We start from the raw sequence: 115,343 nt of genomic DNA, 5'->3' as shown, positions 1-115,343 counted from the left end.
AATTATTTACTGTAGTAACATTTGGTAAAATAGGTTTTTCCTCATAATATAGCACTCCTTCTGGTTTAGGAGATTCATAATCTTTATATACTTTTTGAAATAGATCTTTTTCATTGGGTGTAAGACCTGTTTCTCCTTTATTTTTAATAAGGTCTAAGGTTAGAGCTTTTAAATCATTTAAATCTTTTTTCATATCAAAAAGAAATTTGTATAGTATTTCTCTTTCTGTAGAAAAATCTGAATGATTTTCACTTTTATCTTTGACATTGATCAGTGAAGTAGTAGGTATAGCTTTTAAATATTCTTGAACCTGTTCTAAAGATAACTCTCTTTGAGTTTCTACTACTGTAATTTGTTCTGTAAAATTTCTTAACTGACGTATATTTCCAGGCCAGTAATAATTTTGAATATAATGTATAGCTTCTTCCGATAGTTGTATGGAAGGCATTCGGTATTTTTCAGAAAAATCAATCGCAAATTTTCTAAATAATAAAGGTATATCTTCTTTTCTATCTCTTAATGCAGGTATATCAATTTGTACTGTATTTAATCTGTAGTATAAATCTTCTCTGAAATTTCCTTTTTTAATAGCATCTAATAAATTTACATTTGTTGCTGCAACAATTCTTACATTGGTTTTTTGTAAGTTAGAAGAACCTACTTTCATAAATTCTCCACTTTCTAACACTCTTAATAAACGAACTTGTGTTTGAAGAGGTAATTCGCCTACTTCATCTAAAAATATAGTACCTCCGTCTGCTACTTCAAAATAACCTTTTCTTACTTTATCTGCTCCTGTAAAAGACCCTTTTTCATGTCCAAAAAGTTCGGAATCTATGGTTCCTTCAGGTATAGCTCCACAATTTACTGCTATATATTGTTTATGCTTTCTTGGAGATAGATTGTGTATAATTTTAGGTATAAATTCTTTACCTACACCACTTTCTCCTATTACTAAAACAGAAATATCTGTTGGAGCTACTTGTATGGCTTTTTCTAAAGCCCTATTAAGTAATATATCATTTCCAATTATACCAAATCTTTGTTTTATGGTTTGTAATGCATCCATATTCTGTTATGCTATTTTACCTATTAATGTAGCTGATGTACAATCTTCTACTTTGACATTTACAAAATCACCTACTTTTGTAGTTTTTGTTTTAGGAAAAACTACCACTGCATTTTGTGATATTCTTCCATACCATTCTTCTTTATTTTTTTTACTAGTTCCTTCTATCAAAACCTCATGAATTTTATTTAAATAAGATTTCATTCTATCCAATGATAATTTTTGTTGTAAGTTGATAATTTCAGTCAATCTACGTTTCTTTATTTCTAAAGGCACATCATCGGCCATTTTTTTATGTGCAGGAGTTCCTGGTCGCTCAGAATAGGCAAACATATACCCGAAATCATATTTAGCATATTCCATTAAACTTAATGTGTCTTTATGTTCTTCTTCTGTTTCTCCACAAAAACCCACAATCATATCATGAGAAATCGCACATTCTGGTACTATTTGCCTAATTTTGTCTATAAGGCATAAATATTCTTCACGGGTATGTTGTCTATTCATCCTTTTCAAAACATTTGTATTTCCACTTTGTACTGGAAGGTGAATATATTTACATATATTTTTATGTTTTGCCATCATATGTAAGACATCTTCATGCATATCTTGCGGATTGGATGTAGAAAAGCGAATTCGAATATCCGGACATTCTGTAGCAACCATATCTAATAATTGTGCAAAATTAATGGCGGTTGCTTTTTGTAATTCTGTAGCTTTGGCAAAGTCTTTTTTAGGTCCTCCACCATACCATAAATAACTATCTATATTTTGACCTAAAAGTGTAATTTCTTTATAATTATTTTCTACCAATTCCCTACATTCTTTAATAATCGAATAGGGATCTCTACTTCTTTCTCGTCCTCTTGTAAATGGTACTACACAAAATGTACACATATTATCACACCCACGGGTAATGGAAACGAATGCAGTTACTCCATTTCCGCCTAACCGAACCGGATTAATATCTGCATAAGTTTCTTCTTTCGATAGAATTACATTTATTGCATTTCTTCCATCTTCTTCCATATCTTTAAGAAGATTGGGTAAATCCCTGTAAGCATCTGGCCCTACCACTAAGTCAACTAAATGTTCTTCTTCAAGAAATTTTGTTTTCAATCTTTCTGCCATGCACCCCAATACTCCAACAGTTAGTTTGGGTTTGATCTTTTTAAGTGTATTAAATTGTGAAAGCCTTTTTCTTATAGTTTGTTCTGCTTTTTCCCGAATAGAACATGTATTTAATAATATAAGATCTGCCTCATCTAGTTCATTGGTAGTATTATATCCTTCTTCATTTAATATAGACGCAACAATTTCACTATCAGAAAAATTCATTTGACAACCATAACTTTCTAAAAATAGTTTTTTTGAATTTTTGACATTACTTTGCTTAACTAATACCTCTCCCTGACGACTTTCTATAATTTTTTTTTCCATATAATTAATATCTCTAATATTTAGAGTTATTCTATATATATTACAAACAATATGCAAAGATAGAAATTAATATGTCAACTTGGCAGTTATTTTGTTATGTTTTTTAATACTATGAAATTATTGCCCTAATACCATTCCAAAATATGGAGTAAAATACTGCAAAAACAGTACCCAAGTAATTATTGCAATTGTTCCTACAATAGCCCCAAAAAATCCTGCTAAATAAAAATCGGACTGTTTTAACATTCCGGTACTGTAAACAATTGCATTAGGAGGTGTTGATACGGGCAAAAATAAGCCACAAGATGAACTTAATCCTATAACTAACCCAACAGGTAATATTTGTTCTGGTGGTAGTACTACCGCCGCTATATTTATAACTATGGTTGCGGTTGCTGTACTGCTCATAATATTGGAAAATATGACCGTAATGATAGCAAAAATTATCATTATCAAATATTCATTAAATTGAATGTTTCCTAATATTTGTGAATAGTAGGGAGCTAGTAATTCTTTTATAGCTATACCTAAAGACAACCCTCCTGCAACTAACATTAGAGTATCCCAAGGAAGTTTACGTATATCTTCTGCCGTAATAATTCCCAACATTGGAAGAAACATGATAGGAATTCCTGAAGTTGCAGCAGTAGGTATATTTAGTTTGGTCCCCATCATCCAAAAAATTACAGTTATAATTAGAATAATCACTACAAAAAGTCTTTGCAGTCTTATTTTGGAAGATAATTTAGGTTGTTCATCTAAAAAATTAAGATCTATTTTATCTATTTTGGAAGTGTACTTTTGTTTAAGTATAAACCAAAATAATAAAAGTAAAACTACAGCTATCGGCATTCCTAATATTAACCAATCGAAAAAAGACACATCTATTCCGGCAGATTTAAGTGTATCTACTACAATTAGGTTAGGGGGAGAAGAAATGAGACTCCCCATGCCTGCAAATGTTGCAGATGCAGGAATACTTATTAATATAGCTTGTGACATAGGAGAATCTTTTCCTTCTTTTTTTAAAAAAGGCATTACAGCAGCTAAAATCATAGCGGATGTAGCGGTGTTAGAAATAATAAGAGACAAGCAAGAAGTCACTAACATAATACCTAAAAGTACATATTTAGGTCGGGAACCAAAAATGGAGATAGTTCCTCGAAACAGTGAAATATCTAAATTAGTTTTACGCATGCCCTCACTAAGAAAAAATCCTCCTAAAAAAATCCATATAACACTATCTGACCAGGTGTTTGATATAGTTTTGGGGTCTATAGTCGATCCTTCAATATTGCCCATCGTATATATTAAAAAACCTGTAATCATGATACCTACGGCAAAAGGTGGAATAGCTTCTGTAACCCATAGGCATATAGAAAATATTAATATAAACATGGTATATTGCTGAGCTTTTGTAAATACATCAGGAGACAAAAGATACGTAGCAAGTATAGATATACCCATAGAGAAAAAAAATAACCCTACTTTTGTCTTAATATTCCATACATCTAAAGATTTTTCTATTAATAAATTACTATAAAGGCGTATATCTGAATTTATTTTTTTTAGGTCCATATTTATTTATTAAAGTCAAAATCCGTTTTCTATCTCAAATTAATTACGTAAAAGTACAATTATTAAGATTATTACTCAAATTATGGCGTGCTAATTATTATCATTCATTAATAATTTATTATTACCTATATTTGTAGTTAGATTTATTTTATTATAACTAACATTGAAATATAAATGAATAATAATAAACTTTGGATTTTTCAATCCAAAAGAACTATTACTGTAAAAGAAGAAGAAGAAATTTTAGAAAAGATACATTATTTTTTAAAATCTTGGGCTGCACATGGTGCTGAACTTAAATCTGAAATAAATATTTTAGATCATAAATTTCTTATAATCAGTGTGGATGAAGCTCAAACCAAAGCTAGCGGATGTTCTATAGATAGTTTAAATCAATGTATTAGGAAAATTGATGCTCAATATCACCTTGAACTGCTTAATCGTTTATGGATAAGTTATAAAGAAAATAATAAAGATATTGAAACAATTGCTCTAAAAGATTTTAAAGAAAAAGTAAAAGCAGGCTTATTGTCTCCAGATACTTGGGTATATAATTTATCTGTAAGCTCTTCTGAAGAATTTAATGATAAATTTAAGCAACCTCTTTATAAGAGTTGGGCTAAGATATATTTATAATCTGCTACCTTTTAGTATTTAATAATATATTTTATTATTTTATTATTTTATTATTTTATATTATTCAATTATTAGCTGACCTCCGTCTAATAAATATGGGTTTTCATTTTTAATCCATGCATAAGGAGCTTGGCTTTTCATTTTTAATAAATCTAAATTCAAATGATTTTTTAAATGAATTGTATTTTCTGTTAATCTATATAAATCTAATGAAGGATCATCTGTCCACTCTATAGTATATTGAAAAGCATCTTTAATAATTTTTGTTTTAGGTTCGGTTTTTAATATAAGATAATCATGAAATAATTTCTGAGTTCCGTCATATGAGTTTCCTAATTCTTCAGATATAAAAAAATATACATCATACTTCCCTTTTTTAGGGGTAAATGCTTTTCTTATTTCTTCTGAATATATAGAATGTTTAAATTTTTTAAATAATTTATATCTAAAGTCTGATTTGTCATGTTTTGAAATGAGTTTATATTCTTTTTGGGACTGACCAAAATTAAATACGTATAGAAATAAAAAAACTATAGTCCATTTTATTTTAATATATTTAATCATCTATTAAAAATTAAATTCTTTTGAAGATATCAATTTATTTACTTCTATAGTTTTAAATATCAAAACAAAATCTGATTGGTTATCTATACTTTTAATTTCTATTTTATAAGGGAAAGTTAATGTGGAAGATTTTCTAAAATTTGAATATGTTTTAGTTTCTTCTGTATTTATTTCCTTTATTAACTGATAACTTTTCACATCAAAACAATAGGTAGTCACATTTGTATTTTTTATAAGTTTCACCTTATAACAGTTTGTTCCGTTTATTTTTTCTGTTCCTGCTAACACTGCTTGAAATCCTTTATTTGAATAATCTAATAAATCTGAATCAAAAGCCTCGGGAACATAACTAAAATCATTTTCTAATTTATTGGATTGAAAGTTATATTTTACTGCTTTCTTACCATTATATCCATTAAGTAGCATTTTCTTTCCATTTGTAATCATAATAGTCTTATTCCAATTAGGTCTTTTTTGATAAATCTCAATAGGATAAGCTTCTTTTAATCCTAAAACCATTTCACCTTTTAATACTACTGAGTTAAAATCTTTCCAATTATTTATTCCTCCTGTTATTTCTAAATGTTTTTTTATAATTTGATCTGCAGTTTGGGAGTTACTAAATATTATAAATATGAATAAAAATACGAATAATAATTGTGTTCTCATAATGATTTTTTTATATTAAAATATAAAAATTCCAGATTTTAAAATGTAAATCTGGAATTTTCTTATCATATAATATTTTTTTACATTTCTTCGTAAAGGGCTCTTAATTTATCTTTTGTCATTATTTTCTGCCAATCTTTTCCCAATGCATTTTCCCAAAGGGGTACCATACCATACGAAACATTGATCATAATGTTAAATTGTTCGTCAGTAAGACCTTTACATATTCCCTGAGGAATCTCAATCTGGTTTTTCTCTACCATATATTTAAACTCTTTTACGCCCTCAGGATAATATTCTTCTAATTTATCGAAAACAATACAATTTCCCACTCCATGATGTGTTCCTAACAAATAAGATAACCCATAGCTAACGGCATGAGCTATTCCTACCTGAGAATAAGCTATACTCATTCCTCCATGCCAAGAAGCCATCATTAAATCTTCATCAGATTCATCATCCCATACGGGTTTCTTTACATAAATTTTTTGGCAAAGTTCCAATGCCTTTTCTCCATAGCTTTTACTGAAAGCATTGAGATAGGTTCCTGTTAGAGATTCTATACAATGTATATAACAATCCATTCCAGTAAAAAATGCTTGATTTTTTTCAACTCCCTTTACTAGGGCAGGATCTAAAATAACCTGATCGAACGGTGTATAATCTGAATTAATTCCTAATTTTCTTTCAGGACCAGTTAATATACAAGTTCTGGATACTTCTGCTCCAGTTCCACTTATAGTTGGTATACCTACATGGTATACCCCTGGTACTTTAATTAAATCCCAACCTTGATATTGTGCTGAAGATCCCTCTGTTGTCATCATTAAAGCTACAGCTTTTGCTGAATCCATGACACTCCCTCCACCTATACCAATAATTCCAGATACGGTTCCAAATTCATCTTTTAAAGAATCTCTAATAGCATCAATTCCCTTAGTTTTAGGTTCATCTGTAGTATCCAGATATATAATTTTATCTTTCCCTTTTAATGGAACTCGTTTAGATAATTCTTTTCCTTCAAAAACTTTATCCAATAAAAAGATAAAAGGATATTCTTTATTCCTTTTCTCTTCAATAATTTCTGAGGTTTGCTCAAAGCTTCCACGTCCATAAATTACTCTTGGGACCATTGGAAAATTTCTAAATTTCATATTTTAATTTTTTTAATATCTTATTCTATTAAGGTTTATCTGCATTTTCTATATACATATCTTGAGACAATTGTTTAACTGATTTAGTATCTTTAATTTCTTCATATCTTTATAAACCTTGTTTTATATTTACTGATTTATCAACATCTACATTCTCTTTTGTATAAACTATAGGAATATCATTTTTTATAGCTCTATAGAATTTTCTTTTATATTTTTTACTATTATTACTTCTCGGGTCTAATGGAACTAATTTTACACGAGCTATAAACACCCCCATCTTTTCTTCTATTATTAGGACATAAGCCTTATCTGCTTTTAAATCAGCTTTAACAAAAGATCTATTTTCTGAAACTGCCCAAAACAGATGTTCACCAGGATCGCATTCATATACTATATATTGGTTACAGCCTATAGCTCCTAAATATTTATCTTTATCATAGAGTCTAAAATTCAATAAAAAAGCTTCTTTTGTTCTTATAATATATACTAAAGATTTTCCTTCAGCCGGACTTTTTATTTCTTGTTTTTTTTGTGAAAAAACAATGCCAATACCCAATATTGTGAATAAAAATACTAATTTTTTCACCCTTTAGTTTTTGTCATTCATTTGAGCTAATATTCTATTAGCTTTTTCCAAATCTTCCGGAGTATCAATTTCTACACCCACAAAATTTGTTTCTATTACTTTTATTTTCATTCCATATTCTAAATACCGTATACACTCTATTTTTTCTGCTTTTTCATTTTGTAACATAGAAAGTTCTGCAAACTTTAATAAAGACTGTTTTCTAAATGCATATACTCCTACATGTTCAAAATACTCTGCTTGAAATTTTTTTTCTCTAGGATATGGAACTACTGATCTTGAAAAATATAAAGCATAATCATTTATATCTTTTACTACTTTAACATAATTAGTATCTTCAATAAGATTCCAATCCGTTAATTTGCGTATAAGAGTTGCAACATCTATTTCCTGTTTTATATCTTGTTTAAATGCTTTTATAATTCGTTCTAAAGGTTTTTTATCTACAAAAGGTTCATCTCCTTGTATATTTACAATTATATCACATTCTAGATTCCTTACAGCTTCAGCTATTCTATCACTTCCGGTTTCATGTTCTTTACTACTCATTAAAGCTTTTCCACCATTTCTAGTAATTTCATTATGTATAATTTCAGAATCTGTAACTACAAATACATCATCAAATAGATGGGTATCTTTAGCATTTTCATACGTAGATCTGATAACTGTTTTATCTCCTAACATTCCCATTAACTTAGCGGGAAATCTAGAGGCCGCATAACGTGCCGGGATAACTGCAATAATTTTCACTTATATATAATTATTATGTTGCAAATTTAATTAAAATAGGTTGTATAAAGGTTTCCATAAAAATAAATTTTTCGATAAAGAATTAGTTTTTGAAAATTTATGGATAAAAAAAAGCCACTCTGTTGTAGAGTGGCTTTCGTTTATAATTATTATTTATAATTTATTTATTTTTTATGAGCTGGAGCTTTAGATTTTGATGTATGAGCTTTAGATTTTGGAGCTGGAGCTTTTTTAGTTTTATCAATTACTTTTACTGTTTTAACTACTCTAGCTTCATTTTGATCTAAAATTACCACACGTCTATTTTCTTTATCACAAACTTCTTGTGTTGGATATAAAATGTTACCATTTTTATCTTTAGCTACTTTAATATCATGTTCTTTACATAATAACTCAGATTTACCAAAACCTCTAGCTTCTAATCTATCTTTAGATATACCTTCTTTCACTAATTCATTAACTACAGCTTGGGCTCTTTCTTTTGAAATTTTATTATTCACAGCTACAGATCCAACTCTATCAGTATGTCCATCTACATAGAATTTTTTACCTTCAAATCCTTTATCTTTTAATAAAAGAGCTGCATCTGCAATCATTGGTAAAGATTCTTTTGTTAATTTAGCGCTATTGAACTCGAATAAAATATCTTTAATTACATGAGATACATCAATTGTAGTCCAAGGACATCCATTGTTTTTTACTGGTCCAGGAACTGTTGGACAAGCATCATCTTTATCTAACACTCCGTCTCCGTCAGTATCTGGCCAAGGACATCCATTGTTTTCTTTTGGTCCTGGAACTGTTGGACAAGCATCATCTTTATCTAACACTCCGTCTCCGTCAGTATCCGGCCAAGGACATCCATTGTTTTCTTTTGGTCCTGGTTCATTTGGACATGCATCATCTGGATCTGGGATACCATCTCCGTCTGTATCAGGACAACCTTGGAATTCAGGTAACCCTGGAATATCTGGACATCTGTCTTCTTTGTCTGGGATTCCGTCTTTATCTCTATCATTGTTACCAAATTTAAAGATAATAGAGGCTGAATGTTGGAAAAAGTCTGAATAATCTGTTTTTTGATTGGTTACCCAATTATATTGAGACTCTATATTTAAACCGAAATTTTTAGTAATCCAAAAGTTTATACCTACACCTCCGTTAAGTACAAACATATCATTTTTACCAGAAAATTTACCACCTAACTCATAATTTTTATCTTCTTTATAATCATCATCATAAGCAGTATAGTGTTTTCCGTTTTTACCATCTATTTCTATCCCGTCATAATCATATCTATGGTAGTTAGCACCTACTCTCACATAGGGATCAAGCCATTTTAAAGATTTGGATTCACTCAAAGGGGAGTATCTTACCCCTAAACCTGCTAATAGGAAAAATTCATCTTTAACTTTTAATCTTTTGTTATCAATTTCTCCAATAGAAGCTTGTAAATCTACAGCTAAATTCTTACCTATACTTCTTGCTACAGTTAATTTTGATAATGGAGGTACTATGCTATAGTCATCAGTATCAAAAAACCCATCAAACGCACCACGAACAGAAGTATGGTCAGTAGCATGAGCTCCAATCCCTATATACCACTTTTCGCTAGTGTTTTGCGCAAATACAGCAGTAGCAAACATGGTGGCTACAGCTGTAACTAACAAATTGAACTTTTTCATATATAAAATCTAATTTTAAATGCAAAGTAAAGCTTTTCTTGGCTAACATACAAAAAAAAATCAATATTTCTTTACCAATCTATCAATATTTCTTTTAGTTTCTCTTTGTTTTATACTTTCCCTTTTATCAAATAATTTTTTACCTCTTGCTATATATATTTGTATTTTAGCCCATCCTTTTTCATTAATATATAATCTGGTTGGAACTATTGTCAAACCAGTTTCTTTGGTTTTTCTTAATATTTTGTTAATTTCTTTTTTTTGTAATAGCAATTTTCGTTCCCTTTTTATTGGATGATTATACCTTGTACCAAAAAAATATTCCTCTACTGTCATATTAATTACATATAACTCTTCATTTATAAACTGACAAAAACTTTCTGATATGCTTGCTTTACCCTCTCTAATAGATTTTATTTCAGTACCATATAAAACCAAGCCTGCTTCATATTTATCCAGCAATTCATAATTAAACCGGGCTTTCCTGTTCAATATATTAACTTTATTTTGAAATTTCATATTCAGACATTTTCTTATTACTTTTGTGCAAATTTATTAAGTATATGCTTACAGTATCAAATTTATCTTTACAATTTGGAAAAAGAATTCTCTTTGATGAGGTAAATATTAAATTTACAAAAGGAAATTGTTATGGGATTATCGGGGCTAATGGAGCCGGAAAATCTACTTTTCTAAAAATATTATCCGGAGATATTGACCCTACTACCGGTCATGTAAGTTTGGAAACCGACAAACGGATGTCTGTTCTTGAGCAAAATCACTTTGCATATGATTCTTATCCTGTTTTGGAAACTGTAATGAGGGGAAATCAAAAGCTTTTTAAGATTAAAGAGGAAATGGATGCCCTATACGCAAAACCTGATTTTTCTGATGATGACGGGGTAAAAGCCGGAGAGCTAGGTGCAATTTATGAAGAAATGGGCGGTTGGAATGCAGAAGCAGATGCTTCTACCCTATTATCAAATTTAGGGATTAAAGAAGATATACATTATAAATTAATGTCTGAATTAGAAAATGCAGATAAAGTTAGGGTATTACTAGCTCAAGCTCTATTCGGCAATCCTGATGTATTAATCCTAGATGAGCCAACTAATGATTTAGATATTGAAACAATTTCCTGGTTGGAAGATTTTCTTGCTGATTATGAAAATACTGTTATTGTTGTCTCTCATGACCGTCACTTTTTAGATGCAGTTTGCACACATACTTGTGACTTAGATTTCAGTAAATTAAATTTATATACCGGAAATTACACGTTTTGGTATCAAGCCAGCCAACTTGCAGCAAGACAAAGGTCTCAACAAAATAAAAAAGCGGAAGAGAAGAAAAAAGAGCTTCAGGATTTTATTGCTCGATTCAGTTCCAATGTTGCAAAAGCTAAACAAGCTACTGCTCGTAAAAAAATGATCGAAAAACTGAATATTGAAGAAATTAAACCTTCTTCAAGAAGATACCCTGCTCTTATTTTTGAACAGGAAAGAGAAGCGGGAGATCAAATTTTTGACGTAAAGGATCTTGAGAAAACTAAAGATGGGGAATTATTATTCAGTAATATTCATTTAAATTTAAAAAAAGGAGATAAGGTTGCCATTCTTTCTAAAAACTCTTTAGCTATTACGGAATTTTTCCAGATATTAGCTGGGGAATCAGAACCCAATAAAGGCTCTTTCAATTGGGGGGTTACTACTAAACAAAGTTATTTACCTTTAGATAATACTAAATATTTCCAGTCGGATGATAATTTAGTAGATTGGCTTAGGCAGTATGTAAATACAGATGAGGAAAGACATGAAGAGTATATAAGGGGTTTTTTAGGTAAAATGTTATTTAGTGGAGATGAAGCTTTAAAATCTTGTAAAGTCCTTTCCGGAGGAGAAAAAATGCGATGTATGTTTTCTAGAATGATGTTATTTAAAGCTAATGTATTATTACTTGATGAACCAACTAATCATCTGGATCTTGAAAGCATTACTGCTTTAAATAATTCTTTGGATAATTTTAAGGGTACTATTTTACTTGCTTCTCATGACCACGAACTACTTTCCACAGTTTGTAACCGTATTATAGAATTAACGCCTAAAGGAATTATTGACAGATATATGACCTATGATGAATATCTTAATGACCCCAAGGTTAAGGAACTTAAAAATCAATATTATAATTAATTTTTATAAAAAAATTTACATGAAAAAAAAGAGTAGTTTTAAATTACTCTTTTTTTTATTAATGTGTACAAATAATTTAAAAAAATATTATTTAAAATTTAATTATGTTTCAATATTTGGCATATTATTTGGCATATTATATATGTTATTTAACTTAATAAAATAACAATTTGTTCTTTAAGATTTTATAATCATACATACATTAATTTATACTTAGTTAAAAAAGATGTTTAAAGTTATTTAAACATCTTTTTTATTTTATTACTCCATATAATTAAGTGTACATACTATTTTATTAGCGATACAACATATATTTCTTCTTCTTATTTCTTTTGTATCTAATTTCGATATATGATTTTAATTTGTAAATAAGGCTAATATTATAAAACTCTTGTTGCTTTTACATATTTTCCTTTCCAATAGTTCTCTTCTAATGAACTTATTATTACTCCTTTTGATGAAGATGCATGTATAAAGGAAATTTTGCCTAAGTTGTTAACATTATATACTATACCGACATGATTTATGGATGATCCGCTTGTGGCAAAAAACAGTAAATCTCCTTCTTTTACATTCGATATATTTACCGAATTTCCTTCTTTTGACATATCTATAGATCTTCTGGGTAATGATTTATTTACTTTTTGAAATGACATATAGACTAAACCTGAACAATCTATACCACTAGAAGTTGTCCCCCCCAATTTATAGGGTGTTCCTTTGTATTTTTCAGCTTCTCTAAGTACTGTTTTAACGTCTGAAGATTTTGATGAATAAGTTTTATTGGACTTTAAAGTTGTAGATTTATTATGGGTATTTTTTTGAGTAGATTTCTTGGGCGGAGTATGTGTATTTTTCGTATTATAGACCCAAGGAGTAGCTTTTTTATTTTTTGCGGTTACATTTTTTGTTTCATAAGATGCACACGATGCCAAAGACATAGCAAAACCAAAAAATAATAAATATAATTTTTTTCTACTTTTCATAATTATTTTTTATGATTTGCTAAATTAAATAAATATAAATAATTTGCCAATAAGTTTTAAATCTTTATTTTCTGTTAATTTGTTGAATTTTAAATCTTTAATTGATAATTGTTAATATAAATCCTAGCAAAAACTTTATTATAAGGATTTTATAAATAATTTCATACTCTAATTAATCAAATAATTCACTTTTGTTTTCAGCAATATTTTCGTATCCTACATCAATTGATAGATTTTCAGATTTTGCGGCATTCACAGCCATTTTATCGCATTCTTCATTTTCAGGATGACCGGCATGACCTTTTATCCATTCAAAATGAACTGTATGATTGTTATATATTTTTAAAAAACGTATCCATAAATCCGGATTTTTCACCTTGTCAAACCTTTTTTTTTCCCAATTATTTATCCAGCCTTTTCGAACGGCATTTACTACATATTTAGAATCAGAATATATTACTACCTGCTGATGATCTTTTTTTATTTTCTCCAAGGCAATAATTACTGCTAATAGTTCCATTCTGTTATTTGTAGTTAATCTAAAACCTTCGGAAATTTTTTTTATATAAGAGGTCCCTTTCAGCTTCATAATAATTCCATATCCACCTTTCCCGGGATTTCCTAAAGAAGAGCCATCTGTAAATACTTCAATCATTAATTTAAAATATTTCTTTTAATTCCCTCAGTTCTTGTATAACAGGGAATTCTCTGGAGCTATATTTCTTTTCTTTTTTGTAATCAAAAAACACCGGAAACATTCCCATATTTTTTCCTCCTATTATATCCCCTTCCCAATCATCTCCTATAAAAGAAGATTCTTCAGCCTTTGCTTTTGCTTTATGTAACCCTAACTCAAAAACTTCTTTTGCTGGTTTCCTTTTATTTATTTCTTCCCCGCTAGTTGTTGTTGAAATGTAATTTTTTATAGGTGTCTTTTGTATCTTATTTTCAGTAGCATCAATAAATCCATTCGAAATAATATGTAATTGATAACCTTTTTGTTTAAGGTATTTTAATATATCCTCTGCATATTCTACCAAATTATTATTTTCTACAACTTTATTAATAAAATGGTCATTAAAATAACTACATATTTGTTGATCTTTTACCCCTAATTCATAAAATGTATCTGTAAATCTATGATTTAATATATCTCTTTTTGTTACTTTTTCTTGTCTATAAAGGCTCCAAAGCTTTTCGTTTCTAGCATAATATTTTTTATAAAAGTCAGAAAAATTAATTTTATATTTTTCTCTGATCTGCATATTTTCAAACATTGACTGAAGGGTAATTTTAGAATTTTTGTCTGTATCCCATAGTGTATTATCTAGATCAAAAAATATATGTTTTATTTTGTTTTCCATTTAATATTTATTAGAGGCTTAATCCCATTCCAAATAATACTGCAAATGCTAATGCAAGAAGTGCAGTAGGTTTCATATATTTATCTAATTCTTTAGGGTTTTTTACTGCTAATATTTTACGTCTTAATTGTGTATCTGGTATAAAGAGAATAAAAAATATAAACGGTGTTATAGAGGATAAGTTTTCCATTTTAATGATAAATTTATCTTGGTGTATTAAAAGGAAAATCAAGCATAATATAAATGGAAGGTTCATAAGTATCAGCTGATAGTATTTTGCATTAGTAAACCCGATTCTTAGTGCTAATGTCTTTTTATGACTTAATTTATCTGACTCCATATCGCGCATATTATTCAAGTTTAAAACTGCGACACTAAATAAACCTACTGCAGATGCAGGTAATAGGGTATCCCAAGTAAATGTTTTTGTATATAGAAATTCACTTCCTATAACAGATACCCATCCAAAAAATAAAAACACAAAAATATCTCCCAATCCCATATATCCATAGGGTTTCTTTCCCATAGTATAAAAAAGAGCTGCTAATATACAGGCAACTCCTAAACCTATAAATATAAAGAATTCATTCCAATAATCGGGAATAAAGGCATAGGTCAATAAAACAATGGCTGAAATAAGGGAAAGTATAATGGTAATTATAATTCCATTATACATTTGCTTTTGGGTTATAGCTCCTGATTGTATTGCTCTGGCAGGTCCAATTCTGTTTTCATTATCTGTACCTTTAACACCATCTCCATAATCGTTAGCAAAATTTGACAATATCTGAAATAATATTGTTGTGAGACAAGATAATCCAAATATGATTCCATCAAAGCAGTCTTTCCATTTAGCTAATAACCCTCCTAATATAATGCCACTCAAAGAGAGAGGTAAGGTTCTTAATCTTGCTGCTTCTATCCAATTTTTCATTATTTTTTTTAATATGAAGTAAGTGGCAAAAATACGTTTATTTTTTTAAGTTAATATTTATGTTATCGGGGATAACCTACCGGATGATTTAATAATATATGTTGAGAGGCTTTTAGTTTTAATATTTTATGTAATTCTACTCTATCCATTCCGGCTCTGGGTCTTGTAGCCAATCCTGTCCCTGCACAAAAAACTGAAATATTTTGAGACACAATGCCTACGTCTATTTTATTCCATTCTAAAATATCTTCTTTTTTAAAGCTGGGTGGATATTTAGATTTATCGGCTACTAATATCAAAATACAGGGTCCTGTTTCTCCATGTATCAAATGTCTGTAATCGCCTTTCGCTATAGGTTCTAATTCTTTATTTTGAGCATTGTATAAATATATACCTTCTTTGAAACAAATATAAATATCTACATCTTGAGTGTTAAGAGAAGATGGTGCTGTTCTTTTCCCATCGGTTCTGTTTACTCCATTAGCCGCCCATAATAAATCAGATAAATCCTGTATTTCCAACTCTTTATCTAAAAAATCTGTACTGCTTTTTCGTTTAGATAATGCTTCCATAACGGGCAAACCTCTCTTGATATCCGGATCTTTTAGTTTTATAGTCTTTAAATCTTGAGAAAATACCTGAATGCTCAATAATATTATTCCCCATGCTAGTATTCTTTTCATGTATTTTTAAATTTTTGCTAAAATTAGTTTTTTTTATAAAAAGAATCACCCTTGATGTATGGGTGATTCTTTTTATAATTACTATTTATTAAAGATAAATCTCTTTTATAAATTACCTATAACTTTATCTTTAGGGGATTTCACTTTATAGCTAATTCTTATTTTTTTCACCTCATTAGGGGCTAATTCTAATTTCCAGGTCAAAAATCCCTGGTCTTTATTTACAGTAGATCCTCCGTTTTCTATTAATTCTATTTTTATTTCTGAATCTGTACTCAATGGGTATTGATCTTTTAATATTAAATTAATTTTTTCTTTCTTGTTATTTTTTACTGTAATATCATAAGTAAACATTTGCTCTTTATTGGATGAGAAAAACTTAGTTCCCGATTTATCTACGATCTTTTCTCTTTTTATAGAAACTCTTTTATCTTTCCCCATACTAAGATTTAATGTATCTGAAGTTTGGTTAGGATCTATAATAGTTTTTCCTACATATACACCTTCAAATATTATATTAGCTTCTCCGCTTAATAAATTATATTGGGAATAGTTTCCAACTTCCGCCAATAAGTAAGATTCTTTATCTAATCTAGGAACTGCATAATATTTATATCTGGCCGGAATTTGTATTTTAGTAAGCACTACGCTATGTTGTTTTCCATTAGACATAATATCATAAGGTATATCTATATCAAAACTTGTATTTAATTGGCTTTCTATTATATTAGAATTTACTGAAGAAAATTGAGAATCAAAATCTTTTGCTACACTTTTTTGAGCCATTTGCCAATCCATTGATTGAATCGTATTCTTAGAAATTTGTCCTTTTGCTATTATTCTATTTTTGTTATAATCTCCAAATCTTAAAAACCATTGGTTTAAGATAGGTGCCTGATTATTTTGGCTGGGCATACCACTGGAAAGAGTCAATTTCACCTTCTTCCAATCAATTCCTGTATTTTGTTCTATCTGGGCTTTATAAATCATTTTAATAGGGCTAGATATATTATCTGCTCTCAAATCATAAAAGGGAGTCCATGTAGCTCCTCCACTTAAATAGGATATTTTGAAAGGAACATTTCCTGCTTCATTTGCCATAACCTGCAGTATTAATTTACCCTTAGATATTTTTTCTTCTTCTTGCTTGGTGAAGTTTAATTTGGTATTTAGACTTATAAGCCTATCAGATAATTTTTTTTCTTTTTCTAATATTGCTGAGTGTTGGAAACTAAGATCTGTTCTCTTTTTTTGGTAATATTCTATAATTTTAGTCAATTCTAAAGCATTTAATCCTGTATTAACACCGGCAATCTGCTGGTTTTTATCTAACATTTCTATAGTTTTTAGTATACTGCTTTTTTCATTGTTTAGCTTATCCAACTCTTTATTAACCCATGCAACACTATCTCTTACTTTCTTTAACTCGGGTAAGTTTTGATCTTTGTCATATTCAGAAATATAATCCTTGGTAAACTGTACAGAAAGCACGGTAACATTAGAGGGCGCACCTACCATAACCGTTTTTTCATTTATATAGTTTGATACATTTTTAACTATAATTTCGGAGGTTCCTGCCGGAAGATTAACATTAGTAGATTGTGTTATTTCTGCAGAATTGAAATAAACGGTTACTGCTTCCGTATTTGCCGTGCTAAAAATAGGTTTTTGGGAAAATAACAATGTAGTACAACATACAAGGCATAATAAAAAATACTTTTTCATTTTATTTGTTTTTTATTTATTAGATGTTATTTCTAATAAATTTCCATAAAAAAATTTTTTTTTATTTTACCTAGGTTTTGATTTCTTAAATGAAAATTCCGTTTTTTGGAGGAATCATTATGTTTATTTAGAAACTATATGCTTTTCCTCATTGACAATAATTTCATCATATTCAACTTTGAATTCTCCGACTTTTATAGATATTATTATATGTTGTATTTTTTATATATTTGTTCCTTTACAGAAAACCAATATCCTATAAAAATAGGACTAAGCATTTTTCTTTTTTACACCATTTTTTATTTAACTTTTACTCTGTCATAATACACATACCCCTGTTTTTCCTTTTGCGTTTTTATCAACCACCATTTTCCTTCTTCATTTAATACTTCCACTTTTTCTCCATTTTTTATTTGCTGTACTATTTCTGATTTAGAATTCTTTTCTTTCCTTAGATTGGTAAATCCATCCGGGTCTTGGATATAATACATTGCCTCCAGATCATTATTTTCATAAACTTTTTCCGTATACTTCTTTAGCATTTTAAAATTATAAAAATCATTATTGAGAATATTTTTTTTATAAAATGGATAATTTTCATAAAAATAATCTATGTATCCGGTTATGCCTGTTAAGGCTAATTCATTTAAGAGAAATGCTATTGAATACTCATTATTCTTATAATCATTAGGAGTGTCTGCTATGTCTTTAATAATATCAGACAGTGTATAATAGAAATCTCCTTGAATTGTTTCTGAAAAAGCATTAATTATTTGTTTATTATATTCTATTTCTCTAATCTTATCTACTAAATGTTCCCTTAAGATATAGGTATGATTCCTTTCTTCAAAAATTAATTCTTTTACAGCAAATTTGTTTCTAAAATTAGTATTGCTGAATACATATTTTAAAATAGTATTATTTTTATCAAATCCAAAAGTTTTTACTAATTCTATAATTAAATCGGGTCTTTCTTTTTTTAACCATACTAGGGAAGATTTATTATCACAAAAAATGAATTGATTATAATGAAGTAAAGTTAATCCATCTATATCTCCTTTAATATCTTCCACATAAAGAGCAGGTAAATTTTTAATAGCTATAACAGGAGATAGACTTTGGTCTAAGACTACTATATTTTCTTTATATTTATCAATATTAACTCCATAGTAATATTTTATTTTTTCAATGAATAGATTCAGAGATGGATATTGATAATTAAATTTATTAAACTCATTTTCTATTTGTTCCTTATTTTTAATAATAAGTTTATCATAATTAATCTCCAATTCTCCATCTTTATATATATTGTAAGGTGCATTTTCTTTATTATTTATATTCATTGTACTTTTATTATTGTTTTGATCTTTTTGCCCTTTACAAGAAACTAAAGTACATGAGATTATAATTAAGGTTATATATATAAAATTGTTTTTCATAAAAATGCACAAATAATTAAAATAATTATCCGACTCATTTAAGGTTTATTATATATTCTTCATATAACTTAATGCAATAAATATTTTAGTTTAATTATTAAATTAAGTATAACTATCATATTCACTTCTCTTTGTTTAATATTAATTAGATATTTCTAAAGGACTCCAAGTATTATTTCCAGGATTAATTTCATAAATAGGATTTCCTGAGATGAAATAAGATGCTTTTTCTTTTTTTAAATAAAGGGTATCAACATCAGATTTATTATCTCCTTGATAGGAAATTAGGGGTAAAGCTATTTCTGAAATTCCATTATTAGTTTGTAAAGAAATAATTTTAGACTTATATTTAATGGTATCATTATCTATAATATTTAATATTCTTACATCTTCATAGGATTTAATGTTTATTTTATATTCATTTTTATAGTTATCTCTATCATAAGCTAAATACACATACTTTCCTTTCCAACTTGTTACAATATTTTTTTGTTCTATTTGACCAGTGATTTCTTCCTTCATTTTATATTCTTCTATATTATCTATTAAATAACCTTCTTTTGTTTTTTCTAATTTCACTTTCATACAAAGATTATGATTTCCTTCAAAATCATTATATGGAAGACATACTTTATAAAACTGTCCTTTAACTAAAGGCTCTATATTCATTGTTTCTAACCATTGTTCTATAAAATCTTGTGCATTAATTACCGGATCATAATCAAGTTCTTTATTGCTAAGTCTGGATAAAAATTTTTTAGACAAATATTTTTCTTTTAAAGAATTTAAAGCCTTCTCATTAGGAGAATTTCTTATTCCTTCTTTAATGTAATTTGAATAAAAGTTTGTTAAAAAAACAATTGCCGAATCTTGTTGTATGGAAATATTTTGCTCCAATAAATTGTTGTCATCATATTTTATTCCTTTTTGCTTACAAAAGAAAAGGAATAAAAAGAGAATAGGTTTAATCATGCCCATTTCTATTTTATTGAACTTTATATATCATAATTATTTTTTCTTTATTATTTCATAACCTAGTTTTTTAGGTTTTGTTATTACATCTTGAGATACCCATTGGGTTGTCAAATAATAGTTCCCTTTATCTTCAATTAAAACAAATTCAGGATTCATCCCACCCCCTTGTTTATATCCATACAAATTCCTTGAATGATATAAAATGAGTTTACTGTTTTCCTCTTTAGCTGTTAATAGGTCTATAAAGCTCATTTGAAAACCGTCTCCCGTTGCTTTTATACTATCTTTTGTTATCTCTATAATAATTTCATAACCTACCTTTTGCCCTCCTATATCTCCATAATCTAACCAAACTGAATAATTCCCATACCATTTTTCAGAAATATTATTTACTGTGATAAAATTATTAGTTCTTAATTTTTGAATTTTAGTATTTATGAAATTTTCTCTCCATTCTTGTTCTAAATTATTTTCATTTAAGGACTGAATTTTAATAGAATCTAATAATTCCCACTCATTTAAATTATTTGTAAATAATTTCTCCATATAGTTATCTTTTTGATAATATATTGGATCTCCTGATTTATTATAGTTTAAATACTTTTTTTCAATCAGAAAAACATAAATGTTAAATTTACGTTTAAGTTCATCAATAGATAACTCATTAATTTCTTTAACAGATTCTTCAGTATTTAAATTTATGCCATTTTTAGGTATATAATAAATTAGAATATTTCCTAAATTGTTATTCTCTTTTGGACTATAAATACAGCCATAATCCGCTGTTACAAAATAACCATTTTCAAAGGAAAAGTCTCCGCATTTTAATATGTTATCAAAAGAATAACTATCTACTTTATTTTTTATTTCAATCAAAGACTTTTCTTTATCTTGCCCTTTACAAAAAACTAAAGTACATGAGATTATAATTAAGGTTATATATAAAAAATTGTTTTTCATAATTATAATTTTTTAGTATAATTTTTAGGTCTAAAATATCCTTTCCATCCATCATGACTAGATAATGCTCCACTATTCGTCATATAAATAGCCGTCCTCGAACAGCCTTTTCCTGAATATCCACCATTTTTAACTTGTTGAGATTCTCCTACAGCCCCTGTTCTTCCTATTGCCTCTAAAATAGTCACTAAATCTGTAGATTCATCATACTCATATACTATTCCTGTATGACCAACACCATTACTTTTTCGCCAAACAAATATATCTCCTCTTTCTGGTTTATAATCCGATTTATTACTTCCTGAAACAAAATCAATTTTATCAGAATTTATAGCTTTTCTAAAATCACTTTGTGTTGTCATTAATTTTTAAGGTATCTTCTGAAAATTTAATTTTTAATTTTTTTTAAATTCTCTAAATCTTTTTCTTCGATAGGTTTATCAAAAGATCGTGTTACGTCAATAAGCTCCCAATGTATAAAAATTATTTATTAATGTGTTTTCTTTTCTTCTATCCTTACAGCATCAGATAATTTCATTATTTTGAAAATCTAAAAATTGTTTTTGCTCTGTTCTTCCTTTACAACTTATCAAAGCTATAAGTAATAAAAAAGGAATTATATTTTTATTTTAAAGTAATTCTTCATTTTTTTAGTATTGAAAAAAAGAGATAAATACTAGGCGGAGTCTTAGTTATGTATATTTATTTACTGCATTTTATTTAATATATATTGTTTATTATCATAATAAAAATCTAAATATGGAGATTCCCATAAATATTTTTTACCATCAAAATATATATTTCCAAAATCTTTTGTTTTTTCTAATATAGCGCTCTCACTACTATCTAAATACTTTGAATAAGACAATAATAATTTATTATCAACTTCTTTTCCTGTTAATAAATATTTTTGATAAATCTGATAACCTGCTATTTCATAAATTATAGAATCTTTTGAAATACTTAATGTAATACTTTTATCTTCCCTCCAATCTTTAGATTCTTTACTTATCACATGATATATTCCAAACCATTTACTTGAAATAATTTTGTTTTTATTATATTCTTGCTTAGTTTTATATGTATATTCTTCTGGTTCATATTCTCTTAAATAGTATGTTGGGGGAGGGCAATCGTAAATAATAGTTGATAATGGTAATCTAGTTATTTTCCCTACATTACTTATACCATAAAGTTCGTATAACTCAAAAGATTCTTTTTTTGTACTGTTGCTATATTTCCCAATAGCAATACCTGTTTTATCAACATTACCAGATTTGTAATTAAATTGAGAATAATCAAAGCCTTTTGGTATTTTTAAAGTATCTATTAATTCTTTATTTTTTCCTTTTTTCCTTTCTATAAACAGGTATCTTATTTTTTCTTTTCCAGATTTTATATCATCTTTAGAATTAATAAGGGCTAATTCTGTAAAAGAAATATTATTTGTATTGGAAATGTTTTCTTCATTCCATAGAATAAAATATCTGGATTTAGTGTTTAGAAAGCTTGAAATACTTTCAGATTTAATTTGAGTAATTCCTACCCCACTGTAATCATCATAAATTACGTCAGAAAAATTGGTAATATTATTATAAGTTATACCTAAAGCTATATTCTTTTCTTGGGATTGGCATGAATTAAAATTTAATAATATAAAAAAATATACTATTATTTTAATCTTTTGTTTGATCTTGTTTTGGAGCATTCAATTTTGTTTTGTATCCATTTTCTGTATATTTATAATTAACTGCGTCATCATTTTCTTTACTTTTAATAATGGTGATGATTTTCTGTGTTCTTTGGCAAATGATTTAAGTAATTTATTTTGCCATTCCTTTTGTAAATCAAGCCTAGCATACTCATCCATCCAAATTTAAATAAAGCATCACTCCATCTCATTTCCATATAACAATATTTTATTTAAAAGATCTTGATTCCAATCTTCAGCATATATATTTTGAAGTTCAGAAGTCCATCCAGAAGTGCGTTTTTTATTGTCACCTAAATAATATGTCGAATAATATTTGCCTGTAATTAAATTAAATGATTTAGTATAGGTACCATTATTATCTTTCGTATAACTTAAGTCATATCCTATAACTTGTATTTTTTTATTATAAATATCATATCTAAACTTAATCTTTTCAATCAAATTTTTCTTTTCTCCTGAAATATTTTTCTTCGTAACCTGATTTGCATAATCTACACTAAGCTCTATAATTTTACCTTTAATAATCGGATCACTTACATAATAATCTGTTTTTATATTATTATACAATATACTATTATTTAAAACAGGTATTTCAATTGTTTTACTTTGAGATGACAAATAAATCTTAAGAATAAAATTTAAAAATTTTGTGCTATTTTTTTCTTGAATCTGTGCTTTATCTTCAATATTATCATCATCAAAATATAATAATTTTGGTTTTTCTACTAAACTATCTATTGTTGATTCCGTCATATTGTGAATCACTTCTTTTTTTTGACAAGAAATATTAATTGTCAATGCAAATATTACTAAACTAAGTATTCTTTTCATTTAATTTATTCTTTTATTTCTATTACAGCTATATTTTTTACTCCACAATGAAGATGAGCCTTATGATGAGAATCTTCTTTAAATGTTATTGCTTTTTTAGGTTTGACTAACTTCATTCCTGGTTTATAATAAAATGTTGTTATGCCAAAATTTGCCATTGCATTCACATATTTTTGTGTATTTATTAAATTAAAATAATCCGAATCTATACTTTCTCCATTAGTATGTGAAACACTTGGAAAACATGTTCCATCTTTCATTGCTGAGCCTTCTGAAATTAACGAAAGCCCACTTTCTGCTAAAGCTCCTATTAGTGCAGCAAAATGATCTCTTCCCATATATTTACGAATGGTATTTTCAAAAGATAAATTAATCTTTATATTTCCAGAATTGTATTTTAAAGGGTCTGGCATTTTTACAATTATAACTTTTCCTCCTGATTTAACAAATTTCAGGTTTATTGTCCCTTCCCCTTCTCCTGCTTTTCCTGTAGCAATAATAGATCCATCCGAATATTTATAAACATGTTTTTGATTTACTCCTTTTATATTGAAAGTTTCATGAGAGATATATCCTGAAGGGATTGATGTAGGATTAGGTTTTTCACGCTTAACTTTATCTATTTCAAGCCAATCAATGATACATATTTCGTGCTCTATATTGGTTGAATCATGGTATATATATTTATATTTTTTTTCATATCCTGATTTAATTTTTTTAGGAATGTGACGTTCAATTTTGCCATTAGAAAAAATATGATATGTAATTATATCTTTGGAAGTGATAATTTTAGATTCATCTCTATGATACAAATCATACTTAAAAAATGCTGTTTTAAGCAGTTCATAGTTACTTTTCCTCTTCTCCCAACCATTCGGCATATTTGTAGTTGCATTTCTTCCATTTAATAATACGGAAATTAACTCTAAATACTTATCAGCATATGTTGCTAGCTCATTTAAAGATTTACCTGAAGTCTCTATGCCCCATCTATCAACAGCCCCAGATGGAGCCGTGGGCATTTTTTTATTAATACTCCAAATCCACGCTCCACTATCAATGCAGTAGTGTACATTATTCGCAACTATTTCAGGCTTCTTTACAATAGCTTGATCCCCTTTATAATCTGCATAATCTTGATATGGACCAGGAGTATTATATTTTTCTTCACCATTCTTTCTAACTCCTGTCAACTGTAAAATACCCCGTCCTTTATAAATACTGATACTTGATGCATATTGGCTTTTTGTTTCTTCAGAAAGTGCAAACGTTCCTGTTTCTTCACAAATTTGAGCTAGAAAATGCATCTTTTGCGCACAAGTATTTATTTTATATTTTTTTAAAGCATTATTTAACTCTTTTGTAAGTATAGTAAAACTTTTATCACTTATATTACATTCTGCTCTTTTCCCTCCTTTTAATGCTTGTCCCTCCCATATTGTTTCACTTCCCTTTAAGAGCTTTACAAATTGCCTGACATCTTTTTCTTCAAAATCTCGATTGCAAAAGCATTTCTCCTTTCCTTCCCCCTTCTCTTGTTCCGGAGCATTTCTGGTAACCACCTTAACTCCTTCGGGTTTAGGAATAGAAAAATCTTTTTTATCTGTTTTTATCTTTCTAGATCTAAGTATTATTTATATTTACTTTTCTCTTACCCTGTTATAATAAACATATCCCTGATTTCCTTCTTGGGTCTTTATCAACCACCAATTTCCTTCATTATTTAAAACTTCCACTTCCTCATTATTTTTTATTTGTTGCAATATTTCTGATTTAGAATTTTTTTCTTTTCTTAGATTTGTAAATCCATCAGGATCTTGAATATAATATTCAATAGGATTATCACTATTATCTGAATCAGACTGGTTTTCTGAATATGATTTTAATTTAGGAAAAGAATAGTAATTGTTATTTTTTAGGTGTTTTAAAAAATTTGGATATTTAATAAATAAATAATCAACTTCTCCTACAGGATATATATCTTTTTTCTGATTTCTTTCAATAAGAAGATTTAAAATAAAAGCAACATCATATTCTCTGTTCCCTTCATAGGGATTTTTTTCTTCTATAATAGGAGCTATAAAAGAAGTGGCAGAAATGTTTACATCAGGGTATTGATTAATATATTTTTGAAATATTTCTTTTCTCAATTCCCAATTTCCATGAATTCCTATTCTTCCAAAAAATACAGAATATGCAAAAGGAGTTTCCAAATCATTTTTTATTTCTTTAAAGATATATTCAAGTAATTCATTATTATAATATCCATAATCTTGAACTAACATATATAAGTAATAATTATCATTAAATTTCAAATAATTAAAAGCCATTTTATCCTCATAAAAAACGTATTTATTAAATGAAACAAAAGATAAATCGTTAGTGAAGTTGTCCGTATCTAAATACTTTTCTTTTTTATACACAGTAGGATAAAAATCTGGAGCATCAGGTATAATGGGTTTTATCTCTAGATAGAATTCATTGCTGAAGACAGAATCTATATTTACCCCAAATACAAGTTTAATTCTTTCTTTAAACAGGTTATCTTCTGGAAATTCAAAATTGTTATTTTTTAAAATTTCTATTTTATTATTGAGCATATTTTGATCTTTATTATTGTGTTTAATACAACTACTAAAAGAAAAAATAATTAGTAAAAATATAAGTACTTTTCTCATGTTATGATCTTTTAAGATTTCTACCTTATACTAAATAATTGAAATTATCATTTTCTGAAATACTAGGACCTCCTAAAAATATAATACTATTAAGATTGGTATATGATTAAATCATTTCTAGTTTTCTAATGGTATTAAACATGACAATAGCTATAAAAAGAAAACACAAGAATTTAAAATTTTTCATTATTTTCTTTTTATTTACATTTTTCATTGATTGAATTAGAGTTAAATTGATCAAAATATATTGAACCTAAACGCTCTTTACTACATCTAATACTTGATTTACTACCATCATGCCAATTAATATCTTCACTATACTTATATAGATTTATTTTTTTTGTTACAGCATCATATTTAAATGTAATATACTTTTCAGAATCATAATTGTCTGGAATTGTATTTTTCAATTCTATTGTGAAATATTCATTTTTAATAACTAACCTACTAAAAGCGTCTCCAAAATCATTTGGATATATCCTATTGTTTATCAATACTTTATACTTTTCATTTTTTTCATTTAATAGAATTATAATCGGAGCTATTTTAGTACTTGGATCTTGAGGATTAATATCATGATTATTCCCTAAAATAATAATTTTGTCTTGAAAAGAATCATTATTTAAATCACAGTCTTTTTCTTCCACTCTAAAATATTGATTCCCTGCAATAGAATCTATAATTTTTTTTGAATCTAAATTTGTTGATTTAGCGAGATTTCCATTATTGAAAAACTTTACATATTCTTCTCTGATATTTACTAAATCCAACATTTTATATTTATCATTTTGAAAGAAGATTAAATACCATGGATTTTTATATTTGGGAATTTCTATAAATTTATTATTTATTTTAAATCCAATTATTCTGTCATCATTATAATTTTTATAAGATACTTTTAGAGAATCCAAATAGGTGGATGCGTCAGAAAAATAAGTATGTGCATCATCTGCAATCGTATAAAAGTCATCTCCATATTTCTTTTTAAGATTTTCAATATTCTTATCACTCGGTGAAATAAAAAGAATTTCTTTATCCATCAAAAAAATAGTATCTGATTTTTCAGATCCTGATATAATTTTTTCAGGGGATTTCTTACATGCGATAAATGCATAAATAATTAAAATAAGTACTAAAGCATTTTTCATAATTTATTGTATTATTTCAAGATGATAGCAACCGTTTTCATCAAGAAGAGTTTTAATTTTTGGGGTTATTGCTTTCTTAAAATCTTTAGGATTACTCATTCCTTGATTAACATCGAAAACATTTATTATATTTGGATCTCCGCAATGCTTTGAAACTTTTGAAGGACCTATTTCTTTTATTTTAGTTTCCATTTCTTTTATTATTCCGTTTTTATCTTTGCCTCTAGCTTTTGCAGACTCATATGTATCTAAAACGCGTTGCCCTGGATCTTTATATGTATTTCTCTGCTCTTTCATTCCTTTTTTTACAATATTATCATACATTACTCTAGCTTGATTATAAGGATCTCTAACAGTACTTGTTATTGTTATTAAATAGTTTTTAGTTTGTTCTCCTACTTCTCTTAAAATATTTAAAGATTTTTCACTTACTACAGATTTATCTGAATTTTCACCAAACTCAATCACTACCTTTGAGCTAATTGGTTGTTCTTCACTTTTATTTTTTGTTAGCTTACATTGATCTACTTTAAAAATAATTGAGGCTACTTCATTAAAACTTTTTTGTTTCTCGTCGTAATTTGAAGTAATTTTAATACCATTTTTATTTTTAATATCAACATTATTCCCAACAAAAGGACAAATACCTCCTTTTACATCTTTCGTTCCCAATGTTAATTTATTAAGAGGAACTCCTCTTTTATATTTTTTCCAAAGAAAAAATATCATAGAAGTTGAGACACCTAAACTTATTTTTTCTCCAACTAAATTAGGATTAGATAATACATCTGCCTTTTCATACTTTATTGTATAGGATTTACAAAACGTATAAATTTCTCTTCCTGTAATTTGTATCAATCCTCTTCCTCTAAAATTCCATCCATCATCTCCTCCAGTATTTCCTAGTTCTTTTCTATTGCTATATGCTACATTAGCAATCATCTTTTGATTTGCACTATGCGTTATCAAGTTTGGCTTATTATATTTCTTTTTTAAAAAATCAATGTTTTTTTCATTGATCCTTCCATATTTAAAAGCTAATTCATTCGGAGGACCATATCTTCTTCCAGTTGCACTAAAAGCAGAAAAATTATTTGGTAAATTCTCTACAGCATAGTCCATGTTTTCTCCCTTTTTAAGATTTAAAGATTTTCCTCCCTCTACCATTGCCTGTGCAAAAAAATGAGCTTTGTTCCAACAAGTATTCATGCCCAATTCTTTCATATACTTATTATAAGTATCTGCCACAATCTTTCTGTTTGCATCTGTTGCATCTGGAAAAATTTGTTTTAATTCTTCTGCTGTAATATTTTTTTCGCAATTAGGGCATTTCCCCTCATTCTTCTCCTTCCCTTTTTCGGAAGAATTTTTGGTAACCACATTCTCGCCTTCGGTTTTAGGAATAGAAAAATCTGTTTTATCTACTTCTATAATTGTACTTTTTAAAGTTTGTCGGGTTTCATATAAGGAAACCTCGGCAAAAATATCCTGATACCAAAAATCTCCCCCCTTATCTTGCATAGCCTTGGTAAGAGTAATGGTAAGATAACTGGAATTTGCACTAACTACGCGATCTTCTTCATGCAGCAGGTCATCAGAAAATTTATCTTTATCGTATATTCTCACCCTAATCTTGCGGTTCACCATATTTTCACTCTCTATATAAATCCGCATTTTTTCTCCATATTTTGGGCGACGTGTCCATTCCTTTCCGTAGCCATCTCTAAGAGATACTTTAATGATCTTTGGCTCTTTCCATGCAGAAGCAGGAGGTTTAGGATAGTTATTTACCCTATCTTTATGAATAACCTTAGGAGCTGCAGGCTGAGGTTGGGGAGCTTTCTTTTTTTTCGGCTGAGGTTTAGGTGGCGGAGTATAATCGGGATTGATTACCTCTACATTTTCACTGCTTTTTTCTTCCGGTGAACCTTCATGACGGCTAACGGTTACATAATATTCATGGTATCTGCCTTCGTCTTTTTGTCCGTGAGGTATTTTACGGTTAGCAATAGGAGCCATGGTAGAATAGACTAAAGAAAAAGACACTTCTGCCAACCCCTGAATGACACTAGCTTGTTTAGTAGCTATAATATTTTCTTCGTTTTCTTTGCTATGCCCGGCACCGGGAGCATCGTCTTCCCATAAAGTAAAATATAGCGTTTCGCCTTCCATACCCGTACATTGGGCACGGGCAAAGAGAGTTTCTGCATAAGATAGTTTTCTGTTTATTTTATTACGATTTACATCTAGCAACTCCAGTTTCTTTATTTCGGGAACATCTTCCCCGTCTAAAGTCATAAAAAATTCCGCTACTTTTTCGTTACTGCTTTCTCTTTTCATATGAGCTTCTATACGGACTTTTTTAGATTTAAGTTTTTGATTGGTAAAAATAATCGTAAATTTTTGTCCGGTTTTTTCTTTTTCTAAACGCAGCTTTCTCCAGTTTTCCTCTCCTTCTTCCACATAAAACTCCCAGGTTATTTTTTCCGAGGGATAGTGGGGTGGGTTTTCTTCACTATCTAATAGTTCATATTCGGCGCTTTCTCCCATTCCCAATGAATTTTTCCCTCGTATTATATAAGCCCTTGATTCTTCGTCCGGTTGAGGGATGCGCAAAGTATCACCCTCATAAATAACAGGGGTATAGCTGCTACCCTTTTTCACCAGCTTTATTTTTTCAGGATTGGCTTGTACAATTTTATGTTCTTCTATTTCATATTTTCGGGAAATCCCCCAAAGGGTATCACCCTTTTTTACTTTATGTAGAATATAGTCAGGCATAGGAATAAGTTAGATTTTGTGGTTTTAGTATTTTTCATAGTTAAATGTTAGATTTTTTATTTTTAATTCATATATAAAAAATTCTGATTTGCTATTCTTTTTTTATTGAGCTTCATATATATCTTCAGTTAGTTGTTGTATATTCTCTATATCTCCCACCGGATTAAGGGCTTCATGTATCAAAGGGTCTGCGTGTTGAAAATTCTTTTTAGAAAGTTCTGCCTGTTGTCCGTGAAAGACAATTTGAATGCAGGCGGAACCACCTACAGGGCAGCTGGCCGTACTGTCTTCGAGCAAAATTTTTCCGCCATTATCTTCCAATTTTACCTCTTCATAAAAATCTTGCCATTCGGTTATGAATACCGTACAGGAATTTCCGTTCTTTCTGGCACAACTCCCAAAAGTATTTTTTTCTAATGTGGCTCCCAGTTCGCAATTGGTCGCGATCAGTTTATATTTTCCTTCAGAATCATTAATATAGCGTTTACTTTGGGTATTTACTCTCAGTATATCTGTATTGCTTCCATAGATACACCGGCAAATAGCCCCCTGGCATACAAGGTGTTTTTCTTTCATCGTTTAGTTTTTAATTTTCATTTTTTTTCATCTATCCAAAAATTTACAGAGTTTTTCGCTGCATACGAGGATAGTTCTTTTTTCATAACAACTGATTGTATTTCAGATTCCTCCAGCGATAACTGCTGTTCTGCCCTTCCGTTTTTATATAAGGTGAAAAATGCTTTTTCTATATTTTTATCCGAGTTTCGTAGAAGATATCGCATAGAAAGCTTTTCAGTTCTGTCTTCATGAACTCCTTCACGATAAAGGGAAAAACAATTCTGATTATCTGTCAAGGCATCTACACGCTCAGAAAAGTAATACTCTACTCCTTTATATTTACAAGAATATTCCCTGTAAAAATCTTGATCGAGTTCCCGCTGATATATCCCTCCAAAAAATAAAAAGAAAAACGCCGTGTTTTGAATACGGGTCTTTAATAATATTTCAGAATTATAAAAATCATTATTCTGCTGTAAATAATTTTGAGAATAGGAATCTTTATAATAGGTAAATAAATCATTTTTAACGGAATTCCAACGACTCAGGATCTCTGCATAATTTACTATTCTATGAATTCCCCCATGTGGGGTAAGGGAAAGCGTTAGGGGATATAAGGGATTTCCGGCACGGCATGCCAGTTGATCTACAAGGAAATCAGGAGCTTTTCCGTTGAGTAATAAATTTTTAAGATAAAGGGTTACCTGCTCATTTTTATAGTTTAAGGAAATATCATAGGTCACCACCTGCCCTTGTGTTTTCATAGTAGTTTTATACACAGAATCCTGAGAATAGATATTTGAAAAAAGTGAGTTATTGGCTCCGAAATTTACTTTCCCCATTATTTTTTTACTAAACACTAATTAATAAACATAAAAGACAAATGTAATAAAAAAGATGATTCATTAATTATTTTTTTATTTTTTTAAATAATTTATCTAAAAACACAGATATATATTTATTGTTTTATTGTTATTTAGAATAAACCCATTATAAACAAAGTGTTTACATTTCGTGTAATGTTATCCATATTTTGGAAATTACGAATAGAAAATCCCGGAGTTTCTTCATAAGCTTGTAAAATTTATGCAAAAAGAACATAAGTAATTGTAAGATTTTACTTGCTCACCGTTATTATTGGATAATTTTTGATGATAAAAAATATAAATCCCAGCAAAAAGTAAGGTTTTTACAAGTATGTTTTATAAGAGATTGTATAAAAAATTTTACCTTTGTTTCTCTAAAATTTAAAAAATGAATTCTTTTATTGAAGAACTTACATGGAGGGGGTTAATTCATAATGTGATTCCCGGAACAGAAGAACAATTGAATAAAGAAATGACTTTGGGGTATATCGGTTTTGACCCTACTGCAGATTCTCTTCATATAGGAAGCTTAGTTCCTATTTTACTTTTGGTACACCTTCAGAGGCATGGCCATAAGCCTGTTGCTCTTATCGGGGGATCTACCGGTATGATCGGAGACCCTTCGGGAAAAAGTAATGAAAGGAACTTATTAAATGACGAAACTTTACAAAAATATTTAATAGGGATTAAATCTCAATTAGCCCGTTTTTTAGATTTTGATGGAAATCAGCCCAATTCAGCCGTTTTAGTTAATAATTATGACTGGATGAAAAATATAAGTTTCTTAGAGTTTGCCAGAGATATTGGTAAGCATATAACAGTAAATTATATGATGGCCAAAGATTCGGTAAAGAAAAGACTAAATGGGGAATTTCAGGATGGCATGTCTTTTACAGAGTTTACCTACCAACTACTTCAGGGTTTTGACTTTTATTATTTATTTAAAGAAAAAGGAGTAAAACTCCAAATGGGCGGTTCTGACCAATGGGGAAATTTAACTACGGGAACAGAGCTTATCAGGAGAAAATTATCTGAAGAGGCTTTTGCTCTTACTTGCCCTTTAACCACTAAAGCAGACGGATCAAAATTCGGAAAAAGCGAAGGGGGGGAAAATATTTGGTTAGATATAAATAAAACTTCTTCTTTTAAATTTTATCAGTTTTGGTTGAATGTAGCCGATATTGAAGCTGAAAAATACATCAAGATCTATACTTTTTTAAGTAAGGAAACCATAGAAGGCTTAATAAATGAGCACCGTGCCAACCCGGGATCTCGTTTACTACAAAAAAAATTAGCGGAAGAGGTTACCCGCTGGGTACATGGAAATGAAGAAACCGAAAAGGCTATAAAAGCTTCGGCTATTTTATTTGGAAAATCTACGAAAGAAGATTTCCTTTCTTTAGATGAATCTACTTTTTTATCATTGTTTGACGGTGTGCCTCAAAAGGAAGTATCTTTAGAAGAAATTAAAAATGGAGTTCCCATTTTAGAAGCTCTTTCTGATTTTAGTGGTTTTTTACCTTCTAAAGGAGAAGCAAGAAGAGCTTTAAAAGAAAATTCCATATCTGTAAATCAGGATAAAATTAAAGAAGATTTTGTTATAAATAATAGTAATCTTTTACAAGGCAAGTATATTTTATTGCAAAGAGGTAAAAAATCATATTTTATTTTGAAAGGTATATAAACATGATTTTTATTTTTTTATCCTTAAAAATTTATATTCTGATAAAAAAATAAATATATTTGCAACGTCTTATAGAACAAACAGATGAAGGGACTTATTAAGTTTTACCATCCTGATGAAACTTTAGAATATCACATCAGGAAATGTTTTTGTAAAGTAGTTTTTTTAAATAATAAAAATACTTTAGTCGTAGAAATAGAATCTTCTGACGATTTAGAGCATGTAGAAGAAGACTCTTATCAAAATGAATATCCACAGGTATCTTTTACTGTTGAAGATTTTGAAATTCCGGTTGATTCTATTCTTAAGTTATCCGGAAAATCTTTTAAAATTCCTGCATTTGAAGAAAAGGAAAACGAAATTGGCGATATGGAAGATATTTTCTATACCAATTTAAATCTTAATGATGAGGAAGATTTAGATACAGATGATAATGAACTTAAATTCGGAAAAGACGAAGAGGGGAATTTAAAAATGATCTGGATTGGCTATTGTGAAGATTTTATTACAAATAAAGATCCTTTAAAATTTAAAATATCTTGTGTTTTTACAAATGATATTTTAAATATAGAGGATTGAATCATATATAATATGATTTAATTTTTATATTAATTTAAATATTTAATACATTGAAAAAATTATTTTTCTTAAGTCTATTTTTATGTACGTTCTCTTTGTCCAAAGCTCAGGTTTTTAGTGGGCCGGGAGATCAAAAAATACAAATCGGGCTTAATGCTTTTGGTTATGGTACGGGAATTACAGGTTCTTATGAATATGGTGTTATAGATTGGATGTCTATAGGTGCCGGGTGTGAATTTTTTTGGAGTGACGATGATGATAATTTTTTTATTTATGGAAAAGCTAATTTCCATTTAGGAGATGTTATAGGGCTGCCTTACAATATGGATCTATATCCGGGAGTGAATATTGGTGCCAGAAATGATGGTTTTGGTATTGGTGCACATTTAGGGTATAGATATTTTTTCAATCAAAATTTTGGAGTTTTTGCTGAAATAGGTAGCCATGGAGCTATAGGTGTAACTATTAATCTTTAAGTTCTTTTTTATTCTACTACCGGTTAGAAACAAAAATTGTTTTGTTCTAAAGTGTATTATTCAAAATACCTAAAATGGGGATGTGTGGCTAATTCTAACATATATTTATCGCCTTTAGTATCTCCAAAAGCATATATTTCATTAAATTGTGATAATTGGATTTCTTTTACAATCCGTTCAACTTTTTCTTTATAATTACAGTTTGGAGTTTTAAATTTTCCATGAAATATATTACCGTCAAAATCTGCTTTTGTTGAAATTAGTCTAAGTCCTAAATAATTTGCAAAAGGTTTAACCCATAAATCTAAAGAGGCAGTAACGATATATTTATTATCTTCTTTAGATAAGTTTGTTATATATTTTAAAGCTTCGGGTCTAATAATAATGTTTTTCCTATTTTCAAAGTAATTATCTGCTAAAATTTCAATTTCTTCTTTATTCTTATTTTTTAAAAATGAGTTTATAAATTTTCTCTTTACTTCCTCTGCTTTTATCAATTTAAACTTTGTTGCTATAAATAATGGGATATATTTTATAAAAACAGAATTATACGTAGTAGGAAAAGTAAAGTTCAGAAAATCAAACAAAGTATCTTTATTGGTTATGGTTCCATCAAAATCAAATAAGTATAATTTTCTATTCATTCTTTTTCATTTTTAAATCCCAATAGGACGAAGAATCGTTAAAAGATTCATTTAACAATTTAAACATTAATTCACTTTTATTGAGTCTTTTCTTTATGGCATACACATGAGGGTAATAATCAAGAAATCTAACCATAAACACATCATATTCATCCCAATGGTCATATATAAATTTGGAGGTAACCAACATTGCCTGATATTCTTTTCCCTTACCATTTATATAAATATATCGATTAATTAAATTTCTATCAGATATTTTATACACATTTTGAGTTCCCTTAAATGTATTATGTATAAATATCATAATTACTTCAGGGTCTAGTTTAGCAATATATGATTCCGTGATTTCATTTTTGGCAGTATACTTTGTATTTAATCCCACCAAATCAATTATTTTTACTTTTTTATCTACCCAATAGGGAATCCTTCCTGCTTCACTAACAGCTAAAGTATTCCCGTCTACCAGTATATTTTTTGCTAATTTTGAAGGAAATACATTGATATAGGATCTTTTACTATGACCATATGTCCATAAAATATGGGCAATACTATTACAAAGAGAAATAAGAATTAGCACATAAAATAAGCCAACACATACTAACCTATATTTCCCTTTATTTTTAGACAAATTTATTATCATCACAATAATAAGATAATAACCCATATATATAACCGGAGCCTGAAATCTACTGGCTATATTTTGAGATTGATGAGCTAAAGATATAGTTAGAAAAAATATAATAGATGGTAATTCTAATAAAAATATATTCTTTTTTTCTTGTTTGTTTTGCAAAATATAACATATAACAAATAATATAATCCCCACTATTACAGCTCCCGATGTAAAATCATATATGTTAATTTTAAAACTTTTCCAAATACTGGTTGCCTGTTTAACGTATAAAGGAAGAGGCAATAATTCTCCAAAATAATTATATCTCCATAAAAAGTAAGATATTCCTACTATTGCAGCAATAAATACGTTAACAAAATATAATTTTCTATTCTTTTTTTCAGATAAAAAAAATCCCAAAATGGTAAAACAAATTCCTAATATAACTCCATCCGGACGAAATAAAGCTATTATTATAGATAATATAGGAATCCAAATTATTTTTACTCTTTTATATAATAAATGTAAAGTGAGAAGTATTATTGAGCTATATAAAAAAACACTAAAACCACCAAATGCTGCGAATACAGGAACAATTAAGAGCCATAAAAAAGAAAACGGAAACAAAATATTTCTTATTATTTTATCTTTAGATTTCATTATAACCGAAGTTAAAATATAAGTTATTATGAATACCCCTAGAGAATTAAGTATAATAGAGGCTATTCCAGTATCTATATAACATTTATTTAATATAGATAAAAGTAAAAACCATAAAAAATCTGTAGCTCCTTCTAAATGTCCCCCTCCAGGATAAAAAGTAATACCATATCCTTTTACAAACATTTCTACATATCTGAACATGATGTAGGCATCTTCTTCAAAATTCATTTTTGATATGTAGTAAATATTAATTACCACATAAAATATGGCAATTAAGAATGAATATATTCCTTTTTTTAAATTTAACTTCATAGTTAATAAATATTAAAATATTTCACTATTTTAAAAGATTTTTTAATTCAAAATAAGATGTATAATTGTTAAAAGATTCATTTAATAAATTATATAATATATCACTTTTTTTCTTACTTTTTTTAATTGCATATACATGAGGATAACTATGCCAAAACTTTACAAAAAATACATCATATTCCTTCCAGTGGCCTAATAAAAAATTTTCTACTGCTATCATGGCCTGATCGTGTTTTTCTATTCCACTAATATTTATTGAGTTTTTAAAAATGTAAGGATCTTCTATCCAATATACATTTTTATTTCCTTCATATGTAGTATTGATAAAGGCCATAATAATATCTGGGTTTACTTTTTCAATATATTGTTTTGTAGTTTTATTTTTAGCTGTGTATTTAGTATTTAACCCTACCAAATCTATTATTTGAACTTTTTTATTTATCCAGTATGGTAATCTACCAGCTTCTGTAAGAGCAATAACATCTCCATCATGCAATATTTTTTCTGAAAACCGAATCGGAAATGTATTATTCATATAAGTAAACCTATTATATATATAATTCCACCCTAAATTTCTAATAGTCGATATTGTAGTTAATAAAATTACTAAATAAAATAACCCAATTAATAATTTTTTATGCTTTATCTTAAATCTTAGGAGATTAATCAACATGTTTAAAATAAGATAATATCCTATATACATAACAGGTGCTTGAAATCTGAATGATACATTTTGAGATAGATAGACAAAAATCAGTATAGAAAAGAATATAATTATCGGAATAGATAATAGAAATATTTTTCTTTTGTCTTGAGGTTTTTGTAGTATAAAGTAAATCAAGAATAAAGTAACTCCCGCTATGCTTCCCCAAGAGAAAAAAACTTTTATGTTCAATTTAACAGTTAACCATACATCATTAGACTGTTTAACGTATAATGGCAGTGGAAGTAATTCTCTAAAATAAGTATATCTCCATGTGAAGTATATTATCCCAATGATAAGGGCTATCATCATATTTATAATATACTGTTTTCTTTTTTCTTTTACACATATATATAACCCTATAAATGTAAAACATACTCCAAAGATTACTCCATCAGGGCGAAATAAAGATATTATAATGGAAAGTATAGGGATCCAATTTATTTTTTCTTCTTTATTTAATAAATGTACAGTAAGAAGAATAATAGAACTATATAAAAATACACTAAAGCCTCCTAAAGCTGCAAAAATAGGAATAAATAAAATCCATAAAAATGAAAATGGAAATAAAATTTTTACGGTTCTTGTATCCTGAACATTTAATACAACTGCACTCATAATATAGGTTATAAGGAAAACTCCAGATGCATTAAGTATTATAGATGCTATTCCAACATCTATATGGACTTTATTTAAAATTGATAGGAGAATAAACCACAAAAAATCTGTTGCTCCTTCTAAATGTTCTCCTCCTGGATAAAAAGTAATACCGTATCCTTTTACGAACATTTCTACATATCTGAACATGATGTAGGCGTCTTCTTCAAAATTAAATACTTTGATATAATAATAATTAATTATTAAATATAATAAGGCAAGAATAAAAGAGCATATTAGTTTTGTTTTCATTGGATTATTTTTTACATCCTCATTTTTTTAAAAATAAATTCAGGAATGACCCTTATAACAGTCATTATGTACCACCATATACCACTTACATATATTTTATTTCTTTTTTTGTTATAAGCCTTGTAAATGATTTGAGCTGCTTTTTTTGGTGAAGAGGTTAATAATTTGGGAAGAGGAAGACCTACTGTCATTTTTGTACTCATAAATCCAGGCAAAACAGTCATAACATGAACTCCTCTATGATATAGATAATTCCTTAGTCCATCTAAATAAACCATGAAACCAGCTTTTGCACTCCCGTAAATAAAATTACTTTGCCTTCCTCTTAATCCTGCTACAGATGACAATCCTATGATTGTACCTTTTCCGACTTTTTCAAATCTTTGTGCCCAATAATTGATTATCGGAACTAATCCATGATAATTAATCTGAATAATTTTTTCAGTATTATTAGCATCATATAAACCTTCTTCTGTATTTTTACCTAAAAATCCTGCTGCACAAAATAATAAGTCTGTTTCAATAGAGTCAAAAACAGAGTAATCTATAGTTTGAGTTATGTCCATAAGAATAACTTCGGTGTCTTGTTTATATTTAACCTGTAAATGGCGTGCTAATCTCTGAGTTTCATCAAAACTAGAAGTCACTAAATAAATTTTAGGATATTTCTTTTCATTTTCTGACAAAACCTTATCTATAAAAGCTTGCGAAATATCTGATGTTGCTCCTAATATTATCATTATAACAAATTTTATTTTTAGAAATGCGAATTATTTATTTTATTTGAGAATTATATAAAATCTGATTTTTATCTTTTATATCTTTATCATTAGAAATTAATTTAATTGAAGGTACTAATCCTGTAACAATATATAAATTATAATTTCCTGATATTATATTTACATTTGTATAATCTATTTTTTTATCTATAAAAGGAATTTTTATAGTCATTTTTCCATCTTCTCCATTTGAATCCCTATAAAAATATTTTACTTCTTTCCTTTTCTTTAAAGCATATTCAACCTTCTCTCTATTTTTCAAATAATTGGATGGTGTTTTTATAATTGCAATAATACTATACAATAAAGAAATTACTCCCAATATAAATAACCATTTGGTTTTTGCAGGAAAACATTTGTAATATAATATAAGAAAAGAAAAAAATAACACAAAAGAAGATTCACATATCATTCTTGTACTTATTATCTCGATTCTTTGCGTGTATTCAGAAAAAACCATACACCCTAAATATACTATTCCAATGGTTAGTAATAATTGATGAAAATTACTAACTTCTCTTTTAAAAAATTTTTTATATCCTATGAAGAACATAAATAATAGAGAGATATCTATTAAAATTAAAACTATACCTATTAATAACATTATAGAGCTACTATATTCTGTAACTTTTACTGATAATATGGGATTTAATACGTTAATAACCCCTAAAAAATTTTCATGTGAAAATGTATATATGTTATTATAATTAGGCAATCCTCTGGAACTTTCTCCAATAAAATCGTTAAAATGTGTATAGTTAAATCCTATATATCCCAATATTCCTATTGCTGAAAATATTAAAAAATAAAAATAACTTTTATAATAAAAAGTTTTAAATAATTTATTTTTAATGGTATAATATAAAAAGTATAATCCAATAGCCAAATATATATATATTCCAGAATATCTTACCAGAAACATACATACCATTATAACAGAGGCTGGAAAAACAAATCTAATTCCCTTTAATTCTCCGGAAAAATATTGGTAAATATAATATACTAGTAAATATTCCAATACTAAAAATGGAGGTTCAGAGTAAGAAAAGAGAAAGAGTGAAAAAATTTTGAACGTTAAAAGTATAATTGTTTCTTTAAAGAAAAATTTTTTATAGTAAGAAAAAATACCAATAAAACAAATTCCTAAAACATTAATAATTTTAGTACTATAAAAATAATCTGGGATTATATAGTAAAATATTTTGACAAGAAAAGGATAACCTAATGGAAATAAATCTGTTACTATTTTAGGAAATCCAATGGTTATTCTAAAATAATCTACTGAATCTGATGTTATTCCTCCAGAAGGGAGAAAAAAGGGAAGCACAGCAGTTTTTAATATTACAAAAATGAATAAAACCCAATATTTTAAATAATTTATTTTCATTAAGATTTACTTCTTTTTAAATGTAGTTCTCTATTCTCTCATGTTGTACCGAATTAAATACTCCTGTTTCTGGTACTTTTACATAATCCAATAAGGATTTTTTAGACATTGAATCTTTAGCTAGATAGATTCTTCCTTTATAATTTTCGACAATTTCATCCAATTCCTTCACAAGTGCAGGTAACTTATTATTAATCTTAAAATCTAGTGCTAAACTATATCCGTCAATAGGAAATGAATTATGGGCTTCTAGGCTACTTTGTTTATATAATTTTAATACAGCTAAAAAAGAACCTTGACCACTTTTAGCAATAGTTTTCAAAATTTCTGTCATTCCTTCTTTACCAACATCTTCAGGTATAATAAATTGATATTGTATAAAACCTTTTTTTCCATAAATTCTATTCCAATTATTAATAGCATCTAAAGGATAAAAAAATGTATCATAATCTACCACATTATCTATTATTTTTTTTCTCTGTTTAAAATAATATAAAAAATTAAATGCTTTTACCGTGAAGGTATTAAGTACAAAAGAGGGGAAATCAAACGGGACATTTAATTTAAGTTTCTTTTTAGGCTTAAGCGGTACTCCTTTCCATTTAGTTGGTAGATCTGTTAGCCTTGCATGTTCTCCTACCATTAGTATAGATCTGCCCAGCTTATTCCCTTTTTGCAAACAATCTATCCATGCCACACTGTACGTATAATTTTTAAATTGATTAAAATAATCAAAAATCTCTTCCAAATTATCTGCTTTTAAAACCTTTTGCTTTATATATGCTGTTTGTACTTTTTTTAAGGTAAATCTTGCAGAAAGAATAATGCCTGTAAGCCCCATACCTCCAATTGTATTCCAAAATAATTCAGAGTTTTCTGTTTTTGAGCATTTTTTTATTTCACCATTTTCAGTTATTATATTAAAATCTAATACATAATCTCCAAAACAACCTTCTGAATGATTATTCTTTCCATGTACGTCAGCCCCAATAGCACCTCCAACTGTTATTAACTTAGTTCCCGGTGTAACAGGAAGAAAATAGCCTTCTGGCACTATAACATCTAAAATATCTGATAATATAACCCCTGATTCACACTCAAAAATACCTTTTTCTCTATCAAATGATAAAAATTTATTTAATCGTAAAGTCGAAAAAATATTATCTTTATTCAAAGAATTATCCCCATAAGAACGCCCATTTCCTCTTGCAATTATAGTTGAACTTTCTTTAATAGATTTCCTTATTTTAGAAATATTGGAAGTCTCAATTAAATTTGTTTCAATCACTGGATATTTACCCCAGTTTGTTACTTTTTGTTTATTAAACATTATTAAAAATTATTATGCTAAATATTTAAGAATAAAAATCACTAACACCCATAATATTATATCAATTTGGATAAATATATCTTTATATACAATTTTTGTCGGAGATTCAGTTTTATTATAGACAAAGCTAAGTTGTAAATAACGTAATACCCCAATGATAACAAAAAAACTTGTATATACTATGCCTTCATGTAAATTTTTTTTCACCAAAGGATCTAATGTATACATAATATAACATACAATAGAACAAGTAGAAACTACTGTCATAGAAATATCTGTAAATTGTAAATTATATCCATCTAAAGATTTTCTAGTTTCTCCTGTTAATTGAGCATTTAACAGTTCTCCTCTTCTCTTTCCAATTCCCATAATTAATGCAAGGAAGAACGTTAATAAAATAGCCCATATAGAAATAAATAAACCTGTTGAATATCCACCAGCAAAAACTCTTAGTAAAAAACCCACTGCGATTATTGTTATATCTATAATCGCTACATGCTTCAGCTTAAAACTATAAGCTAAATTCATTAAAAAATAAATTGTAATAATAATCACAGTTGAAGTAGATTTCAATAAATAACAAAAAAAGTATGATAAGAAAAACAAAATAAAAAAAACAATCACAGCTTCTTTTTTAGAAATTGTACCATTAGCTAATGGCCTATTTTTTTTTTCTGGATGTTTTCTATCTTTTTCAATATCTACATAATCATTAATTATATAGATAGAACTTGCTATAAAAGAAAACGAAAAGAACGCTATTATAGATTTAATTAACAAATCTCTATTTAATAATTCTCCAGCGAAAAAAATAGGAAGAAATACAAATCCATTTTTTATCCACTGATGTACTCTTATTAATTGTAAATACTGCACTTAGACTTTTTTTAAGATCATAAAGGTACAAATTTATGTATTTTTTACATTTCTAACCCTTACATATGATAAATAAATGACATAAAATCAATTAACATACGTATATGATTAAAAATAAAAACATAAATAAAAATAATTATATCATTTTTTTTGCAAAAAAAGTAAAAAATTAACTACAAATATTTTAAAATATACATTATTTTTTATTAATTCCTAAATCTTACATTTAAATAAACTAATTATTTCATTATTTAGAATAAATATAAATTTTCAATTCAAAATGATAATTATCATATTTTCAAAATTTATATTGTATATTAGGTGTCGAAGAAATTATATGTTTTTATTTACTAAATACTCAACAATAATTTTGTAAATAAATTTCTATATATATAATTAATGATTATAGACTTAATTAAAAATAAACACATTATGATTTTTGATTTAGATATGATTAAAGGGGTTTATTCTCGCTATAAATCAAGAGTAGAAAAAGCTCGTAACATAGTTGGAAAACCTCTAACATATGCAGAAAAAGTTTTATATGCACATCTATTTGCAGAAGATGCAACAGAAAACTTTAAAAGAGGAGAATCCTATGTTGATTTTGCTCCAGACCGTGTAGCTATGCAGGATGCAACTGCACAAATGGCTTTATTGCAATTTATGCAAGCCGGAAAGAAAAAAGTTGCAGTTCCATCTACCGTTCATGCAGATCATTTAATACAGGCAAGAGTAGGCGCAGATAAAGATTTACAAGAAGCGTTAAATAAAAATAATGAAGTATACAACTTTCTGGCATCTGTTACAAACAAATATGGAATAGGATTTTGGAAACCAGGAGCTGGAATTATTCATCAAGTCATTTTAGAAAATTATGCTTTCCCTGGTGGTATGATGATAGGTACAGACTCTCATACAGTAAATGCCGGAGGACTAGGAATGATTGCTATAGGAGTTGGTGGAGCTGATGCAGTAGATGTTATGGCGGGAATGGCATGGGAACTAAAATTTCCCAAACTAATTGGTGTAAAATTAAGCGGAAAATTAAGTGGTTGGACATCTCCGAAAGATATTATATTAGAATTGGCCGGATTATTAACTGTTAAAGGAGGTACAGGATGCATTATTGAATATTTTGGTGAAGGAGCAGAATCCCTTTCTTGCACAGGAAAAGGAACTATATGTAATATGGGAGCTGAAGTCGGAGCTACAACGTCTATTTTTGCCTATGATGAAAGTATGAACAGATATTTAAGGGGAACAAATAGAACTGAAATAGCTGAGTTGGCAGATGAAATAAAAAATGAACTTCGGGCAGATAAAGAAATCTATGAAGATCCTGCAAAATATTTTGACCAAATAATCGAATTAGATCTAAATAAATTAGAACCTCATCTTAATGGTCCTTTTTCTCCCGATATTGCTACTCCTATTTCTAAAATTAAAGAAGTTGCAGAAAAAAATGGCTGGCCATTAAAAGTTGAAGTTGGTCTGATAGGTTCATGTACAAACTCATCCTATGAAGATATTTCTAGGGCAGCATCTATAGCTAAACAAGCGGCTGACAAAGGAATACTCCCAAAAGCAGAATATACAATTACTCCCGGTTCCGAATTAGTGCGATATACTGTAGAAAGAGATGGATATTTAGACGTTTTCAATAAAATTGGAGGTAAAGTTTTTGCAAATGCTTGTGGTCCATGTATAGGTCAATGGGCAAGAGAAGGATCAGAAAAACAAGAAAAGAATACTATTGTACACTCATTTAACCGGAACTTTGCTAAAAGAGCCGATGGAAACCCAAATACTTACGCCTTCGTAAGTTCTCCGGAATTGGTAACTGCTTTAGCTATAGCCGGGGATTTAGCCTTCGACCCTAGAAAAGATAAATTAAAAAATGAAAAAGGTGAAGAGGTTATGTTAGATGAGCCTCAGGGATTTGAACTTCCTCCTAAAGGTTTTGATGTTGAAGATCCCGGATATGTAGCTCCCGCTAAAGATGGTTCTAATATTAATGTAGTTGTTTCCCCAACTTCTGAACGTTTACAGTTACTAGAAAGCTTTCCTGCTTGGGATGGAAAAAATATAACTGGTGCTCGTTTATTAATAAAAGCCTATGGTAAATGCACTACAGATCATATTTCTATGGCAGGACCTTGGCTTCGTTTTAGAGGACATTTAGATAATATTTCAAATAATACATTAATAGGCGCTGTGAATGCCTTTAATATGGAAACCAACAAAGTGAAAAATGAAATAAATGGGGAATATATGCCTGTTCCTGACTCTGCACGAAAATATAAAGCAGCCGGAATTCCAACAATTATAGTTGGTGATAATAATTATGGTGAGGGCTCTTCTCGTGAACATGCAGCCATGCAACCGCGTCATTTAGGAGTAAGGGCTGTTTTGGTAAAATCTTTTGCAAGAATTCATGAAACCAATCTTAAAAAACAAGGAATGTTAGCCATTACTTTTTCTAATCCTGATGATTATAATAAAATTTTAGAAGATGATACTTTTAATTTTTTGGATTTAGACCAATTTGCTCCAAGTAAAACTCTAACTATTGAATTGATTCATGCAAATGGTAACAAAGAAAACATATTTGTTAACCATACCTATAATCAAGCACAAATAGATTGGTTTAAAGCGGGTTCTGCATTAAATTTAATTAAACAAAAAGAAGCCGTCCCAAAGAACTAAATTTAATCTTATATAAAAAAGCCTGCCCCCTAATAGACTTATAAATTTCATGGATGCATATGATTTTGATATACGCCATGAAAAAAATTTTGCGTACATAATAAATTAATAAAGACAGAAAAATAATTACTTTTGAAAATATGAACTTATTATACCGAGATAAAATTACATTCCATCTCAAAAGACATCAAAAGAATTATTAAAAACAAAACTTCAAGATGTAAAATATTACAGTTATGGCATTTTAAAGATGAATTCTTTAAATAATGGAAACTGTCCTACGAATTACTGATAAAACTCCTATGTCCTTCCTAATTCTTGCATTATGTTTGTTCTCTTTAAAAATATAAAATTTAAAGTTTATCCTTTAAATATAAACCGGTATAAGATTTTTTACATTTAACTAAATCTTCAGGAGTTCCTGAAAATACAACTTGCCCTCCATTTATCCCTGCTTCAGGCCCTATATCTACAACATAATCAGCACATTTAATAATATCTGGGTGGTGTTCAATAACCATCACACTATGCCCTTTTTCTATAAGAGCATTAAAAGATTTTAATAATTTATTAATATCGTCAAAATGTAAACCTGTACTTGGTTCATCAAATATAAACAGAGTTTTTTCTGAAGCATTTCCTTTTACAAGGAAAGAAGCCAGTTTAATACGTTGTGCTTCTCCTCCAGAAAGTGTTCCTGATGATTGACCTAACTGAAGATATCCTAGGCCTACATCCTCTAAAGGTTGTAATTTTGTTACAATTTTATCTTGTTTGTTATTTTTAAAAAAAACAATGGATTCTTCTATAGTCATTTCTAATATATCCGCAATATTTTTGCCTTCATATTGTACTTCTAAAATTTCCTGTTTAAAACGTTTTCCATGACAAGTTTCACATTCCAGTTCAATATCAGCCATAAACTGCATTTCTACGGTAATATGCCCCTCTCCCTGGCAAGTTTCACAGCGTCCACCTTCAACATTAAAAGAAAAATGTTTGGGTTTATAACCATTTAGTATACTTAATTTTTGCTTTGCAAATAAATCACGGATATCATCAAATGCTTTTACATATGTAGCAGGATTTGATCGTGAAGATTTTCCTATAGGGTTTTGATCTACTAACTCTAAATGTTCAATTTCTTTAATATTTCCTTTAAGTTCTGAGAAACTTCCTGGTTTATCACCGCTTAAACCTAATTTACGTTGAAGTGCAGGAGTTAGTATATCTTTCATTAAAGTACTCTTTCCAGAACCGCTGACTCCGGTAATCACTGTAAGGCAATGTAAGGGCAATTTTACATCTATTCCTTTTAAGTTATTTTGACGAGCTCCTGTAATTTCAATAAATTCTTTGGTTTTTCTTCTTTTAGCCGGGACTTCTATCTTTTTATCTCCATTTAAATAGTCCGAAGTAAGCGTATGGTTTTTTAACATATCTTTAAAATTACCTTCAAAAACTACTTCTCCTCCTAAATTTCCTGCATTTGGTCCTATATCTACTAAATAATCTGCTGCTTTCATAATATCTTCGTCATGTTCAACAACTACTACGGTATTACCTAAATTTCGTAATCGTTTAAGGACAGATATCAATCGTTCTGTATCCCTTCCGTGTAATCCGATGCTTGGTTCATCTAAAATATAAATAGATCCTACTAAACTACTCCCAAGAGAAGTAGCAAGATTAATTCGCTGAGATTCTCCTCCAGAAAGTGTATTAGATGCCCTATTTAATGTTAAATATCCTAAACCAACATCTAATAAAAAAGACAGTCGATTATTTATTTCAAATAATAGTCTTTGAGAGACTTTTTTTTGATATGAATCTAATGATAAATCTTGAATTATTTTATATAATTGATCTAATGGAATATCTACCCAATCAGTTAAAGAATATCCATTAATTTTCACATATTTTGTTTCTGGTCTTAAACGTTTCCCTTTACATTCCGGACATATTGTTCTTCCTCTATAGCGGGAAAGCATAACTCTATATTGTATCTTATAGGTATTCTCTTCCAACATTTTGAAAAAATTATTAAGACATGGAAAATCTTTATCTCCATTTCCTTTCCATAAAATTTCCTTTTGTGATTCGGTTAATTCAAAATATGGTTTATGAATCGGAAATTTATATTTTGCTGATTGCTTGATAAATTCATCTTTCCATTCACTCATTTTTTCTCCTCTCCAACATAAGATTGCATCTTCATATAAAGATAAATTTTTATTAGTAATCACTAAATCTTCATCAATACCTAATACTTTTCCATATCCTTCACACATAGGACAAGCTCCATAAGGATTATTAAAACTAAAAAAATGTATTGTAGGCTCTAAAAAGGTAATGCCATCTCTTTCAAATGCATTAGAAAATGTACGAGTGGTTTCTGTTTCTGTATTTTTTATGAAACAAATTCCTTTTCCTTCATAAAAAGCTGTCTGCACACTATCTGCAAAACGTTGTAAAAATTCATCTTCATATTCCACAGAAAATCTTTCAATTACTAAATTAATTTCAATTCCCTTTTCAGGTATAAAACCAAAACTTTCTAAATCATCAATTGTGATTAATCTACCGCCTACTTCTAATCTAACATATCCCTGACTTTTTAATAATTTTAATAATTCAGGAAATTTTTTATCTTCCCATTCTAAAGGTGAGGATAAAATATATTTTCCTCCTTCCGGTAATTGGGTAATATAATTGATAACATCTGTAACTTCATCTTTTTTAACTTCTTCTCCTGAAACCGGAGAATAGGTTTTTCCGACTCTTGAAAATAGCAATCGGAGATAATCATAAATTTCTGTAGAAGTTCCTACTGTAGAACGTGAATTTCCTGAAATAACTTTTTGTTGTATAGCAATAGCAGGCGCCAAACCTTTTATATCATCTACCTGAGGTTTTTCTAGCTTACCTAAAAACTGACGTGCATAAGAACTTAAACTTTCCACATACCGTCGTTGTCCCTCTGCATATAAAGTATCAAAAGCCAAGGTTGATTTTCCGCTTCCTGAAACTCCTGTAATAACTGTCAATTTATTTTGCGGTATGGATACATTAATGTTTTTTAAATTGTGAAGGTGTGCATTTTTAATATATACAATATCCGTAGTTTTTATATTTTTTGTTTTCAAATCTTCTTTTTAATGTATGGTAAATTTCTGTTATATACAAAAAACAAAGGTAGAAAAATTAATACTTTTTTATATTTTTTTTTAATATTTCCAGATAAAATTTAATGATAATAAATCATAAATTTCAACCTATTATCTTCAATTTTTTTAAATAACAAAAGACCGGCAAAAAACCGGTCTTATTATATGAAAAAGTCAATTTGTTTTTTTACTTGGTCAAATCTATAATCTCTGCTACTGGAGCTGTTTTCATTGCTAATTTTGCAGCATTTTTCACTGAAGATTCATTATCATATTTTTCTCCTACACAAACAGATTGTCCATTACCAGCTTTTAGATTGAAATACCATTTTTTATTAGAAGATTGTTTAAATTCAAATCGATCTTCATTTTTAGTATTTCTTTTTACAGAACCTATACCTTTTTGACAGTTTGTCTTTTGGGTATATCCATCACTTACCAAGATTGTTTCACCATTTTTAGACTTAAGTCTAAAACAAAAAGCACCGGAATTGTTTTTGAAAATTTCAAACATAATTCTTTATTTTTTAGTGTTAATATGACATAATCATAGTAAAAATCATGCCAAAATTTTATAAAAAACAAATTTTAATATATCTAAATAATTAGTTTACTATTCTGTATATGCATTTTATTATTAAAAAAATCACTTTGATAATTTCTTTTTCATTTTATTTTCAAGGCATTATAAGTTTTGATTTTATCTTATTCTAAATAGAATTTAACTTTAAATATTTTTAATCATCTTTCTTTGCTATTTATTTTTATTTACATCATTACAATTTGTTTATAAACATATTTTTAGCTTTATTTACTTTTTAAGAAATACTATTTTTACTAAAAAACTTATTTACTTATTTTTTTAATTAATTTTGTGATAAAAGACAGTAAACAATAATGGACCTTACAAAAGATTTAGAATTATATATTGAACAAAATAGTGAAGATGAACCTGAAATATTAGCTCAGCTAAGACGAGAAACATACCAAAAGACAACACAACCCCATATGATTTCGGGATATCTACAAGGTAGAATTTTAAGTATTATTTCTAAAATTATAAATCCCAATCTTATCGTAGAGGTGGGAACATTTACCGGTTATTCTACTCTATGTCTCGCAGAAGGGTTAAATAAAAACGGAAAGATCATAACAATAGACAAAAATTTAGAAACTTCTTATATACCTGAGAAATATTTTCGTCAGTCTCAATTTTCCAATTTGATTAATTACAAGATAGGAGAAGCTATAGAAATCCTTCCCAATATAGAAGATGGTATTGATTTGGTTTTTCTGGATGCAGATAAAGAATCTTATTCAGATTATATAAATATACTATTGCCTAAATTAAAAAAAGGAGGAATAGTTCTTGCCGATAATATATTATGGAAAGGCAAGGTAGTAGGAGATGCAAAGGATAAAAAAACAGAGGCTATCCGAAAATTTAATAAAATGATAAAATTGAATGATTCCGTAGAGGTGGTTATTTTACCGATTAGAGATGGAATAAGTATTATCCGTAAGAAATAAGTATGAGTAAATCTATCTGCCAGGTAAGTGTATCTCCCGTAAGAAAAGAGCCCTCAGATACTTCTGAAATGATTACACAAATTTTGTTTGGCGAATTTGTTGAGGTTCTGGAAGTTTTAAAAAATTGGGTGAAAATTAAAATTATTTTTGATGGATATGAAGGATGGGTAGATATTAAGCAAATTTTAATGTTAAGTGATCTTGAATATAGTGCCTTATCTCAGGAAACTTCTTTTATTTCAGAACCTTTTGGTTTATTGGTCTATGATCATAAACCTTTCCCTGTAACCATCGGCGCAGAAATCCATACCTTACAAGAACCCGATACTTTCCAATTGATACAAAGTAAAAAATTTTTTATTGAGGATAGTTTAATCAAAGGCAAACAAACCAAAGAAAAAATTCTGGATTTTGCTTTTAAATATATAAATACCCCTTATTTATGGGGAGGGAAATCTACTTATGGTATTGATTGTAGTGGATTTACTCAAATGGTATATAAAATTTGCGGGTATAAACTCCCAAGAGATGCCTATCAACAGGCAGAAATAGGCGAAGTTTTAAGTTTTATAGAAGAATCTGAACCGGGTGATCTTGCTTTTTTTGAAAATTCTGAAGGGAAAATTATTCATGTTGGTTTTGTTCTTCCTGAACAAAAAATTTTACACGCACACGGAAAAGTCCGTATTGATAATTTAGATTATACAGGTATTTTTAACTCTGAGATAAACCGATACACACATCAATTACGTTTTATTAGAAAAATATTTTAATTTTCTTATTTGTTAAGTGATCTAAAACATATATTTATTATATGAAAAAACGTTATTCAAATTTTTCATATGAAGCTGCCTTAGACGAGGTAGGAAGGGGCTGCTTAGCTGGTCCGGTAGTAGCTGCAGCAGTTATATTACCCAAAGATTTTTTTAACCCTTTAATTAATGACTCTAAACAACTAAGTGAAAAAAAAAGAATTGAACTAGATATAATTATTAAAAATAATGCTTTGGATTATGCTATTGCTGAAGTACCTCCAGAAGAAATTGATAAAATCAATATATTAAACGCTAGTTTTCTTGCCATGCATAAAGCCCTAGAAAAACTCATTCAAAAACCGGATTTTTTAGTGGTAGATGGGAATCGTTTTAAAAAATATAAGGAAATTCCTTTTATTTGTGCAGTAAAAGGAGATGCTAATTATATGAATATAGCGGCAGCTTCTATATTAGCAAAAAATTATAGAGATCAATTAATGACAAATTTAGATAGTGAATATCCGCAATATCAATGGAAGAAAAATAAAGGATATCCTACCGCTGAACATAGACAGGCTATTATTGATAATGGAATAACTCCTTATCATAGAAAATCTTTTAAACTTATTCCTACTCAACTATCTTTGGATATGTAAATTTTATATTTTGAAATAAGTATAAATACAAAAAAACATTAAAACCAATTAAAAAATAAAAGACATATTTTTGTTATTTTTATAATAGAAAGAAATTATCCTTAAATACTTAAACATAAATATTTTTTAATTAATTTATGATTTAAAAAATGTATGTTTGTAAACAAAATTAACTATATTTTTTATATTTATGAAAAAAGTAACTGTATTTATAACCATATGTTATATTTTATCTGGGATAATAGGTATAATAATGTGGAATATCCCAAAAACACAAAATCCTTTTAACCCTTTTCTACTTTTTCTTTATATATTATTAATGCTTACTCCTTCTATTGTAGCATTTATAGTAGAAAAAAAGAAGTTTTTAGAAATAACCGAAAAATTTCAATTAAATTTTAAAAATATTAACTGGAAACAAACTTTTAAATATTTATTAATAACGAACTTATTTATTCCTATTTTAGTTATGGCTTATGGGTATTTATTAGGAAATGTATTAGAAATTGAAGTATTTGGAAGATTAGTAACTAATTATATCCAGTTAGATCCTGAAATAATTAAAAAGCTACCTTCTTTTTTAAAAACAGATTATCTATTATTTTTTCTAATTCTCATGACATTTATTTCTTGTTTATTGTCATCTATTTCTGTAAATGGGATTATTGCATTGGGTGAAGAAATTGGCTGGAGAGGGTTTCTAGAAAAAAATATTAACCTATCTTTTTTTAAAAAAAATGTTTTAATTGGTATTATTTGGGGCATATGGCATGCGCCTATAATCTTATGCGGCCATAATTACCCATCACATCCTTTTTTAGGAATAATAATGATGGTATTCTTATGTATACCAATGTCTTTTTATTTTTCTTTTGCATTAAAAAACACAAAATGTCTATTTGTTATTGCTGCTCTTCATGGAGGTTTTAATGCAACATCACGAACATTAGTATTTACACAAATAAACTTTAATGATTTATTTGGACCTATAGGGGTATTAATGATCCTTTCGGTATTAACTGTTTTTATAATAGATTATGCCTTTAACATTAAAAATCAAAAAATGCATAATTAATTATAAATTATTATTTTGATATTTTGTAGAACATAATTAAGTTTATTAACGAAAAATAACTTTGCATATAAATTAAATCTCCACTATAAAAAGCTTTTTCTGGTAATTTTTAAACTTAATTTATATAAATAAATTTTACTAAATTTTCATTTATTTTTATAATAATAACCTATAATTAAATGGTTACATTCATTAAAAAAATCAAAGTAATAGTTTAATCGTAAATTTTTCAGCCAAGAATTAGTGAAATAATAAAGGCAATAAATTGATTATCAATTTGTTGCCTTGCAAAAAAAGTGGAGCTGATGGGGCTCGAACCCACGACCTTTAGACTGCCAGTCTAACACTCTAGCCAGCTGAGCTACAGCCCCTCTTTAAATTTTAAGTTGCAAATGTATATTATTTTTCTTTTTTAACCAAACCCGCCAATGTGGTTTTTTGATAAATATCTAAAGTAGCATCTCTCACTTCAATAAATACATTACGTATACTACAAGTTTCTTCTGTCATGCATGTATCACACGTTTGATGATACATAAGCGAGACGCAAGGCAACAAGGCAATGGGACCATCCATTAATCGGATAATTTCTATAAGAGTAACCTCTTCCGGTTCTTTATTTAATTTATACCCTCCCCTAGCCCCTCTTTTACTGGTTAAAAATTGGGCATTTTTCAAATCTCTTAAAATATTTTCCAGAAATTTTTTAGGAATATTTTCATCTTTTGATATTTCAGATGATAATACGCTTTTTGCTTTATCTTGCTTAGCAATATAAATCAGAGCTTTTAAAGCATATTTACATCGGTTTGAAATCATTTTTTACCTTCAATTAATAAAACTATTTCTCCTTTCAAAGGTTTTTCTTTGCATTTTTCTAAGATTACAGAAACTTCACCCCTTAATGTTTCTTCGTAAATTTTAGTGATTTCTCTACTTAAACTAATTCTCCTGTCAGCTCCAAACAACAGGGCTATTTGTTCTAAGGTATTAATTATCTTATGCGGGCTTTCATATAAAATTATGGTTCTTTTTTCTTCTGATAAATCTTTCAATTTAGTCTGCCTTCCTTTTTTTTGTGGTAGAAAACCAACAAATAAAAATTCGTGAGATGGAAGACCTGATACTACTAAAGCCGGCACAAATGCGGTTGCTCCGGGTAAACATTCTACTATAATATTTTTATCTACACAAGCCTTTACTAGCATATACCCCGGATCAGAAATTCCTGGTGTACCAGCATCCGTAATAACTGCAATATTTTTACCTTCTTCTATATAGTTAAGATATAAATGAGTTTTTTGATGTTCATTATGTAAATGATAGGATTGCATGGGGGTTTGTATTTCATAATGCTTAAGCAATTTTCCAGAAGTACGAGTATCCTCTGCCAATATTAAGTCTACTTCTTGTAATATACGAATTGCTCTAAGCGTAATATCTTCTAAATTTCCAATAGGTGTAGGTATTAAATATAATTTTCCCCCCATCAAATATTATAATTCAAAGCGATTAATAATTAACCCAGATAATCGTTCAACAAATTCCTCTTTATTTTTCCAATTATAAGTATGAAACATTTCTTCCATCCATTTTCTTGCCTCTTCTATGCTTTGAGTATTATTTAATACTGCAAACTCTTTGTCCATATCTGCTTTGCTGCCATTAAATAGTTGACTAATAAAAGCTATAGAATCATTAAAATCTAAATGAATAGGTTCGAAAGTTTTTGTTTTTTCTTGAGGTTTTATTTCTGCAATTTCCACATTAAGTGGGGTAAGTTTAATATCTTTCTCTATTACCTGTAATTCTTGTATATTTTCTTCTGATGAAAAATTTTCTTTATTATCACTATCTAAATTACTTTCCTGCACAAATTCTGGTGTTGAAACATTTTCATTTTCCTCAACAGATTCTACTGATGTAGGAGTGTCTACTTCTTGTTCTAAAGTACTTTCAGAAACTCCTTTTTGAATTTCTGAGGAATTTGAGAAAACAGGATCTAGAATTTGTGAATATTTTAAATTATTCAATTGTTTTAGAAAAATAAATTTTTCATATAAATATTGGATTTTTTGTTGATGTATCATCAAACCCGAAAAAGTCTTGATTTGACTCAATTCATTTACAAGGTCTTTAAAATCTTTGAGTAATTCATTTTGAAACTGTTCCTGATTGTTCATAAAATCTCTTTTTATTATATCCTTTAATTTTTACTTTTGTAAAAAGTAGTTTTTTAAAGTTCGAATTTACAAATGTTTCTTGAAAATACAATAAATAGCGTTAAACAAAGTGGTTGGATCGAAGTAATTTGCGGATCGATGTTTTCGGGTAAAACCGAAGAATTAATCCGAAGGTTGAATCGTGCTAAATTTGCAAAACAAAAAGTTGAAATTTTCAAACCTTCAATGGATACTCGCTATGATGAAGAACTTGTAGTTTCACACGACCAAACTTCTATTTTAAGTACTCCTATAGACAATCCTTTAGAAATTCCATTATTAGCTGCAGATTGTGATGTAATAGGCATTGACGAAGCACAATTTTTTAGTGATGCTATTGTAGATGTTTGCAATTTACTGGCAAACCAAGGAAAAAGAATAATAGTAGCAGGGTTAGATATGGATTTTATGGGACGTCCTTTTGGACCTATGCCTTTTTTAATGGCTACTGCAGAATATGTGACAAAAGTACATGCTATATGTGTAAAAACTGGAAATCTGGCAAATTACTCACATCGTATTACTCCGGGAACAAACTTAGTAGAATTAGGTGAAAAAGAGCATTATGAGCCTTTAAGTCGTCAGGCTTTTTGGGAAATATTACAGAAAGACCGAGAGAAAAATACTCCAGAATAAATTGAATATTACTTTCCTATCTCATTTTTATGAATTATACACTTTCTCAATTAGCAAAAATTACGGATGCTGAAATTGTAGGCAACCCTGATAAAAAAATTACTCATATCTTTTATGATAGCCGCACTATAGTTAATCCTGAAAACGGGGTATTTATAGCTATACAAGGAATTCATGACGGACATATTTATATGGAAGAAGCCTATCAAAAATCCATTCGTATATTTATTTGTACACATATCCCTATTCTTCATAAAGATTGCAGCTACCTAGTCGTTAAAAACCCTCTAAAGACTTTACAAAAATGGGCTGCATATCATATTTCGCAATTTAATTTTCCTTCTATAGGCATTACCGGGAGCAACGGAAAAACTATTATTAAAGAATGGCTTTACCAATGCCTATGGGAACAGTTTAATATTGTAAGAAGCCCTAAAAGTTATAATTCTCAAATAGGTCTTCCCCTTTCGCTTTTACAAACAGAAAACGATAATAATTTGGGTATTTTCGAAGTAGGAATATCGAAACCCGGAGAAATGGAAATACAAGAACAAATTTTCCATCCGCAAATCGGAGTCCTTACAAATGTCTTATCTGCACATTCCGAATATTTTACTAATAAAACTGAATTAATTAATGAAAAAATAAAGCTGTTTATACATTCACATATTGTTATTTACAACAATGATAATAAGGAAGTTGAAAAAATAATTCGAGAAAATTATAAACATAAAAAACTTATTTCATTTGGCTACCAAAATGCAGACATTCAATTAATTAGAATAAACACCTCACTAATAGAACCTCAGATTGAAATTTCCATACTGGGAGAAAAAATAACTTTTACTATTCCTTTTACAGATGAGGCTTCTATACAGAATATTTTATGTATAACAGCTGTTTTACATTCATTAGAATTCAGTCCTCAATTTATGCAGGAAAAATTCCTTCAATTGCAGACGGTTTCTATGAGATTGGAGCTGATTAAGGGAAATCATAATTGTATTCTTATAAATGATACATTCAATTCTGATTTTACTTCACTGGAAATAGCCCTTAACTTTCTTTTCCAACAAAATAAACCTAATAAAATACTAATTCTTTCAGATATATTGCAATCTCAGACACCCGAAAAAGAACTTTATCATAAAATAGCTAAACGGGTAAATACGTTCCAAATAAATTCTGTTTTTTTAGTTGGAGAATGTTTAAACAAATATAGAAATCTTTTTCAGGGATCTATTTATTGTTTTCTATCTACAAATGAATTGATTAATCATCTTGATAATTATATAATGAAAGATGCCGCTATTTTACTAAAAGGTGCACGTAAATTTGAATTAGAAAAAGTTGCAGCCCATTTGGAAGTTCAGTCCCATGATACTATTATGGAAATTAATTTGCATTCTTTGATGACAAACATCAACTACTTCCAAAGTCTTGTAAAGCCGGAAACTAAAATTATTGCTATGGTAAAAGCTTCTTCTTATGGAATCGGTAGTTTTGAAGTAGCAGAAGTCCTTCAATATTACCACATAGATTATTTAGCTGTTGCCATTGCAGATGAAGGAGCTTTATTAAGAAAAAAAGGAATTTACCTTCCTATCATGGTTATGAATCCTGAAATCAGCAGCTATGATACTGTTATAGATTATCAATTAGAACCTGAAATATACAGTTTTCGTGTACTTGAAAAATTTATATCTAAACTCAAAGAAAAATCTATTTCAGGAAAGTATCCAATACATATAAAAATTGATACCGGAATGCATAGACTGGGATTTAATTTTGAGCAAATGACACAGCTAGGCCTTTTTCTTAAAGACAATCCGTTTGTTGAAGTAAAATCTATATTTAGTCATTTTGTTGCATCTGATGATTTATCTGAAGAAGAATTTACCCGAAAGCAAGCCGAAGAACTTAAAAAGTGTTATGAATCATTAATTGCAGAAATCTCTTATACTCCTTTTTTGCATATATGCAATACTACAGGTATTATTAATTATCCGGAATATCAATTTGACGCTGTGCGTATTGGAATAGGCATGTACGGATATGTAGATAGTACAAAAGCTATGAAAAATTTAGAAAATGTAGTAACCCTTAAAACTGTAATATCTAATTTACATTATCTTAAAAAAGGAGAAACGGTAGGGTATGGTAGAAGATTTAAAGCAAAAAAAGATTGTATAATTGCTACTCTTCCTATAGGTTATGCTGACGGAATCCGTAGGCTGGTAGGAAATGAAGTGGGATATGTGCTGGTTAACGGACAAAAAGCACCAATTATAGGATCTATATGTATGGATATGATGATGATTAATGTTACAGATATTTCTTGTAAAGAAGGAGATTCCGTAATTATATTGGGCGAAAGCCCCAGCTTACGTGAATATGCAAACTGGTGTCAGACTATTCCTTATGAAATTCTTACTTCTATTTCGCCAAGGGTAAAAAGAGTTTATTACCGTGAATAAGTTATAGTGTATATTTTTTATTTATTATTCACTTTAAATAAAAATTTTAAATTTAAACCTATGTTGTACTATTTATTTTTTTTGAAAAATATTAGAAGATTCGTAGAATCAAATGTTTATTATACATTTTAATAACATTCAATCTATTGAAAATTAAACTTAAAAATTTATATTTTTTATTTCTATTTTCATTTCTAAGAGAAAAAGAACTTGACATAATTAAACTTATTTGAAATATAATGTTGGTAATGCACTAAGGGAAAGAATTTCTTTCAAAAAAAATTCATAAACCTATTATATTATTCTTTTATCTAATAATAAAAATAATTATATTCCTGTTTATGCAGAATTTTGAACTATAAAATACACCCGTATTTTTAATACTTTAATTAAAGTAAAGAAATGTTTATTTTAGGTAAGTATCTTAAAGGTACCATTGAATCATTGAAAATATTAAAAAATTTCTTTTTTGTTGATAATATTTTATATTTTGAGTTTTAAAACATAAATAAAATTGTAATTATTTAATTATAAATGAAAAAATAGATAAAATCTATAATGGGTTTTTCATACCTAATATAAAGATAGTATATTTGTATTTAGAACAAATCTAAAGTATAAGGCGAAATAAATATGTTAACAATAAAAAATTTACATGCAGAAATAGATGGTAAAAAAATTTTAAAGGGTATTAATTTAGAAATTAAAAAAGGAGAGGTTCATGCTATTATGGGACCTAACGGTGGAGGAAAAAGCACACTATCAAATGTTATTACGGGAAGAGAAGATTATCAGGTAACAGAGGGTTCAATAATTTTTGAAGGGAAAGATCTATTAAATTTAGCTCCAGAGGAAAGAGCAAATGAAGGTATTTTTATGTCTTTTCAATATCCAGTGGAAATTCCAGGAGTAAGTGTTTCTAACTTTTTGAAAGCTGCCATAAATGCTAATAGAATGGCTCATGGATTGGAAGATATTTCAGCCAAAGAATTCTTGCAAAAAGTAAACGAAAAATCTAAATTACTGGAAATTAAAAAAGATTTTCTTTCTCGGTCTTTAAATGAAGGTTTTTCTGGTGGAGAAAAAAAACGTAATGAAATTTTTCAAATGGCTATGTTAGAACCTAAATTATCAATCTTAGATGAGACTGATTCCGGATTAGATATCGATGCCCTCCGTATTGTTTCCAATGGGGTAAACAAACTTAAAAATCCTAACAATGCTGTATTGGTTATTACTCATTACCAAAGGCTATTAGATTATATAATTCCAGATGTAGTGCATGTATTAAGAGACGGAAAAATAATAAAATCAGGAACTAAAGAACTTGCTTTAGAACTTGAACAAAAAGGGTATGATTGGCTTTAAAAGTATTTTCTATTATTATTACAATTTACACACTACATATAAATAAATCTCATGAATCATTTAGAAAACACTCTAATAAATAAAATACAAGCAAACGCTGATTCTCTTTTACAAAATATTCCTTTTCCTCTAAAAAAAAATGAAGATTGGAAATATTCTCGCATATCTGATTTCCACGTAAATGAATATGCTACTGCAAAAAATAATACAATAAATGATTCTGTAATTAAAGAACATTTAATTATGGGATTAGATTCTTATAAAATTATTTTTATTGATGGAGTTTTTTCCCCTAAATTATCTTTTTATCCAAAAGAAAAACTAGTTATACTTCCTTTATCTGAAGCTCTTAAAGACGAACGTTATTTTTCCATAATTAAAAAAAAATATAATTCTATTACCGATAAACATCATTTTTTTTGTGTATTAAATAGTTCTTCTTTTCCCTCGGGAGTTTTCATTTATTTACCTAAAAATATAAAAGAAGAAAAGCCCATAGAACTATTATATATAAATTCAGAACAATCTGAAAAAGCTAAACAAAATATTAGGAATCTATTGATATTAGAACAAAGCTCGGAGGTTTGTATTACACAAAAAATTCATACACTATCAACATATTCTTTTTTAACAAATGCTGTTAATGAAATTTTTATTGAAAAAAATGCTGTTGCCAGAATATATAAAATACAAAATGACACTAAATTGTCTAATTTAATAGACTTAACTTATATACAACAAGAACAAGATAGCCAAGCTTTTATACATACATTCTCTTTTGGAGGAAATACTACTCGAAACGAATTAACATTTGACCATAATGGAGAAAATATTAATTCAACTCTAAAAGGAATTACTATTATAGGAAACAGTCAGGAAGTTGGAAATCATACTATGGTACATCATAATCAACCCAATTGTGAGAGCCATGAATTATACAGAGGAATTTATTTAGATGATGCTCATGGAATTTTTAATGGTAAAATTAAAGTTCATAAGAAAGCACAAAAAACAAATGCTTTTCAACAAAATAATAGTATTTTATTATCTAATAAAGCTGAAATTGACTCTAAACCACAATTAGAAATATTTGCTGATGATGTAAAATGTTCTCATGGTTGTACCATAGGACAGTTAGATAATGATGCTTTATTTTATATGAAACAAAGAGGAATCCATCAAAAAGAAGCTCAAGCATTGCTTATGCTTGCTTTTTTCAACGATGTACTCAATACTGTAAATATTCCTGAACTAAAAACCGAAATAAATAAATTAATAGCTAAAAAACTAAATGTTAATGTTGACATTGATTTTTAATAAAAATTGCTCAATTATATAAAAGGTTAAATGCAATATTAACCTTTTGTTTTTTAATCTACATTACAGAAAAAATATCTGTTTTTTTTAAGAAAAAAACAATAAAATAATATTTATTATCACATTCTATATTTTTTTAATTTAGTAGAATAATAAATTCATTTGCATGAAAATACTATTATCTCCGGCAAAGCTTATGAGTATTGAAACCGTATCCCAATGGCATAAACATACCCAACCTGAATATATTGAACTCAGTAAGAAACTACATTCAGTATTAAAAGAATATACCCCAAAAGAACTCGAAAATCTTCTTGATATTTCTCCAAAATTATCTCAAGAAAACTGGGAAAGAAATCAGAAATGGAAATCTAATCCTTCTAAAAAAGAATCTTTACAGGCAATTTATGCTTTTAAAGGTGAAGTTTATAGAGGTTTAAATGCAAAAAACCTCTCATCTACAGCATTAAATTATCTACAAAAAAACCTCTTAATCATTTCTGGGCTTTATGGTATACTTCGACCCTCAGATGATATTATGCCATACCGCTTAGAAATTGGAAAAAAATTAAAAACTGAAAAATCTAAAGATTTATATTCCTTTTGGGAACAAACACTTACCTATTACCTGAATTCTCATCTTGAAAATGATGAACCTATCCTAAACCTTTGTAGTAAAGAATATTTTAAAGTTTTTAAAACTAAAAATCTTAAAGGGAAAGTAGTAAATGTTGAATTTAAAGATTTTAAAGATAATAAATGGAAGTATATAGTTATATATATAAAAAATGCCCGAGGAAAAATGGCTCGTTGGTGTGCTATAAATAATATTAAAGATGTAGAAAAATTAAAAGTTTATAATGAAGATGGTTATGAATTTTCAGAAGAGTTATCTCAAAATAACAACCTTGTCTTTGTTCGTTAATTTTTTTATTTTAAATTATTGGACTCACTGTCTTTCTGTTGCATTTCAAATAATAACTTCTTGGCCCTCATTAGACTCACTTTTACATTCGCAAGCGAAAGGTCCGTTTCCTTCGTTATTTCTTTTAACTTTTTTCCTTCCAAATATCTTAATTGCATCAAGTAACTATAATTTTTTGGTAATTTAGACATCATTCTTTCCAATACTTCAGAATCTTGTTTTTCAATAAATACCTGTTCTGGTGAAGGTTCCATATCTTTAATTTCACTATAACTATCTTCTATATAAAAATCAAATCCTTTACTTCTTTTTCTAAAGCAATCTACTGTGGTATTGTGGGCTATCGATACAATCCAAGTTTTAAAATCAAAATCAGAATTATATAACGACAATTTATTTAAAACTTTTGTGAATGTATTTATGGTTAACTCCTCAGCTAAAATTTCATCTTTAGTTAAAGAATTAATATATCCTTTAATTTCATCCCAAAAAAGATTCACTATTTTGCTTTGAGCTTGTGGTTTAGAACACCTTGCCTGCTCTATTAATTGTAATAAATTAGACTTTGTTTTCAAATTAAAATATTTACTGCCTAATTTTACGCAATAATAATACCTAAATTAAATTATACCAATATTGATACCAGCACTTATTATATTTACACTTACTAAATATTAGGAACATGTAAAATACATTCATCTAGTGGCATTATTTTTGTCTTTAACGATTAATTATAAAATCAAAATTATGACAAATTATTCAAACGTAAGAAAAAGCCACGGGAGTTGGTGGGCTTTTTTACTTATGGGTATATTATTAATTATATTTAGTATATTACTTATATTATATCCTATTGCTTCTTTTGCTGCTTTAGCTATGCTTTTCTCTATAGGATTTTTTATTAGTGGAATATTTGAAATTATCTTTTCACTAAATAATAAAAATACTATAGATTCGTGGGGATGGTATTTAGTAGGAGGAATTTTAGATCTTTTTTTAGGAATTATTTTATTATGTAATCCTATTACCTTATCTGCTCAAATTTTAGTATTATTTATTGGATTATGGTTATTATTTAGAGGTATAAATTCTATAGGGATATCTTTGGAAACTAAAAATTATTCTTCTGACTGGGGATTTTTATTAATTTTTGGAATCCTTGAAGTAATTATTTCTTTTATAATTGTTATTTTCCCCCCTATAGGCATAGGAACAATTATTATATGGTCAAGCATGGTAGCCTTATTTTTAGGAATTATGAATATATATATTGCAATCAGAGTAAAGAAATTTTTTACAAAACTAGATGAATAATTTTTTACAAAAAGTATTTATTTCATAATACATAAAAAGGTCTGTTAATAACAGACCTTTTTTATTTTAAAAGTTGAACTAAATATATGCACATATAATTATTTTTTATCAGACCCATAAATTTATACCGTATTAAAAAGATAAAATCATTATAAATATAAAAATTTAGAAAAATTCCTAATAATATTAATTATTCAATAATTTTTTTGTCTTTAATTTTCCACTAAGGCAAACAAAAGACAATTTGTCATTTAGTTACTTATTAAAACTATATTTTGGCACAATAATATATTTTGGCATATTTTTCGAAAATCAAATATGGAAAATAATTTAGTATTAATTAAAAATTAAAAAATATGTCAGAATTATCAATTAAACCATTAGCTGATCGTGTAATAATAGAACCGGCAGCAGCTGAAACCAAAACAGCTTCAGGAATTATTATACCTGATAGTGCGAAGGAGAAACCTCAAGAAGGAACTGTTGTTGCTGTGGGAACCGGTAAAAAAGATGAACCTATGACTGTAAAAAAAGGAGATAAAGTTTTATATGGTAAATATGCAGGAACGGAATTAAAACTAAATGGTAAAGATTACCTAATTATGAGGGAATCTGATATTTTAGCAATTATATAATAATTTTTCATTAATTAAAAAATAAACAAAATGGCAAAAGATATAAAATTTAATATTGAATCAAGAGATGCTTTAAAAAAAGGTGTAGATGCCCTTGCAAATGCAGTAAAAGTCACATTAGGACCTAAAGGTAGAAACGTAGTTATACAAAAATCTTTTGGTGCACCACATGTAACTAAAGATGGGGTAACAGTAGCTAAAGAAGTTGAATTAGAAGATGCAATTGAAAATTTAGGAGCACAAATGGTAAAAGAAGTAGCTTCTAAAACTAATGATGTGGCTGGAGACGGAACTACTACTGCTACAGTTTTAGCACAAGCAATTGTAAGAGAAGGATTAAAAAATGTTGCAGCAGGTGCCAATCCTATGGATTTAAAAAGAGGTATTGATAAAGCTGTAATTTCTGTAGTTGAAGCATTAAAAAAACAATCTCAAGTAGTAGGTTCTGATTCTGAAAAAATTAAACAAGTAGCTTCTATTTCCGCTAATAATGATGAAACCATTGGCTCTTTAATTGCTGAAGCTTTTGGAAAGGTAGGAAAAGAAGGAGTTATTACAGTGGAAGAAGCAAAAGGAACCGATACATACGTAGATGTAGTAGAAGGTATGCAATTTGACAGAGGATATCAATCTCCTTATTTTGTTACTAATACAGATAAAATGATTGCAGAATTAGAAAATCCTTATATCTTATTATGTGATAAAAAAATATCTAGTATGAAAGACTTACTTCCTGTATTGGAACCTGTAGCCCAACATGGAAAGTCTTTACTAATTATTTCTGAAGAGGTAGATGGAGAAGCTTTAGCTACCTTAGTTGTTAACCGTTTAAGAGGTTCTCTTAAAATTGCAGCTGTTAAAGCTCCAGGATTTGGTGATAGAAGAAAAGCCATGTTAGAAGATATTGCTATTTTAACAGGTGGAACCGTAATCTCTGAAGAAGCTGGATTAACTTTAGAAGGAGCTACCTTAGAAATGTTAGGAACTGCTGAAAAAGTATCTATTGATAAAGATAATACTACAATTGTAAATGGAGCTGGTAAGGATGACGCTATCAAACAAAGAGTTTCTCAAATTAAATCACAAATTGAAAATACTACATCTGATTACGATAAAGAAAAACTTCAAGAAAGGTTAGCAAAATTAGCCGGAGGAGTAGCTGTACTTTATGTAGGAGCAGCCTCTGAAGTTGAAATGAAAGAGAAAAAAGATAGAGTAGACGATGCTTTACACGCTACCAGAGCAGCCGTAGAAGAAGGTTTTGTTGCCGGTGGTGGAGTTGCATTAGTAAGAGCAATTGAAGGGGTTAGCTCTTTAAAAGGTGAAAACCAAGACGAAGATACTGGTATAAAAATAGTGAAAAAAGCAATTGAAGAGCCTTTAAGACAAATTGTAGCTAATGCAGGAGGTGAAGGATCTGTAGTTGTAAACAAAGTATTGGAAGGAAAAGATGATTTCGGTTACAATGCAAAAGCCGAAAAATATGAAAGTATGTTTGCTGCAGGTATCATAGACCCTACTAAAGTAACACGTGTAGCTTTAGAAAATGCTGCTTCTGTTGCCGGAATGTTATTAACTACTGAATGTGTAATTACAGACATTAAAAAAGATGAACCTGCAATGCCACCTATGGGAGGAGGAATGCCAGGAATGATGTAATATACATACATGCATAATAATAAAAAAGCTGGATTTAAAATTAAATCCAGCTTTTTTTATTATTCAAAATTGATTTGAAATAAATTAATTTAATAACAAAGAATATCTTTATGAAAAGATAATATTTATTCTCATAAGAAATTTATTTAATACAATTTAAATAATAAGTTCCATTATAAAATAGAATTAGATAATTTTCTTACATTTGTAAAATATTAACCATTTTTTATGGATATTTAAAATATGACTCATTCTCTATTTTATGCAAAAATTATGCTTTTTGGGGAATATGGGATTATAGAAAACTCAAAAGGGTTAACTCTTCCTTTTAATTCTTATAAAGGTACTTTACAATTTTCTGATCTTAAAGATGATAAAGAACAAAAGTCTAATCTTTCACTTAAGGCATTTTCAAAGTATCTTAAAACTTTAAAATTTCCATCAAAATTTGAACTCAATAACACGCAACTGGAAAAAGATATACAACAAGGTATGTATTTTAATTCCAATATACCTCAAGGATATGGTGTAGGGAGTTCTGGCGCTTTAGTTGCGGCAATTTTTGATAAATACTGTATTCATAAAATATCTCCCAGTAAAATAGCAAAGCAAGATCTAAAAAGTTTAAAGTTAATATTGGGTGAAATGGAATCTTTTTTCCATGGAAAAAGTTCTGGAATAGACCCTCTTATTTGCTATATGAATATTCCTCTTCTTATACAACCAAATTCTGAAGTGGATAAAGTTGGTATTTTTGAAGGAAAAGAAGGAAAAGGAGCTATATTCCTTATAAATTCAGGAGTTCCCGGAGAAACAGAGCCTATGGTCAAAATTTTCTTTGAAAAACTTAAAAACGAGGGATTTCGTAAAACTCTTAAAGAAGAATTTATTCGATACAATAATGCTTGCATTGATGCTTTCTTAAAAAAAGAGACTAAACCTCTCTTTCAAAATTTAAAAAAACTTTCTCTATGGGCATTGAACCATTTTTCTCCTATGATACCTAACGACTTTCTTAAAATATGGAAAAAAGGTATTGATACCAACACTTATTATTTAAAACTATGTGGATCTGGCGGAGGAGGTTATATACTTGGCTTTACCCAAGATTATACAACTACTGAAAAAATGCTTAAAAATTACAATAAAGAAGTCATTTACCGCTTTTAATAGCTTTTGAATAGCTTTTTTGTAATTTTATGCCTAATTAAAGCATAAAAATGGAGCGTCTGGCTAATAAAAAGTTTTTTTTATTTAACTTTTCTCTCTTAATAAGAGTAAGGATTACTAATGTAATTATGTTAATTCTTGCTATGTACATTTCAGCGATTTTCCTTTTCAATGAAAAGCATAATATCATTGAAAATCTAAAAAACATAAAACTTCATGGAATCGTTTTTTCTTCAGCATTAAGTGCTATGGCCGGATACATTATCAATCATTTTTATGATCAAGACAAGGATAAGCTATATAAGCCGATTACATCTATGTTATTACAGTTTATTAATCAAAAAACAGCACTCAGACTTTACATTATTTTTAATTTTATCTCTTTAATTATTGCAGCTCTCTTATCTTACCGAATTTTTATCTTTTTTTTAATTTATCAGTTTTTAATATGGTTTTATAGCCATAAACTTAGCAAAATTATTTTTATAAACAATATAACTTCCTCTATATTAATGATATTCCCATTTTTAGCTTTATTTCTTTTTTATGAAAATTTTTCAAAATATATTTTATATCTAGCCGGATTTTTATTTTTAATTATACTTATAAGAGATATTTGTAAAGATCTTCATTCTTATAAATTTGATCATTTATTTAATTATTCCACTATTCCCAATTCATTGGGCATTATACCCACAAAAATATATTTGGATGTTTTATTATTTTTATTAACTATTTTATCTATTTGCCTAACTTTTGAACCTCATTTGCAAGAAATAAGATTATATTATCTACTAACAGGTTTTTTAAGTTTTTTTATTATAATTGGAATTTGGTTTATGCGAAATAAATGGATACAAATTATTATTTTAATGATTAAATTTTGGATTTTTTTAGGCACTATATCTTTATTATTCATAGATGGAAATCCTCTCTCTTTACTTTAGTAAAATTTATTTATCTAAAATTTATATTAAGGACAAAAGTAAATTGATAAAATTGTATTTGGTAAAATAGCTATTACTTTATCAGTAAAATCTAGTATCTTTGCCTTTTAAAATACTAATAATAGCAAAAATTATTAAAAATCTAGTTATCTTTTTTTCTTTAATAATTATATTCCAAATCGAAAATGAAAAACAATTCACCCCATAACCGTAAAGGGACAGGAAGAAATGAAAAAAAAACTTTTAATAAAGAATCTTTTAATAAAAAAAATAGCATAAAATCGGGAGATAAAAAAGATAATTATACAAAAAAAACATTTAAATCTTCACCTACTTTTAGAAAAAAATCTATTCAAAAAAAAGAAGAAAAAGAAGGAACTCGTTTAAATAAATATATAGCAAATTCTGGAGTATGCAGTCGTAGAGAGGCTGATTTATTTATACAAAATGGTGTAGTAAAAGTAAATGGTAATATTATAACAGAATTTGGTTATCAGGTTATGCCTGGAGACGAGGTTTTTTTTGATGGGAGATATATTCGACCAGAAAAGAATGTTTACGTTTTACTTAATAAGCCTAAAGGATACATTTCTACTACAAAAGATGAAAAAGCACGAAAAACTGTTTTAGATTTAGTGACAAATGCGTCTCCTTATCGTCTATATCCTGTAGGAAGATTAGATAGACAAACAACAGGTGTTTTATTATTAACAAACGATGGTAATATAACTAAAAAACTTACTCATCCCTCTCATGAAGTAAAGAAAATTTATCACGTAACATTAGACAAAAAAGTTTCTTTGACTGATTTTGAAAAATTAATCGAAGGGTTACATTTTGAAGAAGGTTTGGCTAAGGTAGACAAGATTTCATATATTGAAGGATGTCCCAAAAATGAAGTAGGTGTCGAAATTCATATTGGTTGGAATAGAATTATCAGAAGAATGTTCAGTAAATTGGGATATGAAGTGGAAAAACTAGACCGAGTAATGTTTGCCGGATTAACTAAAAAGAATTTGAAACGGGGATATTGGAGAATTCTTACAGAATTAGAAATTAATAATCTTAAAATGCTTTAATTGTATATTAAAGCATTTTTTATTCTATCCCTATAGAATCTAGCCAATCTGTATAGGCTTTAGCATTCTTCATATGTTCTTGTGCATTATTAGTAAATAAATGATATCCTTTCTTTTTTGGATTTGCACACATAAATAAATAATCCGTTTGTGCAGGATTTAGAACTGCATCTATTACAAAATCATTGGGAATACATATAGGTAAAGGGGGAAGCCCTTTATATTTATAAGTATTATAGGGTGAATCTACAGAAACATTTTTTACTCTTTTTAATTGTAACCTGAATCCTTGTACTTTCCTTTCTGCATAAATTACAGTTGGATCTGATTGTAACTTCATTCCTTTTCTATAACGATTTAAATATAAACTGGCTATTACCGGTAATTCCTCTTTTCTCATATATTCTCTCTGCACAATAGAGGCTAAGATATATACTTGCAATTGATTTAAACCTAAGTTCTGTGCTTTTCTCATTCTTTCCTGGGTCCAAAATTGATCATGTATCTTTTCAAAACGAGAAAAAAGTTCTTTAGGAGAGGTATTCCAATTCACATAATAGGTTTCTGGTGTAAAGTATATTTTAAGTTCCTCCACATTTGAAAAACCTTTGAGAGTTGTTTCTTTTTTTAAATAATTTATAAAAGTCAGGGAATCACTTTCTAAATTCTTACCTAAATCTGCCACTAATTCATAAACATCATCATAACTTTTAATTCTAAGGTGTACATATTCTTGTTCTCCCAAATATAACCTTCGTATTACTTCTTTATTACTTTCGCCTTTATTAATCTTATATTTACCAGCTTTTATTTTATCGGGATATTTTTGAGATTTTGCAATTTTATCAAAGGATTTAATATCTTTAAGATAAGGCATTATAAGTACCCTTACTTGTTCATAAGTTGCATGGGTTGGTATATAAATAACTGTAGTCTGATTAACATTGGATGAGTAATTATTTTTATAGTATGGATAACCTATTATAATTCCTAATATAAGAATCATAAAAATAACTACTAAAAAAATTGAGGTTTTTTTCATAAATCCAAATCTAATTCTCCTTTAAAAACATTTTTTGCAGGTCCTTCTAACCATACGTCCTGATAGTAATCGTGTTTTTTAAACCAATATACTTTTAATTCTCCTCCTAAAACTTTTACTTTTAATTCCCCCATTCTAATATTATTTTTTTCAGCAAAATCTAATGCTGCAGCAGTTACTCCGGTACCACATGCTAAGGTTTCATCTTCTACTCCTCGTTCATATGTTCTCACAAAAATTTCATCTTTTGATATAGGCTCAACAAAATTCACATTTGTTCCCCCCGTAGAATTATACATTTCAGCATATCTGATTTTTTTACCTTCATTATAAACATCATGATTTTTTAAATTATTCACTGGTTGTATATGATGGGGAGAGCCTGTCTGAAAAAAAGAATATTGATCTGAAACTGTATATTCTTTTACATTAATCATTTTAAGTTTTATAATATCATAATTAATTTCTGCAATATGTCCTCCGTCTATAGCATTAAATGTTGCTATTTTATCAATTATTCCTAAATCTCTTGCAAAGGCAACTATACATCTTCCTCCATTTCCACACATCGTGCTTTCGTTTCCATCTGAATTGTAATAAACCATTCGGAAATCTGATAATGTATCATTCTGCAACAATATTAACCCGTCAGAACCAATTCCAAAATGACGATTACACATATGACTAACGAGTTGGATATTATCTTTGGGAAAGTTTAAACTCCTATCATCAATCATAATAAAGTCATTTCCTGCCCCTTGATATTTATAAAATTTTATATTCATTGTTTTTGTTCTGTTTACAAAAATACATTGTTTTTAAATAACAAATTTTACTTCTTTTTTCTTTTACCTTATATTTGTTTTTATTTTAAAACGTTTGATTAAACCAAAAATTATGAAACTGGGCATTTTAGGCAGAAATATTTCGTATTCTTTTTCGCAAAGTTATTTTACTGATAAGTTTAATAAAATGAGACTTACTGATTTTAGTTATTCTGTATTTGATATTGCGGACAAAAAAGATATTATTTCTCTTTTTGATATTCCTGACCTAAAAGGATTTAATGTAACTATACCTTATAAACAAGATATTATTCCTTTTTTAGATAATTTAAGTAGCGAAGCTGAAAAAATAGGTGCTGTGAATACAGTTAAAATTTCTAATGGAAAAAAAGTAGGCTTTAATACAGATGCCCTAGGATTTAAAAAATCTTTATTACCACTTCTGAAACCTTATCATACTTCGTCTTTAGTCTTAGGAAGTGGAGGAGCTTCTAAAGCTGTTGGTTTTGTCTTAAAAAGTCTTGGCATTGAATATCATATTATTTCAAGAACTGGTGAAAAAGATTACAATTTTTTAACCCAAAATACTATTTCTGAGAATTTACTGATAGTAAACACTACACCTGTAGGTACATTTCCTAACCTTGATAAATATCCTCCTTTTCCGATAGAATTTCTCACTCATAAACATTTAGTTTATGATCTTATTTATAATCCTGAGGAGACAAAACTGCTGAAACTGGCAAAAGAAAAGGGGGCAAAAACAAAAAACGGATTGGAAATGCTTCATCTTCAAGCTGAAGCTGCATGGGATATATGGAATGATAGGTCGAACTATTATTATTGATAATGCTATTTATTTCGTTTGAAATTAAAGATATTTTTATCTTATGTGTGAACTTATATGTTAAATTTAGAATTTGCCATAAATAGCTTTTACACAAAAAAATTGTTACCAAAATTTTAAAATCCGAAAAGGTCTTAATAACCTATTAACTCTTTATTTGGCAAAAAGTTCACTTTGAAATTACATTATTTACAAACTGTAATGTTTTTATTATGTAAGTCTGTATATTTGATGATAGATAAAGCAAAATCACAACTACATTATTTGTGTTTTTTCAATGCTTATACTTCTATATTATATCTTATTATTTTTTTCAAATAAGGTTCCAGAAGCTTGTGCTTTAGGAAAAATTGTCATATCTGCAATCTGCACATGAGCCGGACGAGATACTGCATAATAAATAGCATCTGCTATATCTCCAGCAACTAAAGGTTCAAATCCTTGATAGACAGCATCTGCTAATTTTTTATCTCCTTTAAATCTTACCAATGAAAATTCTGTTTCTACAGCTCCCGGAGCTATATTCGTAACCTTTATACCATAGGGAAGTAAATCCATCCTCATACCTTGGCTAATTGCTTCTACGGCATGTTTAGAAGCACAATATACTGAACCTTTAGGATAGGTTTGTTTTCCTGCAATAGAACTTAAATTTACTATATGACCAGATTTTCTATTTATAAGAAAAGGTACTACAGCTTTAGAAACATTTAATATCCCACGAACATTTGAATTTATCATAGAATCAAAATCATCTAATGAAGCATCTTGAAAAGTAGCTAATCCGTGTGCATTTCCTGCATTATTTACTAAAATATCTATAGATTTCCATTCTTCCGGTAAATTATCAATTGCAGAAAAAACTTCTTTTCTATTACTTACATCAAACTTTAAAGTTATAACATTAACATTTTTTTGTAACTCATTTTTTACTTCCTCTAATCTATCTTCTCTTCTCCCACAAAGAATTAAATGGATTCCGTTTTTTGCAAATAACTCTGCGGTAGCACGTCCTATTCCTGATGTTGAACCCGTAATTAACGCTATTTTTTCTAATTCCATTTTTTTATTTTAAAGTTACAAATATAAAATGAAACGACTATCTTAATGATAGTCGTTTTGATAGGTTTTAACTATAAATTTTAGTACAATTTAATTTTCTATTTTAGACCGGGTAGAATTAATATTCCCTAAACCAACTCCTGTTTGTTTTACATTATCAAAAGTTTCTTAAAAAAAACTTTTGAAGGTAAAGAAGGAGTAGAATAATCATCATTGTCTACACAAGCAATTGTAGAAGTAACAGTTAATACAACAAATTAAAATATATAAAATAATGACTTTACTTTCATTTTTATAGTTTTAATTAATTTACAATAATAATATTATCAATCCTCATTCCTAATTTATTTTTTTCGGATTGTCCTAAAAATTCAATTTTAGTAGTACCATCTGGAATAGCAACTTTTACTGTATAATAGATATTTTTGTTATTTGAAACATTTAATTCTTGGTGTGGTAATTGAATTTTAACATCATTACATTTTATCACTAAATCATCCACATAAGCCTTATCTGCTACCGCAAAAATATTGGCATTAAATCTATATGAAAGTTTCATATTTGTATATCCTTTGGTATCAATATTATCAATTACCAACGAAGTATTAGTATTAGAAGGGAACCATATTGCCGGACTTTGAAATGTTTTCGATGTCCTTATATCTGTTTTCCCATATGAATCAGAATATGTAACCATTTTATTGTCATACCCTGTAGCTTCTCCAATTTTTGGTTTTCCTGCAATATCATTTACCTTATTAAATGACTCAGCATAAATAGTTTTCGGAAATTCTTTTACATCATTAATGGTTCTTATTAATAATTGATAAGTATTATATTTCCCATCATATCTAGTCATTACTCCTCGTAATTTTCCTTTATCATAAGGAATTATATTCCCTCCAAAAGTAGCATAATTACTAACTCTTACAGTAAAATTTGTCACTTTAATAGTATCTACCTGATTGTTAGTATTTAGATTTCCTCTGACAAAAGTAGAACCTGCTTCATTAAACTCTACATCACTAATTTCTACTAAAGTATTTAAATATTTCTCATTATTTTTTACATCATTTGCGGTTAATGGTTCTCCTGCAGAATTTGTTTTAATAACTAATTCTTCTTCTGATTTCTTATCCACTCCTAAAATAATATTAGATGAAATTATACTAGGGTTTATTTGGTCAACAATGTATTTTTTAGATTGAGTAGGTTTCATCCCAATTTGCACCATTCCATTTTGTTTTCCATAATATAATCCATCTAATTTCACATAGATCTTTGATCCTAAAGGATACATATTGTAAGTACTAGATTTATTTATACTTAACATTATTCCTTGTGTACCATCTTCAGAAACTATAAATAAATTTTTATAAATATTTCCCCCTTCATCTGTAGAAATCACATATCCTTCTAAAATATCTCCTTTTTTAAAAGGAATAGATTCTGGTATAGTATCATTAACTGTATTTCCTGTATAAACTGGAGCTGTTGTATGTACATCAGAAATACTTAATGTTGGGGTTAATACTTGTCCTTTATTTAGTGGTGGACTGTTGTAGTCATCATCATGAACACAGCCCATTAAATAGAAAGAAAAAATTAATAAAAGTATTATCTGATTTTTTGTACTAAATATTTTCATTTTATTGTTTTTATATGTTAAAATCTTAAATATACATTGAAAAAATAAGATCTTCCTCGATCATAAAATAATTTACTGTTAGCAAAATATGGTTGTGATACCATATCTTCATAATTTGCATTTCTCCCTTGTTCAAATGAATTAGTTACATATCCTCTTTCATTCAAAATATTATTTACTGAAGCGCTTATACCCATACTATATTTACCTAAACGAAAAGATTTTCCAATATTTGCATTTAGCATAAATACATCCTGATATTGTTTTTGTTTTAATAACTTTCTTATGCTTTCTTCTGTAACTCCTGGATATACAGAGCCAGGATCATTAACATCTGACAATATAAAATTCATAGTTCTAGATAATCCTGAAACGTTTGTATAGTTATCTTGTAAAAAATTTCCTGATACTCCGACCCACCAATATTTAGGAGAATTATATTTTAATCCTAATGAGTATCCTTTTTGAGGAGTTCCTGCTAGTTTATAATCTTTCAAATATGATTTCCCATAATCTTTAATGGAGGAAGAAAGATCACTAAATACATATAAATTAGGATTGTTTTTATAGGTATATTGCCCTATGGAAGCGATACCACTCAAAACTAATGTAGAAGTAATATTCCATTCAATTCCGAATTCAGTCCCTAAAAAGTCTTTTTCTATTCCGGTTAGCACTTCTGAAATAAAAGCATCATTTCCTCCATCTAAACCAACTCCCTGTGCATAATATCTTGAAACTTCTGTCGCATCTTTTATTTTTGTATAGTAACCTGTCAACCTTCCTTTCACTGAAGGAGATCTAAGAGTATAAGTTATATCATTAGCATTGATTTTTTGTTTAGTAATATTGGGCGATATATCATTATTTAACCTGGCATTAGGAAAAATATCATTTAATGCTGGAGAAGATTCAAAATAAGATGTATTTACAATTATAAAATTTCTTCCATTTATTTTATAAGTAATTCCACTTCTTAACCCCACTTCTATAAAGTTTTCTTTTTCACTTTTTCCATAAGAATTATTTGCATATAAGCCATGCATATATTTACCCTCTCTATAAGATTCATTCCATCCGACTAATAGAGATGTTGAAACCTGCCATCTGTTAATATTAATTCTAGTAGAGAAATTTGTAGTTAATTCTTGTCTATAGAATTTGTAATTATATTCTGTTTTATCTCCTTTTCTTGCTACGCTTCCTGGTTTTAAAATATTATAATCATCAATAGAATTTGCAGATCCATCACCTTTAAGGAATGAAGTTTTATTAAGTACAAAATCAGCCCCTAATAAATCATTTACTTCTCTATAATTATCTGAAACTAAATTTTGGTAATTTACATTTACATAAAATTTCCAATTATCAGTAAATTGGGTTTGTAGATGAGTTGCAGCATTAAAAGTTTTATCTTTTGTTACATCATCAACTAAGAAATAAGAAGCTCTTCTTCCTTCCTGATTTGAATATGGATCTAAATAAAAAGGAGCACTTCTATTAGCATTATATAAACTCTCCCAATTTATCTGAGTAACTGAAAGATCATTATTCAGCCAAGAATTTATTAGCGCACTACTTTCCGATGCATTCCCTTTTGCAAGCCAATAACTTGGAAGATTTTTATAATATGTAGGAGAAGGATTCTCTGCCTGATATCTATTTAAACGTGAACTTTTATTATATCCGAACTGATATGAGGCTGTAGTGGTTAATTTTGTTTTATTATTTATATTCCAATAATGTGTGAGCATGAAAATAGGTTCAAAAATTCTTTTTACTCTTTCATTCCTTTTGTCTCCATCTTGCCAGCCCCAATAAGAATTATAATTTTTACCTCTTAAATCATACACTTCTTGTGTATTGGGGCTTGAACCTGCTTTTCTGGATGGAGTTCCAAACGCTGTAAAATTGATCCTATGTTTATCTGATAATTTTTTTTCAATAGATGCAAAATAAGCATAAGAATCATTATAAGTCCCATCAATTACGCCCTCATCCATCCATCTTCTGGATCCTGAAAAAGTAAATGCCCAGCCTGAGGATAACATTCCTGTAGAATAAGTTGCCATAACACGATGCTGATAGGTTCTATTTCCGAATGAGTAAGATAAATTTAAACCTTTTCTATAATTTGAAGCCCGTGTATCATAATAGGTTGTTCCACCTAAATCACTAAAAGAATAATCAGAAACCGTATTATTTTCAGCTAACTCATAGGGAGATCTTATTACATTATTTAATCCTCCCCAATTTTTAAATTCTGGTCTTCCTGTTTGATTTTTTGCCATTGGAATTCCATTAAACATAATGTTATTATAGCGATTATCTATTCCTCGCACTTTAAACCAATAAGCTCCTAATTCAAATGCTGCCGTATTAGAAAAAACATCTTTGGAAGATTGCAACAAACCTATGCCCGTCTGCCCTAAAGAAGAGCCTTCATCTGTTGATAATTCATCATCTGTTAATGTAATTATCCCGGCATTCATTTGAGAAGGACTGTATTCCAGTTTAATTTCCCCCAAATCTTTTTTTAATTCATTAGAAGAAACTACAAAGGTAAAGGTAGTGGGTATGTATCCTGATTTATTTACAATAATAAGATAGGTCCCTGCCGAAACATCTTTAAATTGAAAATACCCTACTTGGTCTGATTCTGTATGCAGCATTCTGTCTTCTCCCAGGCTTATTGTAGCCCGGTTCAATGGCTTATCATCCAACCCCTTAAGATAGCCGAAAACCATCGTTTGTGCAAATGTTATTTGACTAATAAAAATTATCAAACAACTCAGCCTAAATTTAATCATACTTAGTAATTTTTGTTATACTCACCTATGCAAATATAATTATTTATTATTACTTTTGTAATAAAAAAAATTACCATTATGAAGGATTTTTTGATGAAAATTATCATTTTTAGCCTTTTTATTAACATTTTTTCAGAAATGAATGCTCAAAAAAGTTATAAAACAGCTACTATAATGTTTTATAATGTGGAAAATCTATATGATACAATAAAATCAGCAGATATTATTAATGGGAATCTATCACCAGAAGATAAAAGATATCAAATTAGTGTCCCTGAAGACAGTGCTCTAACTTCTGGATTGGAAATTTATAGAGGAGAACTCAATTTTAATAAATTAAAAGGTAAAAATGTTATTAGAAAACATATCCTTACAGATGAATTTTACTATAAAGGGAGTAAACTTTGGAATTCAAAAAAATATAATGAAAAAATCAGAAATATAACAAAAGTCTTTTCCGAAACGGGTAAAACTGAGACTCAATCTACGCCAGCTATAATTGGGGTTTGCGAAATTGAAAATGAACATGTTCTTAAAGATCTTTGTAATGGAATGAAAAACTACGGAAAGATCTATGATTTTATACATTATAATTCATTTGATGCAAGAGGTGTAGACGTAGCTTTATTGTATGATAAAACACGATTCATTCCTATAAATAGAAAAAGACTACAAGTCTATTTAAGAAATGAGGCAGGTTATCGTGAATATACTCGAGATATTTTATTGGTTGAAGGATTACTAGATGGAGAAAAAATGTATTTTTTTGTAAATCACTGGCCTTCAAGATTAGGGGGAGAACAAAAAAGTTTACCTAAAAGAATGGCAGCAGCTCAAGTAGTGAAAACAGCTATGGATAGTATTTTAAAAATAAATACTTCTGCTAAAATGCTAGCTATGGGTGATTTTAATGATGATCCTAATAGCCCTAGTATAAAAAAAGTATTCCATACTGTATTTAAAAAGGATCAGGTAAAAAAAGACACTTACTATAATCCTGCTGAATATTTATTTAAAAAAGGAATGGGAACATTAGCTTATAAAGATACCTTCAATTTTTTTGATCAACAAATTTTGTCACCGGCATTTGTTAATAACAAAGATGGATATACATTCTATAAGATGAATGTATTTTCTCCAGCTTATCTCGTAAGTCAGGAAGGAGCTAAAAAAGGTTATCCTTTCCGATCATTTTCAGGAGATAATTATACAGGTGGGTACAGTGACCACTATCCTATATATTCAATATTTGTAACTGAATTAAAATAAATGCATTAGCACATTTATAAATACATTTTAGTATATCCTAACATATAGTAAATTATATTATTATGTTAAAATACTCTCTTGAATTTATGTTATTGATAAATCTCTTTTATATTTGCACTTATGTTTTTTAAATTAGGTAACGAAGATAGAAATTCTAAAGCTCGCGCCGGAATAATTACTACTGAACATGGAATTATTGAAACTCCTATTTTTATGCCTGTAGGTACCATAGGTTCTGTAAAATCTGTACATCAAAGAGAGCTTAAAGAGGATATTCAAGCTCAAATTATTTTAGGAAATACATACCATCTATACTTACGTCCGGGTACGAACATTCTATATAAAGCAGGCGGGTTACATAAATTTATAAATTGGGATAGACCTATTCTTACAGATAGTGGTGGATTTCAAGTATTTTCCTTATCTCAAACTCGAAGTAAAATTCAAGAAGAAGGAGTAAAATTTAAATCTCATATAGATGGATCATATCATTTTTTCACTCCTGAAAAATCAATGGAAATCCAAAGATTTATTGGTGGCGATATTTTTATGGCTTTTGATGAATGTACTCCCTATCCTTGCGATTATAGTTATGCGAAAAAATCTTTGAGTATTACTCACCAATGGTTACAAAGATGTTGTAAATGGTGTAATGAAAATCCTGAGTTATACGGATATAAACAGCATTTATTTCCCATTGTCCAAGGAAGCACTTTTGATGACCTTAGAAAAATTTCTGCAGAATTTATATCTTCAGTTAATGCAGATGGAAATGCAATTGGAGGGTTAAGTGTAGGAGAACCTGAAGAAGAAATGTACAGAATAACTGAATTAGTTACTGATATACTCCCCAAAGATAAACCTCGATATTTAATGGGTGTGGGCACTCCTTGGAATATATTGGAATCTATTTCTTTAGGAATTGATATGATGGATTGTGTAATGCCTACTCGAAATGCAAGAAATGGAATGTTATTTACTTGGAATGGTGTTATTAATATTAAAAACAAAAAATGGGCTGAAGATTTTTCTGAATTAGATTCAAAAGGAACATCTTTTGTAGACCATGATTATACAAAGGCCTACCTCAGACATTTATTTTCTGTCAATGAATTTTTAGGAAAACAAATTGCTTCTATACATAATCTTTCATTTTATTTAGATTTAGTAAAAACCGCAAGAAAACATATTATAAACGGAGATTTTTATACTTGGAAAAAATCTATAATCCCTACTCTTAAAACAAGGTTATGATTACGGTTCTTGACAGATATATAATTAGAAATTTTGTAGGAACTTTATTCTTTATGCTTATACTTTTAATTACAATTTTTGTAGTTATTGATATTCAAAGCCATTATCAAGAATTTAGTGAAAACAATTTTTCCATTCTTGATACTTTAATTCAATATTATCCTTATTATGTTATTTGGGCTGCTAATATTTTTGCCTCCATATTAGTTTTTATAACTGTAATTTATTTTACTTCTCGTTTAGCCAACAATACAGAAATTGTGGCAATTACAAGTTCAGGAACCAGTTTTTTTAGGTTTTCAAGGCCTTATTTATTTGTAGGAATTGTAATTGCAACCGCTTCATTACTAACTAATCACTTTTTATTGCCATGGGCAAATATTAAAAAAAATGAATTTAATGTTAAAACACTTACAGGGAATAAGAGAGATGCTCATAATGCCAATCAAATTATTTCATCTCAAATATCACCCTCAGAATATCTTTTTGTAAATAGTTATAGCAGACAATCCAAAATTGGATCAGGTTTTGTCTATCAAAAATTTAATGATAAGAGAATATTATTACATGAAATAAGAGCTACCGAAATAAGTTGGTCAGATATAGATTCTTCATATATTTTGAGAGATTTTTATGAAAAAGAAATCTCGCCTCAAGGAAAAATCATATCACTACATAATGGCCCTTCATTAAAAAAACATTTTAATTTTACCCCGGATGAACTGCTTCCTGAAGCTTTCGTAGCAGAAACTATGAACACTCCTGAATTAAATGATTTTATAAAAAAAGAAAAAATGCGAGGAGCTAATAATGTGAATATTTACTTAAATGAATTATACCAAAGAACCAGCTCTTCTGTTGCAGTTCTTATCCTCACCTTTCTTGCTTTATCACTTTCCTCAACAAAAAAAAGAGGAGGTATAGGGATAAATTTAGCCATAGGAATCGCTTGTGCTTTTTTATATATTTTTTCTTTTCAGGCTTTACAAATATTTTCTTCTAAAGGTATTATACCTTCTTGGTTAGCCGTATGGCTGCCCAATTTCATATTTGGTATTATCACCTTTATTTTATATCTAAAACGTGCATATGCCTAATTATAAATTTATATGAAAAAAATTTTTTTAGCGAATTTTATTGCATTTATTATTGGCATTTATTTTATTGTAAGAGCATTTTTTTGGTACATAAATAAAAATGGAAATTTAGAGCAAAATAAATTTTTTGCTTCTATTTATCTTGGTATAGGTATTATTGCTATTCTTATTCAGATTATTGTAAATTATATAAAAAGGAAAAAATAATAATTTTTCTAATGACTCATATACTTCAAATAGAAACTACATCTAAAAACAGCTCTGTCTCAATAGGCACAGATGGAAAACTAAATTGTTTATGTGAAGAAATTTCTCCTGATTTTAAACATAGTGAAAACTTACATACTTTTATTTTATGGGCCTTGGAAGGTGCAGAATTAGAATTAAAAGAAATCCATGCCGTAGCTATTGGAATGGGGCCGGGATCTTATACTGGATTAAGAATCGGATTAGCTTCCGCTAAAGGACTTTGTTTTGGAAATGATATCCCTTTAATTGCGCTAAATTCTTTACATTTCTTGGCTTATCCTTACTTCAGACAAGAATATGAATTTATCATTCCTATAATGGATGCTCGTAGAATGGAAATATATACAACCATTTTTAATTCTAAAGGGGATATGATAGAGAAAACACATCCTCATATCCTAAATAAACATTCTTTTGAAAATTATAGAAATAAAAAAATTCTTTTTATTGGTGATGCTACAGTTAAAACTGAAAATTTTTTTCAAGATCATAATTTAAATTTTGAACAAGCTTCTTTTATATTATCCTATCCATCTGCAAAAAATATGAGTCAATTATCTTACGAAAAGTATCAACAAAAAGGATTTGAAAATGTTGCTTACTTTGATCCTCTTTATCTAAAAGAATGGGGTAAATAAATTTATTTTTTATAAATTATTTTCTTTAAGCCACGCTTTAATTACTTGTAAACTTTCTTCTGAAGCTTCCAACATACCCATGTGACCTGTAGGAAGGGTATAATATGAAACATTTGGAAAATCTTTGATTGCTTTTTTTAATTCTTCCGTCTTTACTGCATTATCATATTCTCCAGCAATAACAAAAACCGGTTTTCCTAAATTCTTAATTACCTCAGTACGATCTAACCTTAATCTCATTCCCTTTAAAGATGCAGAAATGCCCACTAAAGAAGTTTGAGTAGCCCATGAAATAGCTTCTTCAATTTCAGATTTTAATTTGGACAAATTTTTTTGTGCAAAAAGGTTTGGTATTGAAAGTCTGAAAAATTCTTTAGGATTTTTAGTTGCAACCTCGGCAGCTTTTAATCTCTGTTCTTTTTTAACCTCATCATCTGCTAACGGAGTAGAATAAAAAAGTCCTAATCCATTTACTTTTGTTTTATATTTATCAGCAAAAGCTAAAGATACATATCCACCCATAGAATGTCCGATAATTATTGCATGTTTTACATTCAAAAAATCTAATACTTCATTAACTCTATCTGATATATCTTCCATTCTATTGACTTCATTTGTCAGATTGGCAGAGTTACCATGTCCAGGTAAATCAATACAGACAACATGATAATTATCTGATAATTCATTTTTAAAATATTCCCATATTTTATGATTTTCTAAAAATCCGTGAAGAAAAACAATTGTATTTCCTTTTCCTTTTTCTGTGAAATATAGCATTTATGTGTTTTTTAGTTTTATTTTTAAATGACTAATAAACTACAAAATTACAACATTTTGGCTTTGTTTTTGATGTTATCCTAATAATATATAAAAAATTAATTATGAAAATTGTAAAATTAATGCTTTTATCCTCTATAGGTTTAATAGCTACTTCTTGCGGAGTAAGTAAAAAACAATTTGAACAAACGAAAGCTGACTATGAGTCTTGTTTGCAAAGGAATGTTGATAAAGACAGAACTATAGCTACTCTACAGGAAAGAAACAACTCTTTAGATCAGCAAATGGACTTAATAAGGAAACAAAATGAAGTACTTCAACAAAGTTTAGCTGATTGTATGGCTAATGGAAAATCAGGAAGTATTAATATTGAAAAATTAATCGGACAGATTAAAGAGTCAAATGATTACATCAAACGTTTAACAGAAGCTAGAGCGAAGAATGATTCACTAAATTTAGCTTTATCTAACAAATTGAAACGTTCATTAGATAATTTAAACGATTCTGATGTAGATGTACAAGTACAAAAAGGAGTTGTATTTATTTCTTTATCTGACAAAATGTTGTATAAATCTGGAAGTTATGAGGTATTACCTAGTGCAGAAAATGTATTAGACAAAGTAGCTAAGATTATTAATGATTATAAAGATTATGACATTCAAGTACAAGGATATACAGATACAGATCCATTTAGAAGTTCTGCTTCCGGTTGTATAAGAGATAACTGGGATTTAAGTGCAATGAGAGCTACATCTATTGTAAAATTATTACAATCTAAATTTGGCGTAGATCCTGCCAGAATGTTAGCTGGTGGACATGGTCAATATCAACCAAAAGTTTCAAATGATACCCCTGCAAATAAAGCAATTAATAGGAGAACAGAAATTGTTATTCTTCCTAAATTAGATCAATTTATGCAACTTATGGATCAAAAAATGAAATAATAAATATAAACTAATAAAATTTATACATATAGAAAGAGCCCTTTATGAGGGCTCTTCTTATTTCTCAATAAACTTATTAACATTGTTTTATACCTAAAATTTATTTTTATATTTTTGTATCCTACATATAAAATTAATTAATGATGGAAATAGCGGGAAAAATTAAATTAATTTCTGATATACAAACCTTTGATAGCGGATTTAAAAAAAGAGAGGTTGTAATTACTACAGAAGAACAATATCCTCAACATATTTTAGTAGAATTATTAGGCGATAGAACAGAGATCATCAATCCGTTTAAGGTAGGTGATGATGTGAAAATTTCTATAAATATAAGAGGAAGAGAGTGGGTAAATCCTCAAGGAGAAACAAAATATTTTAATAGCCTCACTGGTTGGAGAATAGAAAAATTACAATCGGAAACTTTTTCTCAACAACCTAACAATCCATTATCTCAACAAATTCCTAATTCCACTTCACCTATATCCCCTGTAATAGAAGATGAAGATGATGACTTACCTTTTTAATTAATGAATTAGAAACAAATTAATTTAATAATATTGTTATAAAGCACCTTTTAGGTGCTTTAATTTTTAAAAATGTATTTATTAAATCAAAAACTTATTTTCCCTGATATTTCAAATGCTGATCCAAACGGTTTATTGGCAATTGGAGGAGACTTATCTCCTCAGCGACTCTTACTCGCTTACCAATCAGGTATATTCCCTTGGTATAACTCCGGAGAAATTATACAATGGTGGTCTCCAAATCCCAGATTTATACTTTATCCACAACATTTAAAAATCTCAAAAAACACACACAAATTATTAAAAAACAATTATTTTCAATTTACCGAAAATCAGTGTTTTGAACAGGTAATACAATATTGTTCTAAAATAAAAAGAAAAGGACAATCCGGAACATGGATTACCTCTGAAATGATTGAGGTTTATTGCCTATTACACAAAAGAGGAATTGCTAAAAGTGTAGAAGTTTGGAAAGATAATCAATTAGTAGGTGGTTTTTATGGTATAGACCTTATGACAATATTTTGTGGAGAGAGTATGTTTTCTCTTGCAAGTAATGCTTCAAAATGTGGATTTTCTTATTTTGTCAATAAATATACAAAAAAATACAAAGCAATTGATTGTCAAATATATAGTTCTTATTTAGCACAATTAGGTGCTGTTGAAATTCCTCGAGAGAAATTTAAGGAACTACTAGACGATGAAGCTGTTAAAAATTTGCATTTCAAATAATAGATACCTATATTTGCTCGCTAAATATAATCAGGCGCACCATGTCAATTCGAAGAAGGAAAAATCAAAACTATGAAACAAAGGAGATTTTAGATTCTCTAAATACTTCTGCTTTAAGTGGCGAAAAATTTTTACAAAAATATGCTAAACCCATTGGTATTCTTTTCAGTATTGTGATTGTAGCTGCATTAGGTTATGTGATTTATGATAATTATGTAGTTACTCCTAAAAATATAGAAGCTTCTGATTTAATGGTAGATGCAGAAAATTTATATAATGAAGGAAAAATTGATCAAGCGTTAGGAGGTAAAGCAAGTGGTATTTCTGGTTTTGTTGACATTGCTGAAGAATATAGTAATACTAAAGCAGGAAAATTAGCTTACCTGTATGCCGGAGTTACGCAATTTAAAAAAGGAAATTATCAAAAAGCCTTAGAATATTTCCAAAATTTTGATTCTCCAGATAAAGATTTAAAAGCTGTAAAATACGGAGCAATTGCAGATACCTACGTAGAGCTTAATAATACAACAGAAGCCATGAATTATATAACTAAAGCTGCAAAAGAAAGTAATAATGCTGCTACAGCTTATCAATTTGGAAAAAAAGCAGGAATTTTAGCAATGTCTTTAAATCAAAATGAAAAAGCTTTAGAATTTTTCCAATCTATTCATGATAAATATCCGGATATAGAACAAAACGGGGAAGTTGAAGCCTATATTGAAAGACTTAAATACGCTACAGGAAAACAATAATGGCTACAAATAATTTATCTGCATACGAAAAAAGCAAACTACCATCAGCTCATCCATATCGTTTTGGAATTGTAGTAGCTGACTGGAATTCACAAGTAACTCATAATTTGCATAAAGGAGCCGTAGAAACTCTTATAGATCTGGGAGCTAAAGATAGTAATATCGATACAATATTTGTTCCTGGTTCTATTGAATTGGTTTATGGAGCTACCAAAATGTGTAAAAAAAATATATATGATGCTGTTATTGTTATAGGTTGTGTTATTCGTGGTGAAACTGCTCATTTTGATTATGTATGTCAAAGTGTGACTAACGGAATTACTTATTTAAACACACATATGGACACTCCTGTTGTTTTCTGTGTACTTACCGATAACCACATTCAACAATCTTTAGACAGAAGTGGCGGTAAATTTGGTAATAAAGGAGTTGAAGCCGGAGTAGTTGCTTTAAGAATGGCAACGTTAAAAGAAGAACGTTAGCATTAAAACTATTTTATTTTTATTTCTTCAATAATTTTATCTGCACCCATTTTTTTAGCTTTATCAGCTAATTTTTTCCCATGCAGTTCGCTATTAACAAATGGGAATACCTCATTTAATAATACTTTATCATTTCCTTCTAAAGATACTATTCCTGCTTTAAAATGCACATTTTCTCCCTCTATTTTAGCTATTGCCCCAACAGGTGCTGTACATCCTCCTTCTAATTCATTTAAAAAACTCCTTTCTATTTGTACACAAATTTGTGTCTTTTTATGATTTATTTTATTTACTGCTTTTTTTATTTCTGTATTTGTCTTTAATGATGTTACAGCAATTACACCTTGCGATGGGGCCGGAATAATAAAGTCTAAAACTTCATAAGACAAAGGTATATTTAATCTTTTTATAGCTGCTAGGGAAAAAATTGTTGCATCAAAATTTTCAGATTCTAATTTATTTAATCGGGTCTGGATGTTTCCTCTTATATCACCAAATATTACATTAGGATACTGAGATTTCCAAAAAGCTCTTCTTCTTAAACTACTACAACCAACATATAAATCATTAAAATTTCCTGTATTTTTAGAACTGCTAGAATTTCTTATTAATATATCTTGTTCATAATCTCTTTCTAAAAAAGCCGTAATTTCAATAGAATCCGGCAAAATAGTCGGAACATCTTTTAGACTATGTACAGCAATATCCACTTCATTATTTAATAATGCTATATCTAAATCTTTGGTGAAAACACCTACTATATCCATTCGATATAAAGGTTGTATTAAATTTTTATCTCCATGTGAAGATATAGGAATTACTTTTGTTAAATAACCTTGTTTCTTTAATTTCTGTTCTACGGCATATGCTTGCCACATTGCTAAGGGACTTTTTCGGGTACCAATTCGAATCAGATTCATAAAAAATTTTAGAAATTAGAAATTTGTAGTTGAAACATTTCTTTAAACAAGCCTATAGTATCGTCTGCTTTCTCGGGATTTTTTATTAAATAGTTTGCCAACTTATTTGTTATTTTTTGTACAACTTTCTCTGAAAGTACAATTTCTTCATTTGATACCTCTATCTGATCTTTTTTTAAAGTTTTCACTTGATAATCTTTAATTCTTTCTAAATCATTTTTAAACGCATGTATAACTGGCACATACTTCCTGTTTTCAACCCAAATTATAAACTCTTTCATCATTTCTTTAATAATAGCTTCTGCTTTAGGTATTTCTTTATTTCTTTGCTCAAAAGTTTTATTGATTATTTGAGAAAGATCATCAACATTTAATAGGGTGACCTGAGGAAAATCTTTAAGTGAAACAGAAATATTAGCAGGAATAGATAAATCTATTAAAGTGACCGATTTATTAGGAATAAAATTTTCTTTTCTAATAATTGGGAAAGGGGCTCCTGTAGAAACGATAATAATATCTGATTCATTAACAACGGTATGTAATTCAGAATAATCTTTTACCTGTAAATTAAATGCATCTGCCATCTCTTTGGCTTTGGTAAAAGTTCTGTTTAAGAGTGTTATTTGTGGTTTCTTTATATGTTTTAATAAATTTTCACAAGTATTTCTCCCTATTTTTCCAATGCCTATTAATGCAATTTTTTTATCCGAAAGTTGGGAATAATTATTTAATATATAATGTACAGCAGCATAAGACATAGAAGTCGCTCCATTGCTTAATGCAGTTGTACTTTTAATTTTTTTAGATGTTTGTATGCCGGTATTTACTAACCTTTCTAAAAAAGCATTGGTTGTATGGTGTTTTTTAAATCTTTTAAACCATGTTTTTACCTGACCAATAATTTCAAAATCACCTAATATTTGACTTTCTAGGCCTGCTGAAACTCGTAAAAAATGACTAATAGCATCTTGTTCTTTATAAACAGAAATATATTTTTTATAATCCTCTTCAGATACATGAATGTGTTGACAAAATAATGTAATTACATCATTCACACTTTCAGACTGTACATATAATTCTGTACGATTGCATGTAGAAAGTATAAATAATTTAGTTGTAGGAAAAAACAAATTAATCTTATCGCAGAATGATTCAACTAAATCTGAAGGAAAACTAAATTTTCCTCGAATTTTTGCTTCAGCCTTTTCATAACTTAGGCTAATTGCATAAAAATTATATTTATTATTATTTAGCTTATTTTTTTCCATGCTATTAAATGCACACAAATATATTGTTCACAAAATTTATAAAATACCTATATTTACAAAAAAATGCCGGTAAAAATCAATTTTACAAAGTTTGGAATAAGTCTAAATAACCGATTTTATAGCACCTATTCATATAAAGATTGATTATTACTTGTTTTTTTAAATAGGATCATGGAATTAAAAAATACCTTTAAAAGTAGGATTAGAGAAAATAAAATAGGATCTGATATTTATCTCGCACTAATTGACAATTACACTGTTTTAACCGATACAATTTCTAAGCCGGTAGATAAACGGTTTGTACAATTTTATTTTTGTACAAAAGGGAGAGCTACATTTCATTTTGAAAATGAAAATCAATATTTATTGAAAGATGGTTATTCTTTATTACTCTACAATCCTAACATTGATATCCCCATTAATATAAGCTTATCTAAAAAATCCAAGCTAGTTATTTTTGTTATAACTATTCAAAATTTGATATCTTATTTTAAAGGGTATTCTGAAAAAATTCCATTTATTAAAAATAAAATTTATGAAAACAGTTATATTGAAAAACCTTTAAGTATTCAGGAAAAACTTATTATTTCGCAACTAGAAGACTATATTTTAGATTGTGAATTTGAAAATTTATATCTGACTTTAAAACTCCACGAAATACTTATTCATTACTTTTCCAGTAGTAATAAAAAAGAACAAGAAAACAAAAAAATGGATGATAAATTGGTTTTACAATTAAATGAAATTAAAAAATTGCTCATGGATAATATAGCTTCCCCTCCTACTTTAAAATCAATTTCATACACTGTAGGATTAAGTGAATACAAAATTAAGGAAGGATTTAAAAAACTTTATGGCAAAACAATTTCAAGTTTCATCTTAGATACAAAATTGGAAATTGGAAAAGATAAATTAGATATGAAAGTTAAACAGGTAAAAGAAATTGCGTATGATTTGGGGTATGAAAATCCCAGTCATTTTATTGAGGCTTTTAAAAAAAAATATGGAATTACCCCTAAGCAATGGATGATGAAATAATTTTTTTTTATTATAAGTATTAAAATTTAATTTGTTTTTAACTTAATAGGAATGTAAATATCTTCTTCTGAATTTAAATTATTATTTTTATATTTTTGTCCTAAAACCTCAAAATGAGGTCTTCTATTATCAACAATATATTTAGATTTAGGAAGCCATTCATTAAATATAGTTTTAAATATAGAAATGTCTTCACTAGATCCTTTATAATGAAAAACAGCATATAGTCCCCCAGAAAAAATAAAACTATCCATACCTTCAGGAATTTTACTTATTTGAATAACTTCTACAGCAGCCCATTTTATAAATTTAACTGTTGGATTAAAATCAAAATTTTCAGGATAGATTTGCATAGAAAATAAATCCTGAGAAAAAACATTTTTAATTTCTTTTTTTCTTTTCATAAAACTTTGCCATAAATCATAAGTCAAATTATTAGAAAATGAAATTTCTATATTTAAACCAATTAATTTTTTTTTATGTAATATCTTTATTTGTGGCTTTAAGTGCATTTATTTTAATTATAATTAAATATATGAAAAATATGTATTCATACTTTTATGAATTATATTTATAAAAAATCACTAAAAATAAAAAAACATTTTTTTTACACACATTGAATATAAATCAAGAAGTATTAAATTTTAACTAATAAATCTCATTAATAAATTTATTACTTTTAAAAGCTGATAAAAACAACAACCTAATGAAGCAAAAAGAAAAAATAGAATATATTATAAAAGAATTAAACAAACTTTATCCTAACCCTATCGCGCCATTGGAACATCAGGATATTTTTACATTATTAATATCAGTATTATTATCAGCACAAACAACCGATAAAAAAGTAAATGAGGTAACACCTGCTTTTTATAAAGTTGCTCCAAATGCTTTTAAAATGGCAGAATTACCAGAATGGGAAATTAAAGAATATATTAAAGAAATAGGTTTATCTAATACTAAATCGAAAAACATACATAAATTAGCCAATATATTAGTAGAAAAATATAATGGAGAAGTTCCTGAAAGTTTTGATGAATTGGAAGCATTACCAGGAGTTGGTCATAAAACAGCTTCGGTTGTAATGAGTCAAGGATTTGGACATCCTGCATTTCCTGTAGATACCCATATACATAGACTTATGAAACTTTGGAAACTTACTAATGGAAAAAACGTAGAAGAGACTGAAAAAGATGCAAAACGTTTATTTCCCAAAGAATTGTGGAATAAGTTACATATACAAATTATTTTCTATGGACGGGAATATTCTCCGGCAAGAGGTTGGAGCCTGGAAAAAGACTTTATTACCAGACACTTATTAGAAAATTAGCATATTATGAATGATTTTTTGTCGTATGAATTTATAGATTCAAGTAATTGTATAAATACTTTTGATGAAGCTCCTCTATGGAGTTCCAGATTTGGATTCTTATTACTAGATAATATAAAATTAAAACCTAATTTAACAGTAATTGATTTAGGTTCGGGAACAGGCTTTCCTTTATTGGAAATAGCCGAACGTTTAGGAAATTCTTCTAAAATTTATGGTATAGACCCTTGGGAAAATGCAAATAAAAAAGCAAAACAAAAAATAAAAGAATATAATTTATTTAATGTCGAAATAATAGAACAATCTGCTGAAAAACTTCCCTTCAAAGAAAAATCTGTTGATTTGATTGTATCAAATTTAGGTATTAATAATTTTAAAAATAAAGAGTTAATTCTCCAAGAATGCTTACGTGTTCTGAAGATTAACGGAAAATTAGCTATAACTACCAATTTATATGGACATTGGAAAGAATTTTACTCTATTTTCGAATCCACTTTACATGAATGTAAATATCCTTATTTAATTGATAATTTACATCAAGAACAAATACAACGAGGTACAAAGGAAAATATTTCAAAATTATTCGTAAATCAAGGTTTTTCTATTACAAATAGTATTGAAAGTCAATTCACCATGAATTTTTTAAACGGAACTGCTTTTTTAAACCATCATTTTATAAAATGTGGCTGGCTTAGCTCTTGGTTTTCTCTATTTCCTGATTCTGCAATTCCAAAAATATTCAAAAAATTAGAATACAATCTGAATATTTACGCTGAGGAGCATAAACAAATTTCTTTATCTATTCCTATGCTTTTTCTAGAAGGTAAAAAATTATAACCAAAATTTTATTACATTTAACTTCAATTTAAAAAAATGAAAAATATTGTACTTATTTTTGGAGCTCTATATGGATTAACCTCTGTTATTTTAGGTGCTTTAGGGGCCCATGCTTTTAAAAAATTACTTTCTGTTGAAAAGTTAACAAGCTTCGAAACCGGTGTCAGATATCAAATGTATCATGCATTAACTTTATTGATATTAGGGTTTTCTTTATCTTTTACTACAGGATTAGAAAAATGGGCCAGTTGGGGAATTATAATCGGAACTTTTCTATTTTCTGTGAGTATCTATTTTTTATCTTTTTCAGAATACTGGAATATAAATTTAAAAATTCTTGGACCTATTACTCCTATTGGAGGAGTATTTATGATTTTAGGATGGGTATGCTTATTATTTTACTTTTTTAAATATAGATAAATGCTCTTTAATAAAAGGCTTAACTTTTAAGATAACAAAATCATTAGACAACATAAGATAAAATTTTGAGGAATCTTTTTTCAACTCACTTTGATAAAAATCATCAAATAAATTAGGTAAAAAATCCTGTAAATGGACGCTTTGATGGAGACTTGTATTTTCATAGCAGGCTACATCTTTTCTATGAACATATGGAGGATAAATAGTAAATGTAGGTTTTTGGAGTGCCTTCGCAATTAAAACAGCTCTGCTATCATTGCCCATAAATAAAGTACAATTTTGCATAAAAGAAGCATATTCCCTAACTGTTTTTCCTACAGGCTGTACAAATACCTTTGTGTTTGCATTAAGTAATGAAAGTAATTCATTTATCTGTTTATATTGTGAGGGTAAATAATTAAACAATAAATCTGCTCGATAATTTACCCATATAAAATCTATAAATTTAGCCATATTACCTAAAGTCCATGTATTTTTAACATTAGAACCTAATACTCCTAACATAATTATAGGCCGGGTAAATCGAATCCCGGAATTAATCATTTTTTCTTTGGCCTCCTTTATTTCTTGTTCTGTAAGATATATTTTTGCTTGTGGATCTATAGGAACCGGATTATCTTTTAAAAATTCCTCTATTACAACTAACCTGTTTTCTAATAGATTACAGGTTTGTGTAACCGGAACGGTAACTTTTGTAAATGTTTTATCATAAATTTTATTAAATAAATTTTGCGAAAAACCATATTTCTTTTGCGATTTAGAAAATATAGTAAATAAAAAACTACTCAAATTTTGAGATAGATTTATTAAGATATCATATTTTTCACTTTTTATTAATTTAATATATTTATATAAAAAAAATAAAGACCTTACACGATTACTGTCTAGAGCTATAATTCTATCGATATTAGGATTCTTTTGTAAGACTCCCATATATCTCTTATAACATAAAAAATCAATCTTACTATGTGGATATATTTTTTTTAGGTTATTAGCAATTACACTGGAAACTAAAACATCTCCTATGTTTTTATACTGTATAATCAGAGCTTTCACAAGCCTAACTTTTTCATAAACTATATAGAGACGTTATGTTCTCGTAAAGCATTATTTAAAGATGTTTTTTTATCTGTACTTTCTTTTCTTTTACCTATAATCAAAGCACAAGATACACCGTATTCTCCAGCAGGAAATTTTTTAGTTATAGAACCGGGAATTACTACTGATCTTGGTGGAACATAACCTTTATATTCAATAGGTTCTGAACCTGAAACATCTATAATTTTAGTTGATGCCGTTAATGTTACATTTGCGCCTAAAACCGCTTCATCTCCAACTTGTACTCCCTCCACTACTATACACCTAGAACCAATAAAACAATTATCACCTACAATAACCGGAGCTGCTTGTAAAGGTTCTAAAACCCCACCAATTCCTACTCCTCCACTTAGGTGTACATTTTTCCCAACTTGTGCGCAACTTCCTACTGTTGCCCAGGTATCTACCATAGTTCCTTCATCAACATAAGCTCCAATATTCACATATGATGGCATCATAATAACCCCTTTAGAAATATAAGCACCTTTTCTTGCTGTAGCCCCGGGAACTACTCTTACTCCTTTTGCCGCATAATCTCTCTTCAATGGAATTTTATCATGAAATTCAAAAATACCTATTTCAAAAGTTTCCATATTTTTAATCGGGAAATATAATACTACTGCCTTTTTTACCCATTCATTTACCTGCCATTTACCATCTCCTAAAGGTTCTGCTACTCTCAATTTCCCTGAATCTAATAACTCTATCACTTCATTAATTGCCGTATGGTATTTGCTTTCAGATAACAGAGAACGGTATTCCCAAACTTTTTCAATAGTATGTTGTAAATCTTTCATATTCTTTTTTTAAATGGCAAATTTAATAATTTCACATTAGTCTTAAATGTTATTTTCATTTATATTCTTTATATTCATATATAAAATTATGATGTATACTCTAAATAACCTAAAATAAATACTTTATTTTATTTCATTTAAAAATTGGGCATCATATAATTTTTTATAATATCCCCCTTTCTCTAAAAGATCTTTATGCTTTCCTATTTCAATTATCTTTCCATGATCCATGACAATAATTTTATCAGCATTTTTTATGGTAGCTAATCGGTGAGCAATAATAATTGAAGTCCGGTTACCTGTAAGTTTATCAGTAGCACTTTGTAATAATTCCTCGGATTTCGTATCTATAGAGGATGTAGCCTCATCCAAGACTAAAATAGAAGGATTGTATAAATAAGCACGTAAAAAAGATATTAATTGCCTTTGCCCCAAGGAAATAGAGGACCCTCTTTCACTCACTTCATAATTATATCCATTTGGAAGGCTCATAATAAAATCATCAATTTGTATTTCTTTAGCTGCTTTACGTACCTCATCATATGTTATATTTTTATTTCCAAGAGAAATATTTTCCAATATCGTATCATTAAATAAAAATACATCCTGTAAAACTACGGCAATATGAGAACGCAAATTCTGTAATTTATATTCTTTTATATCTGTTCCGTCTATGTAAATATGCCCACCTGAAATATCGTAAAAGCGACTCAATAAATTTATAATTGTGGATTTACCTGCTCCGGTTGCTCCAACAATAGCTACCTTTTCACCGCTGGAAACATTAAAAGACAAATTTTGTAATATTTCTTCTCCTTCTTTATAGGAAAAAGATACATCTTCAAAACGGATATCCCCTTTAATAAAATCTTTTTTTACATTTCCCATATCAGGAATTTCATGATTGGAATCTAAAACTGTAAAAACTCTTTCTGCACCAACAATCCCTCTTTGTATTGTATTAAACCTATCTGCTATCTGTCGCATTGGTCGAACAAGCATATTAATGTATGAAGTGGTAAAGGCAATTACAACTCCCGGAGAAATATTATGAGCAGTCAATGCATCATATCCAGCATACCAGATCATGACCCCAATAGCAATTCCTGTAATAATATCTACAATAGGGAAAAAAAGTGAAAAGTAAAAAACAGTCTTTAAATATGCTTTTTCTAATTTCTCATTTATTTTGAAAAAATTATTATATTCTCTATTTTGTTGATTAAAAACCTGAACAATTGTCATTCCTGTTAATCTTTCTTGTACAAAAGTATTTTGATTGGCAGTTTGAGTTCTTTCTTCTGAAAAAGCCTTCTTAATTGCTTTTTGAAAAACTCTGGTTATTATCAGCATAATAGGAAAAATAAACATAGCTATGGTTGCTAATTCCCAATTAATCCAATACATTGTTCCTACAACAAAAATAATCCGTAAAATATCTCCCAATACCATTAAAATACCATCAGTGAAAATTGTAGAAATAGTTTCTATATCGGAAACTGATCGAGTTACTAATACTCCTATAGGCGTTCTATCAAAAAAAGCCGATTTAAAATAAATCAATTTCTTATACAATTTAATCCTTAAACTTCGTATTACATTCTGTGCTACAAAATTTGAAGAATAAACTAATAAAAATTGAAAAACGACTTCGGCTATAAGCAATAAAAAAATAAATAATAAAGTTTGATATAAATCTGAATAACTTTTATTTTTTAAAATATCTATGTCAATAGTTCTACTAATTAAAACTGGGCGATAAGAGGAAACAAACGCTAAAATTATGGCTACAAATATTGTAGAATAAAACCAAAATGTGTTTTGGCTACCCAACTTTACCAAACGGGAAAGCGCTTGCCCTGTACCTACTTCAGAAATTTTATTTTTGGGTCTATTTTTCATGATAAATACTTTCCGGATATTCAATTTCCACCAAGGTTAGTCCTTGAGCCGGAGCAGAAGTAGAGGCAAATTTACGGTCCTTTTTTTCAATAATTTGTCTAAAATTTTCAACATCTAACTTTCCTCTGCCTACATCTATTAAAGTTCCTACAATAGCCCGTACCATATTTCGTAAAAATCGATTTGCAGAAATAGTAAAAATAAGCTCTTCCTCTTTCTGTTCCCAAAAAGCTTTATAAATATTACAATTATTCGTTTTATTATCTGCATGAAGTTTAGAAAAACTTGTAAAATCTTTATAATGCAATAGCAATTGGGCAGATTCATTCATTTTATCTATTCTAAAATCATAATAATAAAACTGAGCGTGAAACTCTTGTTTAAAAGGATTTTTATAAGTAGATATGTAATATTTATAGGTCCGTTTTAATGCATCAAAACGAGCATGGGCTGAATTTGAAACTTTAAAAATATTTCTAATTGCAATATCTGAAGGTAGGTAAGAATTTAATCTTTTAACCAAGTTTTTGGGAATATCATCGTCATAATCAAAATGTGCAAACATTTCTTTTGCATGAACCCCAGTATCAGTCCTTCCTGCTCCAATAGTTTTAATTTCCTTATTAAGTAGTAAACTGAGTGACTTTTCTATTATTTCTTGTATGGAAATTTGCTCCGGTTGACGTTGATATCCATAATAATGAGTTCCATTGTAAGAAAATTGTATGAAATAACGCAAATTTATTGTATTTTTAATGCAAAAATATTGAAAAAAATTTTACTTCTCTCAGATAGTCATTCTTATATCGATGAAAAAATTTTACATTACGCCTCACAAGCAGATGAAGTATGGCATGCAGGGGATATTGGAGATATAAAAGTTTCTGAAGCTTTACAAAAGATTTCTCCAGTATTTCGTGCTGTATATGGAAATATCGATGGAACAGAAATAAGAAAAGAATTCCCTCTAAATCAACGTTTTTTTTGTGAAAATGTAGATGTATGGATTACTCACATTGGTGGATATCCAGGAAAATATGCACCGTCCATACGAGAAAAAATATATAAATCTCCACCAAAACTTTTTATATGTGGTCATTCCCATATATTAAAAGTAATGAATGATAAAAAACTAAATTTACTGCACATGAATCCTGGAGCTATAGGTATTTATGGTTTTCACAAAGTACGTACTATGCTTCGATTTGAAATAGATAAAAATAAAATACAAAATTTGGAAGTAATTGAGTTTAAACGTTAAATATTTTATCTAAATCATTAATATTAAAAAAATAATTATCATATTATAAAAAACTTATACATTTTATATACTTCATTATTTAAATAACACTAAAGCAAATAACTTTAAGACATTTAATTTTATCTTTTTAACATGTCTAATCAAATATAGAAATATTAAAAATATTTAAATTTAAAAAATAAATTAGAACTTAATTTCAATGTTTTATCCCCGTTCTTTAATTTAAAGTATTTCTTATCAACTTTTATTTACTTGAAAAAATTATTTAAATAGGATAAATATAAAAAAATAAGATAATGTGGGTAAAAATTAGGGGTGTTTTAATTTTATTTTAATTTTATTTTTATATTTGTCCTATAAAAAATATAGCTTTATGTCAACTTTACGATTTTCCGCTCTAAAAAAACTTCCTTATTTGCAACCTAGACGCATAGAAGTTCCTAAAAAATTATCTGAATTATATTGTGAACATGTATTCTCAGAATCAACTATGAGAGAATATTTAACGAAAGATGCTTATCAAAGCATATTAGATGCCATCAAATTTGGTAAGAAAATCAATCGTGAGATTGCTGATCAAATTGCTGTTGCAATGAAAGATTGGGCTCTATCTAAAGGAGTTACGCACTATACCCATTGGTTTCAGCCCTTAACAGGAGAAACTGCTGAAAAGCATGATTCATTTTTTACACCTATCGGCGAAGGCAGAGCTATTGAAAGATTTAATGGATCTTTATTAATTCAACAAGAACCTGATGCTTCCAGCTTTCCTAATGGAGGAATAAGAAATACTTTTGAGGCTAGAGGATACACTGCATGGGATCCTACTTCTCCTGCTTTTATTATAGATACCACTTTATGTATCCCGTCTGTATTTGTTTCTTATACTGGAGAAACATTAGATTATAAAACTCCTTTATTAAAAGCTTTACAAGCGGTTGATGAGGCAGCTACAGATGTTTGTCAATCTTATTTTGACAAAAATGTTACAAAAGTACATTCAACTTTAGGCTGGGAACAAGAATATTTTTTAATTGATTCATCATTATTCCAAACACGTCCAGATTTAGTGCTTACCGGAAGAACTCTTTTGGGGCATGCTCCTGCTAAAGGGCAACAATTAGAAGATCATTATTTTGGTTCCATTCCTACTCGAGTAAGAAATTTCATGAAGGAATTAGAAATTGATTGTATGAAACTAGGAATTCCTGTAACTACCAGACATAATGAAGTTGCCCCTAATCAGTTTGAACTGGCACCTCTCTTTGAGGAAGCTAATTTAGCTGTAGATCACAATTCTTTATTAATGGATGTTATGAAAAAGGTAAGCCGTAGACATGGATTAAATATTCTTTTGCATGAAAAACCTTTTGATGGTGTCAATGGAAGTGGAAAACATAATAATTGGTCTTTAAGTACCAATACGGGTGATAATCTTTTAAGCCCAGGAAAAAATCCTAAAAAAAATCTTCAATTTTTAACTTTCTTCGTAAATACAATTAAGGCTGTTCATGATAATGGAGATTTATTAAGAGCTGCTATCGCCTCAGCAGGTAATGATCATAGATTAGGTGCTAATGAAGCTCCTCCTGCTATTATCTCTGTCTTTATAGGCTCCCAATTAACAAATGTGTTAGACGAATTGGAAAAGGTAACTAAAGGAAAACTATCTCCTGATGAAAAAACAGATTTAAAACTAAATGTAGTAGGTAAAATCCCAGAGTTATTATTAGATAATACTGATCGAAATAGAACATCGCCATTTGCATTTACAGGAAATAAATTTGAATTCCGAGCAGTAGGTTCTCAAGCTAATTGTGGTGAACCTATGACTGTATTAAATGCAATTGTTGCCTATCAATTAAGAAAATTTAAAAAAGAAGTAGATACCTTAATTGAAAAAGGATTGAAAAAAGATGAAGCTATTTTTAATGTTTTAAGAGATTATATTAAAGAGTCTAAAAATATTCTTTTTGAAGGTGACGGATATAGCGATGATTGGGTAAAAGAAGCCAAAAAAAGAGGTTTGGAAAATAGAAAAACTACTCCAGAAGCTTTAAAATTTGAATTAGAAAAGAAATTTATTTCTATTTATGAAGAATTAGAAATATTAAGCCATAAAGAAATTGAAGCTAGAAATGAAATTAAATTAGAAAAATATTCTAAAATGATTTCTATTGAGGCTAAAGTACTAGGTGATATTGCCAGAAATCATATTATACCTGTTGCCGTTGATTATCAAACAAAACTTATTGAAAACGCCAAAGGACTTAAAGAAATTTTCGGTGAAAAGGAAATGAAGTCTATGTGTACGGAACAACTGGATTTAATTAAAAGAATATCTACACATATTACAGAGATTAAAAGTAATGTTGATAAATTATTTACTGAAAGGGATAAAGCCATTAATATTACAAACCCGGCTAAACAGGCTGAAGCATTTTGTAATAAAGTAAAACCTATTTTTAGTTTAATAAGGGAACATTCTGATGCTTTGGAAATGCTTATTGATAACGAAATGTGGCCTCTTACTAAATATAGAGAATTATTATTTACAATAAGATAAATTACTTAAAAAGTTTCAATAAAAAATGGATCCATAACATTATGGATCCATTTTTATTTATTATGTATATAAATAGGATTCAGACTATCAAAAATCATATTTTATTACTATGTTATTATTTATTTTTGCCCCCTTACAAACGTTAATAAAACCAATTATTGTAAAATATGGCAAAACCAGAATTTAAGTATCAGGCTACCTTTGAACAGGGAAAAGATACAACCGAGTATTATTTACTATCTAAAGATTATACTTCAGCTGCTTTTTTTGAAGGAAAAGAAATACTGAAAATTGATCCGGAAGGACTAACACTTTTAGCTCAACATGCTTTTCATAATGTTGAATTTTTACTTCGTCCGGAACATCAACAACAAGTAGCGAAAATATTGTCTGATCCTAAATCGAGCGAAAATGATAAATTTGTTGCTCTTAACTTTCTAAGAAATTCTGAAATTTCAGCTAAGGGAATATTACCTTTTTGCCAAGATACTGGAACAGCTATAATTGTTGGAAAAAAAGGTCAGCAAGTATGGACCGGGGGCAATGATGAAGAAGCTTTATCAAAAGGCGTATTTAACACTTTCACTTCTGATAATCTCCGTTATTCTCAAAATGCGCCTTTAGATATGTATAAGGAAGTAAATACAGGATGTAATCTTCCCGCTCAAATTGATCTATATTCAGTAAAAGGTGATGAATATAAATTTTTATTTGTTGCAAAAGGAGGTGGATCTGCTAATAAAACTTACCTATATCAAGAAACAAAGGCTTTACTAACTCCTGAAAAATTATTCCCATTTTTAGTGGAAAAAATGAAATCTTTAGGAACTGCTGCCTGTCCTCCCTATCACATTGCTTTTGTAATTGGAGGAACATCAGCAGAAACTAATTTAAAAACAGTAAAACTTGCTTCAACCAAATATTATGATAATCTGGCTACTTCTGGAAATGAGGGGGGACGCGCGTTTAGAGATTTAGATATGGAGCAAAGACTTTTGGAAGCAGCTCAAAAACTTGGATTAGGTGCTCAATTTGGAGGTAAGTTTTTTGCTCATGATATACGTGTTATACGCCTACCTCGTCATGGTGCCTCTTGCCCTGTAGGTATGGGCGTTTCTTGTTCTGCAGATAGAAATATTAAAGCAAAAATAAATAAAGAGGGTATTTGGTTAGAAAAATTGGAAGATAACCCTACTCGGTTAATTCCTGAAAAATACAGACAAAAAGGAGAAGCCGGTGGAATTAAAATAGACTTAAACCGTCCTATGAAAGATATTTTAGCTGAACTTTCTCAATATCCTGTTTCTACACGTTTATCTTTAACAGGTACAATAATTGTAGGGAGAGATATAGCTCATGCCAAATTACAAGAAAAATTGGATAAAGGAGAAGATCTTCCTCAATATATAAAAGATCATCCTATTTATTATGCTGGTCCGGCTAAAACACCTAACGGATATGCTTGTGGATCTATGGGCCCTACTACAGCAGGAAGAATGGACTCTTATGTTGATTCATTTCAATCTCATAAAGGAAGTTTAATTATGATTGCTAAGGGTAATAGAAGCCAACAGGTTACTGATGCATGTAAAAAACATGGGGGTTTTTATTTAGGAAGTATAGGAGGACCTGCAGCAATTCTTGCTCAAAACAGTATTAAGAGCCTAGAGTGTGTTGAATATCCTGAGTTGGGTATGGAAGCAATTTGGAAAATAGAAGTTGAGAATTTTCCTGCTTTTATACTTGTAGATGATAAGGGAAACGATTTTTTTCAACAAATTAATCAACCAAATTGCTCAAACTGTTAAAAAATCTAATTTTTTCTTTAATTAATAGTAAATAAAAAAACAGCTCATAAATAGAGCTGTTTTTTATCTAAATGTAATAAAAATATTATAATTTATGACTGGTCTTAAATTTTTCAAATGTTTCTAAAGAATAATCTGGACAAGCCCCTTCGCTATTAGTTATAAATGCACCTAAAGATATAGCATTTTCTATAGATTCATTAACAGAACTTCCTTTTACTTTTTTTGCTAAAAATCCGGCTAAAAAAGAATCTCCACTACCTACTGTATCTCTTATTGCTACTTTAATAGCCTCTGCATAGATATAGTTATCCTTATCATGGTAAACTGCCCCTTTACTACCTTTAGTAATAATTATTGCTTCTAAATTAAAATATTTCCTAACATATTGTACTGCTTTTTCTTCTGTAACATATTCTACTCCGATCCAATCTAAAAGCTGTCTTAATTCAGATTTATTCATTTTAACTAAATCCGATTTTTTCATAAACTGAACAATATCTTCCTGAGAGATAAAAGGTGGACGAAGATTTATATCAAATACTTTATATGGCGCAATGTCTAATAATTTTTGAAGTGTTTGCTTTGAAATATTATTTCTTGTTCCTAAACTGCCAAAAACAAAAGCCTCAGTATTTTTTACTAAGTTCACATATTCATCTTTCCATTCTATAAAATCCCAAGCTACGGGTTCTACAATAGTATAGTGAGCTTCATTATTTTCATCAATTTTAGCAATAACAGTACCTGTATCATGATTGGGATCTATTTGGCACTCATTTACACTTATGTTTGCATTAGATATTTTCTCAAGCAATTCTTTTCCTAAATCATCATTTCCTACACGGCTTATCATCCTAGCATCAATACCCATTTTATTAAGATTATAAGCAACATTGAAAGGAGCTCCTCCTATTTTTCGTCCTTTAGGAAAAATATCCCATAATATTTCTCCGAAACAAACTATGGTTTTTGTACTCTTATTTATCATTTCTTTATGTTTTTTATTGTTAATTTTATCTACACAGATTTTCCAATTATTATTTCAGAATTATAAACTATTTGTTGTTGTAATAAGTTTGTGTTTTCAATTTTTTCTATTAAAAGCTCAACTGCTTTTTTAGATATTTTTTTTATTGGCTGCTTTATATGTGTTAAAGGGACCCTAAAAATATCAAATGCCTCTGATTCATCAAAGGTTACAAGAGCGAGCTCTTCAGGAATTTTTATATCTAATGTTGATAATTTTTTTAATGCTGCTATAGCCAATTTATTACTGGTAAAAAAAAGAGCATCAGTAGTCATTAAATTCAGTTCATCAATAGCTTTATATACTTCTGATTGTGTCTTAGATTCTTCTATATAAATAATTTTTTCAGAATCCAGATATATTTTACTATCCTTTAACGCTTTTTTATATCCTTCTACTCTATTTTTTAAATTTTCTAAATTTTTTTTATATGAAAAAATCGCAATGTTTTTTTTCCCTTTATTTATTAAGTAATTAACAGCTTGATAAGATATTTCAAAATTATTAGTGACTATGGAATCTATTTCCATATTATCTATAGGTCTATCAATTAATACTACCGGAGCTTTAGTTTCTACCAAATTATTAATTATACTTTCTGAGTTTTCAACTGGAGCTATTATAAATCCGTCTACTTGTCTTTTTTGAAATAAATCTATAAGTTGTTTTAATTTTTCTTCATTTTCATCTGAACTTCCAATTAATAGCATGTATCCTCTTTTAGAGGTTTCATCTTCAATAATTCTTGCTACTTGAGAAGTAAAAGGGTTAGCTATGTCTGCTACCAATAAAGCTATTGTATTGGTCTTATTAGATTTAAGACTTTGAGCTATTTTATTTGGTTTATAATTTAGTTCTGCAGCAATTTCTTTTATTTTTTTTGCTGTTTCTTTATTTATGCGATTTACAAATTTATCATTAAGTACATAGGATACTAAAGCAATAGATACACCTGCCTTTTCTGCTATATCTTTAATTGAAGCTCTTTTCATTTAGAATTCAGTTTATTAATTATCTGAGACATCCAGACCTATTTCTTTCTCAATTTGTTCTAAAGATTTTCCTTTAGTTTCTGGTATCCAAATTTTAACGAAAATAAATGCTAATATCGTAAATACTTCAAAAATAGCGAATAAATATTCAAAACTTATTCCTTTAATGATAGGTGCAAATTGTATTGTAAAAAAAGTACAAAGCCAGCTTATTGCTGTGGAAAAAGACATTGCTATACCTTTAATTTTGTTAGGATAAATCTCTGATATAATTACCCACATTACAGGAGCAAAAGAAGCTGCAAAAAAAGATATATAAATTAGTAACGCAATAAGAACCCCAAAACCATTTTGTATAGGTTTTGAAAATTCATAGGTTAAATAGCCTAGTGATATTGCCATACCTACAGCTCCCCATAATAGAAGTGTTTTACGACCTTTTGTATCTACTAGTCTTAAGGCTATAAATGTCATTAAAAAATTAACTAACCCAACTATCATCGATTGAAATAAAGAATCATTTTGAGCAGATCCTGCTGCCTGAAATATATCTGGAGCATACATAATAATTGCATTTATTCCAGTAATTTGTTGAAAAGCAGCTATAAGTGTTCCTACTAAAACCACTTTTCCCATATTTCCTTTAAACAATTTGCCAATAGATATTTTTTCTCTATTTTTTTCTGAATTAATTATTTGTTTCATTTCTGGTAAATCAGTTTTTACCATTTCATCGCCTCCAATTTTTCTTAAAATTTTAATGGCTTCTTCTTCTTTATTCTTGGAAATTAACCATCGAGGGCTTTCTGGAAAATCAATTAAAAGAAAAACCAAATATAAAAAGCCAAATAAAGCAGGTATCACAAGCATATATCTCCAACTATCATCGCCCAGATTAATTAACAAAAAATCAAAAACATATGCTAATAAAATACCAATTGTAATGGCAAACTGATTTAGGGAAACTAATGTACCTCTTTTTTTTGCAGGAGATATTTCAGAAATATACATAGGCCCAACTACTGAGGTTGATCCTACAGCAAGACCTGATAAAACTCTAAAAAATATTAGTATGGAAGATGATGTTGCTAAAGCACATCCTAAAGCAGATAAAATATATAAAATTGCAGTAATAATCATAACTGTTTTTCTTCCCAACCTATCTGCTATATTCCCAGTAAACAAAGAACCTAATAAACAACCTATGGTTAATAGGGCTGCAACAGTTCCTAATCCACTGTCAGTAAGGGAAAATTCATTTTTAATCATATCATTGGCGCCAGAAATTCCGGCCATATTAAGACCAAATATTAAACCTCCGTTTACAGCAACAAAAGTTACCCAATATAAATATTTATTCATCATATAAAAATATTTCACATTTTAAATATGCAAAAATAAAAAATTTAAACGTTTAAACATATATTATTTTCATATATTTAATCGCAAAGCAATAAAAATATAAAAACAATTAATGAAATTATATCATTAAAACATAAAAAACCCTTTAATAAATATATATTAAAGGGTTTTTATTATGTAATTAAAATATTATTTTTTAATTATTATATCAATTATAATAATTCTTCTTTTTAGGTTTTGCTATTTTAGGAGGGTAATTTTTAACTAACGCATTGATGTTTTCTTGAAATAAAGTTGTTTTAGAATTGGAATATTTATTATAATCTACTGTATTTGAGAATTTAGATGTCCAGATTAATTGGTTAGTATGAGCATTATCCATATCTATTTGAAATGTGTAATTTATAATTCTTTTTTTTATGGGAATTCCTATATTGGTTCCCAAACCAAACCATCCACTACCTCCACCAACACCTAAATTTACGGTATTAACATCATTTCCCTCAGCAATTGAAACCATAACAGCTATATAAACATCTGGATTATCTGAAGTTCTTTGTAGCCCTTTATTAATTAAAGAATTATCAAGATTTTTCATGAAATTTAAACTATCAATTTGATTTAATTGAATGCTGTTATTTGTATAATAATCATAGGTTTTTATGTTAGTAAAATTTGTATTTGTATCGTAATCTACAGTAGGTTTTATTGACTGACAATTTATAAAAAGGAAAAAAGAAAGTCCTAATACAATAATTATTTTCATGTATTTAATTATTTTCATTATTAAAGCAAATTTAATAATAATACTCTAAGTATAATACATTTTTTTTGTTCATTCTATTTCTGTGATTCTTGTCATATTTATAAAGGTTTGTTAACTTTTATGAGATACAAAAGGTAATAACTTTATATTTTTGCAAAAATTTTTTATCTAAAATTTAAATTTATGGACGAACCGTCTATCAAGATTAAATATGCAAGTGAATTGCTATCAGATGTAGCTGTAACTTTAATGATGAGTGGAGCTAATACTTCTCGTATAAAGAAAAATACGCAACGTATTGCTGATGCTTTAGATTTTGAGGCAGATTTATTTATTTCTTTATCCGGTGCTGTTTTAAGTGTTAGAGACCGAACAACTAATGAAATGCATACTATTGTAAGGGCTATTCCTCATGTAGGGGTTAATTTTGAAATAGTTTCTGAAATTAGTATTCTTTCCTGGAAAACTATTCAGGAAAAATATGATCTTCAAAAAGTGTATGAACAACTCCAAAAAATTAAAAAAATAGCCCATTATCCTAAGCCTGCCATATGGTTTTTTGTAGGTCTTGCAGGAGCTAGTTTGAGCCGGATTCTTGGAGGAAGCTGGTTAGAATTTTTTGTTACTTTTATAGCTACTGTTTTAGGATTAATTGTTAGGCAATTTTTAACAGAAAAACATTTTAACGTTTTCATTGTTTTTGCAACAGCTTCTTTTACAGCTGTTTCTACAGTAAACATATGTAGGATTATTACTGATTCAGATTTAAAAAGTGCATTTGCAGCCAGTGTTTTATTTTTAATTCCGGGAGTTCCTTTAATTAACTCTTTTATAGATATTCTTGAGGGATATATTTCTCAGGGTATCTCAAGAGGTATTCAAGGTTCTGTATTAATATTTATGATTGCTCTCGGTTTATTTTTATCATTATTTATATTTGGTTATGAATTTTTTAATTGATTTTTTTTCTTCTACGCAAGTATCTTTAGGTGAAAAGATATTTTGGTCTATGTGGGTGTCTATTGGTTTTGCCGTTATATTTCGAACTCCTAAACGTTCTATGTGGGTCGTAGCAGTGCTCGGAGCTATAGGATTCAGTTGTAGAGCCTTTCTACTTATCTATTTTAAAGATCAAATTGTTTTTGCAAGTTTTACTGCTGCCAGTTTAGTAGGTGTATTAGGTGTTTACTTTGCTCATAAAGTACATACACCTCCTATTGTTTTTACTATACCAGCCGTTATAAATATAATTCCAGGAAAACCCGGTTATGAATTTATGATTTCTCTTATTGAGGTTATTTCTTTAAAGGAAGGAGAGGTACTTCAATTTGAATATTTAGTTGAAATGATTGAAAAATCTGCTCGTACAGGCTTTACATTATTATCTCTAGCCTTTGGAGTAGTTTTTCCTCTATTAATATTTAAAACTGCCTCTGTCAAAAAAACCAGTTTAAACCAATTTTTTATAAATAAAAATAAAAATATTTAAATTTTTATTTATTTACAAATTAACTAGATAAATACGATTTAACAGTTTTAGTTCAATAAATTATAATAAATTTATTGAACTAAAGCTATTTCTTTTAAACTCAAAAGAGTTAAAATAATAAATCTATTCTGCTTAAATAGGTAAATTATAAAATTTCATATAATTATTTATAATAACCACAGAGTTTAAAATAAAAAAAGCATAACAAGCTTCCAAGAAATACAAACATTTCTGTTCGTATTTCTTGTACTTTCTTCTTTTCTATTTAATTTCTCCCAATACTATTAAATCTTTTTTATCAGAACGTCCAGGTCTATAATAAACCTCTCCTTTTATTTCTGCCGGAATTTTATATACTAAATTAGTTGTTTTCTTAGTTAATGGATTAATCTGTTTAAGTGACAATCCCCAACCATCTAATAGTATTGTTTCTGAGTGATCAAATTTATATTGTTTCCCATTATAATTAATCAACACTTCTCCATCCATTAACATCCTGCTTTCATCACTTATATTTTTGAAAGTAGTGTTTAAAATTAAATAAAGATTCCCTTCTTCTTTGTCAAGGTCTGCAAATTGATTTCCGGTATCTACCTTATCTTCTATATTTATTTTATTCACTGTTACTTCAAAATACTTTGTCTGTAGAGGCTCTCCTAATTTTATATAATTGAAAGAATTATCTATAGAAGAAGATTCCGAATCTTTTTTATCATCGTCCAGACTTGCAAAAGCAATAAATGAAAAGAATACAACAGCTAAAGCTGAAATTAATGTTTTAAAATGTTTTTTCATGATTTTAAATTTTAAATTTATATATAATTGATTTTTTGAAAAGTATAAAAGGAAGGAGAAATCCCAATAAATAAAATAACAAATCTGTTATATCAAAAGTCCCGGAGAGTAATTGAAATAACTGTAGTAATTCAGACCCTATTGCTACAAAAGGAATTATTATAAACCAGATTACATTTTCCACAGATATTATATTTTTCCAAATGTAAAGTGTAAAACAGGTATAAGAAAAAATCCATAGTCCATCTGGTAAAGAAAATAACATCCAATCAGGAATATATCTGACGTAAGAAATGTTATGTTCTCTTATTTTATATAAAAATTGTTGTATTCCTACTAGTTCACTCCATGAAAAAATTCTTAAGGGAAAATTCCTAAAGAATATATATATTAGGATACCTATGAATAAACTAATACTACTTCCAATTAATAAGCATATTTTATGTTTAGTAAAAGAATTATTGATTATTTTCAACGAAAATTCTAATTTTAATTTATGCTTCCAATCCCAAAAAGCAGAATTTATTTAAATAAAAAAGCGTGGGAACTGAACTTATTGACACCAAAGGCTCGCCAGAACCCACACACTCAATAAAAACATCCCACGCCACTTTGAATAGCTAGTGTGTGAAATGTTTGAAAACTGGCGATTTTCTGGTTATCACTAAAGCTAACGCTTAATTTTTTTATTTTAAAATTTTTATTTTCTTATAACTTCTAATCTTTTAAAGTTTCTACTTTACAAAAGTAAAATATATTATTAATATAATATCAAATCAAAATCCTTTTTTAGATAAAAAATTTTCTTTATCTAATTGCTATACCATAAAATTTTTAATAATATATCGAAAATATTTTAATCAAAAAACCCACAAAACATTACTAATTAATGTGTTATGGGTTTATTTCGTAGCGAGGAGCAGACTTGAACTGCCGACCTTTGGGTTATGAATCCAACGCTCTAACCACCTGAGCTACCTCGCCAAATGAGTGTGCAAATATAGTAGGATTTTCATTAAACTACAAAATTATTTATTTCCAATATCTATTTTTTGTAAAAAAATCTCTGCCATCATACATCTAACACTTCCTCCTCCGTATTTTTCAATTGTAGGAACATCTATCACTAATATTTTGCTGTATTTATTAATTTTTTCTATTTGCCCCATATTTAAACTTTTATAACCTGTAGAAGACATTACTAAATATTTATTTAAATTTTCTGTTTCTAATTGTAAACAATTAGCAGCAAAATGCATCATTTGCTTTTCAGATATCGTGATAATTTCTTTTTGCGAACTATGTAAAATATCTGAAACTAATTTTCTTTCTTTTAAGTCTTTAATGGAATCTAAACACACTATTACAAAATCTTCAGTAATACTTATCATTACATTTGTATGATAAATAGGACATTCTTTTTTTTCAATGTTTTGTGTTGCATGAAAAATAATAGGTGTAAATTCCATTTTTTCACAAAATTCTAAGAATAATCCTTCATTAGTTCTTTCTGAAACTGAAATATAAGCAACTTTATTTGTTCTATCTAAAACAATACTTCCTGTACCTTCTAAATAAATCTGTTTGTTTTCTGATTCTGTAAAATCAACTATGTTTTTTATTAAAAAACCTTTATTTTTTAAACCTTCTATTATGTCTAATCTTCTTTCTTTTCTTCTATTGGGTGCATATAAAGGATATAATAATACATTACCATCATCATGAAAAGAGATCCAGTTATTGGGAAAAATAGAGTCAGGAGTGTATGGTTCTTTTGTATCTTTAAAAACTATAACATTAATATAATGTTTTCTAAGTTTATCAACCATATTAGTAAACTCTTCTAAAGCTTTGTCCTGTATCAATTTCTTAGGATCAGAATCTTTTTTTTGAAAAAAATTATTTGTTGCAGTTTCTTCATTGAATCCAAAAACAATAGGTTCAATCATTAATACAGTATTTGTTATCTGTTTATTTTTCATCTTCATTATTTATTTTTTACGTTTTAAAGGTAATGTTGAACATCTTAACAGTCCTCCCATTTTGGATATTTCATAATATGGAACTTTTTTTACAGTTAGATTCCATTTTTCTTCTAAAAATTTATTAAGTCTAATGAATCTTTCTTCTGAAACAACTACTTCCGGAGAAATTGAAAATATATTTGTATTCATATAATACATTTCTTGTTGAGTAATTTCAAAAATATTATCTTTTCCAAAAAAATCTACTATAAATTGATAATCCTTAAGATTTATAAAACCTTCTTTATACACAATTGCTTTGTTTTTTCCAACCGGCATAAATGTACAATCTAAATGCAATATTCCTTGTTTAGGATCTTTGTCATTTTTTTTTAAGGATATATCTATAAATGTTTTATGTGGAAATAATTCTTTTAGAAAGTCTATAGCATATGCATTGGTTCTTGCGGTTTTAAGTGAAGAATAATCATCCCCTTTATATACCCCACAAAAAATAGTATCATTACAAAGAATTATATCTCCTCCCTCAACATGTGCTTTTTCAGGCAAGTTATATATATCTTGAAAAGAAATCATATCAAATATTTCTTTATAGGCTTCTTGCTCGTCTGCTCTGTCGGGAATTATGTTAGATATAATAACTTTATTTTCAATTACAAAAGCGACATCTCTTGCAAAGACTTGATTACAATCTTTTAGTATTCTGGGACGTAACACTTTTACTTTATGGTCGTTTAATATTTTTTCAAAACAAGTCATTTCATAAATAATGTCGTCTTCTTGAGGATATGAATTATTAGTAACGTTTTCGTAAGATTTTGCATCGTAGGTTTCCTCTAAATTAGGGGTTTTACCCATAGAATGAGGTTGACCTAATACAACAGTTTCTAATTCTGATGTTTCATCATTTATATTTAATAATTGCATAAAATTCAATCAAGATTATTTTAAAGATAAGGAAATATTATACCAAAAGTAGGTATTTTTGTTGTGTAAATATGTTTTTTTATTAAGAAACTTTATGTGGTATTTAAAATATAATTTTAAATGACAGAAAATAGATCTTCATATTGTCTAATGATTTTTTCTTTTGAATATCTATCTTTAATAGATTTTTTTATTATATTTTTTTCATGTTGAATATTAACTTCTCTTTTAATTTCATTTGCAAATAAATGAAAATTCTCGATATTAACTATTTTTCCATTAATATTAGGTTGTATAATTTCATTAATTCCTCCTTTACAATTATTTACAATTGAAAATATGCCACAAGCTCCTGCTTCTAACAAAACATTTGGAAATCCTTCGTAACGTGAAGAAAGTACAAATAAGTCTGCATTTTTTATAAAGGGAAAAGGATTTGTCTTTTTTCCTAAAAAATGAACATTATTTAGTTTATTTTGTTCTTTTTGTAATTTAAGATTTTCTTCTTCATCTCCTTCACCTATTATATATAAATGTATATTCTCTTCTTTTAAATATATAAATACTTTCAAGAGATTATCAAATCCTTTTCTTTTGGATAGATTGCCAATAGCAATAACATTTTTATTTTCTTTTAAATATGGAAGTTCAATTTTTTCTTTTAGTTTGGATTCTATTAAATCAAAATCTACCGGATTATTAATTTTAACAATTTTGGATTCTTTTATCTTCAGATTTTTAATTAAATCTGATTTCATATCTTCACTTTGGGCAACAATTGTAGAAAAGTTGTTATAAAATTTATAAAAAAATTTAATTTCCGGCCTTATTACATGTTTTGATACTATATTGGTTTCTCTTGTGATAAAATGAATTTTAGGAAAAAATGGTATTATAGGTGATAAAAAAGCGGAAATTTCTCCCCAACCGCCAAATACAATCGCAGGTTTGTATTTTCGAATAGCTTTTATTACAGGGAAAAAAGCATTTCTAATCCTATCTTTTTTTAACTCAATAATTTCTGTATTTTGATCTAAAAGTTTTAAATAGTATCCTTCTTTTCTCATAAGAAGGAGTTTAGATTTGTATTTTGTTTTATCAATAGAGTTTATTAGTGTCATTATTATTCTTTCTGCTCCTCCCATTTTCATATTTGGAAGAATAAATAAAATAACTTTCACTATACTTTGTTATTAATGTATCCTAAAGTAGCTTCATCATTTTGCATGACTCTGGCTAAGTTTCCTACAACTACAGAATTATCCGGAACATCTCTTGTAACATACGAATTAGGTGCAATTAAAACATTACTACCTATTTTTATGTCTCCAACAATAACAGCATTAGTTCCTATCCATACTTCATCTCCTAATATGGGAACTCCTTTTTTATCTCCTCGGTTTGTTTGACCAATAGTTACTCCTGTAGCAATATTACAATTTTTACCAATTTTTACTTTAGGGTTTATTATTACTGTTCCCCAATGACCTAAGTAGAATCCTTCACCAATATTTGTCCCAGGATATATTTGAAAGCCATATTTTACTTGATAATGGTATAATAATATTCTATAAAAAACTCCTAACACAGTTTTTTTTCTATATTTTGATGCTTTCCTAAATATATATAAATACCTAAAATTAGGATCTATCATCCCTCTGCAAATAAACTTTCCTGGCCATTTTCCATGAATTCTATAATAATCTTTTTGTATTATAGTTCGTGTCATAGTTATAGATTATCTAATATTTTTAAAAGCGAATTTACTGCATTTTCTAAAGAAAATGGTAATTCTTTTTTATTCATTTTTTCTATATATTGATCTGGTATGTGAGAATCTGTCAAAAATTTCTTCATTCCATTATAAATTCCATCTTCTGAATTTTCAACTATCATACCTAATTCTCCTTTATGTAAAATTTCTTTTACTCCTGATACATTTGTTGCTATAATTGGTTTTTTTAGTGTTAATGCTTCAAATAGAACTGTGGGATATCCCTCATATCGGGAAGAAAGAATAAAATAATCTGTATTTTTCAGAAATGGATAAGGATTTTTTTGAAATTCTGCCATTTTTATTGTTTTTTCTAGGTTTAATTTTTTTATAAGATTTTTAATTTTTATAAAATCATACCCATCGCCCACTATAATTATTTTATGATATAAACCTTCTTCTAATAATTTTTTATGCACTTTTATAAGTCTATCAAATCCTTTCTGCGGAAAAACAGTTCCAATGGCTACAAATGTTTTTTCTTGATATTCTGAAAAATCAAATTCAATTTTTTCCTTTGCTTTGTTTACTATCTCATCAGAATCTATGGGATTATAAATTTTAATTAGTTTTTCTTTTTCTATGGAATTTCTTGCAAGTTTTTGAAAATCATCTTTTATTTTATCTGAAATAACCCAAATTTTATCAGCTTTAAAAAATTTTATAAGTTTGTTTGGTTTATATTCTGGTATACTAAATAGATCATTATGGACCCAGACTACTTTTTTAGATGTTTTTACAGGGCTTTTGAGCACCTCTTGTAGTAAACTGTGGTTTGCAATCAATTCTATGTCATAATCTTCTTTTTTTAGTATAAATTTATAAAGCAACTTAGGAAATAATTTTAAAATTCCTTGATATATTTTTCTATAAGCTTTTTGGGGTATTTCCCAAGGCTTATTGGTTGTAATCATTTCACCTTCATTAAGATAAAACAAATTAATCCAATCTGGTACTTCGGAAAGGTATTTGCCTGATTTAAGATTTAATAATAAATCAATCTGATATTTATTTTTGGGTATGTTTTTTAAAAAAGTGATTAATACTTTTTCAGCGCCTCCATGACGGAGTGAACCTATCCTAATAAGTATCTTTTTTGTACTCATATGGTAATTTTTCTGCCCAGTATTTTTCCAATTCTTTTCTATTTTTTTCTAATTCTCTTGGATATTTTGTTGTGTTTTTAAGCATTTTATCTGCATATTCTTCAATAGTACAAATAAATTTCGCCGGATTACCAGCATAAACTGTATTATCAGGCATAGATTTAGTCAATACAGCACCTGCTCCTAGAATACAATTATTACCAATTTTTACATTGGGTAAAATAATGCAATTATTCCCTATAAAACAATTATTCCCTATCTTAATTCTACCTACATTTCTTGCATCCTCATATTTCAACATATTTTTTATAACATAATTACCGCCATCATGATTTATAAATCTTACACCAGATGTTATTTTTGTATTATCTCCAATTTCAATAAGAAATGGCTCAGAACCAAAATTGGGCATATCTACAAAAATTACATTTTTACCTAATTTTAAACCTCTTTTTATAGATTTTTTTATATAATATTCATCAGAAAATTTTTTTTGTATTTTTCTAATCATATAAAAAAAAACTTGTATAAAATTTTTCATCGTATATTGACTAGTTTAATAATTGTAATAACAATTCTTCAACTTCTTGATAAATACTATCTGGATTAAATTTTTCTTCAGGTTTTTCTAAATTTCTCTTTATATCATCAACAAATTTCGAATTCTGAATAAATTTCTTCATACCTTGGTATATTTCTTCTTCATTACAATTAACTAATAAACCATTAAAATTATTATCTATCATTTCTGGTATTCCTCCTACTCTAGTACTAATAATTGGTTTTTCCAGTGCTAATGCTTCATTTATAACTAAAGGATATGCCTCAGATTTAGTGGGTAAAACAAAATAATCTGCTGCTTTTAAGTAAGGATATGGATTTAATTTCGTTCCTAATAGTTTAAATGTTTTTTCAACCTTTAAAGCAATTACTTGCTTTTTTAATCTATCCATTTCTTCACCATCTCCTACTATTACTATTGAATGTATATAATTTTCATTTATAAGTCTAGCATGAACATTTACAAGTATTTCATATCCTTTTCTACTATGTAAACGTCCTATGGAACAAAAAATTGGTTTTTTTAATTTCCCGTAATCTACATTATATTCTTCTGCCTTTTTTTTTATTTCGTCAACATGTACTGCATTATAAATAACCGAACTATTAGAAAAAGTTATACCATATTTTTCTTCTATTAGATTCCTAATTTGATTGGCACAAAAAACTACATAATCAAATTTTTTCATTTTTTTTATATATTCCCATGATTTCGATCTTAATCTTTCATAAGTAACTTCTGAATGAAACCACGCAATTTTTTTTGAATTTTTATTTGAACTATTTAAAGTCATATCATATTCTGAATAACTTGAAGCTACTTCTATATCATATTTTTCTTTAAGTTGAAATGAAGGAAATTTTTTATATAAATATAATTTTAATAGTCTAAATGCAAGTTGAATCTTTTTTAATAATGGATTCTTACTAAAATCTTCTTTTCCTTTTGTTAGATATAAAAGTTTTACATTTTTCGGTATATCATTTCTAAGTTCTCCCTGATATAAATTAAGTAACAATGTAAATTCAAATTTATCTTTTGATAAATTATTTAAAAGATCCAAAATTACTTTTTGAACCCCTCCCATTTCCATAGATCTTAATCTAAATAAAACTTTTATTTTTTTTTTCTGCATTATAAATAATTAACAAAGATAAAAATTAGTATTTATATATAGTTACATCTTTTTTATAAGTTCTATGCAAATATTATTAATTTTATACACTATTGTAACTTATATTCTTCAAACTATTATTTATATATTTGCTATCATGATTTTTAGGAAAAAAATAAGTATTTTTTTTATTGTTTTTCTAATAGCTTTAATTAATTATAAAGCACAGACATTAATCATTGACAAAACACATATCAAAAAAAATCCTAAAGTTGGTTTGGTATTAAGTGGTGGTGGTGCTAAAGGTTTTGCACATGTAGAAGTTATTGAAGCTATAGAAAAAGCCGGTATTAAAATCGATTATATAAGCGGAACCAGTATGGGAGCAATAGTAGGTTCATTATATGCTGCTGGATATTCTCCCAAAGAAATAAAAAAAGCTATTGAAAATATTGATTTTGTTGGGCTTTTTCTTCAGGAAAAAGATCGTAGTTTCATTCCATTTATAGATAAATCATATCGTGATAAATATTTATTTACACTTCCCTTTGATAATAAATTAAAATTTACTTTGCCTACAGCTATTAGTAAAGGGCAAGGTTCTTTATTGTTATTAACTAATTTATTAAGCAATGTACATGATATAAAGGATTATTCTAAACTTCCAATTCCTTTCCTTTGCATAGCAACTAATTTAGAAACTGGAGATGAAGAACAGATGGA

At 28.2% G+C, this 115,343-nt stretch carries 109 protein-coding genes and 2 tRNA genes (2 of these 111 cut by a window edge); 42 read left to right on the top strand and 69 right to left on the bottom strand.

Annotated features, from left to right (window positions below):
* The 3 genes from C4S77_RS05820 to C4S77_RS05810 form a co-directional block, all read right to left on the bottom strand.
* Nucleotides 1-1,069 carry the 5' portion of a sigma-54 interaction domain-containing protein gene (locus C4S77_RS05820; RefSeq protein WP_105246743.1) on the bottom strand. 197 nt of this gene lie to the left of the window's left edge, so 1,069 of the gene's 1,266 nt are visible here — the first part of the coding sequence; it begins with the start codon at nucleotides 1,067-1,069; the stop codon falls past the left edge of the window.
* 6 nt (nucleotides 1,070-1,075) lie between these two features.
* Nucleotides 1,076-2,509 (bottom strand): tRNA (N6-isopentenyl adenosine(37)-C2)-methylthiotransferase MiaB, encoded by a 1,434-nt coding sequence (gene miaB, locus C4S77_RS05815; protein WP_105246742.1) that lies wholly within the window; start codon nucleotides 2,507-2,509, stop codon nucleotides 1,076-1,078.
* Nucleotides 2,510-2,626: 117 nt separating this feature from the next.
* Nucleotides 2,627-4,087 (bottom strand): SLC13 family permease, encoded by a 1,461-nt coding sequence (locus C4S77_RS05810; RefSeq protein ID WP_105246741.1) that lies wholly within the window; start codon nucleotides 4,085-4,087, stop codon nucleotides 2,627-2,629.
* 174 nt (nucleotides 4,088-4,261) lie between these two features.
* On the opposite strand from C4S77_RS05810, the gene C4S77_RS05805 reads away from it, so the two are divergent.
* Nucleotides 4,262-4,723, top strand: coding sequence for a hypothetical protein (locus C4S77_RS05805; protein ID WP_105246740.1), 462 nt, complete (start codon nucleotides 4,262-4,264; stop codon nucleotides 4,721-4,723).
* 60 nt (nucleotides 4,724-4,783) lie between these two features.
* Here C4S77_RS05805 and C4S77_RS05800 read toward each other — a convergent pair whose 3' ends face one another.
* From C4S77_RS05800 to smpB, 7 genes are all read right to left on the bottom strand, one after another.
* Entirely contained in the window at nucleotides 4,784-5,287 is a 504-nt protein-coding gene (locus C4S77_RS05800) for a hypothetical protein (RefSeq protein WP_105246739.1), read from the bottom strand.
* A 3-nt stretch (nucleotides 5,288-5,290) separates the two neighbouring features.
* Entirely contained in the window at nucleotides 5,291-5,956 is a 666-nt protein-coding gene (locus C4S77_RS05795; RefSeq protein ID WP_105246738.1) for a LolA-like protein, read from the bottom strand.
* 80 nt (nucleotides 5,957-6,036) lie between these two features.
* Nucleotides 6,037-7,110 (bottom strand): iron-containing alcohol dehydrogenase family protein, encoded by a 1,074-nt coding sequence (locus tag C4S77_RS05790; RefSeq protein WP_105192056.1) that lies wholly within the window; start codon nucleotides 7,108-7,110, stop codon nucleotides 6,037-6,039.
* Between the two features lie 109 nt (nucleotides 7,111-7,219).
* Nucleotides 7,220-7,699: a hypothetical protein gene (locus C4S77_RS05785; RefSeq protein WP_105246737.1), complete on the bottom strand. Its 480-nt coding sequence runs from the start codon at nucleotides 7,697-7,699 to the stop codon at nucleotides 7,220-7,222.
* A gap of 3 nt (nucleotides 7,700-7,702) precedes the next feature.
* A complete protein-coding gene (kdsB, locus tag C4S77_RS05780) occupies nucleotides 7,703-8,449 on the bottom strand; it encodes a 3-deoxy-manno-octulosonate cytidylyltransferase (RefSeq protein WP_105246736.1) in 747 nt (248 codons plus the stop codon).
* A gap of 164 nt (nucleotides 8,450-8,613) precedes the next feature.
* Nucleotides 8,614-10,134, bottom strand: coding sequence for an OmpA family protein (locus tag C4S77_RS05775; RefSeq protein ID WP_105246735.1), 1,521 nt, complete (start codon nucleotides 10,132-10,134; stop codon nucleotides 8,614-8,616).
* Nucleotides 10,135-10,194: 60 nt separating this feature from the next.
* A complete protein-coding gene (gene smpB / locus C4S77_RS05770) occupies nucleotides 10,195-10,653 on the bottom strand; it encodes an SsrA-binding protein SmpB (RefSeq protein ID WP_105192064.1) in 459 nt (152 codons plus the stop codon).
* Nucleotides 10,654-10,697: 44 nt separating this feature from the next.
* On the opposite strand from smpB, the gene C4S77_RS05765 reads away from it, so the two are divergent.
* On the top strand, nucleotides 10,698-12,320 hold the full coding sequence (locus tag C4S77_RS05765; RefSeq protein ID WP_105246734.1) for an ABC-F family ATP-binding cassette domain-containing protein: 1,623 nt from the start codon (nucleotides 10,698-10,700) through the stop codon (nucleotides 12,318-12,320).
* Between the two features lie 380 nt (nucleotides 12,321-12,700).
* Here C4S77_RS05765 and C4S77_RS05760 read toward each other — a convergent pair whose 3' ends face one another.
* From C4S77_RS05760 to C4S77_RS05675, 19 genes are all read right to left on the bottom strand, one after another.
* Nucleotides 12,701-13,306, bottom strand: a complete 606-nt coding sequence (locus tag C4S77_RS05760) for a C40 family peptidase (RefSeq protein ID WP_105192068.1) — start codon at nucleotides 13,304-13,306, stop codon at nucleotides 12,701-12,703.
* A 172-nt stretch (nucleotides 13,307-13,478) separates the two neighbouring features.
* Nucleotides 13,479-13,961, bottom strand: coding sequence for a ribonuclease HI (gene rnhA, locus C4S77_RS05755; protein WP_105192070.1), 483 nt, complete (start codon nucleotides 13,959-13,961; stop codon nucleotides 13,479-13,481).
* A gap of 4 nt (nucleotides 13,962-13,965) precedes the next feature.
* On the bottom strand, nucleotides 13,966-14,670 hold the full coding sequence (locus tag C4S77_RS05750) for an HAD family hydrolase (RefSeq protein WP_105246733.1): 705 nt from the start codon (nucleotides 14,668-14,670) through the stop codon (nucleotides 13,966-13,968).
* 10 nt (nucleotides 14,671-14,680) lie between these two features.
* Complete coding sequence (gene menA / locus C4S77_RS05745) at nucleotides 14,681-15,604, bottom strand: 1,4-dihydroxy-2-naphthoate octaprenyltransferase (RefSeq protein WP_105246732.1); 924 nt, start codon at nucleotides 15,602-15,604, stop codon at nucleotides 14,681-14,683.
* A gap of 62 nt (nucleotides 15,605-15,666) precedes the next feature.
* Nucleotides 15,667-16,287 (bottom strand): SagB/ThcOx family dehydrogenase, encoded by a 621-nt coding sequence (locus C4S77_RS05740; protein WP_105246731.1) that lies wholly within the window; start codon nucleotides 16,285-16,287, stop codon nucleotides 15,667-15,669.
* Nucleotides 16,288-16,392: 105 nt separating this feature from the next.
* Nucleotides 16,393-18,012 (bottom strand): DUF4139 domain-containing protein, encoded by a 1,620-nt coding sequence (locus C4S77_RS05735; protein ID WP_105192078.1) that lies wholly within the window; start codon nucleotides 18,010-18,012, stop codon nucleotides 16,393-16,395.
* Between the two features lie 299 nt (nucleotides 18,013-18,311).
* Nucleotides 18,312-19,451, bottom strand: coding sequence for an SH3 domain-containing protein (locus C4S77_RS05730; protein WP_105246730.1), 1,140 nt, complete (start codon nucleotides 19,449-19,451; stop codon nucleotides 18,312-18,314).
* 141 nt (nucleotides 19,452-19,592) lie between these two features.
* Complete coding sequence (locus C4S77_RS05725) at nucleotides 19,593-20,429, bottom strand: DUF3828 domain-containing protein (protein ID WP_105246728.1); 837 nt, start codon at nucleotides 20,427-20,429, stop codon at nucleotides 19,593-19,595.
* Between the two features lie 30 nt (nucleotides 20,430-20,459).
* Nucleotides 20,460-21,386: a hypothetical protein gene (locus C4S77_RS05720; RefSeq protein ID WP_105192084.1), complete on the bottom strand. Its 927-nt coding sequence runs from the start codon at nucleotides 21,384-21,386 to the stop codon at nucleotides 20,460-20,462.
* Between the two features lie 2 nt (nucleotides 21,387-21,388).
* A complete protein-coding gene (locus tag C4S77_RS05715; protein WP_105246726.1) occupies nucleotides 21,389-21,748 on the bottom strand; it encodes a CHAP domain-containing protein in 360 nt (119 codons plus the stop codon).
* A gap of 344 nt (nucleotides 21,749-22,092) precedes the next feature.
* Nucleotides 22,093-23,094 (bottom strand): hypothetical protein, encoded by a 1,002-nt coding sequence (locus C4S77_RS05710; RefSeq protein WP_105246724.1) that lies wholly within the window; start codon nucleotides 23,092-23,094, stop codon nucleotides 22,093-22,095.
* Nucleotides 23,095-23,256 carry a hypothetical protein gene (locus tag C4S77_RS13015; protein ID WP_181042833.1) on the bottom strand — a complete coding sequence of 54 codons (162 nt, stop codon included), beginning with the start codon at nucleotides 23,254-23,256 and terminating at the stop codon, nucleotides 23,095-23,097.
* 18 nt (nucleotides 23,257-23,274) lie between these two features.
* Entirely contained in the window at nucleotides 23,275-23,931 is a 657-nt protein-coding gene (locus tag C4S77_RS05705) for a hypothetical protein (RefSeq protein ID WP_146106052.1), read from the bottom strand.
* A 5-nt stretch (nucleotides 23,932-23,936) separates the two neighbouring features.
* Complete coding sequence (locus C4S77_RS05700) at nucleotides 23,937-25,493, bottom strand: hypothetical protein (RefSeq protein WP_105246720.1); 1,557 nt, start codon at nucleotides 25,491-25,493, stop codon at nucleotides 23,937-23,939.
* A 78-nt stretch (nucleotides 25,494-25,571) separates the two neighbouring features.
* Nucleotides 25,572-26,609 (bottom strand): SH3 domain-containing protein, encoded by a 1,038-nt coding sequence (locus C4S77_RS05695; RefSeq protein ID WP_105246718.1) that lies wholly within the window; start codon nucleotides 26,607-26,609, stop codon nucleotides 25,572-25,574.
* Between the two features lie 197 nt (nucleotides 26,610-26,806).
* Nucleotides 26,807-27,757 carry a hypothetical protein gene (locus C4S77_RS05690; protein WP_105246716.1) on the bottom strand — a complete coding sequence of 317 codons (951 nt, stop codon included), beginning with the start codon at nucleotides 27,755-27,757 and terminating at the stop codon, nucleotides 26,807-26,809.
* 3 nt (nucleotides 27,758-27,760) lie between these two features.
* Nucleotides 27,761-30,538, bottom strand: a complete 2,778-nt coding sequence (locus C4S77_RS05685; protein WP_105246714.1) for a LysM peptidoglycan-binding domain-containing protein — start codon at nucleotides 30,536-30,538, stop codon at nucleotides 27,761-27,763.
* A 102-nt stretch (nucleotides 30,539-30,640) separates the two neighbouring features.
* Nucleotides 30,641-31,114 (bottom strand): DUF4280 domain-containing protein, encoded by a 474-nt coding sequence (locus C4S77_RS05680; RefSeq protein WP_105192963.1) that lies wholly within the window; start codon nucleotides 31,112-31,114, stop codon nucleotides 30,641-30,643.
* 17 nt (nucleotides 31,115-31,131) lie between these two features.
* Nucleotides 31,132-31,938, bottom strand: a complete 807-nt coding sequence (locus tag C4S77_RS05675; RefSeq protein ID WP_105246712.1) for a hypothetical protein — start codon at nucleotides 31,936-31,938, stop codon at nucleotides 31,132-31,134.
* 412 nt (nucleotides 31,939-32,350) lie between these two features.
* On the opposite strand from C4S77_RS05675, the gene tyrS reads away from it, so the two are divergent.
* From tyrS to C4S77_RS05660, 3 genes are all read left to right on the top strand, one after another.
* Nucleotides 32,351-33,646, top strand: a complete 1,296-nt coding sequence (tyrS, locus tag C4S77_RS05670; protein ID WP_105246710.1) for a tyrosine--tRNA ligase — start codon at nucleotides 32,351-32,353, stop codon at nucleotides 33,644-33,646.
* Between the two features lie 84 nt (nucleotides 33,647-33,730).
* The gene (locus C4S77_RS05665) at nucleotides 33,731-34,225 is read left to right on the top strand and encodes a hypothetical protein (protein ID WP_105246708.1); all 495 of its coding nucleotides are present in this window, start codon (nucleotides 33,731-33,733) and stop codon (nucleotides 34,223-34,225) included.
* A gap of 50 nt (nucleotides 34,226-34,275) precedes the next feature.
* Nucleotides 34,276-34,701, top strand: coding sequence for a DUF6646 family protein (locus tag C4S77_RS05660; protein WP_105192955.1), 426 nt, complete (start codon nucleotides 34,276-34,278; stop codon nucleotides 34,699-34,701).
* 56 nt (nucleotides 34,702-34,757) lie between these two features.
* Here C4S77_RS05660 and C4S77_RS05655 read toward each other — a convergent pair whose 3' ends face one another.
* From C4S77_RS05655 to C4S77_RS05625, 7 genes are read right to left on the bottom strand one after another with little or no spacing between them, the layout of a single operon-like run.
* On the bottom strand, nucleotides 34,758-35,345 hold the full coding sequence (locus C4S77_RS05655; protein WP_105246706.1) for an HAD-IB family phosphatase: 588 nt from the start codon (nucleotides 35,343-35,345) through the stop codon (nucleotides 34,758-34,760).
* The gene (locus C4S77_RS05650; protein ID WP_105246704.1) at nucleotides 35,338-36,933 is read right to left on the bottom strand and encodes a hypothetical protein; all 1,596 of its coding nucleotides are present in this window, start codon (nucleotides 36,931-36,933) and stop codon (nucleotides 35,338-35,340) included. Before C4S77_RS05650 ends, C4S77_RS05655 begins: the two co-directional genes overlap by 8 nt.
* 25 nt (nucleotides 36,934-36,958) lie before the next feature.
* The gene (locus C4S77_RS05645; RefSeq protein ID WP_146106051.1) at nucleotides 36,959-38,545 is read right to left on the bottom strand and encodes a hypothetical protein; all 1,587 of its coding nucleotides are present in this window, start codon (nucleotides 38,543-38,545) and stop codon (nucleotides 36,959-36,961) included.
* Nucleotides 38,546-38,556: 11 nt separating this feature from the next.
* On the bottom strand, nucleotides 38,557-39,285 hold the full coding sequence (locus C4S77_RS05640; protein WP_105246700.1) for an SDR family NAD(P)-dependent oxidoreductase: 729 nt from the start codon (nucleotides 39,283-39,285) through the stop codon (nucleotides 38,557-38,559).
* A gap of 34 nt (nucleotides 39,286-39,319) precedes the next feature.
* Nucleotides 39,320-40,711 carry a hypothetical protein gene (locus C4S77_RS05635; protein WP_105246698.1) on the bottom strand — a complete coding sequence of 464 codons (1,392 nt, stop codon included), beginning with the start codon at nucleotides 40,709-40,711 and terminating at the stop codon, nucleotides 39,320-39,322.
* A 16-nt stretch (nucleotides 40,712-40,727) separates the two neighbouring features.
* The gene (locus C4S77_RS05630) at nucleotides 40,728-42,041 is read right to left on the bottom strand and encodes an FAD-binding oxidoreductase (protein ID WP_105246696.1); all 1,314 of its coding nucleotides are present in this window, start codon (nucleotides 42,039-42,041) and stop codon (nucleotides 40,728-40,730) included.
* Between the two features lie 12 nt (nucleotides 42,042-42,053).
* Nucleotides 42,054-42,917, bottom strand: a complete 864-nt coding sequence (locus C4S77_RS05625; protein ID WP_105246694.1) for a decaprenyl-phosphate phosphoribosyltransferase — start codon at nucleotides 42,915-42,917, stop codon at nucleotides 42,054-42,056.
* A 432-nt stretch (nucleotides 42,918-43,349) separates the two neighbouring features.
* Here C4S77_RS05625 and C4S77_RS05620 point away from each other — a divergent pair, with 432 nt between their 5' ends.
* Nucleotides 43,350-45,626: an aconitate hydratase gene (locus tag C4S77_RS05620; protein WP_105246816.1), complete on the top strand. Its 2,277-nt coding sequence runs from the start codon at nucleotides 43,350-43,352 to the stop codon at nucleotides 45,624-45,626.
* 353 nt (nucleotides 45,627-45,979) lie between these two features.
* Here C4S77_RS05620 and uvrA read toward each other — a convergent pair whose 3' ends face one another.
* A complete protein-coding gene (uvrA, locus tag C4S77_RS05615; protein WP_260209490.1) occupies nucleotides 45,980-48,772 on the bottom strand; it encodes an excinuclease ABC subunit UvrA in 2,793 nt (930 codons plus the stop codon).
* 208 nt (nucleotides 48,773-48,980) lie between these two features.
* A complete protein-coding gene (locus tag C4S77_RS05610; RefSeq protein ID WP_105192937.1) occupies nucleotides 48,981-49,307 on the bottom strand; it encodes a YegP family protein in 327 nt (108 codons plus the stop codon).
* A gap of 383 nt (nucleotides 49,308-49,690) precedes the next feature.
* On the opposite strand from C4S77_RS05610, the gene C4S77_RS05605 reads away from it, so the two are divergent.
* From C4S77_RS05605 to C4S77_RS05590, 4 genes are all read left to right on the top strand, one after another.
* Nucleotides 49,691-50,323, top strand: coding sequence for an O-methyltransferase (locus tag C4S77_RS05605; protein ID WP_105246693.1), 633 nt, complete (start codon nucleotides 49,691-49,693; stop codon nucleotides 50,321-50,323).
* Nucleotides 50,324-50,325: 2 nt separating this feature from the next.
* Nucleotides 50,326-51,096, top strand: a complete 771-nt coding sequence (locus C4S77_RS05600; protein WP_105246691.1) for a C40 family peptidase — start codon at nucleotides 50,326-50,328, stop codon at nucleotides 51,094-51,096.
* 41 nt (nucleotides 51,097-51,137) lie between these two features.
* Nucleotides 51,138-51,734, top strand: coding sequence for a ribonuclease HII (locus C4S77_RS05595; protein ID WP_105246690.1), 597 nt, complete (start codon nucleotides 51,138-51,140; stop codon nucleotides 51,732-51,734).
* 190 nt (nucleotides 51,735-51,924) lie between these two features.
* Nucleotides 51,925-52,809 carry a CPBP family intramembrane glutamic endopeptidase gene (locus tag C4S77_RS05590; protein ID WP_105246688.1) on the top strand — a complete coding sequence of 295 codons (885 nt, stop codon included), beginning with the start codon at nucleotides 51,925-51,927 and terminating at the stop codon, nucleotides 52,807-52,809.
* 297 nt (nucleotides 52,810-53,106) lie between these two features.
* On the opposite strand, the gene C4S77_RS05585 is transcribed toward C4S77_RS05590, so the two are convergent.
* The 4 genes from C4S77_RS05585 to C4S77_RS05570 form a co-directional block, all read right to left on the bottom strand.
* Nucleotides 53,107-53,180 (bottom strand) — tRNA-Ala (locus tag C4S77_RS05585).
* Nucleotides 53,181-53,208: 28 nt separating this feature from the next.
* On the bottom strand, nucleotides 53,209-53,628 hold the full coding sequence (locus C4S77_RS05580) for an RrF2 family transcriptional regulator (protein ID WP_105192927.1): 420 nt from the start codon (nucleotides 53,626-53,628) through the stop codon (nucleotides 53,209-53,211).
* A complete protein-coding gene (rsmI, locus tag C4S77_RS05575; RefSeq protein ID WP_105246686.1) occupies nucleotides 53,625-54,299 on the bottom strand; it encodes a 16S rRNA (cytidine(1402)-2'-O)-methyltransferase in 675 nt (224 codons plus the stop codon). Before rsmI ends, C4S77_RS05580 begins: the two co-directional genes overlap by 4 nt.
* A 6-nt stretch (nucleotides 54,300-54,305) precedes the next feature.
* Nucleotides 54,306-54,992: a hypothetical protein gene (locus C4S77_RS05570; protein ID WP_105246684.1), complete on the bottom strand. Its 687-nt coding sequence runs from the start codon at nucleotides 54,990-54,992 to the stop codon at nucleotides 54,306-54,308.
* A gap of 72 nt (nucleotides 54,993-55,064) precedes the next feature.
* On the opposite strand from C4S77_RS05570, the gene C4S77_RS05565 reads away from it, so the two are divergent.
* From C4S77_RS05565 to yaaA, 5 genes are all read left to right on the top strand, one after another.
* Entirely contained in the window at nucleotides 55,065-55,667 is a 603-nt protein-coding gene (locus C4S77_RS05565) for a thymidine kinase (protein ID WP_105192921.1), read from the top strand.
* Between the two features lie 29 nt (nucleotides 55,668-55,696).
* A complete protein-coding gene (locus C4S77_RS05560; RefSeq protein WP_105246682.1) occupies nucleotides 55,697-58,144 on the top strand; it encodes a bifunctional UDP-N-acetylmuramoyl-tripeptide:D-alanyl-D-alanine ligase/alanine racemase in 2,448 nt (815 codons plus the stop codon).
* A 633-nt stretch (nucleotides 58,145-58,777) separates the two neighbouring features.
* Nucleotides 58,778-59,512, top strand: coding sequence for a Fe-S cluster assembly ATPase SufC (gene sufC, locus C4S77_RS05555; protein ID WP_105246680.1), 735 nt, complete (start codon nucleotides 58,778-58,780; stop codon nucleotides 59,510-59,512).
* A gap of 51 nt (nucleotides 59,513-59,563) precedes the next feature.
* A complete protein-coding gene (gene sufD, locus C4S77_RS05550) occupies nucleotides 59,564-60,829 on the top strand; it encodes a Fe-S cluster assembly protein SufD (protein ID WP_105192915.1) in 1,266 nt (421 codons plus the stop codon).
* A 166-nt stretch (nucleotides 60,830-60,995) separates the two neighbouring features.
* On the top strand, nucleotides 60,996-61,754 hold the full coding sequence (gene yaaA / locus C4S77_RS05545; protein ID WP_105246678.1) for a peroxide stress protein YaaA: 759 nt from the start codon (nucleotides 60,996-60,998) through the stop codon (nucleotides 61,752-61,754).
* Between the two features lie 5 nt (nucleotides 61,755-61,759).
* Here yaaA and C4S77_RS05540 read toward each other — a convergent pair whose 3' ends face one another.
* Nucleotides 61,760-62,329, bottom strand: coding sequence for an RNA polymerase sigma factor (locus tag C4S77_RS05540; protein ID WP_105246676.1), 570 nt, complete (start codon nucleotides 62,327-62,329; stop codon nucleotides 61,760-61,762).
* Between the two features lie 172 nt (nucleotides 62,330-62,501).
* Here C4S77_RS05540 and C4S77_RS05535 point away from each other — a divergent pair, with 172 nt between their 5' ends.
* The 6 genes from C4S77_RS05535 (at nucleotide 62,502) to C4S77_RS05510 (ending at nucleotide 68,558) form a co-directional block, all read left to right on the top strand.
* On the top strand, nucleotides 62,502-63,068 hold the full coding sequence (locus C4S77_RS05535) for an HdeD family acid-resistance protein (RefSeq protein WP_105246674.1): 567 nt from the start codon (nucleotides 62,502-62,504) through the stop codon (nucleotides 63,066-63,068).
* A gap of 356 nt (nucleotides 63,069-63,424) precedes the next feature.
* Entirely contained in the window at nucleotides 63,425-63,703 is a 279-nt protein-coding gene (locus C4S77_RS05530) for a co-chaperone GroES (RefSeq protein ID WP_105192907.1), read from the top strand.
* A 30-nt stretch (nucleotides 63,704-63,733) separates the two neighbouring features.
* A complete protein-coding gene (groL, locus tag C4S77_RS05525) occupies nucleotides 63,734-65,362 on the top strand; it encodes a chaperonin GroEL (protein ID WP_105192905.1) in 1,629 nt (542 codons plus the stop codon).
* Nucleotides 65,363-65,605: 243 nt separating this feature from the next.
* Nucleotides 65,606-66,532 carry a mevalonate kinase family protein gene (locus C4S77_RS05520; protein WP_105246672.1) on the top strand — a complete coding sequence of 309 codons (927 nt, stop codon included), beginning with the start codon at nucleotides 65,606-65,608 and terminating at the stop codon, nucleotides 66,530-66,532.
* Nucleotides 66,533-66,660: 128 nt separating this feature from the next.
* Nucleotides 66,661-67,479 carry a UbiA family prenyltransferase gene (locus C4S77_RS05515; RefSeq protein ID WP_181042832.1) on the top strand — a complete coding sequence of 273 codons (819 nt, stop codon included), beginning with the start codon at nucleotides 66,661-66,663 and terminating at the stop codon, nucleotides 67,477-67,479.
* A gap of 185 nt (nucleotides 67,480-67,664) precedes the next feature.
* A complete protein-coding gene (locus C4S77_RS05510; RefSeq protein WP_105246668.1) occupies nucleotides 67,665-68,558 on the top strand; it encodes a pseudouridine synthase in 894 nt (297 codons plus the stop codon).
* A gap of 19 nt (nucleotides 68,559-68,577) precedes the next feature.
* Here the strand turns inward: C4S77_RS05510 and mltG are convergent, their stop codons facing one another.
* Both mltG and dapF read right to left on the bottom strand, forming a co-directional pair.
* Nucleotides 68,578-69,600, bottom strand: coding sequence for an endolytic transglycosylase MltG (mltG, locus tag C4S77_RS05505; RefSeq protein ID WP_105192898.1), 1,023 nt, complete (start codon nucleotides 69,598-69,600; stop codon nucleotides 68,578-68,580).
* A complete protein-coding gene (gene dapF / locus C4S77_RS05500; RefSeq protein ID WP_105246667.1) occupies nucleotides 69,597-70,385 on the bottom strand; it encodes a diaminopimelate epimerase in 789 nt (262 codons plus the stop codon). Before dapF ends, mltG begins: the two co-directional genes overlap by 4 nt.
* Nucleotides 70,386-70,497: 112 nt before the next feature.
* On the opposite strand from dapF, the gene C4S77_RS05495 reads away from it, so the two are divergent.
* Entirely contained in the window at nucleotides 70,498-71,232 is a 735-nt protein-coding gene (locus C4S77_RS05495; RefSeq protein ID WP_105246665.1) for a shikimate dehydrogenase family protein, read from the top strand.
* Between the two features lie 294 nt (nucleotides 71,233-71,526).
* Here the strand turns inward: C4S77_RS05495 and C4S77_RS05490 are convergent, their stop codons facing one another.
* The 3 genes from C4S77_RS05490 to C4S77_RS05480 form a co-directional block, all read right to left on the bottom strand.
* Nucleotides 71,527-72,294, bottom strand: a complete 768-nt coding sequence (locus C4S77_RS05490; RefSeq protein WP_105246663.1) for an SDR family NAD(P)-dependent oxidoreductase — start codon at nucleotides 72,292-72,294, stop codon at nucleotides 71,527-71,529.
* Between the two features lie 304 nt (nucleotides 72,295-72,598).
* A complete protein-coding gene (locus tag C4S77_RS05485; protein WP_105246661.1) occupies nucleotides 72,599-73,942 on the bottom strand; it encodes a DUF5689 domain-containing protein in 1,344 nt (447 codons plus the stop codon).
* A 17-nt stretch (nucleotides 73,943-73,959) separates the two neighbouring features.
* Entirely contained in the window at nucleotides 73,960-76,752 is a 2,793-nt protein-coding gene (locus C4S77_RS05480; protein WP_146106050.1) for a carboxypeptidase-like regulatory domain-containing protein, read from the bottom strand.
* A gap of 138 nt (nucleotides 76,753-76,890) precedes the next feature.
* Here C4S77_RS05480 and C4S77_RS05475 point away from each other — a divergent pair, with 138 nt between their 5' ends.
* The 5 genes from C4S77_RS05475 to tsaB all read left to right on the top strand — a co-directional run bounded on the left by C4S77_RS05475 (nucleotide 76,891) and on the right by tsaB (nucleotide 81,259).
* Nucleotides 76,891-78,021 (top strand): endonuclease/exonuclease/phosphatase family protein, encoded by a 1,131-nt coding sequence (locus C4S77_RS05475; RefSeq protein ID WP_181042831.1) that lies wholly within the window; start codon nucleotides 76,891-76,893, stop codon nucleotides 78,019-78,021.
* Between the two features lie 120 nt (nucleotides 78,022-78,141).
* Entirely contained in the window at nucleotides 78,142-79,275 is a 1,134-nt protein-coding gene (tgt, locus tag C4S77_RS05470) for a tRNA guanosine(34) transglycosylase Tgt (protein ID WP_105246657.1), read from the top strand.
* Nucleotides 79,272-80,372 carry an LptF/LptG family permease gene (locus tag C4S77_RS05465; protein ID WP_260209479.1) on the top strand — a complete coding sequence of 367 codons (1,101 nt, stop codon included), beginning with the start codon at nucleotides 79,272-79,274 and terminating at the stop codon, nucleotides 80,370-80,372. The genes tgt and C4S77_RS05465 overlap by 4 nt, the downstream gene beginning before the upstream one ends.
* 12 nt (nucleotides 80,373-80,384) lie before the next feature.
* A complete protein-coding gene (locus C4S77_RS13010; protein WP_105246655.1) occupies nucleotides 80,385-80,579 on the top strand; it encodes a hypothetical protein in 195 nt (64 codons plus the stop codon).
* Between the two features lie 11 nt (nucleotides 80,580-80,590).
* Complete coding sequence (tsaB, locus tag C4S77_RS05455; RefSeq protein ID WP_105246653.1) at nucleotides 80,591-81,259, top strand: tRNA (adenosine(37)-N6)-threonylcarbamoyltransferase complex dimerization subunit type 1 TsaB; 669 nt, start codon at nucleotides 80,591-80,593, stop codon at nucleotides 81,257-81,259.
* Nucleotides 81,260-81,268: 9 nt separating this feature from the next.
* Here the strand turns inward: tsaB and C4S77_RS05450 are convergent, their stop codons facing one another.
* A complete protein-coding gene (locus tag C4S77_RS05450; protein ID WP_105246651.1) occupies nucleotides 81,269-82,036 on the bottom strand; it encodes an alpha/beta fold hydrolase in 768 nt (255 codons plus the stop codon).
* A 104-nt stretch (nucleotides 82,037-82,140) separates the two neighbouring features.
* Here C4S77_RS05450 and C4S77_RS05445 point away from each other — a divergent pair, with 104 nt between their 5' ends.
* From C4S77_RS05445 to ribH, 5 genes are all read left to right on the top strand, one after another.
* On the top strand, nucleotides 82,141-82,980 hold the full coding sequence (locus C4S77_RS05445) for an OmpA/MotB family protein (RefSeq protein ID WP_105192876.1): 840 nt from the start codon (nucleotides 82,141-82,143) through the stop codon (nucleotides 82,978-82,980).
* 143 nt (nucleotides 82,981-83,123) lie between these two features.
* Nucleotides 83,124-83,507, top strand: a complete 384-nt coding sequence (locus C4S77_RS05440) for a DUF3127 domain-containing protein (RefSeq protein ID WP_105246649.1) — start codon at nucleotides 83,124-83,126, stop codon at nucleotides 83,505-83,507.
* 72 nt (nucleotides 83,508-83,579) lie between these two features.
* The gene (aat, locus tag C4S77_RS05435; RefSeq protein WP_105246647.1) at nucleotides 83,580-84,239 is read left to right on the top strand and encodes a leucyl/phenylalanyl-tRNA--protein transferase; all 660 of its coding nucleotides are present in this window, start codon (nucleotides 83,580-83,582) and stop codon (nucleotides 84,237-84,239) included.
* Nucleotides 84,240-84,280: 41 nt separating this feature from the next.
* The gene (locus C4S77_RS05430; protein WP_105246645.1) at nucleotides 84,281-84,991 is read left to right on the top strand and encodes a tetratricopeptide repeat protein; all 711 of its coding nucleotides are present in this window, start codon (nucleotides 84,281-84,283) and stop codon (nucleotides 84,989-84,991) included.
* The gene (gene ribH / locus C4S77_RS05425; RefSeq protein ID WP_105246643.1) at nucleotides 84,991-85,473 is read left to right on the top strand and encodes a 6,7-dimethyl-8-ribityllumazine synthase; all 483 of its coding nucleotides are present in this window, start codon (nucleotides 84,991-84,993) and stop codon (nucleotides 85,471-85,473) included. Before C4S77_RS05430 ends, ribH begins: the two co-directional genes overlap by 1 nt.
* Before the next feature lie 8 nt (nucleotides 85,474-85,481).
* Here the strand turns inward: ribH and hemC are convergent, their stop codons facing one another.
* Together hemC and hemA are read right to left on the bottom strand one after the other, a co-directional pair.
* Nucleotides 85,482-86,393 (bottom strand): hydroxymethylbilane synthase, encoded by a 912-nt coding sequence (gene hemC / locus C4S77_RS05420; protein WP_105246641.1) that lies wholly within the window; start codon nucleotides 86,391-86,393, stop codon nucleotides 85,482-85,484.
* 8 nt (nucleotides 86,394-86,401) lie between these two features.
* On the bottom strand, nucleotides 86,402-87,661 hold the full coding sequence (gene hemA, locus C4S77_RS05415; protein ID WP_105246639.1) for a glutamyl-tRNA reductase: 1,260 nt from the start codon (nucleotides 87,659-87,661) through the stop codon (nucleotides 86,402-86,404).
* A gap of 171 nt (nucleotides 87,662-87,832) precedes the next feature.
* On the opposite strand from hemA, the gene C4S77_RS05410 reads away from it, so the two are divergent.
* Complete coding sequence (locus C4S77_RS05410; protein ID WP_105246637.1) at nucleotides 87,833-88,699, top strand: AraC family transcriptional regulator; 867 nt, start codon at nucleotides 87,833-87,835, stop codon at nucleotides 88,697-88,699.
* Between the two features lie 26 nt (nucleotides 88,700-88,725).
* On the opposite strand, the gene C4S77_RS05405 is transcribed toward C4S77_RS05410, so the two are convergent.
* Complete coding sequence (locus C4S77_RS05405; RefSeq protein ID WP_105246635.1) at nucleotides 88,726-89,211, bottom strand: GyrI-like domain-containing protein; 486 nt, start codon at nucleotides 89,209-89,211, stop codon at nucleotides 88,726-88,728.
* Between the two features lie 194 nt (nucleotides 89,212-89,405).
* On the opposite strand from C4S77_RS05405, the gene nth reads away from it, so the two are divergent.
* Genes nth through C4S77_RS05390 form a run of 3 tightly spaced genes read left to right on the top strand, consistent with a single transcriptional unit; the run spans nucleotide 89,406 to nucleotide 91,286 of the window.
* A complete protein-coding gene (gene nth / locus C4S77_RS05400) occupies nucleotides 89,406-90,029 on the top strand; it encodes an endonuclease III (protein ID WP_105246633.1) in 624 nt (207 codons plus the stop codon).
* A gap of 6 nt (nucleotides 90,030-90,035) precedes the next feature.
* Nucleotides 90,036-90,866 (top strand): class I SAM-dependent methyltransferase, encoded by an 831-nt coding sequence (locus tag C4S77_RS05395; RefSeq protein ID WP_105246631.1) that lies wholly within the window; start codon nucleotides 90,036-90,038, stop codon nucleotides 90,864-90,866.
* 36 nt (nucleotides 90,867-90,902) lie between these two features.
* Entirely contained in the window at nucleotides 90,903-91,286 is a 384-nt protein-coding gene (locus C4S77_RS05390) for a DUF423 domain-containing protein (RefSeq protein WP_105246629.1), read from the top strand.
* Here C4S77_RS05390 and C4S77_RS05385 read toward each other — a convergent pair.
* The 4 genes from C4S77_RS05385 to truA form a co-directional block, all read right to left on the bottom strand.
* Nucleotides 91,260-92,342 (bottom strand): glycosyltransferase family 9 protein, encoded by a 1,083-nt coding sequence (locus C4S77_RS05385; protein WP_105246627.1) that lies wholly within the window; start codon nucleotides 92,340-92,342, stop codon nucleotides 91,260-91,262. The genes C4S77_RS05390 and C4S77_RS05385 overlap by 27 nt on opposite strands.
* A gap of 20 nt (nucleotides 92,343-92,362) precedes the next feature.
* A complete protein-coding gene (locus tag C4S77_RS05380; RefSeq protein WP_105246625.1) occupies nucleotides 92,363-93,181 on the bottom strand; it encodes a 2,3,4,5-tetrahydropyridine-2,6-dicarboxylate N-succinyltransferase in 819 nt (272 codons plus the stop codon).
* Between the two features lie 123 nt (nucleotides 93,182-93,304).
* Nucleotides 93,305-95,083, bottom strand: a complete 1,779-nt coding sequence (locus C4S77_RS05375; RefSeq protein WP_181042830.1) for an ABC transporter ATP-binding protein — start codon at nucleotides 95,081-95,083, stop codon at nucleotides 93,305-93,307.
* Nucleotides 95,073-95,822, bottom strand: coding sequence for a tRNA pseudouridine(38-40) synthase TruA (truA, locus tag C4S77_RS05370; RefSeq protein WP_105246623.1), 750 nt, complete (start codon nucleotides 95,820-95,822; stop codon nucleotides 95,073-95,075). Before truA ends, C4S77_RS05375 begins: the two co-directional genes overlap by 11 nt.
* Before the next feature lie 27 nt (nucleotides 95,823-95,849).
* On the opposite strand from truA, the gene C4S77_RS05365 reads away from it, so the two are divergent.
* The 3 genes from C4S77_RS05365 to C4S77_RS05355 all read left to right on the top strand — a co-directional run bounded on the left by C4S77_RS05365 (nucleotide 95,850) and on the right by C4S77_RS05355 (nucleotide 100,718).
* The gene (locus C4S77_RS05365) at nucleotides 95,850-96,344 is read left to right on the top strand and encodes a metallophosphoesterase family protein (RefSeq protein WP_105246812.1); all 495 of its coding nucleotides are present in this window, start codon (nucleotides 95,850-95,852) and stop codon (nucleotides 96,342-96,344) included.
* A 373-nt stretch (nucleotides 96,345-96,717) separates the two neighbouring features.
* Nucleotides 96,718-98,910 (top strand): glutamine synthetase III family protein, encoded by a 2,193-nt coding sequence (locus C4S77_RS05360; RefSeq protein WP_105192844.1) that lies wholly within the window; start codon nucleotides 96,718-96,720, stop codon nucleotides 98,908-98,910.
* Nucleotides 98,911-99,077: 167 nt separating this feature from the next.
* The gene (locus C4S77_RS05355) at nucleotides 99,078-100,718 is read left to right on the top strand and encodes a fumarate hydratase (RefSeq protein ID WP_105246621.1); all 1,641 of its coding nucleotides are present in this window, start codon (nucleotides 99,078-99,080) and stop codon (nucleotides 100,716-100,718) included.
* An 85-nt stretch (nucleotides 100,719-100,803) separates the two neighbouring features.
* Here the strand turns inward: C4S77_RS05355 and C4S77_RS05350 are convergent, their stop codons facing one another.
* The 4 genes from C4S77_RS05350 to C4S77_RS05335 all read right to left on the bottom strand — a co-directional run bounded on the left by C4S77_RS05350 (nucleotide 100,804) and on the right by C4S77_RS05335 (nucleotide 104,868).
* Complete coding sequence (locus tag C4S77_RS05350; RefSeq protein ID WP_105246620.1) at nucleotides 100,804-101,709, bottom strand: carbohydrate kinase family protein; 906 nt, start codon at nucleotides 101,707-101,709, stop codon at nucleotides 100,804-100,806.
* Nucleotides 101,710-101,738: 29 nt separating this feature from the next.
* Nucleotides 101,739-102,740, bottom strand: coding sequence for a LacI family DNA-binding transcriptional regulator (locus tag C4S77_RS05345; protein ID WP_105246618.1), 1,002 nt, complete (start codon nucleotides 102,738-102,740; stop codon nucleotides 101,739-101,741).
* A gap of 15 nt (nucleotides 102,741-102,755) precedes the next feature.
* The gene (locus C4S77_RS05340) at nucleotides 102,756-104,105 is read right to left on the bottom strand and encodes a sugar porter family MFS transporter (RefSeq protein WP_105246616.1); all 1,350 of its coding nucleotides are present in this window, start codon (nucleotides 104,103-104,105) and stop codon (nucleotides 102,756-102,758) included.
* 205 nt (nucleotides 104,106-104,310) lie between these two features.
* Complete coding sequence (locus C4S77_RS05335; RefSeq protein ID WP_181042829.1) at nucleotides 104,311-104,868, bottom strand: DUF4136 domain-containing protein; 558 nt, start codon at nucleotides 104,866-104,868, stop codon at nucleotides 104,311-104,313.
* A 183-nt stretch (nucleotides 104,869-105,051) separates the two neighbouring features.
* Between C4S77_RS05335 and C4S77_RS05330 the strand changes: the two genes are divergently transcribed.
* Nucleotides 105,052-105,828 carry a threonine/serine exporter family protein gene (locus C4S77_RS05330; RefSeq protein WP_105246612.1) on the top strand — a complete coding sequence of 259 codons (777 nt, stop codon included), beginning with the start codon at nucleotides 105,052-105,054 and terminating at the stop codon, nucleotides 105,826-105,828.
* Complete coding sequence (locus tag C4S77_RS05325; RefSeq protein ID WP_105192830.1) at nucleotides 105,812-106,357, top strand: threonine/serine exporter family protein; 546 nt, start codon at nucleotides 105,812-105,814, stop codon at nucleotides 106,355-106,357. Before C4S77_RS05330 ends, C4S77_RS05325 begins: the two co-directional genes overlap by 17 nt.
* Nucleotides 106,358-106,618: 261 nt before the next feature.
* On the opposite strand, the gene C4S77_RS05320 is transcribed toward C4S77_RS05325, so the two are convergent.
* The 9 genes from C4S77_RS05320 to C4S77_RS05275 all read right to left on the bottom strand — a co-directional run bounded on the left by C4S77_RS05320 (nucleotide 106,619) and on the right by C4S77_RS05275 (nucleotide 114,641).
* Nucleotides 106,619-107,152, bottom strand: coding sequence for a DUF4352 domain-containing protein (locus C4S77_RS05320; protein ID WP_105246611.1), 534 nt, complete (start codon nucleotides 107,150-107,152; stop codon nucleotides 106,619-106,621).
* A 910-nt stretch (nucleotides 107,153-108,062) separates the two neighbouring features.
* A tRNA-Met gene (locus tag C4S77_RS05310) sits at nucleotides 108,063-108,136 on the bottom strand.
* Nucleotides 108,137-108,180: 44 nt separating this feature from the next.
* Nucleotides 108,181-109,134 (bottom strand): citrulline utilization hydrolase CtlX, encoded by a 954-nt coding sequence (ctlX, locus tag C4S77_RS05305; RefSeq protein WP_105192826.1) that lies wholly within the window; start codon nucleotides 109,132-109,134, stop codon nucleotides 108,181-108,183.
* Between the two features lie 9 nt (nucleotides 109,135-109,143).
* The gene (locus C4S77_RS05300; RefSeq protein WP_105192824.1) at nucleotides 109,144-110,064 is read right to left on the bottom strand and encodes a dimethylarginine dimethylaminohydrolase family protein; all 921 of its coding nucleotides are present in this window, start codon (nucleotides 110,062-110,064) and stop codon (nucleotides 109,144-109,146) included.
* A gap of 116 nt (nucleotides 110,065-110,180) precedes the next feature.
* On the bottom strand, nucleotides 110,181-111,245 hold the full coding sequence (locus tag C4S77_RS05295; protein WP_317614914.1) for a glycosyltransferase: 1,065 nt from the start codon (nucleotides 111,243-111,245) through the stop codon (nucleotides 110,181-110,183).
* On the bottom strand, nucleotides 111,245-111,793 hold the full coding sequence (locus C4S77_RS05290; RefSeq protein ID WP_105192820.1) for a serine O-acetyltransferase: 549 nt from the start codon (nucleotides 111,791-111,793) through the stop codon (nucleotides 111,245-111,247). Before C4S77_RS05290 ends, C4S77_RS05295 begins: the two co-directional genes overlap by 1 nt.
* Nucleotides 111,794-111,795: 2 nt before the next feature.
* Nucleotides 111,796-112,944, bottom strand: coding sequence for a glycosyltransferase (locus C4S77_RS05285; protein WP_105246605.1), 1,149 nt, complete (start codon nucleotides 112,942-112,944; stop codon nucleotides 111,796-111,798).
* Nucleotides 112,919-113,455, bottom strand: a complete 537-nt coding sequence (locus C4S77_RS05280) for an acyltransferase (RefSeq protein WP_105192974.1) — start codon at nucleotides 113,453-113,455, stop codon at nucleotides 112,919-112,921. The genes C4S77_RS05285 and C4S77_RS05280 overlap by 26 nt, the downstream gene beginning before the upstream one ends.
* Before the next feature lie 40 nt (nucleotides 113,456-113,495).
* A complete protein-coding gene (locus C4S77_RS05275; RefSeq protein ID WP_260209473.1) occupies nucleotides 113,496-114,641 on the bottom strand; it encodes a glycosyltransferase in 1,146 nt (381 codons plus the stop codon).
* 136 nt (nucleotides 114,642-114,777) lie between these two features.
* Here C4S77_RS05275 and C4S77_RS05270 point away from each other — a divergent pair, with 136 nt between their 5' ends.
* Nucleotides 114,778-115,343, top strand: partial view of a patatin-like phospholipase family protein gene (locus C4S77_RS05270; RefSeq protein ID WP_181042828.1) — the 5' end (the start) only. 1,648 nt of this gene lie beyond the right edge of the window; 566 of the gene's 2,214 nt are visible here — the first part of the coding sequence; the start codon lies at nucleotides 114,778-114,780; its stop codon lies beyond the right edge, outside the window.

It is taken from the genome of Apibacter adventoris (genome assembly GCF_002964975.1).
Lineage (GTDB): Bacteria > Bacteroidota > Bacteroidia > Flavobacteriales > Weeksellaceae > Apibacter > Apibacter adventoris.
This window is presented reverse-complemented; position numbering and strand designations above follow the sequence as displayed.

Coding starts and splice junctions, on each gene's coding strand:
- miaB (WP_105246742.1), bottom strand. CDS start 2,509: ATGGAAAAAAAAATTATAGAAAGTCGTCAGGGAGAGGTATTAGTTAAG.
- C4S77_RS05810 (WP_105246741.1), bottom strand. CDS start 4,087: ATGGACCTAAAAAAAATAAATTCAGATATACGCCTTTATAGTAATTTA.
- C4S77_RS05805 (WP_105246740.1), top strand. CDS start 4,262: ATGAATAATAATAAACTTTGGATTTTTCAATCCAAAAGAACTATTACT.
- C4S77_RS05800 (WP_105246739.1), bottom strand. CDS start 5,287: ATGATTAAATATATTAAAATAAAATGGACTATAGTTTTTTTATTTCTA.
- C4S77_RS05795 (WP_105246738.1), bottom strand. CDS start 5,956: ATGAGAACACAATTATTATTCGTATTTTTATTCATATTTATAATATTT.
- C4S77_RS05790 (WP_105192056.1), bottom strand. CDS start 7,110: ATGAAATTTAGAAATTTTCCAATGGTCCCAAGAGTAATTTATGGACGT.
- C4S77_RS05775 (WP_105246735.1), bottom strand. CDS start 10,134: ATGAAAAAGTTCAATTTGTTAGTTACAGCTGTAGCCACCATGTTTGCT.
- smpB (WP_105192064.1), bottom strand. CDS start 10,653: ATGAAATTTCAAAATAAAGTTAATATATTGAACAGGAAAGCCCGGTTT.
- C4S77_RS05765 (WP_105246734.1), top strand. CDS start 10,698: ATGCTTACAGTATCAAATTTATCTTTACAATTTGGAAAAAGAATTCTC.
- C4S77_RS05760 (WP_105192068.1), bottom strand. CDS start 13,306: ATGAAAAGTAGAAAAAAATTATATTTATTATTTTTTGGTTTTGCTATG.
- rnhA (WP_105192070.1), bottom strand. CDS start 13,961: ATGATTGAAGTATTTACAGATGGCTCTTCTTTAGGAAATCCCGGGAAA.
- C4S77_RS05750 (WP_105246733.1), bottom strand. CDS start 14,670: ATGGAAAACAAAATAAAACATATATTTTTTGATCTAGATAATACACTA.
- menA (WP_105246732.1), bottom strand. CDS start 15,604: ATGAAAAATTGGATAGAAGCAGCAAGATTAAGAACCTTACCTCTCTCT.
- C4S77_RS05740 (WP_105246731.1), bottom strand. CDS start 16,287: ATGAAAAGAATACTAGCATGGGGAATAATATTATTGAGCATTCAGGTA.
- C4S77_RS05735 (WP_105192078.1), bottom strand. CDS start 18,012: ATGAAAAAGTATTTTTTATTATGCCTTGTATGTTGTACTACATTGTTA.
- C4S77_RS05730 (WP_105246730.1), bottom strand. CDS start 19,451: ATGAAAAACAATTTTATATATATAACCTTAATTATAATCTCATGTACT.
- C4S77_RS05725 (WP_105246728.1), bottom strand. CDS start 20,429: ATGGGCATGATTAAACCTATTCTCTTTTTATTCCTTTTCTTTTGTAAG.
- C4S77_RS05720 (WP_105192084.1), bottom strand. CDS start 21,386: ATGAAAAACAATTTTTTATATATAACCTTAATTATAATCTCATGTACT.
- C4S77_RS05715 (WP_105246726.1), bottom strand. CDS start 21,748: ATGACAACACAAAGTGATTTTAGAAAAGCTATAAATTCTGATAAAATT.
- C4S77_RS05710 (WP_105246724.1), bottom strand. CDS start 23,094: ATGCTCCAAAACAAGATCAAACAAAAGATTAAAATAATAGTATATTTT.
- C4S77_RS13015 (WP_181042833.1), bottom strand. CDS start 23,256: ATGGATGAGTATGCTAGGCTTGATTTACAAAAGGAATGGCAAAATAAA.
- C4S77_RS05705 (WP_146106052.1), bottom strand. CDS start 23,931: ATGAAAAGAATACTTAGTTTAGTAATATTTGCATTGACAATTAATATT.
- C4S77_RS05695 (WP_105246718.1), bottom strand. CDS start 26,609: ATGAGAAAAGTACTTATATTTTTACTAATTATTTTTTCTTTTAGTAGT.
- C4S77_RS05690 (WP_105246716.1), bottom strand. CDS start 27,757: ATGAAAAATGCTTTAGTACTTATTTTAATTATTTATGCATTTATCGCA.
- C4S77_RS05685 (WP_105246714.1), bottom strand. CDS start 30,538: ATGCCTGACTATATTCTACATAAAGTAAAAAAGGGTGATACCCTTTGG.
- C4S77_RS05680 (WP_105192963.1), bottom strand. CDS start 31,114: ATGAAAGAAAAACACCTTGTATGCCAGGGGGCTATTTGCCGGTGTATC.
- C4S77_RS05675 (WP_105246712.1), bottom strand. CDS start 31,938: ATGGGGAAAGTAAATTTCGGAGCCAATAACTCACTTTTTTCAAATATC.
- tyrS (WP_105246710.1), top strand. CDS start 32,351: ATGAATTCTTTTATTGAAGAACTTACATGGAGGGGGTTAATTCATAAT.
- C4S77_RS05665 (WP_105246708.1), top strand. CDS start 33,731: ATGAAGGGACTTATTAAGTTTTACCATCCTGATGAAACTTTAGAATAT.
- C4S77_RS05655 (WP_105246706.1), bottom strand. CDS start 35,345: ATGAATAGAAAATTATACTTATTTGATTTTGATGGAACCATAACCAAT.
- C4S77_RS05650 (WP_105246704.1), bottom strand. CDS start 36,933: ATGAAGTTAAATTTAAAAAAAGGAATATATTCATTCTTAATTGCCATA.
- C4S77_RS05645 (WP_146106051.1), bottom strand. CDS start 38,545: ATGAAAACAAAACTAATATGCTCTTTTATTCTTGCCTTATTATATTTA.
- C4S77_RS05640 (WP_105246700.1), bottom strand. CDS start 39,285: ATGATAATATTAGGAGCAACATCAGATATTTCGCAAGCTTTTATAGAT.
- C4S77_RS05635 (WP_105246698.1), bottom strand. CDS start 40,711: ATGAAAATAAATTATTTAAAATATTGGGTTTTATTCATTTTTGTAATA.
- C4S77_RS05630 (WP_105246696.1), bottom strand. CDS start 42,041: ATGTTTAATAAACAAAAAGTAACAAACTGGGGTAAATATCCAGTGATT.
- C4S77_RS05620 (WP_105246816.1), top strand. CDS start 43,350: ATGATTTTTGATTTAGATATGATTAAAGGGGTTTATTCTCGCTATAAA.
- C4S77_RS05610 (WP_105192937.1), bottom strand. CDS start 49,307: ATGTTTGAAATTTTCAAAAACAATTCCGGTGCTTTTTGTTTTAGACTT.
- C4S77_RS05605 (WP_105246693.1), top strand. CDS start 49,691: ATGGACCTTACAAAAGATTTAGAATTATATATTGAACAAAATAGTGAA.
- C4S77_RS05600 (WP_105246691.1), top strand. CDS start 50,326: ATGAGTAAATCTATCTGCCAGGTAAGTGTATCTCCCGTAAGAAAAGAG.
- C4S77_RS05595 (WP_105246690.1), top strand. CDS start 51,138: ATGAAAAAACGTTATTCAAATTTTTCATATGAAGCTGCCTTAGACGAG.
- C4S77_RS05590 (WP_105246688.1), top strand. CDS start 51,925: ATGAAAAAAGTAACTGTATTTATAACCATATGTTATATTTTATCTGGG.
- C4S77_RS05580 (WP_105192927.1), bottom strand. CDS start 53,628: ATGATTTCAAACCGATGTAAATATGCTTTAAAAGCTCTGATTTATATT.
- rsmI (WP_105246686.1), bottom strand. CDS start 54,299: ATGGGGGGAAAATTATATTTAATACCTACACCTATTGGAAATTTAGAA.
- C4S77_RS05570 (WP_105246684.1), bottom strand. CDS start 54,992: ATGAACAATCAGGAACAGTTTCAAAATGAATTACTCAAAGATTTTAAA.
- C4S77_RS05565 (WP_105192921.1), top strand. CDS start 55,065: ATGTTTCTTGAAAATACAATAAATAGCGTTAAACAAAGTGGTTGGATC.
- C4S77_RS05560 (WP_105246682.1), top strand. CDS start 55,697: ATGAATTATACACTTTCTCAATTAGCAAAAATTACGGATGCTGAAATT.
- sufC (WP_105246680.1), top strand. CDS start 58,778: ATGTTAACAATAAAAAATTTACATGCAGAAATAGATGGTAAAAAAATT.
- sufD (WP_105192915.1), top strand. CDS start 59,564: ATGAATCATTTAGAAAACACTCTAATAAATAAAATACAAGCAAACGCT.
- yaaA (WP_105246678.1), top strand. CDS start 60,996: ATGAAAATACTATTATCTCCGGCAAAGCTTATGAGTATTGAAACCGTA.
- C4S77_RS05535 (WP_105246674.1), top strand. CDS start 62,502: ATGACAAATTATTCAAACGTAAGAAAAAGCCACGGGAGTTGGTGGGCT.
- C4S77_RS05530 (WP_105192907.1), top strand. CDS start 63,425: ATGTCAGAATTATCAATTAAACCATTAGCTGATCGTGTAATAATAGAA.
- groL (WP_105192905.1), top strand. CDS start 63,734: ATGGCAAAAGATATAAAATTTAATATTGAATCAAGAGATGCTTTAAAA.
- C4S77_RS05520 (WP_105246672.1), top strand. CDS start 65,606: ATGACTCATTCTCTATTTTATGCAAAAATTATGCTTTTTGGGGAATAT.
- C4S77_RS05515 (WP_181042832.1), top strand. CDS start 66,661: ATGTTAATTCTTGCTATGTACATTTCAGCGATTTTCCTTTTCAATGAA.
- C4S77_RS05510 (WP_105246668.1), top strand. CDS start 67,665: ATGAAAAACAATTCACCCCATAACCGTAAAGGGACAGGAAGAAATGAA.
- mltG (WP_105192898.1), bottom strand. CDS start 69,600: ATGAAAAAAACCTCAATTTTTTTAGTAGTTATTTTTATGATTCTTATA.
- dapF (WP_105246667.1), bottom strand. CDS start 70,385: ATGAATATAAAATTTTATAAATATCAAGGGGCAGGAAATGACTTTATT.
- C4S77_RS05495 (WP_105246665.1), top strand. CDS start 70,498: ATGAAACTGGGCATTTTAGGCAGAAATATTTCGTATTCTTTTTCGCAA.
- C4S77_RS05490 (WP_105246663.1), bottom strand. CDS start 72,294: ATGGAATTAGAAAAAATAGCGTTAATTACGGGTTCAACATCAGGAATA.
- C4S77_RS05485 (WP_105246661.1), bottom strand. CDS start 73,942: ATGAAAATATTTAGTACAAAAAATCAGATAATACTTTTATTAATTTTT.
- C4S77_RS05480 (WP_146106050.1), bottom strand. CDS start 76,752: ATGATTAAATTTAGGCTGAGTTGTTTGATAATTTTTATTAGTCAAATA.
- C4S77_RS05475 (WP_181042831.1), top strand. CDS start 76,891: ATGAATGCTCAAAAAAGTTATAAAACAGCTACTATAATGTTTTATAAT.
- tgt (WP_105246657.1), top strand. CDS start 78,142: ATGTTTTTTAAATTAGGTAACGAAGATAGAAATTCTAAAGCTCGCGCC.
- C4S77_RS05465 (WP_260209479.1), top strand. CDS start 79,272: ATGATTACGGTTCTTGACAGATATATAATTAGAAATTTTGTAGGAACT.
- C4S77_RS13010 (WP_105246655.1), top strand. CDS start 80,385: ATGAAAAAAATTTTTTTAGCGAATTTTATTGCATTTATTATTGGCATT.
- tsaB (WP_105246653.1), top strand. CDS start 80,591: ATGACTCATATACTTCAAATAGAAACTACATCTAAAAACAGCTCTGTC.
- C4S77_RS05450 (WP_105246651.1), bottom strand. CDS start 82,036: ATGCTATATTTCACAGAAAAAGGAAAAGGAAATACAATTGTTTTTCTT.
- C4S77_RS05445 (WP_105192876.1), top strand. CDS start 82,141: ATGAAAATTGTAAAATTAATGCTTTTATCCTCTATAGGTTTAATAGCT.
- C4S77_RS05440 (WP_105246649.1), top strand. CDS start 83,124: ATGGAAATAGCGGGAAAAATTAAATTAATTTCTGATATACAAACCTTT.
- aat (WP_105246647.1), top strand. CDS start 83,580: ATGTATTTATTAAATCAAAAACTTATTTTCCCTGATATTTCAAATGCT.
- C4S77_RS05430 (WP_105246645.1), top strand. CDS start 84,281: ATGTCAATTCGAAGAAGGAAAAATCAAAACTATGAAACAAAGGAGATT.
- ribH (WP_105246643.1), top strand. CDS start 84,991: ATGGCTACAAATAATTTATCTGCATACGAAAAAAGCAAACTACCATCA.
- hemC (WP_105246641.1), bottom strand. CDS start 86,393: ATGAATCTGATTCGAATTGGTACCCGAAAAAGTCCCTTAGCAATGTGG.
- hemA (WP_105246639.1), bottom strand. CDS start 87,661: ATGGAAAAAAATAAGCTAAATAATAATAAATATAATTTTTATGCAATT.
- C4S77_RS05410 (WP_105246637.1), top strand. CDS start 87,833: ATGGAATTAAAAAATACCTTTAAAAGTAGGATTAGAGAAAATAAAATA.
- C4S77_RS05405 (WP_105246635.1), bottom strand. CDS start 89,211: ATGCACTTAAAGCCACAAATAAAGATATTACATAAAAAAAAATTAATT.
- nth (WP_105246633.1), top strand. CDS start 89,406: ATGAAGCAAAAAGAAAAAATAGAATATATTATAAAAGAATTAAACAAA.
- C4S77_RS05395 (WP_105246631.1), top strand. CDS start 90,036: ATGAATGATTTTTTGTCGTATGAATTTATAGATTCAAGTAATTGTATA.
- C4S77_RS05390 (WP_105246629.1), top strand. CDS start 90,903: ATGAAAAATATTGTACTTATTTTTGGAGCTCTATATGGATTAACCTCT.
- C4S77_RS05380 (WP_105246625.1), bottom strand. CDS start 93,181: ATGAAAGATTTACAACATACTATTGAAAAAGTTTGGGAATACCGTTCT.
- C4S77_RS05375 (WP_181042830.1), bottom strand. CDS start 95,083: ATGAAAAATAGACCCAAAAATAAAATTTCTGAAGTAGGTACAGGGCAA.
- C4S77_RS05360 (WP_105192844.1), top strand. CDS start 96,718: ATGTCAACTTTACGATTTTCCGCTCTAAAAAAACTTCCTTATTTGCAA.
- C4S77_RS05355 (WP_105246621.1), top strand. CDS start 99,078: ATGGCAAAACCAGAATTTAAGTATCAGGCTACCTTTGAACAGGGAAAA.
- C4S77_RS05350 (WP_105246620.1), bottom strand. CDS start 101,709: ATGATAAATAAGAGTACAAAAACCATAGTTTGTTTCGGAGAAATATTA.
- C4S77_RS05345 (WP_105246618.1), bottom strand. CDS start 102,740: ATGAAAAGAGCTTCAATTAAAGATATAGCAGAAAAGGCAGGTGTATCT.
- C4S77_RS05340 (WP_105246616.1), bottom strand. CDS start 104,105: ATGATGAATAAATATTTATATTGGGTAACTTTTGTTGCTGTAAACGGA.
- C4S77_RS05335 (WP_181042829.1), bottom strand. CDS start 104,868: ATGAAAATAATTATTGTATTAGGACTTTCTTTTTTCCTTTTTATAAAT.
- C4S77_RS05330 (WP_105246612.1), top strand. CDS start 105,052: ATGGACGAACCGTCTATCAAGATTAAATATGCAAGTGAATTGCTATCA.
- C4S77_RS05325 (WP_105192830.1), top strand. CDS start 105,812: ATGAATTTTTTAATTGATTTTTTTTCTTCTACGCAAGTATCTTTAGGT.
- C4S77_RS05320 (WP_105246611.1), bottom strand. CDS start 107,152: ATGAAAAAACATTTTAAAACATTAATTTCAGCTTTAGCTGTTGTATTC.
- ctlX (WP_105192826.1), bottom strand. CDS start 109,134: ATGAAAAATAAACAGATAACAAATACTGTATTAATGATTGAACCTATT.
- C4S77_RS05300 (WP_105192824.1), bottom strand. CDS start 110,064: ATGCAATTATTAAATATAAATGATGAAACATCAGAATTAGAAACTGTT.
- C4S77_RS05290 (WP_105192820.1), bottom strand. CDS start 111,793: ATGACACGAACTATAATACAAAAAGATTATTATAGAATTCATGGAAAA.
- C4S77_RS05285 (WP_105246605.1), bottom strand. CDS start 112,944: ATGAGTACAAAAAAGATACTTATTAGGATAGGTTCACTCCGTCATGGA.
- C4S77_RS05280 (WP_105192974.1), bottom strand. CDS start 113,455: ATGATTAGAAAAATACAAAAAAAATTTTCTGATGAATATTATATAAAA.
- C4S77_RS05275 (WP_260209473.1), bottom strand. CDS start 114,641: ATGCAGAAAAAAAAAATAAAAGTTTTATTTAGATTAAGATCTATGGAA.